Origin of the sequence: Bacillus sp. V26 (assembly GCF_034296245.1) — a bacterium.
Taxonomy (GTDB): Bacteria; Bacillota; Bacilli; order Bacillales; family Bacillaceae; genus Bacillus; species Bacillus halotolerans.
Genome location: NZ_JAXKQF010000007.1, coordinates 1 through 115,343 on the forward strand (window position 1 = coordinate 1; position 115,343 = coordinate 115,343).

Here is a 115,343-nt window from a genome sequence, read left to right on the forward strand (position 1 = left end):
CTCTCAATTGTTTGGTGGCGATAGCGAAGAGGTCACACCCGTTCCCATGCCGAACACGGAAGTTAAGCTCTTCAGCGCCGATGGTAGTCGGGGGTTTCCCCCTGTGAGAGTAGGACGCCGCCAAGCAGTTTTATCTTAATTATATCATCGCGGGGTGGAGCAGTTCGGTAGCTCGTCGGGCTCATAACCCGAAGGTCGCAGGTTCAAATCCTGCCCCCGCAACCAAAAAATATATCCTTTAAAATAAGGAGCGCCCGAAGGGTGCAACCAAATTAAAATGGTCCGGTAGTTCAGTTGGTTAGAATGCCTGCCTGTCACGCAGGAGGTCGCGGGTTCGAGTCCCGTCCGGACCGCCATTTATTGTAAACGAAACGATCATGTTTTCGTTTTTTTTGTGTTTTCTTTTATTACATCTTTTGCTTGGTATGAAAGCCAAGCTTTCTTTATATCGGCAATATCTTGGATATTTCACCATAATCCGATACACTAGATACAGTACATATAAAACATAATCAGACCAAAAGGAGGTTTGGTTAATGGATGAGTTTGATTTAATTAATAGTATTACTCCCCGGACCATTCACCATTCTTCCGTTGATGTAGGAATTGGAGACGATGCCGCTCTTTACACAGCTAAAAACGGTGTGCAGGAAATTGTATGTGTCGATACAATGGTAGAGGACGTGCATTTTAAATTGAGCTATTCTTCGCCGGAGGACATTGGATATAAGGCGTTGGCTATAAATATAAGTGATATTGCCGCAATGGGAGGTATTCCTAAGTTTTATTTAGTGTCTCTTGCGGTGCCTTCAAAATGGACGGAATCAGAAATCAAGGCAATGTATGAAGGAATGAATGAACTGGCGAAACTATACTGTATGGACCTGATTGGCGGTGATACAGTTTCTACTTCTGATAAACTAGTCGTCACAGTGACTGTGATTGGGGAAGTTGAAAAGGGACGTGCCTGTTTGCGCAGTTTGGCAAAGCCGAATGATATTGTCTTTGTCACTGGTGAAATCGGTTCTTCTGCCGCTGGACTTTCATTGCTGCTAAAAGAGTCCTCCCATCCGGAAACATCATTTGAAACAGATTACTTTATCAATAGGCATAAACGGCCTCACCCAAGAGTGAGTGTTGGCAGACTATGCTCGAACGCTCAGCGTGTGGCTCTTAATGATATTAGTGACGGATTGGCAAGTGAATTGCATGAAATTGCTGAATCCAGCTCTGTTTCAATAGAAATTGACGAGAGCCTTCTTCCAGTTCATCCGGACATGCCTAAGTTAAATTCCAAATGGAAGGAATGGGCTTTGTTTGGCGGAGAGGATTTTGAGCTGACTGGGACGATCTCAAAGGAAGACTGGGAAGTGTTACAGCAGGAGTGCAGCAGACTTCAACTGCCAATTACAAAGATTGGATGTGTCCGAGAAAAGACAGAATCCAATGTCATATTAAAGACAGATGAAGAAACAATGACTTTAGAGAAAAAAGGATATAATCATTTTAAATAAGACGGGTGACTCGTGTGAAGCAATTAAAATGGAGAACTGTAAATCCTGAAGAAACAAAAGCGATTGCTAAGCTGACTGCATCGTTTTCAAAGCCTGGGGACGTCCTGACATTAGAGGGCGATTTAGGAGCTGGGAAAACAACCTTTACAAAAGGTTTTGCTGAAGGACTCGGAATTACACGTGTTGTAAACAGTCCGACGTTTACGATCATAAAAGAATATAACGATGGTTCACTTCCTCTTTATCATATGGATGTATACAGAATGGAAGACGAGAGTGAAGACTTAGGACTTGATGAATATTTTCATGGACAAGGTGTCTGCTTAGTGGAATGGGCACATTTAATTGAAGAGCAGCTTCCGCAGGAGCGACTGCAAATTGTCATTAAAAGAGCTGGTGATGATGAAAGAGAGATCACCTTTACAGCTGTGGGGAATCGGTATGAAATGCTTTGTGAGGAGATAAGTAGACATGACAATATTAGCAATTGATACATCGAATTATACTTTAGGCATAGCGCTGCTTCGGGACAACACTGTCATAGCAGAATACATGACATATTTAAAAAAGAATCACTCTGTGAGGGCGATGCCTGCTGTTCATTCTTTGCTGAATGATTGTGATATAACCCCGCAGGATATTTCTAAAATTGTTGTCGCAAAAGGTCCAGGCTCGTACACAGGGGTGAGAATCGGTGTAACCATTGCCAAAACACTTGCCTGGTCTTTAAACATTCCGATTTCTGCTGTTTCAAGTCTTGAAGCGCTGGCGGCAAATGGACGTCACTTTGACGGTCTGATCAGCCCTATATTTGATGCGAGACGCGGACAGGTGTATACAGGTCTTTATGAACATAAAAACGGTCTTTTAGAACAGGCTGTGCCGGATCAAAATGTGATGCTGACAGAGTGGCTGGAGATGCTAAAAGAGAAGGATCGCCCTGTTTTGTTTTTAGGACATGATACATCCATACACAAGGAGACGATACTGGATGTATTAGGGACAAAAGGAATCATAGGGTCTGCGGCTCAGCATAATCCCCGCCCTTCCGAATTGGCTTACTTGGGTGCGGATAGGGAAGCTGCTGATATTCACGGGCTTGTGCCGGATTATTTACGGCTTGCAGAAGCTGAAGCGAAATGGATTGAAAGTCAAAAGTAGGGTGATAGGATGAAAACAAAAGCAGCAGTCAGAAAAATGCAGCTTGATGATGTTGATCACGTATACGAAATTGAAACATCCTCCTTTACGTCTCCCTGGACGAAGGATTCGTTTTATCATGAATTGCTTGAAAATCCGTATGCTCACTATCTCGTGATTGAAAAGAACGATTGTATCGCGGGTTATTGTGGAATTTGGATTGTGATGGACGACGCCCAAATCACAAATATAGCGATTAAACCAGAGTATAGGGGCCAGTCTTTAGGAGAAGCACTTTTTCGTTCAGCTCTCGAGCTTTGTAAAGAAAAAGAGGCGAGGCGGCTTTCGCTTGAAGTGAGGGTTTCCAATCACCCTGCTCAAAGTTTATATAAAAAGTTCGGGATGCAGCCCGGCGGAATAAGAAAGAACTATTATACTGATAACGGGGAAGATGCGTTAATTATGTGGGTGACGATAAATGAATGAGCAAAAAGATCTTTATATATTAGGAATCGAAACGAGCTGCGATGAAACGGCAGCAGCTATTGTAAAAAACGGAACAGAAATCGTCTCGAACGTTGTGGCCTCTCAAATTGAAAGCCATAAACGATTCGGAGGGGTTGTGCCGGAAATTGCATCAAGACATCATGTGGAGCAAATCACTTTAGTGATCGAAGAGGCTTTCCGTAAAGCAGACATGACATACCGTGACATAGATGCGATTGCAGTTACTGAAGGCCCGGGATTGGTGGGAGCACTGCTAATCGGGGTAAACGCCGCTAAAGCATTGAGCTTTGCGCATCAGATCCCGTTAGTTGGAGTCCATCATATAGCGGGCCATATCTACGCAAACCGTCTGGTAGAAGAGATTGTTTTTCCAGCGCTTGCATTGGTCGTTTCCGGCGGCCATACGGAATTGGTTTATATGAAAGAACACGGTTCATTTGAAGTAATCGGGGAAACACTCGATGACGCAGCGGGGGAAGCTTATGACAAAGTGGCGAGAACAATGGGTCTCCCGTATCCAGGCGGACCGCAGATTGACAAGCTTGCGGAATCAGGGAATGACACTATTCCTCTGCCTCGCGCATGGCTTGAAGAAGGTTCTTATAATTTCAGCTTCAGCGGGCTGAAATCAGCTGTGATCAATACGCTTCATAACGCGGCTCAAAAAGGACAAGAAATTGCGCCGGAAGATCTTTCTGCCAGTTTTCAGAATAGCGTCATTGATGTCTTAGTGACAAAAACGGCACGCGCTGCAAAGGAATATGGTGTCAAACAGGTTCTTTTGGCCGGCGGAGTAGCTGCAAACAGAGGACTCAGAGCTGCGTTACAGAAGGAATTTTCCCAGCATGAGGGGACGGCGCTCATCATTCCTCCGCTATCCTTATGTACGGATAATGCTGCAATGATTGCTGCGGCCGGTACAATTGCTTTTGAAAAAGGGATTCGCGGATCATATGATATGAATGGCCAGCCTGGTCTTGAATTGACTTCTTACCAAGGTCTCACGACATAATGGCGTGAGGCTTTTTTATTGTTATTAACAGATAATTCTCAATTTATCCACATATCTGTGAGTAATTATGGAGATATAGATGGATAAAGGGGTTGAGAGGCTGTTAATAAAGTGGATAAATTCAGAATATTTTGTGGATACTGTGTATAAACCGCTTTCTTCGTTTGCTTATAAGGCTATTTTCTGTGGATAAAAAGCACCTCTAAAAAAGAGGTGCTTGACTTTTTTAATCTTCTTCTGTGGATAGTTCTTCCCATTCTGATAATAGGTTTTCCAATTCTTGATTGAGTTTCTCGTTGTCAGCGTGGATGGCTTGTACCTTTTCGTGGTCCTGATATACTTCCGGATCACAAAGTAATTCATCATTGTGACTGATTTTTTCTTCTATGGTTTGAACTGTCGTTTCAATTTCTTCTATGCGTCTGAGTCGTTGGCGTTCTTTCTTTTTCCATTCTTTTTCTTCCTCATAAGAACGCTTAGAGTCGGATTTCATTGCAGCCGTTGCCTTTTCAGTTTCCTCTTGCTGTTTCATTTTCTCCAATTCCAGCTGCTGTGTTTTTTTCTCTGTATAATAATCGTAATCTCCGAGATATTCTTCAATATGGTTTGGAGAAAGCTCATATACCCTTGTTGCGATTCTGTTAATAAAATATCTGTCATGTGAGACAAATAACAATGTGCCCGGATAATCGATCAAGGCGTTTTCGAGAACTTCTTTGCTGTCTAAGTCAAGATGGTTCGTCGGCTCATCAAGAATGAGAAAGTTAGCTTTTTGCAGCATCAGCTTTGCCAGGGCCACTCTTGCTTTTTCGCCCCCGCTTAGGGAATGGACGGGTTTAAGCACATCATCCCCGGAGAATAAGAAATTTCCGAGGCACGTTCTGATTTCTTTCTCTTGAAGCTCGGGATACTCGTCCCACAGCTCATCAATGACGCGTTTAGAGGAAGTCAGCTCAGCCTGTTCCTGGTCATAGTAACCGACACTGACATTTGAACCGTACGCTATTGTTCCTTGATCCGGCTTCAGTGTGTTTATTAATGTTTTCAGCAAGGTTGATTTTCCGATTCCGTTGGGACCTACAAGAGCGGCGCTTTCTCCTCTTGTTAGCCTAAACGACACATCTGTCAGAAGCGGCGGCTGGTTTTCATAGCTGATGGCCAGATCCTGAACCCGCAGGACCTCGTTCCCGCTCTGTTTTGTAATGTCGAAATGAAAATTTGCTGATTTTTCGTCGCCGAGCGGTTTTGACATGACGTCCATCCGTTCAAGCTGTTTCCGGCGGCTTTGTGCTCTTTTTGTCGTTGAGGCTCTCGCTAGATTTCGGTCTACAAAGTCCTGCAGCTTGGCGATTTCACCCTGCTGTTTTTCATACAGCTTAAGATCCTTTTCATATTGGGCAGCTTTTTGGTCTAGATAAGCGCTGTAGTTGCCGTGATACTTTTTGCTTTCTGATCTTGATACCTCGTACACCTGGTTCACCACTTTGTCTAAAAAGTAGCGGTCGTGAGAAACAATCAGAATAGCGCCTGAATAGCCTTGTAAATAATGTTCAAGCCAGGTCAGCGTATCAATATCCAGATGGTTGGTCGGCTCATCTAGAATGAGAAGGTCAGGCTGTGTTAACAGAAGCTTACCCAAGGCCAGTCTTGTTTTCTGACCTCCGCTCAGGCTTTGCACCTGTGTTGAATCGTCAAAATGGCTGAAGCCGAGACCGTGCAGCACAGATCTGACATCTGCTTCATATTGATAGCCGCCTTTATCTTTAAATTCCTGTTGCAGGCGGTCGTAGGTTTTCATGATGCTTTCCAGTTCACTTGGGTCAGCTGCCGCCATTTTTTCTTCTATGTTTCGCATTTCTTTTTCCATCGCTTTTAAGTGATCAAAAACAGTCAGCAGCTCTTCTTTTATGGTAAGCTTAGAATCCAAGCCGGTATGCTGGGCCAAATAGCCCATTGTGATATCTTTCGGCTTGATCATTTCACCCTTTTCATATGAAAGGTGACCTGCGATAATTTTAAGGAGTGTAGATTTCCCAGCGCCGTTTCTTCCTACAATTGCGACGCGATCACGGTTTCTGACTTCCAGCTTTATATTGTTTAAAATAGTATCAGCACCAAATGATTTGGAAAGCTGATTAATTTGTAAGATCATCATATTATTTCACCTCTGCTATAATAAGTTAAGTGTAGCTTATGAACCAGAACTCAGCAAACAATACATTGGCCGAATAAGACATAGAGAAGAAAATAGTGTATGATCTGTTTAAGGAGAGTTTTTACTATGAATGGATTTTCTCATTTTAATGAACAGGGCAGAGCCCAGATGGTGGATATCAGCGAAAAATCTTCGACTGTCCGTACTGCGGCGGCTGTATCAAGCGTACACATGAAGAGTGAAGTGTACGAGAAAATAAAAAGCCATGATATCGGCAAAGGAGATGTACTTGCTGTCGCTCAGGTGGCGGGCATTATGGCTGCGAAACAAACATCAAATATCATTCCGATGTGCCATCCGCTATCCTTGAGCGGGGTCGATATTTCGTTTAACTGGAAAATAAAAGAAAAAGAAGTTATACTTCATATAAAAGCACAGGTCAAAACAAAAGGGAGTACAGGTGTGGAAATGGAAGCGCTAACTTCTGCATCGGTGTGTGCCCTTACTGTTTACGATATGTGCAAGGCGCTTGATAAGGGGATGGTCATTGGCCCTACCTGCTTGCTGGAAAAGACAGGCGGGAAAAACGGTGACTTTAAAAGAGAACTATCCGAGTATAATTTGGAGGACCAAAAATGAATAAGGATCAATCAAAAATTCCGCAGGCGACGGCAAAACGGCTGCCGCTTTATTATCGCTTTTTAAAGAATCTGCATGCGTCAGGAAAACAGCGTGTATCATCCGCTGAACTCAGCGATGCCGTAAAGGTTGATTCTGCCACGATTCGCAGGGATTTTTCCTATTTTGGAGCTCTTGGCAAAAAAGGATACGGATATAATGTCGATTATTTGCTGTCATTTTTCCGAAAAACGCTGGATCAGGATGAAATGACAGACGTTATCCTGATTGGTGTCGGAAACTTAGGAACAGCGTTTCTTCACTATAATTTCACAAAAAATAATAACACAAAAATTTCTATGGCTTTTGATATAAATGAGAGTAAAATAGGAACTGAGGTAGGCGGTGTGCCCGTCTTTAACCTTGATGATCTTGAAAAACATGTAAAAGGCGAATCAGTTGCCATTCTGACAGTGCCCGCAGTTGCGGCCCAGTCGATTACCGACAGATTGGTTGCGTTAGGGATTAAGGGTATTCTTAATTTTACGCCGGCCCGTTTGAATGTGCCGGAACACATTCGAATTCATCATATAGATTTAGCTGTAGAGCTTCAGTCACTGGTTTATTTCTTGAAGCATTATTCTGTTTTAGAGGAAATCGAGTAACCGGAAAGGAGGAGCCCAAATATGCCGATCGGTCCTGGAAGCCTTGCTGTTATCGCAATCGTTGCTCTGATTATCTTTGGCCCCAAAAAGCTGCCTGAGTTGGGAAAAGCGGCTGGAGACACACTTCGTGAATTCAAAAATGCTACTAAAGGATTAGCGAGTGATGATGAGGAAAAAAAGAAAGAGAATCAGTAAGTTAGGATGACACAAATGAAAGTGAATCAAATGTCGCTGCTGGAGCATATTGCGGAGCTTCGAAAACGATTGCTGGTTGTGGCGCTGGCGTTTGTTGTTTTCTTTATCGCGGGATTTTTTTTAGCGAAGCCGATTATAGTGTATCTGCAAGAAACGGATGAAGCGAAGGAGCTCACGCTCAACGCGTTTAATCTGACAGACCCGCTTTATGTGTTTATGCAGTTTGCGTTTATCATCGGGATTGTCCTGACTTCGCCGGTTATTCTTTATCAGCTTTGGGCTTTTGTGAGCCCGGGCCTCTATGAAAAGGAGCGCAAAGTAACGCTCAGCTACATTCCGATCTCTATTTTGCTGTTTTTAGCGGGTTTATCTTTTTCCTATTATATTTTATTTCCTTTTGTTGTCGATTTTATGAAACGGATATCTCAGGATTTGAATGTCACTCAGGTGATTGGAATTAATGAATATTTTCATTTTCTTCTGCAGCTGACGATTCCGTTTGGACTGTTGTTTCAAATGCCGGTCATCCTTATGTTTTTGACAAGGCTTGGAATTGTGACACCGATGTTCTTAGCGAAAATCAGAAAGTATGCGTACTTTACGCTGCTTGTGATTGCTGCTCTGATCACACCACCTGAGCTTTTGTCTCATATGATGGTGACTGTTCCGCTCTTGATTTTGTATGAAATCAGTATTTTAATATCGAAGGCTGCCTATCGGAAAGCGCAGAAAAACAGTGCTGCCGATCAGGACGTTTCTTCTTAGCCAACATAAAAAATCCATTTCTCATAGAGAGAAATGGATTTTCTTTATTTCTGGTTCTTCTTTATTTTAAATGAAAAGGCGAACATCTTAAAAGAAATGCTGATGTTGTATGCAGCGAACACCATCAGCAGGATGGAGTAAAATGACCACATGCTGCCTGGCGAGCTTGCGGCGAGATAAGTAAAGATGCACCCTACGGCAAAGTAGATCATTCCCCACACTATCGGGTTTCTCATGAAAATAATCCTCCAATAATCAATTGCATTTGTGTGCTTTGCTGTTCAAGGTATTTCTGAACAGGCTCAAGCTGCATAATGACGACGAATGTATTCATCATTACATGGGCGAAAATCGGCACCCAAATCCGTTTGGTTCTCGCATATAGAAATGCAAAGGTAAAGCCCATTGCCGTATACAGCAGAAGGTGCGTTAAATCCGCGTGAACAATTCCGAAAATAATGGAGCTGATCAGTCCGGCAATAAAGAAATTTGTTTTTTCGTACAGCGCGCCGAAAATGATTTTTCTGAAGATGATTTCTTCTAATATAGGCCCGATGATAGAAGAAACGATAATCATAAGCGGGACTGCCTGAATCACATCCAGGATGGCTTTTGTATTTTCTGATTCTCTTCCGATGCCAAATACATAATATTCAATAGAACCGGCTATTCCTTGAGAGAAAAGGGCTATGAAAAACCCGGCTATCGCCCAAAGGATCGAAAGTCCGACCGTGTCTTTCTTTTCGTTTCGCAGCGTAGTTTTAGGCACAGTCCTGAGAATGAGCAAAACAACAATCAGACAGGCAATAAAACTGATGACGGACCATAATCCCTGCGCGTACAGCAGATTTTCTTTTGTGGGCTGTCCTCCCGCATAACCGAATTTAAATAACAAGGGAATCGCGATTACTGCGGAAAACTGCATGATGATATATGTCAAAATAATAAACCAATACTGTTTTCTCAAATGGTATGTACTCCTTTGTTAAATAGGTTTCTTTTGTCTACAGCTATTGTAACATAATTGAATCGGGGGTGAAAAAGCCAAGGGATATCTGAGCTGAAAAGAATGATGTAAGCGTGAAAAATTTTTTATCTTATCACTTGAAATTGGAAGTGAGATTCTTTATTATAAGAATTGTGTTAGCACTCTTTAGTGCTGAGTGCTAAAATTACATATTCATACTATTGAGGAGGTTATTACATTGTTAAAGCCATTAGGTGATCGCGTTGTCATTGAACTCGTAGAATCTGAAGAAAAAACTGCCAGCGGAATTGTGTTACCGGATTCTGCAAAAGAAAAGCCGCAAGAAGGCAAAATCGTGGCAGCTGGTTCAGGTCGCGTGTTAGAAAGCGGAGAGCGCGTTGCTTTAGAAGTAAAAGAGGGCGACCGCATTATCTTCTCAAAATACGCAGGTACTGAAGTGAAATACGAAGGTACTGAATACTTAATCTTACGTGAAAGCGACATTTTAGCTGTTATCGGCTAATTCTTAAATAAACAAATACTTAAAAATTCGAGGAGGTTTCGTACACATGGCAAAAGATATTAAGTTTAGTGAAGAAGCTCGCCGCGCAATGCTTCGCGGTGTTGATGCACTTGCTGATGCTGTAAAAGTAACTTTAGGACCAAAAGGACGCAACGTGGTTCTAGAGAAAAAATTCGGTTCTCCGTTAATCACTAATGACGGTGTAACAATCGCTAAAGAAATCGAACTTGAAGACGCGTTTGAAAACATGGGTGCTAAGCTTGTAGCTGAAGTAGCCAGCAAAACAAACGACGTTGCCGGTGACGGTACAACAACTGCGACAGTTCTTGCGCAAGCAATGATCCGCGAAGGCCTTAAAAACGTAACAGCAGGCGCTAACCCTGTAGGCGTGCGTAAAGGTATGGAACAAGCTGTAAACGTTGCGATCGAGAACCTGAAAGAAATTTCTAAGCCAATCGAAGGCAAAGAATCTATCGCTCAGGTTGCTGCGATCTCTGCTGCTGATGAGGAAGTCGGAAGCCTTATCGCTGAAGCAATGGAGCGCGTAGGCAACGACGGCGTTATCACAATCGAAGAGTCTAAAGGCTTCACAACTGAGCTTGAAGTTGTTGAAGGTATGCAATTCGACCGCGGATATGCGTCTCCTTACATGGTAACTGATTCTGATAAGATGGAAGCGGTTCTTGACAATCCTTACATCTTAATCACAGACAAAAAAATCACAAACATTCAAGAAATTCTTCCTGTGCTTGAGCAGGTTGTTCAGCAAGGCAAACCATTGCTTCTGATCGCTGAGGATGTTGAAGGTGAAGCTCTCGCAACACTTGTTGTGAATAAACTTCGCGGCACATTCAACGCAGTGGCTGTTAAAGCTCCTGGCTTCGGTGACCGCCGTAAAGCAATGCTTGAAGACATCGCTGTCCTTACTGGCGGAGAAGTCATCACAGAAGATCTTGGCCTTGACCTGAAATCTACTGAAATCGGACAATTGGGACGCGCTTCTAAAGTTGTGGTTACAAAAGAAAACACAACAATCGTTGAAGGCGCTGGCGAAACAGATAAAATTTCTGCACGCGTCACTCAAATCCGCGCTCAAGTGGAAGAAACAACTTCTGAGTTCGACAGAGAAAAATTACAAGAGCGTCTTGCTAAACTTGCTGGCGGCGTAGCTGTCATCAAAGTCGGCGCTGCGACTGAAACTGAGCTGAAAGAGCGTAAACTTCGCATCGAAGACGCCCTGAACTCAACTCGCGCAGCTGTTGAAGAAGGCATCGTATCCGGCGGTGGTACAGCGCTTGTAAACGTATATAACAAAGTCGCTGCAGTTGAAGCTGAAGGTGATGCGCAAACAGGTATCAACATCGTGCTTCGCGCGCTTGAAGAGCCAATTCGTCAAATCGCGCACAATGCAGGTCTTGAAGGATCTGTCATCGTTGAGCGCCTGAAAAACGAAGAAATCGGCGTAGGCTTCAACGCTGCAACTGGCGAATGGGTAAACATGATCGAAAAAGGTATCGTTGACCCAACGAAAGTAACACGCTCTGCACTGCAAAACGCAGCTTCTGTAGCAGCAATGCTCTTAACAACTGAAGCTGTTGTCGCTGACAAACCGGAAGAAAATGCCGGCGGCGCAGGAATGCCTGACATGGGCGGCATGGGCGGTATGGGCGGCATGATGTAATCATGCTTCCTGAATCCCGTTAAAAATGGGATTTCTAGATCCTTATATACTCTGAGTTTAACCGTGGGGTAACAAAAGGGTAACATTTTCTTAACTAAGGGTCTAAATTAGAGGTTTTCCATTAGTTCTTTGAACTTTTGGGAAGCCTCTTTTTTCTTTGCATTCATTTTTATTCGTTTCTCCATCGTTATAACCTGATCGCTTCATAATTTGTTGAAAACTTATTCCTGCCTTTACTAAAAGAAAGCGAGATATAACTTAATGGGAGAGGGGAGTTTTGGAATTAATATTGCAATTATAGTTAGGGTCAGATACGGTTTTCTATTTTTTATGTAAAGCGGATGACCAGTTAGTTCCATAATCTTTACGGGTATAATAGCTTGTTAGTATATTTTTAATAGTTAACAAACGAGAAAAAATAACAGTATATTAGAAATGTGGTTATTTTTTCATATATATATTGAAAAAAACATATTATTATTATAATATTTAATTGTTTAAATATTTTAAATGTTTTTAAGAGGTGTATCATGGAAGATAAAAGAGTGAGATTTGAGAGATTAGCAGAAAAAAGAATGTCAGATGTAATAAAGAAATTACGTTTAGTTGGAAATTTATCAAATAAAAACAACTATGAATATTCAGAAGAACAAGCTAAACAAATAATTGACACTCTAGATCAAGAAATAAAAATGCTTAAAAATAGATTTAAAGAAGAACAAAGTAGAAACTGCAGTACATTCAAATTTAGAAAGTAGTGGTGGGCAAATGGAAACAACTAATAAGAAAATCAATTGGAAATTCCCTAAAACTGGGTGGGGTACAGAAAATGGGAAAAATGATCCTGGAATGGAAACATTTCGTGGTAACCCTTATCCAGCTCTAGCGAGAGAACCAATACAAAATTCTATAGATGCCTGGAATGATCATAGTAAGCCAGTACGTGTAGAGTTTTCAGTTTTTAAACTTCCACAAGAGAAGTTTCCAGGAAGAGAAGGATATATTAAGATTGTAAAGCAGTGTATTGATGAAGCGAAAAATGGCTCAGAAACAAAGAAAGAAATGGAAAAGGCATTACAGGCTATTAAAGAAAACGAGATTTATTTTATGAAGATTAGTGATTTTAATACAAAGGGTTTGAGTGGTTCAGACAAATTGAGAGGTTCAGACTGGCATCGTTTAATTAAAGTGGTTGGAGAATCTGATAAAGAAGAGACGTCCGGCGGAGCGTTTGGAATAGGAAAACATGCTCCTTTTGTCTGTTCAAATTTAAAAGTTGTTTTCTACAATACAATGGACTCAGAAGGCAAAAAAGCTTTTCAAGGTGTAGCAAAACTTATTACATTTACCGGTGAAGACGGAGAACCACACCAAGCAACCGGGTTTTATGGTGAAACTGACAAAATCCAACCTGTTAAAGATATGAATCTCATTGATAACATCTTTGTTAGAGATGAAACGGGCACAGACTTATTTGTCGCAGGATTCGAATATAGAGATACATGGGAAGATGAGATTATTGAGGCTGTTATCAGCAGTTTCTTTGTTGCAATTTATGAAAATGCTCTTGAAGTAAAAGTTGGCCAACATGTAATTAATAAGGCTTCGCTTAATTATTACATTGAACGCTTGATGAATAACGGCTCCAAAAGCAATGTTATCAACTACTATGAAGTTTTAACTTCAATTAGTGAGCCATTCATCGAAAAAGACTTTGAAGGTCTAGGAGAAGTTCGGCTGTATGTAGCTACTAACAATAAATACAACAAAAAAGTAGCTATGGTGCGTAAAACCGGGATGGTTATAAAAGAAAAGCAAAATTATCAAATTCCCATTAAATACGCAGGCATTTTATTAATTAAGGGGGACGCTTTTAATAAAGAGTTAAAAAGAGTTGAGAATCCTGCACACACTGACTGGGAGCTGAAACGAAAGAAGGATGTTAAGGTTATTAAATCAGCTCTAAAAGAACTGAATAAGTGGATTAATGATAAAATAAAATCCCTTTCACCATTTGAAGAAGCAGAATCTTTTGACGTTGATGAATTATCACAATTTTTGCCTGATGAAAGTGATGAAATGCAATTTGATAGCGAGCAAGTGACAGATGAAGGGGACAGAGGTCAGCCTTTAGAGTCTAAGTTAGTTAAAATTAGCCCGAAACGCAAAAAGAAACCAGTTAAAGTAAGTGACTGGGAAGATAAGGATGATGACAATTCTACTACAATAGGCAACACCAAAGAAATCCCTGGCTCAACAAATACAGATCTATCCTACCCGGGGAAGCCGCAACCAACACCTCCAAGACCGCCAAGACCAGAACCGAAACCATCTGACGAAAAGATTCAGAAAGCTAAAGTTTCCAGATATAAATTATTCTGTTTGAATCCTGAAATTGGTGATCTATACCGAATTAATTTAAATGTGAAAAAAGAGGGAGAGCTTTCATTGCGCCTTGAAATACTGGGTGAGGATTCCGATCTACCTGCACTAATTTCGAAAGCAAAAATTTCAGGTCAAGATCAGCTGTTGCCCATTTATGATAATGTTATAGGCCCTGTTAAGGTTTCAGCTGGTAACAACCGAATCGAATTTCAATTAACAGAAAAAGTACGTGTAGCGATGGGAGTAACGTTCAATGGCAAATAAAAATTATCCGCATCCAGTATTAGTTTCATATACAGATGATTTTAATCCATCGAAAGCGGAATTTGATATTAAAGTGTCAAAAAGAATCAACAGAATGAACTATGAGCTTTATTGTGATGTTCTTTTGAATGAAGATAATCTTCAAGCTCTTTTAGATGAAGAAAAAGTAACATTTGCTGTAAAAGTCGTTTGTTCTACTACCAGATACAGAAATATATTTCTATTTCGCTCTACAGAAAATTACCTTACAATTCCGGCTTTTTTACTTGAGAAAAAAGTTGACATATCTACTTTTATTGTAGCAACAGAGCAAATTGATAATTATTACAGCCTGGCATTTAATGAAGACTATGAAGATGCGAAATTTACTGTTTTTCCAGGAGATGTTTTAGCAGAAGGATCAGAATACACATTTAATATTGAAAAGAAGATTGACCCACTAGTTAAAGTTCCTTCAGTTTTCACGATTGTTTATAATGCTGAAAATCTGCACGCTGATGTTCACAGCAATGGTGAAAAGATTATAATAACATTAAACAAGCAAGATTTCGATAAATATAAACAGCTTAAACCTTTGCAAAATCAGTACGGGCATCTAGCAGCTCTTACCTCATCTATATTTATTTTGCCTGCCTTAGTGTCAGTAATTGAAAATATTCGCCGGGAACTGATGAACCTCGACAATGATTTAGAGGCAATAAAGGACTACATAAATGACAAAGAAAATGATCATAGATGGTTTAAAGTCATTAATGCTCGCCTGCTTGATGAAGGCATCAAATTAAGTGAGCCGGATAACATTATGGAAAGTTCACTTGTAATTGCTCAAAAACTGTTAGGTAATCCGCTTTCTAATGGATTACAGTTTTTTGATGAATTAATGGCAGGGATATCATCAAGCGAGGAGGATTCAGTATGAATTTAAAATACATGAAAGAAGATGCTGTTACGCAATTACGCGAAAATATGATGAGTAATGTTAATTATTACAAAAGTGGTGAGGATTGGGTTGATTCTTACCTAAAAGATACTACTAGAATGGAAAACTGGTTATTAGAGTCTAGGATTTCATATCAGATAGTCGAATTAGAAACAGACGGAAGTGACAATAAAGTCAGTAAAACGGATGCCGAAAATGCTAAGCGTATTCACAAATCATTAAAAACTTTGACACCTGCACAAGCTGTTGATCCACGCATTTGGACGTACTTAACGCATGTAATTTATCGGGAATACATGGCTGTCAGATGGTTAAGTAGAGCCGAAACAGCCCGGGGAACTCTACAAAGATATTTTGCCAGCACAAATCGGGAGCTTATTAGAAATGGAATAGCGCGTTTATGGTGGTACGGCTATTTAACATATGATGGGACACGAGACAATCCGTATGAATTAACAGATTTCTTACTGTCGAATCAAAATATTGCACAAGCATTACTAGAACGAAAGCTAGGCGATAATAAGCAGTGGTTGATCAACATGTTAGATATTGTATTTAAATATAAAAATGATTATCCTGAAATTATGATTAGTAATAATATCAAGGAATTGGCGATATATCTTAATTTTTCAGGTGGCGTAACAGTTTTAGATTGTTTAAGTAAAGATGCAACTGAAAGTTTCTTTCTGAAATGGGTTCAGAAGAAAGGGTTTAAAAAGAAAGAGGTATTGGTAATATAATCATGAATTTTGATAATTAAACACAGCCCTCTCATATACTAAAAGGAGCAATAGAATTGCTCCTTTTCTTTTGTTGATTTTTAACTCAAGCTTACTTTTAAGTCTAGCATCAAGAATTATTCAAGAATTCTTGAAGGTTATTAAAACCACGATTTTGAATGTTTGAGATAAAGTGCTCAACACGTTCATTTTTAGTCAGCTCATTTTCAACGCAGTAATCCAGAAAACCGATTAGGACTTTCCGTGTTATCATAATGCCTTCGATCTCTCTTCCGACAAGCTTTCTGCTAAGTGAAGTAATAGAGCTGAGTTTCTTATCTCCTGAAAACTTCTCTGATGTAACGTACCCATAAAAGGATAGCTGCTTTCCTTCGTATTGAAGATAGTTCAGGATATATTCAGATGCCATATAGTTCGCCAGATTTTGAGAAAGAGCAAATCCATTCTGATAATACTTTGTATCAATAATCCCGCACTTATCTTCATATTTCAACAGGATTTCAATTTCCGTTTGTTTATCATTCACCTTTGGCTGGTAAACCGTTTCGAATCCAATCGCTTCAAAGATTTTCAAAGTTTCTTTTTCGAATTCAGCAGGCGTTAATTCACCTAAATATTTTTCAACGAAAGCTGAAGGTATACTTGATATCTCTGTTTTTTGAAAGGTCAATTTCTTCACAATCTTTTTGGCTTCTTTCGGGCCAAAAGTCGATAAGAAATGAGAGAAAAGTTCTTCTTCTGTTAATTCAGATGCATTTGGAATAGCGTTTAAAACTGCTTCAATTTTATTCTGCTTTTTCTCTTGATTATTAGCAGGTTTCATTTCTCCAAAATTACTCGCTTTGTAGCTATCTACGTCTAAACCGTTGTTTTGCGCCATACGTTCTATTGAAATCAAATACCGAGTATTAAACGGATAACGTTCATCGTAATAATCCAGGATCTTGAGGGCTTCATTCGCTAAATGCTGGTTTGTTTTTAAAACAGCTTCTCTTCTTTGGTATTCTACAAGGGCAGTATATTCGCAGAGAAGCATAAATGTATGTGCTACATCTGAATGCGCTTGATAGTAATCCCGTGCTGCATGATCATTCCTTGCTCGGTGGTCATAATTAACGGCGATTTCTTGTTTCATCTGCTCTTTATCGAATGTACTGGATTTACGATATTGGATAATCCGTTCCGCGACTTTATCTTGTTCCTTGTCCTGCTGTGCTGTCAGTACAAAATATGTAATCTCTTCTTTGGTAAGATGGTAATTTAAGTCCGCACGCTGGACAAGTTTAATAAGAAATCTAGCTGGCCGGATCCGAAAACTAGATGTGAATTTTGGTCTGAAGCCAGACTCCATAAAATAAGCATTTGGAATTTGCAGTGTCAAAATTTGCTTTTTGACGTTCTCATACTCTTTGATACCGTTAATTAACGCATGGCCAGCTTTTGTAGGCTTTACAAATCCATCGATGTTAATATAACAATAAGCAAATGTTTTCAGCATCGCGCACCAGGTACGTCCGCCAGAACCGTCGTTGCTTATGTTGTTCCGTTTTAATCCTTTTGACGCCAAGACTGTTTCATACCTCTTATGAGCATCACGATTACCCTGCCATTTTATCGTAAAATTGTCTGTAGCCTCGGCCAATGCTTTAATCGCATTTGAGTGAAAATGTGGATCTCGTTCTGGTCTTGTGATAAACCATACTTTTCTTTCAGTCAACTTTGGTCATCCTTTCAATTCGTTTGTTCATTATGTGAGTACGGACATCTGGCCGTTTCTTTAAGATGTTTAATATAGTCTGCTTCTTTTTTTTTCCTGAAAACGGATTTTGTTCAAAAAATAATACAGTTTCAGAAATGGCACTTAAGTGATTTTCGACAGCTCCGTCTAGACTGATTTCACCTTCTATTTGAGATATAGCAGTAATTAGCTTTTTGTACTTTTCAACCAAATCTGCTAAATTAGGTAATCGATCTGTGTCTTTCTCATTTTCTTCAAATATCTCAAGCATTGCACTCCAATATCGCAAAAACATTGTTACGTTAAAGGAAACACTGTTGTTTTTGTCACGGTAAATAGAATTCGGTATTTTGCCTGTTCTTTTTGAGAGCTGTGTATTGATTTCGTTTTCGGAAAGAAACATTTTTAGTGGGACAAATATTTCATTCAGTAGAAGCTTCGCGCTCAGACACATTTCTATTAATCCTTTTAGATGAGTTAAATGTGGATCTTTTTCTTCTCTGCTCATACAGTTATCACCTGCTTATCAACAATTTAACTATTTAAAAATTTACAACATTCTTCAAAGTTAAAATAATTCAGAAGTGAATTATTTTAAAACTATTATAGTTTGTATAATGCTAGAAAATAAAGTATTTTACTGGAGGCAGAAAAATGGTTGTTGTTAAAAATGAAATAATTCGCTATTGCTATAAATTTGCCTTAGATGCCTGGGAGAAGAGAAGCCAAAGCCAAAAACAATTTGGCACTGAAGAAATTCGCAAAAGAAATGACTTTATCGCTGATCAGCTTTCCGGCAAGTTAGCAGAGTGTTTATTTAAATTGATAGTTGAAGATCAATACGAAAACGTTCAGGTACAGCTGAATTTTACACACTATCCTGATCCTTTGCACACTGACAACGGCGATGTTTCAATCTATGTTGATGGAGAGCTATTATCTTCTCGTATTGATATTAAAGGGTCTTCTCACCGAGCTCAGTGGCTATTAGTTGAGGAACATAAATTCAAGGATCTTAGTACAGGCAAACCTCTTTCAGACTGTTATGTTATGATCCGTTTTTCAGAATCTATGCCTACTAGCCAAACTTTGCGCAATAACCCTCAGAAAATCTTGGAAGTGCAAGAGATTTCAGGAGAAATTACCGGGTGGGCTAATCATAGTGATTTCTTGTCACCAGCTGATAATAAAGGATGGTTTGTGTTTGAACGCGGGCAGAGACCTTGGAAGCGCCAAGTTTTGCCATCTCCTTTTTACCCAAACGATTTAAAACATTTGAAGAATTGTATTAAGTCCTCTATTAAAAAGAAGGGACTTACAGATAAAGATGTTTATTTAAGTGTGCCTCTCGATGCAAAGATCAACATTGGGCTTCCAATTTACTGGCTGAGAACAGACTTGAACATGTTGCTACAACCAGTATTAATCGTACAGTAATAGCTGTATATGTTAAAACACAACGTACAACTGCTCGGAAAAAGCGTTAAATGATGTCATGAACGAAACCAGCGAGGAGATCCAGTATCCTAGAGCAGAAGGATAGGAGCCGCCATAAGGAACTTCCGATGTTTTTAAGTAGTCTGCGGGTACGGCAACACTCATCGCCTTACCGGAAAGATAATCTTTGTACAGAATTTCGAAAATGATACAATGTGGATCTGGAAGCATTACACGAGAAAATATTCCAATTTGATTCGCTAGTTGACCATTTGAGCTTATTGAAGTAACGAATAAAAACTAGTCATTTTCCATTTATCAATATCAACATTTCAAAAAAGCAATTCTTTGAGGCTGCTTTTTTTAACAAAAACGTGTAAAATGAATAGCGTATTAGTATGCAAGAACATATTTTCGTTTCGAAATTGCAGCTATAAGGAGAGGTTTCAAATGATATTTAAAAAAGGAGAGCTCTTTAACGGGCCTGGCGGACTAAGTCTTGGTGCGAAAAAAGCTGGATTTGTTCACCCGGAAACAGGAGAAGAATGGGGTATAGAGCACGTTTGGGCAAATGACTACGATCCTAATGCCTGTGAAACTTTCCGTCTTAACATATGCGGAAATATTGATGATCCTTCTGTTCATTGTGGACCGGTGGAGAAGCTTCCAATAGGTGATAAAACGGTTCTTGATAATATTGACTGTTTTGCTTTCGGCTTTCCCTGTAATGATTACAGCAATGTTGGGGAGAAGCAAGGTTTAAATGGAACATATGGGCCGCTTTATTCATATGGTGTTAAAGTGCTGAAAGAGTACCAGCCTAAGTTTTTTGTAGCCGAGAATGTAGGAGGTCTTCAAAGTGCAAATGAAGGAAAAGCATTCATTAAAATTTTAACAGAGTTAGAAGAATGTGGTTACAAGTTAACTCCTCACCTTTATAAATTTGAAGAATACGGCGTTCCACAGGCTCGGCACCGGATCATCATTGTAGGGATCAGTAATTACTGGGCAGCAAGAGGGGTTGAGTTTAAAGTCCCGGCACCCACTACCCTTTCATCTACAGACTATGTTACTTCTGCTGAAGCAATTACAGAGCCGCCTATTCCCAAAGATGCACCAAACCATGAAATGCCTAAGCATACAAAGAAAGTACAAGAAATGCTAAGCTATATTCCACCTGGTGAAAATGCCTGGTATGCAGGCATTCCTGAAGAACTGCAGCTGAATGTAAAAGGAGCACGGTTAAGCTCTATTTATAAGCGGCTTGATCCTAACCGGCCGGCTTATACTGTAACCGGCAGCGGTGGCGGCGGAACCCATATGTATCATTGGGAAGAGCTCCGCGCCCTGACCAATCGTGAGCGTGCCCGTCTGCAGACATTCCCAGATGATTTTGTATTCCAGGGAAGTAAAGAAGCTGTCAGAAAACAGATCGGTATGGCTGTTCCGCCTAAAGGAGCACAGATTGTGTTTGAAGCTATCTTAAAATCGTTCGCAGGAATTGAATATAAATGGGTGGAACCTGCGAAAAAACTCCAGCTTGAAAATCTTCGGGGTCAAAGAAAAGTAACCATTAATGAAGTAGAAAACAGCAAAGACCAGAAGACAGAAGCAGTCGGCGGTCAGGTAGTGTTTAATATATAATAAGCAAAAAAGAAGACTTTCTATGACGAAGTCTTCTTTTTTGCTTCCCGGATAAAACTTTCGATTTCATCCACGGCTTTACAAAAGTCTTTCTTAAATTCGTGCTCCCAGAATCTCTTATAATGCCACCCCAACTCTTCATAATAATTCTTGACTTCTATGTCGCGTTTTTTATTCCGTGCAAGCTTTTTGTCCCAGTACTCCTGGTTGCTTTTTGGTCTGTTTCCGTGTACCTCACATCCATGCCAGAAACACGAATCGATAAAGATGACTGTCTTGTATTTTTTTATGGATATATCCGGTTTTCCGAACAGAGAACGATCATTCTTACGAAAACGCAGGCCTCTGTGCCATAGCTCTTTTGAAACCTTATTTTCCAGTTTTGACTGTGAGCGTATGGCCTGCATATTTTTTCGCCGTTGTTCAGATGTCATATTATCAGTCATAGTACACCCCCTTTTGTAGAAAATTCCCTTAGAATTTAAGTTTATGCCTTTTAACTGTAAAAGAGCGTGAAGGTCTAATAATTTAGTATTTTGAACTATTGTTATGATAAAAATTCCACTTGGAATTTTTTATAAACAAAAATCAAATCTATCTTCAAAATTATAAAATGCTTCTCCATGTGAATCTAAAAGTAGAAGCAATGGATAGAGTTATGTCAAAAAAAGAATCTCTCACGCTTTGCCCTGTTTGAACGTAACTAATTTCAGTCTCCTCTTCGTTTATGGCAAACACGAATTCACTTTTCTAAAAGAAAATAGCGGCGGTTCCTATTAGTATAATATAAGAATTAGATGCCTGTGGTGTTTATAATAGCAACAGTGTATTCAAATGGAATTGGAGATTGTTTTGTGACGTTTTTTTATTTCAATAAATCGAAACAATAAAGTATTAACTTTAAAGAGAAATAGATTCTGAATATGGCTTGGCAAATAGAAATGAAGAGAAGAAGCTATGAGATTATTTTCTCTATGTTTCATCACACACTTACTAACTACTACTTTATTATTTAACCATTTCCTTCAATCACTCTACCCAGTTCTTCCACGTCTCCCCGAATCCCAATCGCAGGCTCCCACGAATCAATCAGACGAATCGCCTTTTGATTAGATTCCATAGCTTCCGCATGATCTCCTTTACGATACAACAGCTGCGCCATCCCATAATAATAATAAATCAGCTCAACCTGATTCGCGTTATGTTTATCATAAAGCATCTGCTCAAAGGCTTCTTCTGCTTTTACAAACTGATCACACTTCACGTAAGCCACACCCAAATTGAAATAGGCTTCTATCGTTTTTTCGCCCCCATACATGGAACTGATTTGATTTGCCGCTTCGTATAATTGAATGGCTTCTTCATTATGACCTTTCGCAAAGCTCAGATCTCCGTGAACCAATAGAACTCTGTGCTGAATCGCAGGGGAAATCGGTTTATCTTTGATTTCGGTTAAAATCGCTTCTGCTTTTTCATGACTTCCGGCTTTTAAAAACAGCCTCGATTGCAGTGCGAGTCCCCATACCTTTAGATCGTGAACGTCTTGCTCTTCAGTGTCTGATTGTTCCAGAATCTTCAGTCCGTCTACAATTTGTTGAAGTGCCCCGTCTAAATCATTGACTTCCATCAGTGCCCAGCCTGCTGTGTCGATTCGGAAGAACGCTTCTAGCGTGTGTTTGCCTAATTGATGGGCTGCGTTGGCGGCTTTGCGTCCGTATTCGATACGCAGGGGCAGGTTGATTCTGCTTAGAAAATGGCTGATGCGGGTGATGAGTTCAATTAAGATTTCATTTTGTCCGGTTTCACTTGACCATTTGATCACCTTTAGGATGTTTGGCCATTCTTTTTTGATTTGGTCCAAATCACGTCCCAAGAGATAGCTCCAATAGATAGAGTTTGGCTGTTCCCGCTTTAAGTGGGTTTCTGCATAATGAATATAATAGTGCGCCCAGCGGCTGCGGGCTTCTTTTTCATACTTCTGATTTTCGGATAAGTGCTGTTCTCCGTAGGCGACAACGGTTTGATGGGCGAAGTACTGTGTACTTCCTTTGCTTCGTTCGGGCTGAATCAGAGCAAAAGACCGCATTTGTTCAACTGCGTAATGGAAACGGCGAGCGTCTAATCCGGCTGCTGCCGCCAGGCTTTTTTCATCTGGCGGCTTGCTGAAAAAGCATAGCGCCTGCCATAGCTTCCGGGTGTCTTCATTGCATCTGTGCCATGTGCGCCCAAATAGAAAATCAAACAGATCTAATAGTGAGTAGCCTGCTTTTCCGAGCTCATGAATCAGCTGCCGAGCGGGCATGTCATCGTCTGACATATAGGCGATGCTGAGTGCCATGGCTTTCGGGTTTCCAGCAGTTGCTGAAATGAACTCGCTCTTCAGTTCTGGAGACAGTTCCAGCAGCTGCGCCAGCTTTGCTCGTTTAGTTGGGTCGTTGCACATTTGCAGGCAGCGGTTCACTTCTTGATGAAAATATTCTAGGGCATCTGTTTGGTCAAGGCCGCTCAGCTGGATGGTTACCATTTCTCCGAAGCCTTCCCGATAGGTTTGCTTCAAGTTTTCACGTGCTGTGAGGAGGACTTTCACGCCTTGGGGCAGGCTGGTGATAAATTCGTGAATGTCTCTTTCGGCAGTGTCTATGCTGTCCACGATCAGCAGTACCGGTTTTTCTCTGGTGTAATTGGCCAAAGCATTGCGGACGACAAATCGTTTTTCGTTTATGGATTTATCAATTTGTTCCGTTCGCCCGAGCTGGTATGCAATCGTATTTAAAAAATCGCTAAAGCTTAATCCTTTCCAATCAGCACTGAGCCAGATGATGCTGTTGAATGCCGGCCAATCTGAGGAATCGCCGATACAGGAATAGGCTGCTTCTAGAGCAGTTGTCGTTTTTCCCATGCCTGCCCATCCGGTAATTAAACAGACGGGTGATGGGGAAAGCATCCATTGCCGTATCGCCTCGATGTCAAATCTCCGTCCTATAAAGTGACCCGACCAGCGTGACGGTAAGTTGTGTGTCAAAGGCATCTGTTCTGTAAGCGCATTCGTTTTATGGTCGAGAATATCGGGAAATAAACGTTTGACTGTTTTTTCAATATCTTGATCAAGCGGTGCTCCGAATGAGTTGTCCTGCCGTACTATTTTCGCTTTTTTAAGGCATGAGGCCGCCCATACAGGCAGTGCAGGTTTGATTACCGGTATAGTGGTGGTCTCAAGCAGGTCGGTAAACCACTGTATATTCATATCGGTTTTTTCAAGAATGATCCAGATCATTCCGAACAGTTTTCCGTCTTCGATTCTTCCGGGGACATAGTTCACACCCATCTGTCCGATCCAGCTTTTAATCGTGTTTGGGGAAACTCCCAGCTGGTGTGAAATGTTGTCTAAATAAGACTGTCCTGTTTTTTCGTTCTTATTCCTTCTGACTTTATAATCTGGATGAAGTTTTAATGACTTTACGCCAGGTGCCAGCAATTCCGCAAATTGTTTTCGATCTTCAAGTTCAGCCATAAAACCTGCACCTCCTATTAGTACTATTTTATCAATCCTGCTAGTTTTGTATATGAAAAATCAAAAAGTACAGTGCGGCTGTCCTTTTATACAGCAGGAAAGGCTGTTGAACGTGCTGAAAAGCAGATAAAATGAGGGCAGTAACAGAAAACGCAAAAATGTATGCACTTACATTTCTTGAGAAGCGGCCATATGCCGTTAGAAGTATTCATAAAGAAAGGAATTTGCCGTAATGACTCACACAGTACCTAAAACCATGAAAGCTGCTATTATGCATAACACAAGAGAAATCAGAATAGAAACATTGCCTGTACCTGACATCAGCCATGATGAAGTATTGATTAAGGTAATGGCTGTCGGGATTTGCGGATCGGATCTGCATTACTATACAAACGGCAGAATAGGCAATTATGTAGTGGAGAAGCCATTTATCCTCGGACATGAGTGCGCGGGAGAAATCGCGGCTGTCGGCTCGTCTGTTGATCAATTCAAAGTCGGTGACCGCGTCGCTGTGGAACCTGGTGTTACGTGCGGACGCTGTGAAGCGTGCAAAGAAGGGCGTTATAACCTTTGTCCGGATGTACAGTTTTTGGCCACACCGCCGGTAGACGGCGCGTTTGTACAATATATCAAAATCAGACAGGACTTTGTTTTCTCCATTCCAGATTCACTTTCCTATGAGGATGCTGCCTTGATTGAACCGTTTTCTGTCGGCATTCATGCAGCGGCGAGAACGAAGCTTCAGCCAGGATCAACGATTGCGATTATGGGGATGGGCCCTGTTGGATTAATGGCTGTCGCGGCCGCTAAAGCATTTGGAGCAAGTACAATCATTGTGACCGACTTAGAGCCGCTGCGGTTAAATGCCTCGAAAAAAATGGGAGCTACTCATGTGATTAATATCCGTGAACAGGATGCTCTTGAAGAAATTAAAAAAATCACAAATGATAGAGGCGTTGACGTTGCTTGGGAAACAGCGGGGAATCCTGCGGCACTGCAATCTGCATTGGCTTCTGTACGACGCGGCGGAAAGCTTGCGATTGTCGGTTTGCCTTCTCAGAATGAAATTCCGCTAAATGTGCCATTTATCGCAGACAATGAGATTGATATATACGGCATCTTCCGTTATGCCAATACGTATCCAAAAGGAATTGAATTCCTTGCTTCGGGTATTGTTGACACGAAGCACCTTGTGACGGATCAATATGCGCTGGAGCATACGCAAGAGGCGATGGAGCGGGCACTGCAATTTAAGAATGAATGTTTAAAAGTGATGGTTTATCCGAATAGCTGAGTGAACAGGGAGAATCTCGTATTCTCCCTCTTATTTACTGGATTTGTACTCAATATTGAAAACGGATTCATGGGGTGGAAAAGATGATTCAAACAGAAAAAGCAACGGTAATGAAGGCGAAACATCAAACAAAATCCAGTGCCGGTCTGTCCTGGCTTGAACGAATCGGGTACGGCTTCGGTGATATGTCGTATAATATTGTGTTTCAATTTGTAAACGCATACCTGCTGTTTTATTATACCGACATCGGCGGCATACAGCCTGCGGTCATCGCCACATTATTTCTTGTTGTGCGGGTGCTGGATGCTATTTTTGACCCGATTATGGGGGTTATTTTAGATAAAACGAACACAAGGTGGGGAAAGGCAAGGCCTTATCTGCTATGGGTTGCATTTCCTTTCGCATTATTTACTGTCCTGTGTTTCACCACTCCTCACTTTGGAGCAACGGGAAACATCATATATGCGTATATTACCTATATTCTGCTCGGCATGTCCTTTAGTATGCAAACGATTCCAGTGAACAGCTTAACGGGCCGGATTACGAATTCTGTAAAAGAAAGAACGGTATTAACAACGACTCGTATGATCTTGGTTTATGTCGGAATCCTTCTATCCATCTCCTGTGCAACACCGCTTGCAGCAGCTTTGGGAGGAGAGAACCAGGCATTTGGGTTTCAGATGACGGCTCTCGTCTATGCCATTGTAAGCATCGCTTTGAATCTCTTTAGTTTCTTTACTGTGCGTGAGCGGATTGCGCCTAAGAAAACAAAGAAACAGGGAATGAAAAAGACGTTATCCGTTTTGTTTCAAAACAAACCTTTGCTGATTCTAACGTCATCATTTTTAGCATTTGCAATCGGGTTTAATATTAAAATCAGTACAATGGTGTACTACTTTACGTATAACGTGAATCAAAAGGAATTGGTGTTCTTTGGAACCGTTTTATTTTTTGGCGCAGCCCTCATCAGTAACTTGTTTATTCCATACTTTTCTGAGAAATGGGGCAGGAAAAATGTGATGATCATATCGGCTGCTTTGTCACTGATCTCGTATGCAGGTCTGCATTTTACGGCGTATTCTTCGGTGACGCTCATTTTCATCTGGCTATTTGCTTCAGGGTTCTTTACAACCCCTTTAAATACGCTTGCTTGGGGAATGGTTGCCGATTGTGTTGATTATGCGGAATGGAAGACAGGGGTTCGTGCCGACGGAGTGGTGATTTCCAGTATGAGTTTTATCAATAAGTTAGGTGTTGCACTGGCCGGTTCGTTTTCTGCCATCTATTTAGGAATCGCAGGATATGTGGCGAATACTGATCAAACCGTGACGTCACTGAATGCGATTAAACATATGAATGCCTTAATTCCGGGTCTATTTATTTTACTCTCTATCATCATCATAGCCTTTTATCCTTTAACTGAAAAAAGATATAAACAGATCATCACTGAGCTTGAGAAGAAATCCAGGTAAGTGAATATATTTAATATTTCTAATATTCGATGTAAAAGGTTGTATTTATGACTGAAAGTAATATACTGAGACTGTAATCTAGAATATGTAAAAAGAGTGTGATAACATGCGAAGTCAGTCTGTTGTTTGTATTGGGGAGTTATTGATCGATTTCTTTTGTACCGATGTGGACGTTGATTTAAAGAAAGGGCGTCAATTTTTAAAAAGTGCCGGCGGTGCACCGGCTAATGTGTCAGCGGCGATTGCCAAGCTGGGAGGGGACGCTGCTTTCGCAGGAAAAGTAGGGAAGGATCCCTTTGGGTATTTTCTGAAGCAAACGTTAGATGCTGTTCATGTTGATACCTCTATGCTGGTGATGGATGAGAAAGCACCTACAACGCTTGCTTTTGTTTCATTAAAGAATAATGGAGAGCGCGATTTTGTTTTCAATAGAGGCGCGGATGCTCTGTTTACGATCGAAGATGTCGATCAGGATAAAATGAATCAAGCGAAAATCCTTCATTTTGGCTCAGCGACGGCATTGTTATCTGATCCATTTTGTACAGCCTATTTACGGCTTATGTCCATTGCGAAGGATAACGGGCAATTTCTTTCATTTGATCCTAACTATCGAGGGGATTTATGGAAGGGAAGAGTCTCTGAGTTTGTTAGTGCTGCAAAAAAAGCCATTGCTTTAAGTGATTTTGTTAAGGTGAGTGACGAGGAGCTGGAGATCATCACTGGTGCGAAGGATCATGAAGAGGGCGTCAATATCCTCCATGGTATCGGAGCCAAGATGGTTGCCGTGACCCTTGGGAAAAACGGAACATTGCTGTCTAATGGCAAGGAACATGAAATCATTCCGAGTATTCCTGTCACTTCGATTGATTCTACAGGAGCGGGAGACGCTTTTGTCGGAGCGGCTTTATTCAAATTAGCTGGTACAGATAAGGTTCAGTCGGCAGAAACTGATTTTGAGCAGCTGCGTGATATCGTGTCTTTTGCCAATAAGGTGGGCGCTCTTGTCTGCACCAAAATTGGAGCGATTGATGCGCTGCCGCGTATGGAAGAGATTGAAGCTTCTTTATCTTTGTAATAAAAAAAGAGGATGTTTCTTAAAAGTCTTTTTGACTTTTGGGAGGCATCCTCTTTTTTAGCCCTTACTCTTGTGCAGGCCACTTACGCGCACCCGCTTGAACAATGCCCAAAAGCAATTGCCGCCGTTCTTTTAAAGATTTGACCGCTGTTCGAAATGTTTGCTCCGATAGGGTTGGGATGCCGCAATCCCTTAGCTTCAAGAGGCTGGGCTCCGGCGGTTCTTGTTCAGCCGGATGGATATATGCTGTATGAACGGTGTCTAAGTAGTTTTTGACACTTGAGCGCGCTTCTTTTATGTGGAGCTGATTCGGAAGGTACTGCTTTGGAATGCCATATGTCAAAATGGTTAACGCTTCATCCAATACAGTGACTGCAATGACGGAAGATTCCTCGCGCTGTGTGCTATGGTAAAAATGAAGAATAGGGAAGGCGTTATGCTGAGCGGTCAGCTTTCCCAGCTCTGAAGAAAATGTGACGAGAAGCAAATCCATGTCGTGAAAATGTCTCCCGTTCCACGCAGTTTGGACAATCGCTGTTCCGTTATGCCCAAGACTCAGTACACTCTGGGCGAATGAGCGCTTTTGATTAACCGCACTCAAGACAGAAATCAAGTACGTGACAGAAAAAGTAATCGTAAGCAGACCTTCAGCTGTAGCACCGACTGTCACAAGCTTCCAAAGGGCACCGTTCGGTGTAAGGTCACCATTTCCTAATGTAAACATCACATATCCAGAAAAATAAGCCCGGTCTGACCAGGAGGCTGGTTCTTTACTTTGAGTAACTACGAGAGAGTGAGGATCACTTGAGAAGATAAAAGTCCAGCCGCTCCAAAATAAACCGATCCACACCAATAATGTCATGCATAACAGCAGCGGCCCTGCCGTACTGAGAACCTTTGCGTGATCTCCGCTGATCTTACGGAAGCCTTTCCACAGCCATGCAGACAAACATCTTGTGATCGGACCGGCTCCGCTTTCAAGCCATAATGTTGTCCATATAAAATCAATCATCCCCGCTGCCAACAATAAAATTCCTGCAAAGATATAAATCTCATTCAATTTTATTGCCTCCTCCTATTCAATAAGAGCCAGCCATTTAGCCATCTTTATTTTCCTCTTCTATTTCCTTTTATCTTGAATCTGAAACAATCATTTGAATGTTTGAGCAGCGAATCATGCAGAGAAGATTTGTGCAGGAGAAGTTACCCAACACTTACTCATTTTGATGAAGACAGAAATGAAACAGAAATTCACAGATAATACATACTGATTCCACATTTCCGGCAAGAAAAAAGTTCAATTTCCCCATAAAGTGGTCATTTTACTGACGTGAAGTTAAGGAATTTTCAGAAATTTATATTGACTGAAAGCGTTTTTGAAATTATGATAATATCAGAAGTGACAAATATATTACTATGATATTACTATAACAACACTATAAAGTGACTATAAAATAACAATTCATTAAGTCAGACACCAAAAATATACCCATTGTTGTTTAGTAATAAATGAAATCGCTTCCAAAACCATTGACTTCAACACATGCTGAAAAAGAAGGGAAGGTTATAAAGCCAGTGAAAAAAGACATTTTGAACTTTTTTCTGCGGCCTGCTCACGGCATTTGAGGAAGGCGGCAGCCCTAGAATACGTTTTTGAAATAGCAGTGACCGATTTTGAAAAAGACTGGGGGAAACGGTATGAATACAAAAGGCAGTCAAATGTCATTTTTACGCACAATTATTTTAGTTTCGACTTTCGGCGGGCTTCTCTTCGGTTATGATACCGGGGTATTAAATGGAGCTTTACCATATATGGGTGAGCCTGATCAGCTTAATCTTAATGCTTTCACAGAGGGGCTCGTCACCAGTTCTCTTCTTTTTGGAGCTGCACTTGGAGCTGTGCTTGGCGGAAGAATGTCTGATTTTAACGGACGCCGTAAAAATATTCTTTTCCTCGCCATTATATTTTTTATCTCAACGATTGGGTGTACACTGGCTCCAAACGTAACAATCATGATCATCTCCCGTTTTGTGCTTGGAATTGCCGTCGGGGGCGCATCAGTGACGGTGCCTGCTTATTTAGCGGAAATGTCACCTGTGGAAAGCAGAGGACGGATGGTGACCCAGAATGAATTAATGATTGTATCCGGACAGCTGTTGGCCTTTGTTTTTAATGCCATCCTCGGGACGACAATGGGAGACAGCTCCAATGTATGGAGATTTATGCTCGTGATAGCGTCTCTTCCGGCCATATTCCTGTTTTTTGGAATGATCAGAATGCCTGAGAGTCCTCGCTGGCTTGTTTCAAAAGGAAGGAATGAAGATGCTTTAGGGGTTTTGAAGAAAATCAGGGACGAAAAACGCGCTGCTTCTGAGCTGGCTGAAATTGAATCCGCTTTCAAAAGAGAGGATAAACTTGAGAAAGCTACGTTTAAAGATCTTGCAGTGCCATGGGTGCGCCGGATTGTATTTATAGGAATCGGAATTGCAATTGTACAGCAAATTACGGGTGTAAACTCCATCATGTATTACGGCACTGAAATTTTAAGAGATTCCGGATTCCAAACGGAAGCAGCGCTGATTGGAAATATTGCCAATGGTGTGATCTCCGTCCTGGCCACGTTCGTCGGAATTTGGCTGCTCGGTAAAGTCGGTCGCCGGCCGATGCTGATTACAGGGCTGATCGGAACGACAACGGCATTGCTGCTGATCGGGATATTTTCACTTGTGCTGGAAGGATCGCCTGTGCTTCCATATGTGGTTCTGTCATTAACGGTTTCGTTCCTGGCGTTTCAGCAGGGTGCGATTTCACCAGTGACATGGCTGATGCTTTCAGAAATTTTCCCGCTGCGCCTTCGCGGTCTGGGAATGGGTGTTACGGTATTCTGCTTGTGGATGGTCAATTTCGCAGTCAGCCTGACATTCCCTATTTTGATGGCAGGCATTGGGTTATCAACAACGTTCTTCATCTTCGTTGCGCTGGGAATTTGCTCGATTCTGTTTGTGAACAAGTTTTTACCGGAAACAAAAGGTCTTTCGCTTGAGCAGCTTGAGGAAAGTTTCCGTGCTCATGATCGCAGTGAGGTTAAAGAAGAGTCCGGCGCTGAAGTGATTGGCTAAGTGGAATAAAAAGAATCCGCATTCAAGTGCGGATTCTTTTTTTGTATGTTTAGTTTGGTCTGACAAGGATTTTCACTTGGTTTTTCTCTTTGATCAGAGCTCCGAAGCCTTCTTCGATTAAATCGTCTAAGACGATCTTTTTCGTAACGAGTTTATCGGCTGAGAAATAGCCTTCTTTCATTAATGACAATACAGCTGGGAATACGTCACGGTACCCGATGATTCCTTTCACTGTACGCTCTTTGATTACGATATCGTTTGGATGAATTTCAGCGCCTTTTTCCCAGATGCTGACGATCACTGTCTCACCGGCGATTGTTGTAGATTGGATCGCTTGGCGTAAAACGACTGGAACCCCGGTTACTTCAAAGGCTACGTCAACGCCGCCTCCTGTAAGGTCTGCGATATGTGCCACTACATCGTCTGTTTTGGACGGATCCACGATAATGGCGCCGAGCTCCTCAGCTTTTTGCTGGCGCTCAGGTGAGAGCTCAACAGCATAAATTTCAGTAGCACCCGCAGCTTTCAGCGCTTCAATGACAAGAAGTCCGATCGGGCCGCAGCCGAATACAGCCGCTTTGTCACCGGCTTTGATTTTGCTTGAGCGGACAGCGTATAAAGCGACCGCAGAAGGTTCAACGAGTGCGCCTTGTTCATATGATAATTCCTCAGGAAGTTTGAATAACAGCTCTTCATCTACAGAAACGTATTCAGAGAATCCGCCGCCGCCTCCGGCTAAGCCGAGGAATCCCATTTGTTCATCAAGGTTGTACGCACCCTGATGTCCGTGTGTTGCAAAAATCGGTTCCACAACGACTCGGTCTCCGACTTTATAGTTTTCAACGCCTTCCCCGACTTCAACAACTTCACCGGAGAATTCATGCCCCATTGTGACAGGTGCTGTTTCTTTTGTTAAAGGATGGGGTTTGTCCACCGGGATAAAGATCGGGCCTCCTAAATACTCGTGTAAATCACTGCCGCAGATGCCGCACCATTTGACTTTGATCTTGACTTTTCCCGGTTCCGCTTTTGGCTCTTCAATATTTTCAATACGGATATCCTTTTGGTTATGCCATCTAGCTGCCTTCATGGATTACCACTCCTATATCTTTTGACATGAGTAATTCCGCACCGATCAATATGAACTGTTCACAAAATCGCCATTTTTAAAAACCAAAAAAAGATAAAACTTATATATAATATAATCTACGTTTTTTTGAAAAAAGAAACTTTGAAGAAAAAAGAGTCTCGCACACTCTTTTTTCTTTATGATGAGAGAGTATGATTGGTTTACATAACTATGAATTTGGCTTGAACAATACGGTAATGGTTCGTTCATATTGAATGCGACAACTACTCTATCAACAATTATAACGCTAATGCTGTAATTATAATAGGATAATCTTCCATGGTTTATTTTAGCAGAGGGAATTTTTTCGACTTTGTAACATTACTGTAAGGATATTGAAATAAAAAATCCCTGGTTGATCGTGTATAATTTTTCCTAGATGTTAACAAACAGGGGGACGAAATGTTGAAGAAAGTCATTTTAGCCGCTTTTATCTTAGTAGGAAGTACTTTGGGAGCTTTCAGTTTTTCGGCAGATGCCAGTGCAAAACACGTGAACGGAAATATTACTTGGTATAACGGAGTTGGGAAAAAAGGCTCTTCAGGTAAAAAACTTGGACATTGGGACTGTGCGACAAAGATCGGATTTGACGTACCTAGAAATGGGACAAAAATCAGAGCTTATGCTAAAGCGAAGCCTAAAAAGGTGATTACGGTTTATAAAAATGATGTTGGCAGAATGCCTCACGCAGTGCTGGATGTAAGCCCTAAAGCGTTTAAAGCGCTGGGATACCCATTAAGCAAAGGAAAAGTAGCGGGACATTACAGCTATTAATACATAGTTTAAATCTGTAAAGCAAGAAGTCGCATTCTTGCTTTTTCTATTGGTGGAGATAAGAGATGAAAAAAGGAATCGTTTTATTGGCAATCATCGTTGTTTTGGCGGCAGCTGCGGGTTTTATGTTTTATTCTTTTAAAGATAAAGGCAGTGAGAGTGCCGACGATGTTTCCGTGAACACGGAGAACAGTGAGAAGCTTCTGGTTTCGATTACCGATACCGATCTTCTGACGAAGTATTATGAAAATGATAAGGTGATCCACGAGGCGAAGCTGACCAGCTATCCGGCATTTGCCTTGGACCAAGAGCAGCAGGCGCTCTATTATACAAGCAATAACGATCAAAATGAGATGAGGCTTTTTAAGCTTGATCTTAAGTCTGATAAGAAAACTATGCTTTATAAAGGTCCGGAAAGCGCGGACAGCTTGTTTTTATCAAAGGATCGCTCAAAAATCTATTTTCGTTTAGGGAAAGCGGACGAAAGTAATTTTCGTATCGCATCCTTTGATTTGAAAACGAAGAAGTACAAAAACCTGTATCCTGCCGCTACTGACCAGGATGACAGTGTCAGCAGCTTCTTTTATAACCAAAAAACAGATTCATTTGCATTGCTTCATTATTCTGTAGAAGAAGATTACAAAAAAACGGATGAAGCCAATGAGAAGGGAATCGATCCTGAACCGACAAAGATTCATTTTTCGGCCGGTCATGAAAGCGGCCTTCATGAGCTTAAGAGCCTGGAGCAGTTTATCAGTGACATTGCTGTTTCCGATGACGATAAACGTATTCTGTTTACGTCATATACACAAAAAGGCACGGAGCAAACAGCTTCTATTCAAATGCTGAATGCAGACACGAAAACCTACGAAAAAATCATTTCAAATCAGAAAACATTTAAGCTGTTAATTGACGCGCAGCCGCAGTTCTCCAAGGACGGAAAGAAGATTTATTTCCTTGCCGAAGCCAAAGGGGCTAAAAAGCTGAAGGACGAAACTGGGCGTGAAGCCAAGGTTCGGACAATTTATTCTTATGACCTTGATACGAAGACATTCAAAAAAGTATGGGAAAATCCGAATGGCATCATCAACAGCTTTTCTGTCATCAACTGAAAAAATCACTCAGCAAATGCTGAGTGATTTTTTAATGGACGAGGTGCAGGGCAAATGATCCGAGCCATTTAAAGAAACGAATGATCGGTATTGACCAATTCATAAGTTCCGCACATGAGTTTATAGCCAAGTTCAACTTTTTGGCTGAAGCTCGTTTCTTCAGGTCAGCCTGCTGTTGGTTTTTGATCACATCATCACCCCTCATATCCATATTATACCATAACAGAAAGTGAAAAAGCCCGAAACGTTTACAGTTTTGGGCTTCATTATCTCGGCCTCTCGTCAAAATCGGGAGGCCGTGCTATTGGATATAAAATTCGTATCTCTGATCGAGGATTGTTTGCTGATAGAGACTGCTTTTAAAAAAGGGAAGAGCTAACTTGTTTTCGTTTGGCTGTTGTTTTGGAGATTCACTAATGAACGGATGCCGTCGACCATTTTACTTCCGCACAAAGGGCACAATGGCGTGTCACTGCTGGCGAAGTTTTTTCTGGTCCAGCCGTTGCAGTCTTCTTTTGTGCATTCCCAAGTACTCACATCTTCCTTTGGCAGCGGTTCTTGATTTCGTTTGTTATAGTAAGACATAAAGTCACTTCTTCCCTCATGTATTTTACTGCACATTTCTTATTGTCTCATACTTTGCCCTAATCTCCTAATTCCTTTTTCTTTATGACTTTCCAATCTGCTCATCTAAAAAGGACAGGAGCGTGCCGTTGAAAGCATCCGGTTCTTCTAAAAACGGACAATGGCTGCTCTTAGAAAATGAAACGAGCTTTGCGTTTGGAATATGTTCACGCAGGTGTTCTCCGGCTTCTATTGAGAAAAATTTGCGGTCTTCTCCGAAGCATAACAATGTCGGCACATGAACGTTTTGAATGGTTTCGCGATAATCAGCTGCCGTTTGATTAAATAAAATCGTACTTGAAATGGCTGCCGGCTGTTTCAGAATTTCGGCAAGCATCCATTCTGTTTCTGTTGATGCTGGCGGCTCTGCAAACATATTATTGATGAAGCTTTTGTAGAATAAAAGCGGCTCAGTTTGAATAGCGTGCATCGCTGTTTTCAAGCCGTCAAAGTCAAACGGGCCGTGTCCCCAGCCGTCCCATTGGTAGTCGGAAGCCGATTGATCGACGATAACAGCGGCTCGTATGTTATCATTCCCAAATTGATTGATATAATCCCATACCACGAAAGCGCCCATTGACCAGCCAACAAGGACGGCAGGCTCAAGCTCCATCGCACACATAAATTCCTTGATATCACGGGCGTATTGAGAAATGGTGTGTCCATGAAGAACTTTGTCGGATTCGCCGTGCCCTCTAAGGTCGAGGCGAATACATTGATAATTGGCAGATAGCGCTGAAAGTTGTTTGTGGAAAAACTGTCCGCTCATAAGCACGCCGTGTATAAATAGGATCGGTGTCCCGCTCCCGTGAGTTTCGTAGTATAGGCGGGTCTGATCTTCTAATGTGATATATGGCATGTTTTCTCCTCCTTTAGTTTCCGTCATGTGAATGAATGGCTGATGAACTGATGATCACAGCTGTCGCGGCTGCCTGCTGTGCTTGGATGGCCGTTTCAATTGCTGTGTAAAGGCCTGATTCCATCAGCAGATTTTTCTCCATATACTCGCTGAGATATAAGCTGACAGCAATTTTGAAGTTCATATCCTTTTCCCATTTAAATGCTTTTTCTTGGTTCAGCTCATGAGTGATGCCTAAAACGGTTTTGATGTCCGGCTCTTCCAAGAATGTGAGAAGGGCGAGATCGGGATAATGAAAATCTTTTGGCTTTTTATGAGATTCAGTAATGGATTGAAAGATCAGTTTGCATTGGGAAACAAGGGTTTCAGGGTCTTTTTCACTTTGCAGGGCAAGAATATGGCTGACGTGTTGTAAGTATTGGCCTTTTTTAAAGCCGTTAGCGGACAGCAGCTGATAACATGTTTCTGCCTTGTTCAGCGCCCGCAAACCATTTTCGTTTTGGGCAAGCAATACGGCAAGCGGAACATTTTGAGTTGAAGTGAGGAAATAGTGATTTTTCTTCATCTGCTGATAAACAGAGAGCCCCATGTTCATCTGTTCTCTTTGGTTTATCGTTTCGGTCTTGCCGGTGAGCAGGATCAGAGCGGAAAGGTACGTGAAAATATCCCGTTTATATCCAAGCTTCACCATTTGGCTGTATACATCGATGAAAGGAAGAAACGCTTGCTTCGCCTCATGCTGAAAATGAATATCCAGAATTGAAGCGACAGTAAAGCGGTGGTGAGAATTGAGTGTTGAGAAGCTGCCGATGTTTGATTTTATATAGCTGCTTAAATCATAAAAGCGCTGAAAATCAAAATCTCTTTTATTCACAATATATGCAGAGGAGATGAGCATTAATATCTGATTATGAGCAACTTTCCACCTTAATTTTGATTTTAATTCGTCATAAATTGAAATGTATTGATTTGTTTTATCTTTGAGATCGTTTGTCAGCATAAAAAGCCGCTCCTTTCTTCGCTGTTTCTAAGTTATACGATTTATGGAAGAAAAAAGTTTCATAGATAAAAAAACCTGCCTGCAGCAGGCAAGTTTTATGGGACTTATTTATGGGGGTCAATTACATCCATCGGTCTCATCATGTCATAGTCTTCATGCTCAAGAATGTGGCAATGCCATACGTACCGCCCAGTGTACGGTCCGAATGTTACGGCGATTCTCAGGACTTCACCGGCGTGGGACTGAACTGTGTCTTTCCAGCCTTTTTCACTTGGCGGCGGCGGAACGGCGGGTCCGGTGTAGGCCAGTTCTCCGCGCTCTTCAAAACGGGCTGTATCAAATGGACGCCGGTCCAATACACGGAAGGAGACCAAATGAAGATGGATCGGATGTGTTCCGCGAGTCGGGTTGATGATCGACCATATTTCGGTAGAACCGGCTTTCGGTGCTTCAGTGACAGGATCGTGCCAGCGTTTGTTGTTAAGAAGAAGGACGGGTCTGCCGTATTGGTCTTGAGTGCCTGCCAGCTTCAATGTTCGGAGGTTTTGTATTCTTTCATGCTGTACCGAAGGGTAAGATGCCAGGTATTTTGGTTTTCTGCTCTCGTCTTTTTTGGCTAACGGTTTTGTGACTCTGAATTGCATGATGTTTGCGTCTGTTTCCGGATTAACGTCACCGCCGCAGCCCTCGCTGTTTGCTAAAATGATCGATTGTCCTTCAAACGCGGCGAAGTCAATGAGAATATCAAAGCGCTCAGCCGGCGCAATACTGAAGGAGTTTAGCTTGACGGAACGCGGCAAAAGTCCGCCATCAGAACCGATCTGGATAAATTCTCCGCCATTATCAAGTGACAGGTTATATGTTCTCGTATTAGAGGCATTGATGACGCGGAAGCGGTATTTTCTCGGTTCGACCTCCATGTATGGCCATGCCTTCCCGTTGACGAGAATTGTATCTCCGCAAAAGGCTGGAACGATTGACGGATTAGGCAGTGACGGTGAAGGGTTTTCCGGTCCGCTCGGATAAAATAAAGAGCCATCATCATTAATCGTACGGTCCGTGATCAAAAGCGGCACATCGTATTCACCTGATGGGAGCTTCAGGCGTTTTTCCTTTGGTTCATGGATGATATAAGCACCGACGAGCCCGGCATACACATTCAGCCTCGTGAGCGCCATGGCATGATCGTGATACCATAAAATAGCTCCGCGCTGCTGATTCGGATAATGGTAAACCTCTCGTTTAAAATAAGGGCCTGTTTGTTCAAAGTCTTTAGAAAACCAGGCCTCAGGATAACCGTCGCTGTCATCTGGAGTGACGCCGCCGTGTAAATGAACGACGGTTTTCACCTCGGGTTCGGCATGCTGGCTGTCACTGTGATGAATGGTGTGATCAATCGGAAGAAAATGCTCTGAAGGAAGGTTATTCATCCATTTCACATAAACGTTTTCATTTCTTTTGGCCTTAATGGTGGGACCGGGGAATAAACCGTTATAGCCCCACAGACGGGTTGGAGGGAGATCGCGGTGAAGCTGATGATAGCATTCCTCCATGGTTACTTCGTAGTATGTGCTTTCTTTTGACTGCTGTACCGGCTTTAGTGTATCTGGGATTGGGAGAGCATCCGCAAATTTTTCAAGTGTCATTTTCATCTGTCCTTATCTAAATATTCCCTAATTGGTACTATAGTTAATGACATTAAGGACGTGAAGGTGACAAAAAAATCCTGCCGTTAAGGCAGGATATCGGGCTGCTGCTGAGTGACCGGTTTGGCTGCTGCTTTTTCAGTCACCTTGCGTTTTCTGAACACAAGATAAGAAAGCAATACAATGCCTGTGATAAAGCCTGTCAGCAGCAGTTCATCTCTCATCGATTCAATAAATGCCATGGATACTAAAATACCGCAGATGGCAATAATGGTCAGGTAGGTTAAGAACGGGAAGAACCACATCTTGATTTTCAATGCTTCCGGGTTTGTTTTTTCGAGGCTTTTTCTCATTCTCAGCTGGGAAACAGCGATAACAAGATAAACGAGCAGGGCGATTGCGCCTGATGAGTTGACTAAAAATAAAAAGACGGTGTCAGGTGAAAAGTAATTCATTACGACCGCGATATAAGAGAAAAATGTTCCGGCGACAATTGCTTGTACGGGAACTCCTTTTTTGCTCAGTTTCATAAAGCGGCGCGGCGCTTCGTTTCTTTCTGCAAGTGAATACAGCATTCTGGATGTGGTGTACAAACCTGAATTCAGGCAAGACAGTACAGCTGTGAGGACGATAAAGTTCATCATTTGCGCGGCTGCCGGCACTCCAATATGTTCGAGAACAGCGACGAAAGGGCTTTCTAAAATATTCGCTGAGTTCCAAGGCAGAAGCGCAACGACAACGGCGATTGAACCAACGTAAAAGACAATGATGCGCCATACAACGGATCGAGTCGCTTTTGTTACAGATTGGACCGGGTTTGATGTTTCACCGGCAGCAATCGCAACAATTTCCGTTCCCATAAAGGAGAAGATCACGACAACAATTCCGAGCAATACAGAGCCTATGCCTTCCGGGAAAAATCCGCCTTGGCCCGTAATATTTGCGAAACCGACTGGATCACTGCCTGGGGCGAAGCCAAAAATAAAGGCAAAACCAACGATTAAGAATGCGATGATTGTAACAACTTTAATCAGGGAGAACCAATATTCAAACTCACCAAATGATTTAACAGAGTAGATGTTTGTCAGTGTGAGTAAAATCGTCAAAATTAAGCTCGTCATCCACAGCGGAATATCGTGGAACCAGTATTGGATAATGCCTGCTCCCGCGATTGCTTCAATAGCGATAACAATAACCCAGAAAAACCAATAGAGCCAGCCGATTGCAAATCCTGCCCACGGTCCGATAGCGTCATGAGCGTATTGGGAGAATGATCCGCTTGTCGGGTTTACAGCCGACATTTCACCAAGCATTCGCATGATAAAGATGACCAATAATCCGGCTAATGCATAAGAGACAATGGCACCGGGCCCGGTCGAGTGAATCACTGAACCGCTGCCAACAAATAATCCGGCTCCGATGACGCCGGCGATAGAAATCATCGTCATATGTCGGGTCTTTAATTCTTTTTTTAATCCTGATTGAGACTGGTTCATATGTTACCTCCTCGAAAATTAAAGTTGTTACTGAATATTATGATAATTGAAACTGTAACATAAATATACATTTTGTCGAAAATTTATGTCAGAAAATATAACAGTTTATTTCAAATTTGTAGGGTTTTGTTTGCTGTTTTTGGAGTGAATATGTTCGAAATAAAAGAAAAAATTTTCCGTCAATTACCCGTTTCTTTGATTTGTTATATTTTTGAAAAAGTGTTGGATGGCTAGAAGTATTGGCATCATTGGATTTGAAACACTTTTTACAAATGAAAATAAGTTGCTTTGAGTAAAAAAAGTTCTATCATCACTATTTTTCTGTGGTGAGTGAATCATGTTTCTATAGACCCACTGCGGTTCAGCTTTGTATCATAATGATAGGAAAACATGAGCGGAGAGGAGGTTTTTTATGGAGAGATATGATGAACTGAAAAAGGGAGAATCCGGGGCGCTGGTCAGTATTGCCGCGTATCTTGTGCTGTCCGCGATTAAGCTGATCATCGGCTATGTATTTCACTCGGAAGCTCTTACGGCAGACGGGCTAAATAACACAACAGACATTATTGCTTCTGTTGCTGTGCTGATCGGTCTCCGCATCTCTCAAAAGCCTCCTGACGAAGATCATCCATACGGCCACTTTCGGGCGGAAACAATTGCATCACTTATCGCATCGTTTATTATGATGGTGGTCGGCCTGCAAGTGCTTTTCAGCGCCGGTGAATCTATTTTTTCTGTGAAAGAAGAAACACCGGATATGATTGCGGCTTGGACGGCTGCAGGCGGGGCAGTCATGATGCTGATTGTCTATCAGTACAACAAAAGGCTTGCCAAAAAGGTGAACAGCCAAGCGCTGCTTGCGGCGGCGGCTGATAATAAATCGGACGCATTCGTCAGTGTCGGCACGTTTATCGGTATTTTGGCCGCGCAATTCCATCTTGCATGGATTGATACGGTGACTGCGTTTGTCATCGGCCTTCTCATTTGCAAAACGGCATGGGATATTTTTAAGGAATCATCGCATTCATTGACTGATGGCTTTGACGTAAAGGACATGTCCGATTATAAACAGACGATCGAAAAAATCTCCGGTGTCAGCCGGTTAAAAGACATCAAGGCGAGATATTTGGGCAGCTCTGTGCACGTAGATGTAGTGGTTGAAGTGTCATCAGAGTTAAATATTACAGAAAGCCATGATATTGCGAATGAAATTGAGCGGAGAATGAAGGAGGAGCATGCGATTGATTATTCGCATGTTCATATGGAGCCTTTGCAAAACAAATAACTGGGTAATGAGAGCTTCCTGTCATGGGAGGCTTTTTTTGTTTGATTGCTCTGTATGTATTGGCAGTAATTTGCTAGAATCGTTTTTTTATACAGGTTGTTTTTTGTGGTAAAGTTAGGTTACTATATGATGATTTTTGTAGATGACTAGGAGGAAGAGAATGTCATACCAAGAAGACCTGCATCCTTTGCTGGGGAAAGCAGTTGAACATATCGATAAAGTAATGGTTGGAAAACGGGACATCGCAAAACTCAGCTTAGCAGCTATTCTTGCCAAAGGGCATGTACTGCTTGAGGATGTGCCGGGCGTAGGGAAAACGATGATGGTTCGCGCTCTGGCGAAATCGATCGGCGCAGATTTTAAACGAATTCAATTCACACCGGATTTGCTGCCCTCCGATGTAACGGGTGTTTCTATTTATAATGCGAAAACAATGGAGTTCGAATACCGGCCGGGCCCGATTATGGGGAATATCGTGCTGGCTGACGAAATCAACCGAACATCCCCTAAGACACAGTCTGCTTTGCTTGAAGCGATGGAAGAGGGAAGCGTCACGGTAGATGGCAACACAATGCCGCTTGCCGCTCCATTTTTTGTTATGGCAACGCAAAATCCTGTGGAATATGAAGGGACATATCCTTTGCCGGAAGCCCAGCTTGACCGTTTTTTATTTAAACTTCGCATGGGCTATCCGTCCTTTGAAGAGGAATTGGATGTCTTATCTCTTCAGGAGAAAAACCATCCGATTGAGACACTTGAGCCTGTGATTTCAAAAGAAGATTTCATCCGCCTGCAGAGAGAAGTGCAGGATGTCCGTGCTGATGACAGCATGAAGGAATATATTGTCGAAATCGTGCAAAAGACGAGACAGCATGCCTCTGTTCACTTAGGCGTCAGTCCGCGCGGATCCATCGCTCTTATGAAAGCGGCCCAGGCATTTGCGCTGCTTCATGACCGCGATTATGTCATTCCGGATGATATTCAATATCTTGCCCCTTATACGCTGCCGCACCGGATGCTCCTGCAGCCGGAAGCAAAATTTGAAGGGATCCAGGCAGAAACAATCATACGGGAGATCATGTCTGGCGTGAAAGTTCCGGTTCAAAGGTCGTCGGTCCGCTGATGAAAAAGAAATTTCAATGGTTAATGTACGGGTGGAAACTGCTCGTATTAACATTATTGACGGGTGCTGTTTTCTCTTATGCGATGTTTCAGGGCGGCTTTGTCAGCTGGTTTTTGTTTTATTCATTTTTCCCTTTTGTTGTATACGCCGGGCTGCTGGTGATGTACCCGCTCCGCTCCTTTCAGGTGTCGCGGCATATCGTCAAAACGCAATTGCATGCGGGAGACAGGCTGGAAGCTTCGATTACGCTTAAAAGAAAATTGCCGTTTCCCCTGATGTATATGTTGATTGAAGATTGTCTGCCGTCAGGGTTAGAGCCATTAAACGGAGAGGAAGCTTTGGCCAAACAGCTGGTGTTCCCATGGTTCAAACGGAGCATCACGATGTCATATCAAATAACGCCAGTACCGCGTGGAGAGCATCATTTTCATGCCGTCAGGGTGCGGACCGGGGATGTCCTCGGACTGATTGAAAAAACGTCGTTTTATGGGGCAGACGATGCGGTGTTTGTTTACCCGTTCATTCAGCCTTTTCAGTATCAGCTGAATGAGCGATATCAGGAAGATGGCGTAAGCGGGGCATCACCTGTTCATCAGCACCATTCTTCTGTCGCAGCGAGTGTAAGGAACTATCAGCCGGGAGACCGTTTTGCGGCGTTAGACTGGAAGACTTCGGCGAGACGGAGCCAGCTGATGACGAAGGAATTTGAACCGTCGAGAAGCAAAAACCTGTTTCTTCTGATGGACCGTTTTAGCTCTGACGCATTCGAAGAGGTTGTATCCGTGACAGCTTCGATTCTTCATTCTGTTTTGAAAAATGGCGCAGGAGCAGGTCTGGCTTCAGTTGGAAAGGAAAGGTCCATTTTTCCGATTCAGGAGGGAGAGCATCATTTTAAACACATGCTCCATCACTTAGCGATTTGTGAGTGTAATGCTGCTGACCGCGTAAGCCGTTATGCACGTGAGGAGCTTGGGAAGCCGTCTGTTCGCCAGGCTGATAAAGTGATTGTCACGGGGCAGATCACGGAGGATTTGGTGAAGACGTTAGAAGCAGGGATCGGTCCGGTAACTATTATACTGGCAAAAGAGAAAGACACCGATCTGTCCCAAGGTGAGCATATGATGATCGAACGCATGCTGAAACACCAAATCAGAGTTCAAATCATGAGAGGCGGCCGAGCTTCGCGTGTTGTTTAGAAAGAGAGGTGACGGTGTACATGCCGCTTGATGACCAGAAGGGAAGCCGTTTGAGCTTGCTGTTATTTTATTTTCTGGCTTTTTTATTGCTGTGGGAGTGGCTCAGGCCGCTGGACCATTTTACAGACACGAAGCATACAGGCTTTTTTATTGTCTTTATCGGCTTGACGTTTCTGCTGACTTTTTTCAGGATGAGGTGGTTTGTCACCGTTCCTTTTTGTGTCTTATTTACGTTCATTTCGATACACATTCTGTTTTACGAAGGGTCTATTTTTGACTTAGGCTGGGTCAGCTCTTTTTTACAGGATGTCTATTTGAATATCACGTTTATTCAGACAGGACAATGGAATAATATGATTCCTTCTTTTCGGACCCTGCTGTTTTTTGTGCTGCTGTGGCTGCTGGTCTATCTCCTTCATTACTGGGTGATTTACCAGAGGAGGATCTTATTTTTCTTTATGATGACAGTGGCGTATATTACGATTCTTGATACATTTACGCCTTATGACGCCACTTACGCTGTTATCCGTATCGTGCTGATTGGCTTCTTTATGCTGGGCCTTCTGTATTTGGAACGCATTAAGCTGATGGAACGAATAACGTTACCGAAAGCGGCTGTTCTGAAATGGTTTCTCCCCCTGTCTGTGCTGATTTTGGCCGCGGTAGGATTTGGGCTTGCCGCGCCGAAATCAGATCCGAATTGGCCGGATCCCGTTCCTTTTCTCAAAAAAGTCACCAATCATGATCGTGTGCCGGCAGGAGAAAGCAAAATCGGATACGGGAATCACGATGAATCGCTCGGCGGTCCGTTTCAGCAGGACGCTATCCCTGTTTTCACATGGCAGGGAAAAGAGCGCACATATTTCCGCGTAGAAACGAAGGATACGTATACGGGAAAAGGCTGGATTGAAACAGACACGGGCATGTCGTATCAGCTTAGCGGAGGCAACGTTGAAAATCTGTGGTTTGATCATAAGGTTTCCACAGAGCGGAACACTGTACGCGTGAAGGTCGATGAGCGTTACGGATATAACCATGTAATGTATCCGATTGGTGCGCAAAGTATTAAGCCTAAGCAGGCTGTCTCGCTTGAAATGAACGGGAACACTGAACAAATTTCTCCGATCAGTGAGCAGACCGGTGATATTCGGAACATGGGCAGTTATACAGTGACGTACAACTCCCCGGTCTATAAACAGGATGAACTGAAAAAGGTGAAAGTGAGACAAAACAGTGAGGAGTACACCTTCAGCGACCGCTATATGCAGCTGCCGGATACACTTCCTGAGCGGGTGAAAAACCTTGCGATAAAGCTGACTGAGGGCCAGGATAATATGTTTGATAAGGTGAAAGCTATTGAGGACTATTTAGGATCAAATGAGTTCACCTATGAAACAGAAAACGTGACCGTCCCTAAAGATGACGAAGATTATGTGGATCAATTTCTGTTTGAAACAAAGATGGGCTATTGTGATAACTTTTCGTCCTCGATGGTGGTGCTCCTGCGTTCGGCCGGCATTCCGGCACGCTGGGTAAAAGGATATACGTCTGGTGAATATAAAGAAGCGGGGAACAAAAACGGCAGCATCTATGAAGTGACAAATAACAACGCCCATTCCTGGGTAGAGGTGTATTTTCCAGAGCAGGGATGGGTCACTTTTGAGCCGACAAAAGGGTTCACAAATCCGGCTGAGTTTGCTTCCTCTGATACAAAGGATTCCGGCAGCGAAAGCAGCAGCTCGCCTGAGAAAGCAAAAGAGGAACAGAAAGAAGAGAGAAAACAGCCGGAGAAAGAGCAAAAACAAAAGGAAAAACGTGAGCCTGCCGTTTCCAAAAAAACGCCGTCTGCGCATGCAAGCGTTGGAGCAGGCTGGTATGCCGCCATGGCTGCGGTTCTTTTGACAGCGGTTTTGCTTTATGTTTTCCGTTCGTTATGGCTTCCTGTTTTCACAGTGAGAAAATTGAAGCACCGCAGTGATCAGCATGTGTTTTTTGAGGCATACGGCGCGCTCCTGAAACAGATGAAAAGAAGAGGCCTGCCTAAACGTGACAGCGAAACGCTGCGGGAGTATGCAAAACGAATCGACGAAACATATCATTCTGAAGACATGTTAAAGCTGACAGCAAACTATGAACGGGCGCTGTACAGAAATGACGATTCGGCGAAGCTTTGGAATGAATCCAGAGAGTTATGGGAAAATTTAATTAAAAGAAGATGGTCTTGACCGCTTATCGACGTGTTGTTAGAATTAGTGAATATTATCGGAGTCTGGGAGCGAGATGCCTGACTCCGGCAAACGGCCTTGCCAAAGAGGGCGGAGCGTGTTTCATATCTGTCCTCGTTTTTTTCTGTGTCAAAAAACTTAGAGGAGATTAGGTGACAACCATGACAAAGTTAGTGAATGAAATGATTCTTGTCCTTGATTTCGGCAGTCAGTATAATCAGCTGATTACACGCCGTATCCGTGAATTTGGTGTATACAGTGAGCTGCATCCGCATACATTGACGGCTGAAGAAATTAAAGAAATGAATCCAAAAGGAATTATTTTATCCGGCGGTCCGAACAGTGTATATGATGAAGGCTCTTTCCGCTGTGACGAGAAAATCTTCGAATTAGATGTTCCTGTATTGGGAATTTGCTACGGCATGCAGCTGATGACTCATTACCTTGGAGGTAAAGTAGAAGCTGCCAGCCAGCGTGAATACGGCAAAGCGAACATCCACATCGAAGGAACACCTGATTTGTTCAAAGATCTTCCGAATGAACAAGTGGTTTGGATGAGCCACGGTGACTTGGTTGTAGAAGTGCCTGAGGGTTTCACTGTTGATGCGACAAGCCATCACTGCCCGAACTCAGCAATGAGCAAAGCGGATAAAAAATGGTATGGTGTTCAGTTTCACCCGGAAGTGCGCCATTCTGAATACGGCAATGACCTTCTGAAAAACTTTGTATTCGGCGTTTGCGAATGCGAAGGCAAATGGTCAATGGAGAACTTTATCGATATCGAAATGCAAAAAATCCGTGAAACGGTCGGAGACAAACAGGTTCTTTGCGCGCTTAGCGGCGGCGTTGATTCTTCTGTTGTTGCTGTTTTGATTCATAAAGCGATCGGCGACCAGCTGACTTGTATCTTTGTAGACCATGGCCTGCTCCGTAAAGGCGAGGCTGAAGGCGTTATGAAAACATTCAGCGAAGGCTTTAATATGAACGTCATTAAAGTAGACGCAAAAGACAGATTCTTAAATAAGCTAAAAGGCGTTTCTGATCCTGAGCAAAAGCGTAAAATCATCGGGAATGAATTCATTTATGTGTTCGACGATGAAGCGGACAAGCTCAAAGGCATCGACTACCTAGCACAAGGAACGCTTTACACGGATATCATTGAGAGCGGTACAGCAACGGCGCAAACGATCAAATCTCACCATAATGTCGGCGGGCTTCCTGAAGACATGCAGTTTGAACTGATCGAACCGTTAAACACGCTTTTCAAAGACGAAGTGCGCGCGCTTGGCACAGAGCTCGGCATTCCTGATGACATCGTATGGCGCCAGCCTTTCCCAGGACCGGGACTCGGCATCCGCGTTCTTGGCGAAGTAACAGAAGAAAAACTGGAAATCGTTCGTGAATCAGATGCGATTTTGCGTGAAGAGGTTGCTAATCATGGTTTAGAGCGTGATATCTGGCAATACTTCACTGTTCTTCCGGACATCCGCAGCGTTGGTGTTATGGGTGACGCGAGAACATATGATTACACAATCGGAATTCGCGCCGTTACATCAATCGACGGCATGACTTCTGACTGGGCGCGTATCCCTTGGGATGTGCTTGAAGTGATTTCTACACGTATCGTAAATGAAGTAAAGCATATCAACCGCGTGGTGTACGATATTACAAGTAAGCCGCCTGCGACGATTGAGTGGGAATAAGTAAATACCTAAGAAAAACGTCCCTTTATAAAAGGGGCGTTTTTTTTGTTAACTTTTTGAAACCGTTTTGGCAGTTCTTTTATCTAACAACATAGGAGGTGGATAAGGTGAAGGAAGAAAGATTGATTACAAAGGCGAGAAAAGGAAATACTCGAGCCTTTGAAAAGCTTATGCTGGCACATCAGGAGACTCTATATAAAACAGCCTATCTCTATTTAAGAAATAAAGAAGATGCACTTGATGCTGTACAGGAAACGGCTTATAAAGCTTTTATAGGTATAGAAAAACTAAAAGAGCCAAAGTATTTTTTAACGTGGCTCACCCGAATTCTTATTAATTCAATTTTTGCAATGAAGAAAAAGAAGGGAGAATTGGTTCCGTTTGAAAGCCAACATGACACTGGCACGGACCAAAGGAATATTGAAGAATATATAGACTTGCGAAATGCGCTGGATACACTTGATGAACATGTTCAGTTAACAATTCAGCTCTATTATTTTCAAGATTATTCGATTTCAATGATAGCTGAACAAACAGGAATGGCAGAAGGCACAATTAAAACACATTTACATAGAGCAAGAAAATCACTAAAACAGGAGCTGGAAAAGGAGGATAAAAAAATATGGAAAAACACCAAGTAAAGCAGTTGTATGATGACATAGAAGTGCCAAAGAAAGCACTCAAAAAAGCAATACATCAAGCTGTCGTTCGTGCTGAAAATGAAAGTAACACAAGGCGCCGTTTTAAATGGGGACGAACCATTACAAATGGAATCGCTGTTGCTGCTGTGGTAGGTATACTGTATTTAACGTCCGGTCTTTTTCTGCCATCTGTTAACAAAGCGATGGGAAGCATACCCATTGTCGGCCAAATTTATAAGGAGTTTCAAGATAAAGTTGGCCTATCATTGTTTAAAAGCAATTTGGTCACAAATCTGAATGAAAAAGCGGAGTCGCGAGGCATTACTATATCTGTGAACAGTTCATACTACGATGCCGGACAGCTTGTCTATAACTTTACTGTTGATAACCTTCAGTCTGATGAAAAAGAGCTCAGCTATAATGTGAGCAAAGCGAGTTTTAACGATAATTTTTCAATCGATCTTGATTCCTTAACGCTCAAAAAATTAAATAAAAAACAATACGCTGGTCAATTAAGGCTTTATACAAAAGGAGCCGAAATAAAAAATGGGGATACCACGCCTTTTGTGATTACTCATATCAATGAAATACAGGGGAATTGGAGTTTCAAACTGCCTATTACCAAAAAGAATGCGAGTTATTTAGAAAGCTCAAAAGTAGTATCAGTGCATCACAATCGTTATCAATTTTCCAATATTCAAGTAGAGAACGGAAAGCTCGGTTCTGTCCTTCAATTTACAATAGATTATCAAGGCATAGCAAAGCATGATACGGTTGAAATTAACGAAGTCAAAGATGATTTAGGAAACACATATGAGATGACATCGTCAAACATCGAACTTGGAGACCGCAAAAAAGTAAACGAGAGAACGGTAAGAGCAAAAGGACAAACACTGTTAGAATCACCAATCAATCCAAAAGCGAAAAAGCTAACATTCATAGCAAACATTAAATCTGAGGCAGAGGTCAGTGAAATCGTCCCGCTAAATGCAGAGATGCCATTTCATGTTTCAGAAACAAACCATCAAAACATAGGGATTGAAATCAATAACATTAACCAAAAAGGGAGGAAAGTAATGGTTCATTACCGCTTCACTGGAATTGATACCTCAAGCATGAATGAAAATGATTTAGTGAATATAGGTGAAACGATTGGCCTTGGTGATACGAAAAAAATGCAATCTTGGCCTGATCCAGTGGGTGATTATGAAGAAGGTTATTATTTGAAAGCAAATATAGCTAAAGTGAAAAATATGAACACAGCCGAAATGGTATCTACTTTTGAACTGGATGATGATTATAATGATAAGCTGTCTTTAAAGCATTTTGAGTTTAGTGAGTACGGTCTGTATATTGATAACGGCGTTTTAAATCACCTGATTCAACTAAAGCCATTCTCGTTTACTGTGCCAGTACATCAAGTGAGTCAGCCTGCCGAAAAAAATAATCAAAAGTTGAAAAACCGTATGTAGTCATGCATACGGTTTTTATCTTTGTTGCCCATTAGTCAATAGACGAATAAACCAATTTTTTTAATAAGTAATGTTCGTTATTTATATTGTCATTTCAAATCGAAGTTGGTACAATAGACTCAGAAATCAAATAAGATGAATTCGTATAATCGCGGGGATATGGCTCGCAAGTTTCTACCAAGCTACCGTAAATGGCTTGACTACGTAAACATTTCTTTCGTTTGATATAAATAAAACACGTTTATTTATTCAAACTGAAATCCGTCTGTAGTCAAGCGTCCCAAAATGTATTGGGGCGTTTTTTATTTGGCGATTTCAGGGCAGGATAAATAGCAAAGAGTGAAGGGAGTCATATAGCTTGAAAAAGTTTTTTCAGTTTGATGAGCTGGGCACCAGCTATCGCAACGAAATCATCGGCGGATTAACGACCTTTTTATCCATGGCGTATATCCTGTTCGTCAATCCGATTACGCTTGCTTTGGAAAGTGTGAAAGATTTTCCGGAAGCATTGAGAATAGATCAAGGCGCGGTCTTTACGGCGACAGCTTTGGCATCTGCAGCAGGCTGTATCTTAATGGGATTGATTGCGAGATATCCAATCGCCATTGCGCCCGGTATGGGGCTGAACGCGTTTTTTGCGTTTTCTGTTGTTCTCGGTATGGGGATTTCCTGGCAGGCCGCTTTGTCTGGTGTTTTCATTTCAGGACTTATCTTTGTTGCTCTTTCTTTAACAGGTTTTCGTGAAAAAATCATTAATGCCATTCCGCCTGAGCTGAAATTGGCAGTCGGAGCGGGGATTGGTCTATTTATTACATTTGTCGGCTTGCAGGGCTCAGGAATTATTGCATCGAATCCTTCAACCCTTGTCACAATCGGAAACATTCACAGCGGTCCTGTGCTGCTAACGATTTTTGGTGTCATCGTAACGGTTATTTTGATGGTGCTTCGCGTGAACGCTGGCGTGTTTATCGGGATGCTGTTAACGGCGATTGCAGGGATGATTTTCGGTTTGGTTCCGGTTCCGTCTCAAATCGTCGGAAGTGTGCCGAGCCTTGAATCGACCTTTGGACAAGCTTGGATTCACTTGCCGGATATTTTCTCTGTGCAAATGCTGATCGTCATTTTAACATTCTTGTTTGTCGGATTTTTTGATACGGCTGGTACACTTGTTGCTGTGGCAACACAGGCTGGTTTAATGAAGGAAAACAAATTGCCGCGTGCGGGCCGTGCGCTTTTAGCTGACTCAACTTCCATCGTTATCGGTTCTGTGCTTGGGACGTCTACGACAACGTCTTATGTGGAATCAAGCTCGGGTGTTGCTGCGGGCGCTCGTTCCGGATTTGCGGCAATTGTAACTGGGTTTCTCTTTTTACTCGCTATGTTTTTCTCGCCTCTTCTATCAGTCGTTACATCAAATGTAACAGCTCCGGCACTGATCATTGTCGGTGCACTAATGGTAGCGCCGCTTGGCAAAATCGCTTGGGATAAGTTCGAAGTGGCGGTTCCCGCTTTCCTTACAATGATCATGATGCCGCTAACGTACAGCATTGCGACTGGGATTGCGATCGGATTTATTTTCTACCCGATTACAATGGTGTGCAAAGGTAAAGCCAAAGAGGTTCATCCGATCATGTACGGACTGTTTGTTGTATTTATTCTTTACTTTATTTTCTTGAAATAATGAATAAAACCAGCTGCGATGTTGCGGCTGGTTTTTTATTTTGTTGCGAAAGGCAAAACCATTTCATATCATATACCGTCATGTAGATGTGCCGCCATTGTTTACTTAAATGGAAATGACTTGACTGTTCAGGAAGGCTTCGGTACCTTATATAAGTGTTTTATTTTCTTACTGAATGGTATTCCGCCGTATATTTTTGATAGGAGTTGCTAACATGACGGAAGAAAGAAAAGAAACGTTTGAAGAAGAAGTTAACCAGAATGAAGGAATAGATGAAGAGCCGCTTTCGCGGATGTCCAGAAAGGCCAGCCGCCAAAGCAAGCAAAAGCAGAAACAAAAGCAGAAACAACATAAGGAACGCGTAGAATCGTCTGTGAAAGAAAAGCTATCCTCTGTTTGGGCAGCCATTAACAGATATTGCGGCTTTGCTTTTTCAATCTTAAAGTCCCCGGCGAAAACTGTTGTGGCAGATGGTTTCTCTCATTATAAATATGGTCTTATTTCAATGCTCATTTTCAGTATCGTTTTTTCAATCGGAAACTGGTTTCAGTTAAAGGCGAGCTGGAACAGGCCGCTTGGTTTTGGAGAGCGCCATCACGCGTTTTATGACGGATTTTTTGTTGTTCTTGTGTATATGCTCGTCTTTTTTGCTGTTATGGTCTTCTCGATATGGGCCGTGTCTCGGTATATGATGAAGCAAAAGGTATCGTTCAAGGAAGCTGCAGCTGGTTTTGGCTCATTGCTTGTTCCGGTGATCGCCGTTTCAATCATTTGGATGATATTTGCGATCGTGAATGTACCGATGCTGACTGTCCTTTTCACAGTGTTAATCCTGTTTTCGATCTTCTTTATGATGGCGTTGTATGTACAGCGTCTGTATCAGGCGGCAAGCGAGGCACCGATTGACTATATCTATTGTGTGTTTGCTGTTTTAGCAGTTGCGCTGCTGTTTGCGGCAGTGACTTGGCCGTTTATTTCTGAATATTTTACGGCATCGCTTATCCCGCTTTAATGTAAAAAAACCGGCTGAAAAGGCCGGTTTTTTTGATGTCACAGTTTTTACAAATATATCTAAAAAACACAGTTGAATTATAGGATTAATCCGTGTATGATGAGGAAAATGCGGTGGAGGATGATGGACATGGCCCATTTACTTCGTTAGGCGATTTATCAAAAGAAAGAATTTTTAAAAACGAAATTAATGCTCTCAGAATTTTATCGCGGAAGAGGGGAACAGCTCGCTGATTATACGCTGAGTGAACTTGAGAAAGAATATGAGTCCCTTCGGAAAATGAAAAAAGAGATGTGACAATAGATAAAGAAAAATGAGTCTGCTGAAAAGCAGGCTTTTTTGTTTGGATTTTGAAAAGGACAGAAAGAGGGTAAACTATTGCTGAGTGATGAAGAGTGTGTGTCGAAAAATTTTGCCTGCGATGACGGCCATAGCTGATTGTAAAGGGTTCATTTCTCTAGTAGAATATGAATGCTTTACGTAAGTTGAATGAGTAAGGAGGTTTTATAAAATGATGCAAACCTTATTATCAAACGGATTAGCAATGGTTCTCATTATTCTGATTATCAATGTTGTTTATGTATCATTTTTTACGATAAGAATGATTTTAACACTGAAAGGTCAGCGGTATTTAGCGGCCGGAATCAGCACCATTGAAATTCTGGTTTATGTGACAGGGCTGAGCCTTGTGCTTGATAACTTAGACCAGATTCAAAACGTGATTGCGTACGCACTCGGCTATGGTTTGGGCGTTATTGTCGGCATGAAAATCGAAGAAAAACTGGCGCTTGGCTATATTATGGTCAATGTGATTACAAAAGAGCTTGACCTCGATCTTCCTAGGCAGCTTCGTGAAAAAGGCTACGGCGTAACGAATTGGGTGGCCGGCGGGCTTGAAGGCGACCGCACGGCCCTGCAGATTTTGACGCCGAGAAGATATGAGCTGCAGCTGTATGATACGATTAAAACGCTTGATTCGAAAGCTTTTATTATTGCGTATGAACCAAAAACGATCCACGGCGGCTTCTGGGTCAAAGCGGTGAAGAAGAGGAGAATTAAAGAATAATGGCAAAGCCGAAGAAGAAAAAGTTTGAAGTGACAGAACAGCAAACGATAGAAGCAGTGCTTCAGCAAATGAAAGAAGAAGGATATATGCCTGTACGTCGAATGGAAGAGCCGATTTTCAAGGAAAAGATGGAAAATGGGTCAATTCAGATCGTTCCGTGCGGAAAAAAAATCGTATTTGAAGGGAAATTGATCTAAAACACGAACATTAGAAGAATGAATTTTTGTATCGTTCGATAATATCGTTGACATTATCCAAGTCCGTTGTTAAGATAAACATGAAATCAAAACACGACCTCATATAATCTTGGGAATATGGCCCATAAGTTTCTACCCGGCAACCGTAAATTGCCGGACTATGCAGGAAAGTGATCGATAAAACTGACATGGATATATCGCAGAAGCGAACGACTGCCGATACATGCACCATGCCCGGTTTGTATTGCTTCCTCATAAGTCAATACAAAGCCGGGTATTTTTTATTTTCTGAAAACTAAAGCATTAGAAGGTGGGAACAGAATGCAGCCGCTAGTAGGAATCATCATGGGAAGCACTTCCGATTGGGAGACAATGAAAAACGCATGCGACATACTTGAAGAACTTGAAGTGCCGTACGAAAAGAAGGTGGTTTCCGCTCACCGGACGCCTGATTTCATGTTTGAGTACGCTGAAACAGCCAGAGAAAGAGGCATCAAGGTGATTATCGCCGGTGCCGGAGGAGCGGCCCATCTGCCTGGGATGACGGCGGCGAAAACGACGCTGCCGGTCATCGGTGTTCCGGTTCAATCCAAGGCGCTGAACGGACTCGATTCACTTCTTTCCATCGTGCAAATGCCTGGAGGCGTGCCGGTTGCCACAACAGCCATCGGAAAAGCGGGCGCTGTGAACGCAGGTCTGTTAGCGGCGCAAATTTTGTCAGCTTTTGACGAGGATCTAGCCAGAAAGTTAGATGAAAGAAGAGAAAATACAAAACAAACAGTGTTAGAAAGCAGTGATCAGCTTGTCTAATCAAATCATCTATCCGGGAGCCGTCATCGGCATTATCGGCGGCGGACAGCTTGGAAAAATGATGGCTGTCTCCGCAAAACAAATGGGGTATAAAGTCGCGGTCGTCGATCCGGTAAAAGACTCGCCGTGCGGGCAGGTGGCGGATATTGAAATCACCGCTTCATACAACGACCGCGAAGCGATTCGGAAATTGGCTGAGATCAGCGATATTATCACGTATGAGTTTGAAAACATCGATTATGATGCGCTGCATTGGCTGAAAGGTCATGCGTATCTCCCGCAAGGAAGTGAGCTGCTGCTCATTACCCAAAACCGTGAAACAGAGAAAAAAGCGATTCAATCCGCAGGCTGTGAAGTTGCACCTTACCGCATCGTCAAAACAAAGGATGAGCTGAAAGAGGCGGTTCAGTCGCTGGGGCTTCCCGCAGTGCTGAAAACATGCCGCGGCGGATATGACGGCAAAGGCCAATTTGTCATCAAGGAAACGTCACAAATAGAAGAGGCTTCAGCTCTTTTAGAGCACGGAACCTGCATTCTCGAAAGCTGGGTTTCTTTTAAAATGGAACTGTCCGTGATTGTTGTCAGATCGGTAAACGGAGAGATTTCGACGTTCCCGGCCGCAGAAAACATTCACCACAATAATATTCTGTTCCAAAGCATCGTGCCTGCACGGGTTGAAGAAAGGATTCAGGAAAAGGCTGCTGAGCTGGCCGTTAAGCTCGCAGATGAGCTGAACCTTGTCGGACCGCTTGCTGTTGAAATGTTCCTGACAGAGGGCGATGAGCTTTTGGTTAATGAACTGGCGCCAAGACCGCACAATTCAGGGCATTACACGCTGGATCTTTGCGAAACAAGCCAGTTTGAACAGCATATCAGAGCGGTCTGCGGCCTTCCGCTTGGAAAAACGGAGCTGCTGAAGCCTGGCATGATGGTGAATCTTCTCGGCGATGAAGTGAAGATTCCAGAGGAAGAGCCAGAGCTTTTAAAAGAAGCAAAGCTTTATGTATACGGAAAACATGAAATCAAAAAAGGCCGCAAAATGGGGCATATTACTTTTATGAAGCAGCCTGAAGACGAATGGATTCAGGAGATCACAAATAAATGGAGAAATAGAGACGGAGGACAAGCAGAATGATCGAACGTTATTCAAGACCTGAAATGTCCGCGATTTGGACGGATGAAAACAGATTTCAAGCATGGTTAGAGGTTGAAATTCTTGCCTGTGAAGCGTGGGCGGAGCTTGGCGTTATTCCAAAAGAAGACGTAGAGCTGATGCGCGAAAACGCGTCATTTGACATCAACCGCATATTAGAAATCGAACAGGACACGCGCCATGACGTAGTTGCTTTTACGCGCGCTGTATCCGAATCACTGGGCGAGGAAAGAAAATGGGTGCACTACGGCTTAACGTCAACTGACGTCGTAGATACCGCTCTTTCTTACTTATTAAAACAGGCAAATGACATTCTGCTCAAGGACCTTGAGAGATTTGTTGACATTATAAAAGAAAAAGCGAAAGAACATAAATACACAGTCATGATGGGCCGTACACACGGCGTACACGCAGAGCCTACAACATTTGGTTTAAAACTGGCGCTTTGGCACGAAGAAATGAAACGCAATCTGGAACGCTTTAAACAAGCGAAGGAAGGGATCGAGGTTGGTAAGATTTCCGGTGCTGTCGGCACATATGCAAACATTGATCCGTTTGTAGAGCAGTATGTTTGTGAGAAACTCGGCCTGAAAGCCGCACCGATTTCAACACAAACGCTTCAGCGTGACCGCCATGCTGATTATATGGCGACACTTGCTTTGATTGCGACAAGCATTGAGAAATTCGCAGTTGAAATTCGCGGACTGCAAAAGAGTGAAACACGCGAGGTCGAGGAATTTTTTGCGAAAGGGCAAAAAGGTTCATCAGCTATGCCGCATAAACGGAATCCGATCGGTTCTGAAAACATGACAGGTATAGCGCGTGTCATTCGCGGCTACATGATGACAGCTTACGAAAATGTTCCGTTATGGCATGAGCGCGATATTTCTCATTCTTCAGCGGAACGGATTATTCTTCCGGATGCGACAATCGCGCTGAATTACATGCTGAACCGCTTCTCCAACATCGTGAAGAACTTAACGGTCTTCCCGGAAAACATGAAGCGCAACATGGACCGCACATTGGGGCTGATCTACTCACAGCGCGTGCTGCTGGCATTGATTGACACGGGCCTGACTCGTGAAGAAGCTTATGACACAGTGCAGCCGAAAGCAATGGAGGCCTGGGAAAAGCAAGTACCGTTCCGTGAGCTTGTGGAAGCGGAAGAGAAAATCACTTCCCGTCTTTCTCCGGAAAAAATTGCTGACTGCTTTGATTACAACTACCATCTGAAAAATGTGGATCTGATCTTTGAACGTTTAGGTTTAGCATAGAAGAAGCTTTTAGGCGGCTTCTTCCGTGCTGCCTTAGTTTGAAAATTCCCAACATTCGGGTTAGGAGGCCTTCCGTGAATATTGCGAAGAATGAACTTTTATATGAAGGAAAAGCGAAAAAGATTTACAAAACCGACGACGAAAACACGCTGTATGTGGTGTATAAAGATTCTGCAACTGCCTTTAACGGAGAAAAAAAGGCGGAAATCAGCGGCAAAGGGCGCTTAAACAATGAGATCTCAAGCCTGATTTTCAAACACCTTCACGAAAAAGGGGTTAACAACCACTTTATCGAGCGCATTTCGGAAACAGAGCAGCTCATTAAAAAAGTGACGATTGTGCCGCTTGAAGTCGTTGTCAGAAATGTTGTGGCAGGAAGCATGTCCAAACGTCTCGGCATTCCAGAAGGCACGAAGCTTGAACAGCCGATTATCGAGTTTTACTACAAGGATGACGCGCTGGGTGATCCGCTCATCACAGAAGATCATATTTGGCTCTTAAAAGCGGCGACTCCTGAACAGGTAGAAACCATTAAGTCCATTACAAAAACAGTAAACGAAGAGCTTCAAACCATTTTTGACGATTGTCATGTCAGATTAATAGATTTCAAGCTTGAATTCGGTCTAGATGCAGACGGGCAAGTGCTTTTGGCGGATGAAATTTCACCTGACACATGCCGCTTGTGGGATAAAGACACGAACGAAAAGCTGGACAAAGATTTATTCAGACGCAATCTGGGAAGCTTAACCGACGCATACGAAGAGATTTTCAAAAGACTGGGAGGCATTCATCATGTATAAAGTAAAAGTTTATGTCAGCTTAAAAGAAAGTGTATTGGATCCACAAGGGAGCGCTGTCCAGCATGCCTTGCACAGTATGTCTTACAAGGAAGTCGCCGATGTGCGCATCGGGAAATACATGGAGCTAACAATTGAAAAGTCTGACCGTGATCTTGACGTGCAAGTCAAAGAAATGTGCGAAAAACTTCTTGCGAATACAGTGATTGAAGATTACAGATACGAGGTTGAGGAGGTAGTCGCACAGTGAAATTTGCGGTGATTGTGTTACCTGGCTCTAACTGTGATATCGATATGTTTCACGCTGTAAAGGATGAACTCGGTCATGATGTGGAATACGTCTGGCACGAGGAAACAAGCCTTGACGGCTTTGACGGGGTGTTAATTCCGGGAGGTTTTTCTTACGGAGATTACTTGAGATGCGGCGCCATCGCCCGTTTTGCGAATATTATGCCAGCTGTAAAACAGGCAGCGGCTGAAGGAAAACCTGTTCTCGGCGTCTGCAACGGATTTCAGATTTTACAGGAGCTTGGCCTTCTGCCAGGTGCAATGAGACGCAACAAAGACTTGAAGTTCATTTGCCGTCCGGTTGAATTAATCGTGCAGAACGACGAAACATTATTCACTTCTTCCTATGAAAAGGGCCAAGCGATTACGGTTCCGGTTGCCCACGGTGAAGGGAATTTCTACTGTGATGACGAAACGCTTGCTTCATTAAAAGAAAACAATCAAATTGCTTTCACATACGGTTCCGATATTAACGGAAGTGTCAGCGATATTGCCGGTGTTGTTAATGAAAAAGGAAATGTATTAGGCATGATGCCTCATCCGGAGCGCGCGGTCGATGAACTGCTTGGAAGCGCCGACGGTCTTAAATTGTTTCAGTCTATCGTGAAAAATTGGAGGGAAACTCATGTCACTACTGCTTGAACCAAGTAAAGAACAAATTAAAGAAGAGAAAATCTATCAGCAAATGGGTGTCAGTGATGATGAGTTTGCATTGATTGAATCCATTCTTGGCAGATTGCCGAACTACACAGAAATCGGAATTTTTTCTGTCATGTGGTCAGAGCATTGCAGCTACAAGAACTCAAAGCCGATTTTGCGTAAATTCCCGACGAGCGGCGAACGCGTGCTGCAAGGTCCGGGGGAAGGCGCCGGAATCGTTGATATCGGTGATAACCAAGCGGTTGTGTTCAAAATTGAATCGCATAACCATCCATCAGCCATCGAACCGTACCAAGGCGCTGCGACTGGCGTAGGCGGCATAATCCGTGATGTCTTTTCAATGGGTGCGCGTCCTATCGCTGTATTAAACTCTCTTCGATTTGGTGAACTGACTTCACCGCGCGTGAAGTACTTGTTTGAAGAAGTAGTAGCAGGTATCGCCGGATACGGGAACTGCATCGGAATTCCGACAGTCGGCGGCGAAGTGCAATTTGATAGCAGCTATGAAGGAAATCCGCTTGTCAACGCAATGTGCGTCGGATTAATCAATCATGAAGACATCAAAAAAGGCCAGGCAAAGGGTGTCGGCAACACGGTCATGTACGTCGGCGCTAAAACAGGGCGTGACGGAATTCACGGCGCTACGTTTGCGTCTGAAGAAATGTCTGATGCTTCTGAAGAAAAGCGTTCCGCGGTTCAAGTCGGCGATCCGTTTATGGAAAAGCTTTTGCTTGAAGCATGTCTGGAAGTCATTCAATGTGACGCCCTAGTCGGCATTCAGGACATGGGAGCTGCCGGTCTGACCAGCTCAAGCGCGGAAATGGCAAGTAAAGCGGGTTCAGGCATTGAAATGAATCTTGACTTGATTCCGCAGCGTGAAACAGGCATGACTGCTTATGAAATGATGCTTTCTGAATCACAGGAACGGATGCTGCTTGTTATCGAGCGCGGACGTGAGCAGGAAATCATCGATATTTTTGACAAGTATGATCTTGAAGCGGTTTCTGTCGGACGTGTAACAGATGATAAACTGCTGCGTCTGACACATAAAGGTGAGGTTGTATGCGAGCTCCCTGTTGATGCCTTGGCAGAAGAGGCGCCGATTTACCACAAGCCTTCTCAAGAGCCTGCTTACTACCGTGAATTTTTAGAGACGGATGTCCCGGCTCCTCAAATTGACGATGCGAATGAAACACTGAAGGCGCTCCTGCAGCAGCCGACGATCGCAAGCAAAGAGTGGGTTTACGACCAGTATGACTACATGGTGCGGACGAATACGGTTGTGGCTCCTGGGTCTGATGCGGGTGTTCTCAGAATCCGCGGAACGAAAAAGGCGCTGGCGATGACAACTGACTGTAACGCCCGTTATCTCTACCTTGATCCAGAGGTCGGCGGAAAAATCGCTGTCGCTGAAGCGGCGCGCAACATCGTTTGCTCAGGTGCAGAACCGCTTGCGGTTACAGATAACCTGAACTTTGGAAACCCGGAGAAACCGGAAATCTTCTGGCAGATTGAAAAAGCGGCTGACGGCATCAGTGAGGCGTGCAACGTTCTCAGCACACCTGTGATCGGCGGAAACGTATCGCTTTACAACGAATCAAACGGAACGGCGATCTACCCGACACCTGTAATCGGCATGGTCGGTTTAATTGAAGATACAGCACACATCACAACGCAGTATTTCAAACAAGCGGGCGACCTCGTGTACGTCATCGGCGAAACAAATCCTGAGTTTGCCGGAAGCGAGCTGCAAAAAATGACAGAAGGCCGCATTTACGGCAAAGCGCCGCAAATCGATCTAGATGTAGAACAGGCACGCCAAAAGGCACTGCTTGACGCGATTAAACAAGGCTTTGTTCAATCAGCGCACGATGTATCTGAAGGCGGCTTAGGCGTAGCGATTGCTGAAAGTGTCATGACGACGGAAAACCTTGGCGCTAACGTGACTGTTGAAGGGGAAGCAGCGTTATTATTCTCTGAATCTCAATCCCGCTTCGTCGTTTCTGTGAAAAAAGAACATCAAGCAGCGTTTGAAGCAGCTGTACAAGATGCGGTTCATATCGGTGAGGTAACAGCTGACGGACTTCTGGCGATTCAAAACCAAGACGGACAACAATTGATTCACGCGCAGACGAAAGAGCTTGAACGCGCGTGGAAAGGAGCTATCCCATGCTTGCTGAAATCAAAGGCTTAAATGAAGAATGCGGCGTTTTTGGGATTTGGGGACATGAAGAAGCCCCGCAAATCACGTATTACGGCCTTCACAGCCTCCAGCACAGAGGACAGGAGGGCGCGGGCATTGTGGCGACTGACGGTGAAAAGCTGACGGCGCATAAAGGCCAAGGGCTGATCACTGAAGTTTTTCAAAACGGTGAGCTCAGCAAAGTAAAGGGGAAAGGCGCAATTGGGCACGTTCGGTACGCAACGGCTGGCGGCGGCGGATATGAAAATGTTCAGCCGCTCCTCTTCCGCTCTCAAAACAACGGCAGCCTGGCGCTTGCCCATAACGGAAACTTGGTGAATGCCACTCAGCTGAAGCAGCAGCTTGAGAATCAAGGGAGCATCTTCCAGACTTCTTCGGATACAGAGGTTTTGGCTCACCTGATCAAAAGAAGCGGCCACTTCACGCTGAAGGATCAGATTAAAAACTCGCTTTCTATGCTGAAAGGCGCCTACGCGTTCCTGATCATGACTGAAACAGAAATGATCGTAGCGCTTGACCCGAACGGGCTTAGACCGCTGTCAATCGGCATGATGGGAGACGCTTATGTCGTCGCTTCAGAAACATGCGCATTTGATGTCGTCGGTGCGACGTACCTTCGCGAGGTGGAGCCGGGAGAAATGCTGATTATCAATGATGATGGCATGAAATCAGAGCGCTTCTCCATGAATATCAACCGTTCCATTTGCAGCATGGAGTACATTTATTTCTCAAGACCTGACAGCAATATTGACGGCATTAACGTGCACAGTGCACGTAAAAGCCTTGGAAAAATGCTCGCTCAGGAATCAGCGGTTGAAGCTGATGTCGTGACAGGCGTTCCGGATTCCAGTATTTCAGCGGCGATCGGCTACGCGGAAGCAACAGGCATCCCGTACGAGCTTGGGTTAATCAAAAACCGTTATGTGGGCAGAACGTTTATTCAGCCGTCTCAGGCTCTTCGTGAGCAGGGCGTCAGAATGAAGCTTTCTGCGGTGCGCGGTGTTGTAGAAGGGAAACGCGTCGTTATGGTGGATGACTCCATCGTGCGCGGAACAACAAGCCGCCGGATCGTAACAATGCTCAGAGAAGCGGGTGCGACAGAAGTGCATGTGAAAATCAGTTCGCCGCCGATCGCTCATCCGTGCTTTTACGGCATTGATACGTCCACACATGAAGAGCTGATCGCGTCTTCCCACTCGGTTGAAGAAATCCGACAGGAAATCGGAGCCGACACTCTCTCATTTTTGAGTGTCGAAGGGCTGCTGAAAGGAATCGGCAGAAAATACGAAGACTCGAATTGCGGGCAATGTCTTGCTTGCTTTACAGGGAAATATCCGACTGAAATTTATCAGGACACTGTGCTTCCTCATGTAAAAGAAGCGGTGTTAACCAAATAAAACTTGAAAATGACATAAAGGCAGCGCAGTTTGGCTGCCTTTCTCTTTCTGCCCTTGTTCGGAGAGATATTTTGAAAAGCGCCTTAAAGGAGTGAATAGGATGTCTGAAGCATATAAAAACGCAGGAGTTGACATCGAAGCCGGATATGAAGCTGTAAAACGGATGAAAAAACATGTGGAGCGCACGAAAAGGCTTGGCGTTATGGGCAGCCTTGGCGGCTTTGGCGGCATGTTTGATCTGTCGGAGCTTTCTTATCAGAAACCTGTTTTAATTTCGGGAACAGACGGTGTCGGCACGAAATTAAAGCTGGCTTTTTCCATGGATAAACATGACACGATTGGCGTAGACGCTGTTGCAATGTGTGTCAATGACGTGCTTGCGCAAGGTGCGGAGCCGCTCTTTTTTCTCGACTATTTAGCAGTCGGCAAAGCGGACCCTGTGAAAATCGAGCAGATCGTACAAGGGGTTGCGGATGGCTGTGAGCAATCAGGTTCAGCCTTGGTCGGCGGAGAAACCGCTGAAATGCCTGGATTATATACAGCTGATGAATACGATATTGCAGGTTTCTCGGTTGGTGTGGCGGAAAAGGATGAAATCGTGACCGGCGAAAACATCAAGGAAGGCCACCTTTTAATCGGTCTGAGCTCCAGCGGCCTTCACAGCAACGGCTTTTCCCTTGTGAGAAAGGTGCTTCTGATCGATGCAGAGCTTGATCTCGACAAAACGTATGCGCCGTTTGAACGCCGGCTCGGCGAAGAACTGCTTGAGCCGACAAGAATTTACGTGAAGCCTGTGCTTGCGGCTGTGAAAAGCGGACTCATTGATGGAATGGCGCACGTAACAGGCGGCGGATTTATCGAAAATCTTCCGCGGATGCTTCCTGAAGGCTTAAGTGCGGAAATCGATCACGGCTCTTGGCCGATCCCGCCGATCTTCTCTTTCTTGCAGGAGCATGGCAAGCTGAAAGAAGAAGACATGTTTAACGTCTTTAATATGGGCATCGGATTTGTTCTTGCAGTAAAAGAAGAACATCTCACCGAAGTCATCGGAACGCTTGAAAGCCACGGCGAAAAAGCCTATTTGATCGGGCGAGTGAAACATGGTGAAGGCGTTACATTCGGCGGTGCTGCACTTTCATGAAAAAGTTTGCGGTATTTGCATCCGGAAACGGCTCAAACTTTGAAGCCATCGTCACGCGTTTGAAAGAGGAGAACTGGGATGCAGCCGTTTCGCTCCTCGTTTGCGATAAGCCGCAGGCGAAAGTCATCGAGCGGGCGGAAAGATTCCAGATTCCATCCTTTGCATTTGAGCCGAAGTCTTATGAAAACAAGGCCGCATTTGAACGGGCCATTATTGAACAGCTTCATCTTCATGAAGCAGAATTGATCGTTCTTGCCGGCTATATGAGACTGATCGGTGATACGCTGCTTCAGGCATACGGAGGGAAAATCATCAACATCCATCCTTCCCTTCTTCCCGCTTTCCCTGGAATAGACGCAGTCGGACAGGCATACCGGGCGGGTGTGAAGGTTGCCGGGATTACGGTTCATTATGTCGATGAAGGAATGGATACAGGGCCGATCATCGCTCAAAAGGCAATTGAAATTACCGAAGATGATACATTAGAAACCATTGAACATCACATTCACAAGCTTGAGCACAAATGGTATCCGAGTGTGGTTAAAGAGCTATTAGGATTAAATAACAGAGGTGAAAAGGCATGACCATTAAACGCGCACTAATCAGTGTTTCAGATAAAACAAATCTTGTTCCTTTCGTAAAAGAACTGACAGAGCTTGGCGTTGAAGTTATTTCAACCGGCGGCACAAAAAAGCTTCTTCAAGAAAACGGTGCTGATGTCATCGGAATTTCTGAAGTGACAGGTTTTCCGGAAATTATGGACGGGCGCTTAAAAACGCTTCATCCGAATATTCACGGCGGTCTTCTTGCAATTCGCGGCAACGAAGAGCATATGGCGCAGATCAATGAACACGGCATTGCGCCAATTGACCTGGTTGTCGTCAACCTCTATCCATTTAAAGAAACGATTTCTAAAGAGAATGTGACGTACGAAGAGGCTATTGAAAACATTGATATCGGCGGACCTGGCATGCTGCGTGCGGCATCGAAAAACCATCAGGATGTGACGGTTATCGTTGACCCAGCGGATTACAGCCCTGTTCTGAATCAAATCAAAGAAGAAGGAGATGTTTCGCTTCAGAAAAAACGCGAGCTGGCGGCAAAAGTATTCCGCCACACTGCGGCATATGACGCGCTGATCGCTGACTATCTGACAAATGTTGTCGGTGAAAAAGAACCAGAGCAATTCACCGTTACGTTTGAGAAAAAACAATCGCTTCGCTATGGGGAAAATCCTCATCAAGAAGCAACATTCTACCAAAGCGCGCTTTCTGTCAAAGGATCTATTGCTCAAGCAGAACAACTGCACGGCAAAGAGCTTTCTTACAACAACATTAAAGATGCGGACGCAGCTGTTCAAATTGTTCGTGAATTCACTGAGCCTGCTGCGGTTGCTGTGAAGCATATGAATCCGTGCGGCGTGGGAACTGGCGAAACGATCGCAGAAGCGTTTGACAGAGCGTTCGAAGCAGATAAAACATCGATCTTCGGCGGCATTATCGCGTTGAACCGTGAAGTGGACAAGGCAACAGCCGAAGCGCTTCATCATATTTTCTTAGAAATCATCATTGCGCCTTCATTCAGCCAAGAAGCGCTTGATATCCTGACAGCGAAGAAAAATCTCCGTCTGCTGACACTTGATGTGAAAGCTGCCGTTCAAAAAGAAAAACAGCTGACATCTGTACAAGGCGGTTTGCTGATTCAAGATTTAGATATGCACGGCTTTGCTGATGCTGAGATCAGCATTCCGACAAAAAGAGAGCCGAACGAGCAAGAGTGGGAAGATTTGAAGCTTGCTTGGAAAGTCGTGAAACATGTGAAATCCAATGCGATTGTTCTCGCAAAAGATAACATGACAGTAGGTGTAGGGGCCGGACAAATGAACCGCGTCGGATCAGCGAAAATCGCAATCGAGCAGGCCGGAGAAAAAGCGAAAGGCAGCGCACTCGGATCAGATGCATATTTCCCAATGCCGGATACAGTCGAAGAAGCGGCAAAAGCGGGCGTTACAGCTATCATCCAGCCAGGCGGATCTATCCGTGACGGGGATTCCATTAAAAAAGCGGACGAGTACGGCATTGCCATGGTATTCACCGGCATCAGACACTTCAAACATTAAGGGGATGAAAACGACGTGAATGTATTAATTATCGGTAAAGGCGGAAGAGAGCATACGCTGGCATGGAAGGTGGCGCAAAGCAGCCTTGTTGATACGGTATTTGCCGCTCCGGGAAATGACGGCATGGCATCTTCTGCACAGCTTGTAAACATTGAGGAAAGCGACCACGCCGGGCTTGTCTCATTTGCAAAAGAAAATCAGGTCGGGCTGACCATTGTCGGGCCTGAGGTTCCTTTAATTGAAGGTCTTGTTGACGAGTTCGAAAAAGCTGGTCTTCGTGTGTTCGGTCCGTCAAAAGCCGCTGCGATCATCGAAGGAAGCAAGCAGTTCGCAAAGGATTTAATGAAGAAATATGACATTCCGACCGCAGAATACGACACGTTTACATCCTTTGAAAAAGCCAAGGTTTATGTGCAGGAAAAAGGCGCTCCGATTGTCATTAAAGCGGACGGACTGGCGGCTGGAAAAGGCGTAACCGTTGCGATGACGGAAGAAGAAGCCATCGCGTGTCTGCATGATTTTCTTGAAGATGAAAAATTCGGTGATGCGAGCGCATCTGTCGTGATTGAAGAATTTCTTTCCGGCGAAGAGTTTTCCCTCATGGCATTTGTCAAAGGAGAAAACGTATATCCGATGGTCATTGCCCAGGATCATAAACGCGCGTTTGATGGTGACAAAGGGCCGAATACAGGAGGAATGGGCGCTTACTCTCCTGTTCCGCAAATTTCGGAAGACACCGTGCGTCATGCTGTAGAAACGATCGTCAAGCCAGCCGCAAAAGCAATGGTTCAAGAAGGTCGCTCCTTCACAGGCGTTTTGTACGCGGGGCTGATGCTCACTGCGAATGGATCGAAGGTCATTGAATTTAATGCCCGCTTCGGCGACCCGGAAACGCAGGTTGTGCTGCCTCGTATGGATTCTGATCTGGTACAAGTGCTTCTTGATCTTTTAGATGATAAGGAAGTTGACTTGAGATGGAAGGATACGGCGGCAGTCAGTGTCGTGCTTGCTTCAGAAGGCTATCCTGAAAGCTATGCAAAAGGCACGCCGATTGGCAGCCTGACAGCAAATGCTGATCAAGTTGTCGTCTTCCATGCCGGAACGAAAGCAGAAGGTGAAGAGTTCGTCACAAACGGCGGCCGTGTCGCCAATGTGACCGCTTTTGATGAAACGTTTGAAGCGGCACGAGACAGAGTGTACAAAGCCGTTGATGAGATCATCAAACCCGGCCTGTTTTTCAGAAAAGATATCGGAGCCCGAGCTCTGAAGGCTGCACAAAAATAAAGTGAAGAAAAACCCGCAGATTGTGCTGCGGGTTTTTAGTTATACAAAAGCATGCCGGAAAGCGGAAGAAGAAAGCACAACAAGCGTGGTCGGTTTTCCGTGGGCCATTGAAGCGTCTATAAAATCTTCTAGACTATGCACAGATTCCGTCACCACTTTTGTCACATAGCTGTACATACCTGTAATCCGGTGGTTCTCTGCCACATCGGGGTGAGCTGCGGCAAAGGCGGCATAGTGTTTGCAGCTTTTCGGCTCCATCAGGATAAAAGCAGTGACATGTTTGTTTAGCTTTTCATAACAGATATCAGCGCTGTACCCGGTAATGACCCCTTTGTCCTCAAGCTTTCTGACACGTTCCGCCGCACTCGGAGAGCTGAGTCCGACAAGCTTTCCTAATTCAACCATCGTTAATCTGGCATTTTGCTGCAAATGCGAAAGAATCTGTAGGTCTGTATCGTCCATTGGTATTGCTCCTTTATATGTTTAAGTGAATTGGTGAGAATTCCTTTTATTATGAGGAAATGTTGTTGATTTAGCTTAATTGTAGCATATGGGTGCCGTTTGTTTTTTTCTATAATAAAGCCATCAACATGAAAGGAGGCAATCATTTTGCCGGAATTGCAGCGTTCGATTACTTGGGTTCAAGGAGCGGCATTAACGATCGGGGCCGTATTAGGCTGCGGGATCTTAATCCTTCCGTCTGTCACGGCTGATGCCGCCGGTCCCGCTTCTGTATTGGTTTGGGGATTTATGTCTTTCTTATCATTTCTGCTCGTCGGCACACTGGCGCGCCTTGTCAGAATGGCGCCAAGCGCGGGAGGGATCACGGCTTATGTACAGCTAGCTTTTCGGCCAAAAGCCGGAGCCATGTTGGGCTGGATCATGCTGGGATCGGTTCCGATCGGTGTGCCAGTGATCGCTTTGACTGGCGCACATTATGTCAGCTACGTCACACAGGCTTCGGATTGGCAGATTGCTTTCATTGCAGCAAGTATGCTGGCGATCTCCATTTGGCTTCATATCAGGGGCATTCAATTATCAGCAAACATCAGCATACTCGTCATCTGTGTCATTCTGCTGCTGCTTGTCATTTCTGTTGCTGTTTCACTGCCACACGTAAAAGCAGCTGAATTTAAGCCTTTTCTGCCGCATGGCTGGTTTGCCGCGGGTTCTGTTTCTGTCATCATCTTTTTTTCTTTTGTAGGCTGGGAAATGATTACCCCGTTAGCTGAAGAGTTTACACATCCGGAAAAGGATGTTCCAATCAGTTTATTCTTAGCGGCAGCTTGTGTGGCGGTGCTGTATATCATGCTGTCGTTTGTCACTGTGGGCACTCATGCATACGGAGAAAAAGGAGAAATCGCATCTCTGACGATGCTCATATCAAAAGGAGCGGGGGATATTGGGGTATATGTAACGACTTGTTTAGCTCTTTTTATTACATTCGCCACCATTCATGCCAACATTGCGGGGTTTTCAAGAATGGTCTATGCGTTGGCGAGAGAAGGTCATATTCCCGGGTATTTCGGGAAGCTCAGTCATACAAAACATACACCTGTCCGTGTATTAACAGCGCTGGCTTTCGTGTTTGGTTTCGTTCTTATGGCAAACGGCATATTTCAAATTGATCTGACAACGCTCCTGAAAGGACCAAGCTCAGCATTCATCGCATCTTACATATGCACAATGGCGGCAGCGCTGAAGCTGCTGAACTGGAAGGATTCAGGCTGGTGGATGGCTTTGGGGGCGCTTCTTCTTTGTACAGTGATCTACTTATTTAGCGGCTGGGCTCTCTTGTATCCGGCTGCGTTTGCGGCTGTTGGTTTTTTCTATATGAAGACAAAGGAATATAATGAGAAAAAGCTTGATCACGTTTTATGATCAAGCTTTTTTGCTTACGATTCTTGATGATCCTGTCCATGGTTTTCAACAGTGCTGTTTTGAAACATATAGGTCACAGGGCAGAAACGCAGTATGCCTGAACCTGCCTTCATGGCGCCCATAAAGATGCAGAACAGATGCATTCTGCACCAAGGTTTTTTCGTATACTTGGCGCTGGCAGCTGACATAATTGTCAGTCCGCAGGCGATACGGAAGACGGCATTGATGAGACTGATGTTTGGTTTCATGAAATCTGCTCCTTTTACTTAAAAAAGTTTTTTAATTGAACCTTCAAAAATTTGTAACGTTTTTATCGTGCGTGATGGAGAAGGATGTGATAACATGAGTCTAATACATGTAAAGGAGAGTATGTGAATGTCCGAACGCACCTTTAACTGGAAAAACAAAGACATCAGGGCACAGGTTGATGTTGTAGACTCTAAGCTGCTTCCAACGCTCCTTTTACGGAATGCTCTCGTCTTAAATCCATATGTAAAACAATGGCTGAAAAAAAACATTTGGATTTATCAGGACCGTATTGTTTATGTTGGTCATGAACTTCCGGATAGAACCGAAGAAATTCATACGATTGATTGTGAAGGAAAATACATTGTGCCTGGCTATATCGAACCGCACGCACATCCTTTTCAAATATATAATCCCCAAACGCTGGCGGAATATGTGTCTCAGTACGGTACAACGACATTCGTAAATGATAACTTATTTTTGCTTTTGCAAAGCGGAAAAAAGAAAGCGCTTACTATTTTGAATGAACTCAAAAAGCTTCCGGTTCAGTATTTTTGGTGGTCACGGTATGACCTGCAGACCGAGGTGCTGAACGAGGATCACGTTCTTCCATTTGACGTCAGAAAGCAGTGGATTGAACATCCGGATGTCATTCAAGGCGGAGAAATGACAGGCTGGCCGCGTCTTGTAGATGGCGATGATTTAATGCTTCACTGTATGCAGGCCACAAAAAAACAGCGGAAACGCATAGAAGGACATTTTCCCGGCGCTTCAGATAAAACGCTTACAAAAATGAAGCTGTTCGGAGCGGATTGTGATCATGAAGCCATGACAGGTGATGAAGTGATGAGAAGGCTGGAACTGGGCTATTATGTATCACTTCGCAATTCGTCCATTCGCCCTGATTTAAGAAACATATTGCAGGAGCTTCATGAAAAGGGCTTCCGCTACTACGACCACTTTTTTTATACAACAGACGGCGCTACGCCTAATTTCTATAAAGGCGGCATGACAAACGAGCTCATCCGAATTGCCCTGGAAGAAGGGGTCCCGGCAATCGATGCGTACAATATGGCATCCTTTAACATCGCAAAGTATTACCAAATGGATGATTATTTAGGCGTTGTCGGGCCGGGAAGACTTGCGTCACTGAATATCCTTGAGGACCCGTTGCAGCCGAATCCGGTAACCGTTCTGTCAAAAGGCAAAATTCTGCGTGAAGACGGCCGCGATATGAATGCGTTTCCACATACGAACTGGAACAAAGGCGGTCTTGTCCCGCTTGAGCTTTCATATGATATGACGATGGATGATTTGCAGTTTTCCATGCCGATGGGCGTAAAAATGCGGAATGCGGTGATTATGGAGCCGTATATGATTGAGATCGACAACTCGGTCGAACAGCTTTCATTTGACCATGATGAAAGTTATTTAACGATGCTTGACAGACATGGGAAATGGCGCGTTAATACGATGATAAAAGGATTTGCGTCAAGTGTGCAGGGGTTTGTGAGCTCCTTTACGACGACGGGTGACATTGTCGCGATCGGAAAAAACAAAGCGGATATGCTGCTTGCTTTCTCCCGCATGAAAGAAATCGGCGGGGGAATTGTGCTTGCGGAAAACGGAAAAATCCTTCACGAAATTCCGCTTTCACTGTGCGGATGCGCTTCTTCGGAATCGTATGACATCGTGCTGGAAAAGGAACAGAAGCTGAGAGATCTTTTGACTGAAAGAGGCTATGAGTATTGTGATCCGGTTTATACGCTGCTCTTTTTGCAAAGCACGCACCTCCCGTATATACGCATTACGCCAAGAGGAATCTTCGACGTGATGAAAAAAACTGTACTCTTTCCATCGATAATGCGTTAAAATATAAAAGAGCGGGGAGCCGACATATGAAAAAATGGATGACAGTTTGCGTACTGTGTTTCGCGTTTTTCCTGCTAGTATCCTGCCAGCAGAAGGACGCTGTCCCTGATCACACAAAGAAGCTGAAAGCTCCTTTGACGGGACTGGAGACTGAGCAGAAGGTGACTGAACGCAGGCCTGTTGCTGTCATGGTGAACAATCACCCGAAGGCGAGGCCGCAATCAGGACTGTCTAAAGCCGACATTGTCATAGAAGCGCTTGCCGAAGGTCAAATTACAAGGTTTCTGGCCATTTTTCAAAGCCAGATGCCTGAAACTGTCGGACCTGTGCGGAGTGCGCGGGAATATTTCGTCACTCTCAGCAACGGTTTTGACAGCATATTTGTCCATCACGGCTGGAGTCCCGGCGCCAAGGAGCAGCTGGAATCCGGAGCTGCCGATTATATTAACGGATTGGATTTTGACGGAAGCTTATTTTGGAGAGCTGATTTCAGCGAACCGCCCCACAATTCCTTCACGTCTTATCAGTACATAAAAAAGGCGGCGGAACAAAAGGGATATGAGCTGAAGCAGGAAACAGATCCAATGCTGTTTCAAACATCAGATGCAAAACCTGTAAATGAATCTTATAATATTCGGGTAGATTATGGAACAAAAAACGTTACAAATCTTGTCGAATACAACTATGATAAAAAAACTGAAGCTTATACGAGAAGCTCTGATGGTGTCATGACGACAGACCGGGAGACCGGAAAGCCGATTGCAATGCAAAATATTTTCATTGTTGAAGCCAGCCATCATATTATTGACCAAGATGGAAGGCGTGACATCGACATAGAATCAGGGGGTAAAGGTCTGCTGTTTCAGCACGGAAACGTCATTGAAGCAGACTGGAAAAATGTAAACGGAAGAATTGTGCCGGTGAAAGACGGCAAATGGCTGCCGTTTGTGCCAGGAAAGACATGGATAAATATCGTGCCTGATCTCGATGCGGCTTCCATTAGTAAAGGAGAAGGTGTGTAACGATGCAAATCGATAAATTACGCGGCAAAGAACTGGACCAGTTATTTAACTCGATCTTATCGCTGAAAGACCTGGAGGAATGTTATCGGTTCTTCGATGATCTTTGCACAATTAACGAAATTCAATCGCTGGCTCAGCGCCTTGAAGTGGCGCGTATGCTTCGCGAAGGAAACACGTATCATAAAATTGAAACAGAAACAGGCGCTTCTACAGCGACCATTTCCCGAGTGAAACGATGCTTAAATTATGGAAATGACGCATATGAAATGGCGCTTGACCGTGTGAAGGAGAATGAAACAGAGTCTTCTTCCAAATAAAAAACCGCCCTGCCGTCTGGCAAGGGGCGGTTTTTTTATGAAACAATTTTCTCAATCAGATTGTCGATGTCAACTGTGCTGCCATCCTCTTTTCGGTAGACAACATGCTCCTTGGAAAAGTGAACCGGCGAATCGATCCCGGCTGCTGCGGCCAGATTAAACAGCCCCTCACGCAGCGAAATGACGTAGTTGCAGACGCGGTGCTGTTTTTCCTCAACGCTCAGCGCTTTTTGCAGCTTCGGATCTGTTGTTGCAACGCCTGCCGGGCATGTGTTGGTGTGGCATACGAGGGCGCGGATACATCCGACTGAAAACATCATGCCGCGTGCAATGTTGACAAAATCAGCGCCCAGAGCTAAAGCGACCGCGATCTTGTCAGGAGTCAGCAGCTTTCCAGAAGCAAAAAGTTTCAAACGGTCACGCAAGCCGTATTGTCTGAGCAGCGTATCAACGATAGGGAGCGCCGTCATAATCGGGAGGCCGACTGTGTCGGCAAGCTCATAGAAGGAAGCGCCGGTACCGCCTTCACTACCGTCTACCGTAATAAAATCAGGATGTTTTCCGCTTTTCTGCATATAAGAAAAAAGCTCATGCAAGTCATCAGGCTGGCCTGCAACAATTTTAATGCCGACCGGCTTTTGACCGACGTCCCGCAGCTTTTCAATAAAATCCAGCATTTGAGGCGCGCTTGAAAATTCATGAAAGCGGTTTGGGCTGTCGATTGACTTTCCGGGTTCGACATTCCGGATGTCTGCCACCTCTTCTGATACTTTAGCGCCATCCACATGTCCGCCGCGGGTTTTGGCTCCTTGTGCGAGCTTCAGCTCAAACGCTTTAATTTGATCTAGCCGGCTTTTCTTTTTAAATTCCTCCCACGAAAATTCCCCTTTTCTATTGCGCACGCCAAATAGACCGGGGCCGATTTGGCAGATGATATCAGCGCCTCCCTTTAAGTGATATTCAGACAATCCGCCTTCACCGGTATTCATCCAAGTGCCGCCCGCCTGGTGCAGCCCTTTTGACAGCGCCGTAATGGCGCGCTCTCCAAGTGAACCGTAGCTCATGGCGGATTGACCGACTAATCCCTTTACATAAAAAGGCTTTTCGCATGTACTCCCGCCGATGACTTGAACATCATCAGGATGGAGAAAATACGGATCAGCCTTGGTACGTTCGGCATGTTCGCTGCGTCTGAACAGATTGTCCGAATCGATTTTATAGATGTGGGTTTCGATTTTCGGAGACTGGCCCATACGCAATTCTTCTTTTTGCTTTGGGAAAAGGGCGTTTCGGATATAATAGCCCGGTTGATCAAAATCTCTTACCGATCCGAACCCCATCATTCTGCTTTTGTATTTTCCTGATATGACTGTTTGCTCATATTCTTTTCGTGAAAAAGGCTGTTCCTCATTGTCATTGCTGAATAAATACTGCCGCAGCTCCGGTCCGATTTTTTCAAAAATATAGCGAAACCTTCCGATGACAGGATAATTGCGGAGGATTGAATGCTCCTGCTGTTTTTCGTCCTTTATGTAGATCCAGACAAACAATGCGATGGGGATAACGATGATCCCGATGATAAATGCAATAAGTGCAATAATGATGTATTCCATCTGTTAGCCTCCCTTTTTATGTAACCATTTCCACTGTTGGAGCGTTTCCAAACAATAGAAAATATTACTGTGTTTTTCTGTAAAAAGAGAGCGGAACAGCCGCTTTTTTTTTGCGGAAATAGAATCAAAACACCTTTTTCAGTGAATAACGAGAATGACGGCTTTTTCCGTTTTTCCGCGCTATGTGAATTTGTTATAATGTTTAAATGGTAAGAAACGAATGGAGGAACGGATGACGTGTACGATGTAACGGAGTGGAAGCATGTCTTTAAACTCGATCCAAATAAAGATTTGCCTGATGAACAGCTTGAGATTCTTTGTGAGTCAGGGACTGATGCGGTCATTATCGGAGGAAGCGACGGTGTGACGGAGGATAATGTCCTGCGGATGCTGTCTCAGGTGAGACGGTTTTTGGTGCCGTGTGTCCTTGAGGTGTCAGCGATTGAAGCGATTGTCCCTGGCTTTGACTTATATTTTATTCCGAGTGTATTAAACAGCAAAAATCCGGATTGGATTGTCGGGATGCATCAGAAAGCCATGAAGGAATATGGAGAACTGATGTCGATGGAAGAAATCGTGGCGGAAGGCTACTGTATCGTAAATCCTGATTGCAAAGCCGCGGCTTTAACGGAGGCGGACACCAATCTGAATCATGACGATATCATCGCCTATGCGCGCGTGTCTGAGCTGCTGCAGCTGCCGATTTTTTATCTGGAATACAGCGGCGCTCTTGGGGACATAGAAGCCGTGAAGAAAACGAAGGCTGTATTGGAAACGTCCACCCTGTTTTACGGAGGCGGCATTAAAGATGCGGAGACGGCGAAACAGTATGCCGAGCACGCGGATGTCATTGTGGTGGGCAACGCTGTGTACGAGGATTTTGATGAAGCGCTGAAGACAGTAGCAGCTGTCAAAGGCGAGTAGCGAAATGTACGGATTTGGTTTATGATAGAACATATGTTTGTATAGGCGGGTGACGAATTTTGAATTACATTAGCAATCAACTATTAAGCGGATTAAACCCCGTTCAGCAGGAAGCTGTCAAAACAACGGACGGGCCTTTGCTGCTGATGGCGGGAGCGGGAAGCGGAAAGACGCGTGTCCTGACGCACAGAATCGCTTACTTAATGGCGGAAAAGCATGTGGCGCCGTGGAACATTCTGGCGATCACATTTACAAATAAAGCTGCCAGAGAAATGAAAGAACGTGTGGAGAGCATTCTCGGGCCCGGAGCGGATGATATCTGGATTTCCACGTTCCACAGCATGTGTGTGCGGATTTTGCGCCGAGATATCGACCGCATCGGGATCAACCGCAATTTCTCAATCCTTGATACGGCTGACCAGCTTTCAGTCATCAAGGGAATTTTGAAGGAACGCAACCTCGATCCGAAAAAATTTGATCCGAGGAGCATCCTCGGCACGATCAGCAGTGCGAAAAATGAATTAACCGAACCTGAGGAATTTTCTAAGGTTGCCGGCGGCTACTATGATCAGGTCGTCAGCGATGTATACACTGATTATCAGAAAAAACTGCTGAAAAACCAGTCGCTTGATTTCGACGACTTAATTATGACGACCATTAAACTGTTTGACCGTATTCCGGAAGTGCTTGAGTTTTATCAGCGCAAATTCCAATACATCCACGTCGATGAGTATCAGGATACGAACAGAGCGCAATACATGCTCGTGAAGCAGCTGGCGGAGCGTTTTCAAAACCTTTGTGTTGTCGGTGACTCCGACCAGTCCATCTACAGATGGCGCGGGGCGGACATTGCCAACATTCTTTCTTTTGAAAAGGATTATCCGAATGCCAGCGTCATTTTGCTTGAACAAAACTACCGTTCAACAAAACGGATTTTGCGCGCGGCCAACGAAGTGATCCAAAACAATACAAACCGAAAGCCGAAAAATCTATGGACGGAAAACGATGAAGGAATTAAAATTTCCTATTACCGCGGAGACAATGAATTCAGTGAAGGACAATTTGTTGCCGGGAAAATTTATGAGCTTCATAACTCCGGCAAACGGAAGCTGTCGGATATCGCCATCTTGTACCGGACAAACGCCCAGTCCCGTGTGATTGAGGAAACGCTTCTCAAAGCGGGCTTGAACTATAACATTGTCGGCGGCACAAAGTTCTATGACAGAAAAGAAATCAAAGACATCCTCGCGTACCTGCGTCTCGTATCCAATCCGGATGATGACATCAGCTTCACGCGTATTGTCAATGTGCCGAAGCGCGGAGTCGGCGCCACATCGCTTGAAAAAATCGCTTCATATGCCGCGATGAACGGCTTGTCACTCTTCCAAGCGATTCAGCAGGTTGATTTCATTGGCGTCAGCGCCAAGGCAGCAAACGCGCTCGACAGCTTCAGACAGATGATTGAGAACCTGACAAACATGCAGGACTATTTATCAATTACCGAGCTGACCGAAGAAATTCTCGATAAAACCGAATACAGAGAAATGCTGAAGGCTGAAAAATCAATTGAAGCCCAAAGCCGTTTAGAAAACATCGACGAGTTCCTGTCTGTAACGAAAAACTTTGAACAGAAAAGCGAAGACAAAACACTCGTTGCGTTCCTGACAGATTTGGCACTGATCGCTGATATCGACCAGCTCGACCAGAAAGAGGAAGAATCCGGCGGCACAGATGCGATCACGCTGATGACGCTGCACGCCGCAAAAGGACTGGAATTCCCGGTTGTTTTCCTTATGGGACTTGAGGAAGGCGTCTTCCCGCACAGCCGTTCACTGATGGAAGAAGCAGAGATGGAAGAAGAACGCCGTCTCGCTTACGTGGGCATTACAAGAGCGGAGCAGGAGCTTTATCTGACCAACGCAAAAATGCGCACGTTGTTTGGCAGAACAAACATGAACCCGGAATCACGCTTTATCGGTGAAATTCCAGATGATTTATTGGAAAACCTAAATGAGAAAAAAGAAACGAGAGCGCCGTCTGCGAGAAAAATGCAGCCGAGACGCGGCCCTGTTTCCCGTCCGGTGTCCTACGCAAGCAAAACAGGCGGCGATACCCTAAACTGGGCTGTCGGAGATAAAGCCGGGCATAAAAAATGGGGCACAGGCACCGTTGTCAGCGTGAAAGGCGAAGGAGAAGGGACCGAACTCGATATTGCCTTCCCGAGCCCGATCGGTGTGAAACGCTTATTAGCGGCATTCGCGCCAATAGAAAAGCAGTAATTGAAGAGGAAAGGAAGAAGCAGATGGACAAAGAAACAGCGAAGCAGCGGGCAGAAGAACTGCGCCGCACCATCAACAAGTATAGCTATGAATATTACACCTTAGATGAACCGAGCGTCCCGGATGCCGAATACGACAGATTGATGCAGGAGCTGATTTCGATTGAGGAGGAGCATCCAGACCTCAGAACGCCTGATTCTCCTACGCAGCGTGTCGGCGGCGCTGTGCTTGATGCGTTTCAAAAAGTCACTCACGGCACGCCGATGCTCAGTCTGGGCAACGCGTTTAATGCTGACGATCTCCGCGACTTTGACCGCCGTGTGCGACAGGCCGTGGGTGATGATGTGGCGTATAATGTGGAGCTGAAGATAGACGGTCTTGCTGTTTCTCTCCGTTATGAAGACGGCTATTTTGTCAGAGGCGCGACAAGAGGCGACGGGACGACGGGAGAGGATATCACGGAAAATCTGAAGACGATCCGCACTATTCCGCTCAAAATGAAACGCAGCCTTTCGATAGAAGTGCGCGGCGAGGCGTATATGCCGAAGCGTTCGTTTGAAGCGCTCAATGAAGAACGGATCAAAAACGAGGAAGAACCGTTCGCAAATCCGCGCAATGCCGCTGCGGGATCACTCAGACAGCTCGATCCTAAAATTGCGGCGAAACGAAATCTCGATATCTTCGTCTACAGTATAGCGGAGCTTGACGAAATGGGTGTGGAGACACAAAGCCAAGGACTTGATTTTCTCGACGACATCGGCTTTAAAACGAACCAGGAACGGAAGAAATGCGGCAGCATAGAAGAAGTCATTGCGATGATTGATGAGCTTCAGGCGAAACGCGCCGATCTCCCGTATGAAATTGACGGCATCGTCATTAAAGTGGATTCCCTTGATCAGCAGGAGGAGCTTGGTTTTACGGCGAAAAGCCCGCGCTGGGCCATCGCGTATAAGTTTCCTGCAGAAGAAGTCGTGACAAAGCTTCTCGATATCGAATTAAATGTCGGAAGAACGGGTGTGATTACGCCGACCGCGATTCTTGAGCCGGTAAAAGTAGCCGGGACAACGGTCTCAAGAGCATCCCTTCATAACGAAGATTTAATTAGAGAGAAGGATATCCGGATTTTGGATAAGGTAGTCATCAAAAAAGCGGGCGATATCATTCCTGAAGTCGTGAACGTTCTCGTTGAACAGCGGACAGGGGAAGAAAAGGAATTCAGCATGCCGACAGAATGCCCTGAATGCGGCAGTGAACTCGTCCGGATTGAAGGAGAAGTGGCACTTCGCTGCATCAATCCTGAATGCCCTGCACAAATCAGAGAAGGGCTGATTCATTTTGTCTCCCGCAATGCCATGAACATTGACGGGCTTGGCGAACGAGTCATCACACAGCTGTTTCAGGAGAATCTCGTCAGAAATGTGGCAGATCTGTATAAGCTGACGAAAGAACAGGTGATTCAGCTCGAACGCATGGGCGAAAAATCAACTGAAAACCTGATCAGCTCTATACAGAAATCGAAGGAAAATTCATTAGAGCGCCTGTTATTCGGCCTCGGCATCCGCTTTATCGGCTCGAAGGCTGCAAAGACGCTCGCCATGCACTTTGAAAGCTTGGATAATCTGAAAAAAGCAACCATAGAGGAGCTTCTCGCAATAGATGAAATCGGTGAAAAAATGGCTGACGCAGTCATCACCTATTTCCATAAAGAAGAAATGCTCGAGCTTTTGGCAGAGCTTGAGGAGCTGGGCGTAAACACACTTTATAAAGGTCCGAAAAAAGTAAAAGCAGAGGACAGCGATTCCTATTTTGCAGGCAAAACCATCGTTCTGACAGGAAAGCTGGAAGAGCTGTCAAGAAACGAAGCGAAAGCGCAAATTGAAGCGCTCGGCGGAAAGATGACTGGAAGCGTCAGCAAAAACACAGACTTGGTGATCGCCGGAGAAGCGGCGGGAAGCAAGCTGACAAAAGCGCAAGAGCTGAACATTGAAGTGTGGAATGAAGAACAGTTAATGGGAGAGCTAAAGAAATAAGAGGAGTGTTTTCTATTGAAAAAGACGTTGGTAATGGCGGCAACGGCGGCAGTGTTAATGCTGTCTGCCTGTTCGTCAGGTTTTGGGGGGAAGAAGGAGGAGGAGATTACGCAAAAAACGGCGAAATCGTCAGAAAAAGCGATTATCCCGAAATACAATATCTCTGACTCCTATTACAAAATGGTGCTTCCGTTTAAGGCGGGGAAAGCACGCGGCCTGACAACGGAACAGCTGAATACAAGACTTGATATTGATGAGTTTGAAACGGGGCTGATGCGCCTTGCCCAGGACTCTTTCTCGACAGACGATTATCTGTTCCAAGAAGGACAATACTTAGATGAAGATACAGTATTAAGCTGGCTGGCTCGGAAAAAAACAGGCTCTGATCTGAAAAAAGCCCAAAAAGAAGATAAAAACTTTAAAAACGAGGGTCTGAACCCAGCACTCCCTAGCTCGGGTTCAACAGAAGAGAAAAACGAAAGCAGTCCGGTTTATTTAGCTTCTATGCTGGAACATGATTACTTAGTCAGAAAAGACAAGAATTCCATCCAGCTTGGCGGCGTTATGATCGGCTTGGCGTTAAATTCAGTGTATTACTACCGTGAAAAAACAGGCGACCCTCAAAAAGAAGTGGAGATTGACAACAGCACACTCCGTAAACAGGGAGAAAAAATCGCGCAGGAGGTCATTAACCGCCTTCGTAAAAAAGACAACCTGAAAAATGTGCCGATTACGATTGCGCTTTACAAACAGGCGTCCAAAACATCAATCGTTCCCGGCAATTTTATCGCCAAAACAGAAGTCAAAGCAGGCTCCTCTGATATCTCAAACTGGGACGATGTAAATGAAAAATACGTCTTCTATCCGGCCGATACGAGCACTGCAGAGAAATATCCTGATGATACTGAAGTCTTTAAACGGTTCAAAAACTCAATTGACAACTACTTCCCGAACTACACAGGTGTTGTCGGAACGGCCCTGTATGAAAACGATGAAATGAAGAAAATGAAAATTGAAATTCCGATGCAATTCTACGGAAAGAGTGAAGTCGTCGCGTTTACCCAGTTCTTAACGGGTGAAGTCATGGACTACTACTCAAAGAGCTCACTAGATCTCGAAGTGGATATTACATCCTCAGACGGACAGGAAGCAGTTATTCTCCGCGATGCTGGCGATAAAGAGCCGACTGTTCACATTTATGACTGATAAACATGCAAAACCCTTGTGCCAATTAAGGCTCGAGGGTTTTTTTGTGTTACAATTAACAGTATAAGGAAACCGCAATCGTTTCCGCTTCTGCCGAAACAAAAACCAAATGGGGGTATGTTGATGCTGGAAATCGTGTAAAAACAATAGAAGAAATCAAAGGCATAGAAAGGGAGATAAACGTGCATAAAGAAATCAAGAAAGTATTTCGTGAGGAGAAGGTTTTGGCAGAGGCTGCGGAGAGATACGGTTTTTCAAGAAATCAGGTGCGTTTTCTAGCTGATGCCGAAAACTATGTATATGAGTTTATAAAAGATAATGAACCTTATATTTTAAAGATTACCCATACAATTCGCAGATCGGCTGATTATATGATGGGTGAAATGGAATGGCTCCGTCATCTGGATGAAGGCGGGCTTTCAGTCGCAAAACCGATTTCGTCGCTAAACGGCACAGAGGTTGAAGAAGTCCCTGACGGAAGCGGCGGAGCATTTTTATTGCGAGCCTATGAGAAGGCGCCGGGGCACAAAGTGAACGAATCCGACTGGAATGAAACCCTATTTTTTGAGCTTGGCAGATACACAGGGAAAATGCACAGCTTGACAAAAAGCTACAAGCTCAACAATCCTGCTTTTAAAAGACAGGAGTGGGATGAAGAAGAGCAGCTGATGCTTAGAAAATACGTGCCGGAAGACCAGACTCAGGTGTTTCAGCAGGCGGATGAGCTAATGAATGAACTGCGCCAATTACCAAAAAGCAGGGACAGCTATGGCTTGGTTCATGCAGACCTCCACCATGGCAATTTTAACTGGGACCAAGGGAAAATCACAACATTTGATTTTGATGACATCGGCTACAATTGGTTTGTCAATGATATCAGCATTCTCCTCTATAATGTGCTGTGGTACCCGGTCGTTCCATATGAAAATAAAGCCGTATTTACAGAGGAATTTATGACGCACTTTATGAACGGATACAGAGAAGAAAATGATCTTGATGCTTCGTGGCTGAAAAGAATACCTGATTTTCTCCGCCTGCGTCACATGCTGATATACGGACTGCTGCATCAAATGTTTGATCTTAACTCAATAGGCGCAGAAGAAAAAGAAATGCTGGCCGGTTTCAGAAGGGATATAGAAAACCGCACGCCGATCACAGAATTTGATTTTTCTAAGCTCGTCTAGAACGAAAAAAGCCAATGGGATATAATGCCCCATTGGCTTTTATAATGTATCGCACTTCACGCCGACGACACCTTCAATGTCTTTTATATCATAGTAGACATCGGTCGTATATCTGTTTTTATGAACACGGACCTTGACTTCCATGATCGGAAATTCTTTTTCATGAAGGTCATCGATTCGGACTGAGTGTGTCTTAATGTTTCTTCTTTTCATTTCTTTTAAGATCTCTGTCATTTTGTCTTTATCAGAAAGTGACATTCTGATGCGGATGTCTTTTTCCTGCAGACGGTCTGGACCGATTTTTCTGACCGCCCACGGAAGAAATTCAACGCTGATCAGGATGAACAGAAGGCTGGCAAAGGCTTCTTTATAAAATCCCGCTCCGGTAGCAAGCCCGAGTCCTGCCGCACCCCAAATCATAGCCGATGTGGTTAAGCCGGAAATGACGTCGTTGCTTTTCCGCAAAATGACACCTGCGCCGATAAACCCGACGCCGGAGATGATTTGCGCCGGCAGACGCAGCGGGTCCATCATGATGCGGTAGTATTTAGGGAAATGATATGCCGCGTTAATACTGACGATCGTCAGCATGCATGAGCTGACGGCGATAACGATACAGGTTTTTAACCCGAGCGGCTTATTCTTCAGCTCGCGCTCCAGCCCGATGACCATGCCAATCAAAGTGGCAATGCCTAATTTTAATAAAATGTCAGGATCAATATACCAGCTCAACAGCAACTTCCCCCTTATCTATGGTGTTTTTAAATAAATATGATTTTCTCACAGTATTTATCGCAAAACAAGGGCACAAAAGCCACCAAGCAGCGCTTGATGGCTTTTTGATTATTTTTTGCGTTTTAACAGTTTTTCCATGACACCGAATAATCGGTAAGAGGCTTTTGCAGGCCGCTTTGTGATCATGCTGACGATAATGCCGGCAATCATACTGAGGATAAACCCAGGGATGATTTCGTACACGCCGGTTGATTTTGCCAGGCCGGTTGTAATCCAGATCAACACGGTCGCAGCCCCGACAATCATCGCAGCAAGCGCGCCCCATTCGTTCATCCGCTTCCAATACAGGCTGAGCAGAATCGCAGGCCCGAAAGCTGAACCGAAGCCGGCCCACGCGTATCCGACCAAATCAAGAATGGTGCTGCTCGGGTTCAAGGATAAGAGAACCGCAATAACGGCAATCACTAAGACGGACAGACGCCCGACCATTACTAGTTCTTTATCGGAAGCTTTTCGTCTGAAAAACGTCCGGTATAAATCCTCTGTTACAGCACTTGCTGTTACCAAGAGCTGTGAGGAGATGGAACTCATGATGGCAGCCAAAATAGCTGACAATAAGAAGCCGGTGATTAAAGGGTGGAACAAGATTTTAGAGAAGATAATGAATATCATCTCCGGATCTTTTACAGCAACTCCGAATTTATGGGCATAAGCAACACCGATTAAACCGGTCAGCACGGAACCGAGAACTGAAATAACCATCCAGCTCATGCCGATTCGGCGTGCAGGTTTTAAATCTTTAATGTTTTTAATAGCCATAAATCGGACGATAATATGAGGCTGGCCGTAGTAGCCCAAGCCCCAGGCTAAATAGGAAATAATGCTAATGACGCTCGCGCCTTTAAAGATATCCAATAGATTTGGGTTAACAGCGCTGATTTCATGGAAAGCAGGAGCAACGCCGCCCACATGGGTAAAAGCAACGATCGGCACAAGCACTAGTGCTGCAAACATGATCGCACCCTGTACAAAGTCAGTCAGACTGACAGCAAGGAAACCGCCAAACAGTGTATATAACACGACAACCGCGGTAGTCAGAAACAAGCCCAGTTTGTAATCCGCGCCAAAAGCAGATTCAAACAGCCGTCCGCCAGATACCATACCGGAAGAGGTATACAATGTGAAAAAGATCATGATAACCAAAGCAGATACGATTTTCAGCAGTGATGAAGAATGCTGGAATCGTTTATCAAAGAAATCAGGAATCGTAATCGCGTCATCCGCCGCTTCCGTATAAGCACGCAGCCTTGGAGCCAGCAGCAAGTAGTTTGAGTACGCCCCGATTGTAAGACCTAAAGCAAGCCATAAGGTTGACAGCCCTGTCGCAAACATCGCGCCGGGAACACCCATCAGCATCCATCCGCTCATATCCGCCGCTCCGGCAGACAAAGCAGTAACAAACGGCCCGAGACCTCTTCCTCCAAGCATGTAATCGTTAATATCAGTTGTTTTCTTAAATGCATACCAGCCAATTAACAGCATGGCAATAAAGTAAATTCCTAAAGAAATAATGATTTCAATACTCACGTTTTACCCTCTCTTCAATTCTAATAATTTTGCATCACCTCTCAAATTGATGGTGCCAGTTAAGCAGCCTGGCGCAAGTGCGACACAAAAGACATTCTTTTGCAGGTGCACTTGGTAACTTAACCTAACAAAGTATTCCCACCCATTCAAGCGATGAAACATAGACGGTCAGCGGGAAATATCGGGGCAAACCTAGAAGGGAATAAAGATTAAAACGCTTTCAAAAATAATTAAAGTAAAAATTTTCAGAAAAATATTTCGTTTCTCCTTCGCCTCTTTTTAGTATAAAATATATAGGGTATTGTCTCGAAAACACAGGCCCGCCCCAAGGCGTTTTGTTGCTTTAGAGGGCTTGTTTTTGATATGATCAGTATTATATGACTTAACGGAGAAATATGTGGAGGTGGATCATATGTCACGAATTTCAATAGAAGAAGTAAAGCACGTTGCGCATCTTGCGAGACTTGCGATTACTGAAGAAGAAGCAAAAATGTTCACTGAACAGCTTGACAGCATCATTTCATTTGCCGAGGAGCTGAATGAAGTCAACACAGACCATGTTGAGCCTACAACTCACGTGCTGAAAATGAAAAATGTCATGAGAGAAGATGAAGCGGGTAAAGGTCTTCCGGTTGAGGATGTCATGAAAAATGCGCCTGACCACAAAGACGGCTATATTCGTGTGCCATCAATTCTGGACTAAAGGAGGGACACAAGAATGTCATTATTTGATCACAAAATCACAGAATTAAAACAGCTCATACATAAAAAAGAGATTAAGATTTCTGACCTGGTCGATGAATCTTATAAACGCATTCAAGCGGTAGATGATAAGGTACAAGCCTTTTTGGCATTAGATGAAGAAAAAGCGCGCGCGTATGCGAAGGAGCTCGATGAGGCGGTTGACAGCCGTTCTGAGCATGGTCTTCTCTTCGGTATGCCGATCGGCGTAAAAGATAATATCGTAACAAAAGGGCTGCGCACGACTTGCTCCAGCAAAATTCTCGAAAACTTTGACCCGATTTACGACGCAACTGTCGTTCAGCGCCTTCAAGATGCTGAAGCGGTCACAATCGGAAAACTGAACATGGACGAATTCGCCATGGGGTCATCAACAGAAAACTCAGCTTACAAGCTGACGAAAAACCCTTGGAACTTAGATACGGTTCCCGGCGGTTCAAGCGGCGGTTCAGCGGCTGCGGTTGCTGCGGGAGAAGTTCCGTTTTCACTTGGATCTGACACAGGCGGTTCCATCCGCCAGCCGGCCTCTTTCTGCGGCGTTGTCGGATTAAAGCCTACATACGGACGCGTGTCCCGTTACGGATTGGTCGCATTTGCGTCTTCATTAGACCAAATTGGGCCGATTACACGTACGGTTGAGGACAACGCATTCTTGCTGCAAGCCATTTCAGGCGTTGATAAAATGGACTCTACAAGCGCAAATGTAGACGTTCCGGATTTTCTATCTTCATTAACTGGCGATATCAAAGGATTGAAAATCGCGGTTCCGAAAGAATATCTTGGCGAAGGCGTCGGCAAAGAAGCGAGAGAATCTGTTCTTGCAGCGCTCAAAGTTCTAGAAGGCCTTGGCGCTACATGGGAAGAAGTATCTCTTCCGCACAGTAAATACGCGCTTGCGACGTATTACCTGCTGTCTTCTTCTGAAGCGTCTGCCAACCTTGCACGTTTTGACGGCATCCGCTACGGATACCGCACGGACAATGCAGAAAACCTGATCGACCTTTACAAGCAAACGCGCGCTGAAGGCTTCGGAAATGAAGTGAAACGCCGTATCATGCTTGGAACATTCGCTTTAAGCTCAGGTTACTATGATGCGTACTACAAAAAGGCGCAAAAAGTGCGTACTTTGATTAAGAAAGACTTCGAAGACGTATTTGAGAAATATGATGTCATTGTTGGACCAACTACACCGACACCTGCGTTTAAAATCGGTGAAAACACGAAAGACCCGCTCACAATGTACGCTAACGATATCTTAACGATTCCGGTCAACCTTGCCGGTGTTCCGGGAATCAGCGTGCCATGCGGATTTGCTGACGGACTTCCGCTCGGCCTGCAAATCATCGGAAAACACTTTGACGAGAGTACTGTATACCGCGTCGCTCATGCATTCGAACAAGCGACAGACCATCATAAAGCAAAACCTGAACTGTAAGGGGTGAAATGAATTGAACTTTGAAACGGTAATCGGACTTGAAGTCCACGTTGAATTAAAAACAAATTCAAAAATTTTCTCAAGCTCTCCGACGCCATTCGGCGCGGAGGCGAATACACAGACAAGCGTCATCGACCTCGGGTATCCGGGTGTCCTGCCTGTACTAAACAAAGAAGCCGTGGAATTCGCAATGAAAGCGGCAATGGCGCTGAACTGTGAAATCGCGACGGATACAAAGTTTGACCGCAAAAACTATTTCTATCCGGACAACCCGAAAGCGTATCAGATTTCTCAATTTGATAAGCCGATCGGCGAAAACGGCTGGATCGAAATTGAAGTCGGCGGAAAAACGAAACGTATCGGCATCACACGTCTTCACCTTGAAGAAGATGCCGGAAAACTGACGCATACAGGCGACGGCTATTCTCTTGTTGACTTCAACCGCCAGGGAACGCCGCTTGTCGAGATCGTATCTGAGCCGGATATCCGCACGCCGGAAGAAGCATATGCGTATCTTGAAAAGCTGAAGTCCATCATCCAATATACAGGCGTGTCTGACTGTAAAATGGAAGAAGGCTCACTTCGCTGTGACGCCAATATCTCTCTTCGTCCGATCGGCCAAGAGGAATTCGGCACAAAAACGGAATTGAAAAACTTGAACTCCTTTGCGTTTGTTCAAAAAGGCCTTGAGCATGAAGAAAAACGCCAGGAGCAGGTTCTTCTGTCCGGCGGTGTGATCCAGCAGGAAACTCGCCGTTACGATGAAGCAACGAAGAAAACCATTCTTATGCGTGTCAAAGAGGGTTCTGACGATTATCGTTATTTCCCTGAGCCTGACCTTGTCGAGCTTTACATTGACGATGAATGGAAGCAGCGCGTAAAAGCGAGCATTCCTGAGCTTCCGGATGAACGCCGCAAGCGTTATATCGATGAGCTTGGCTTGCCTGCATATGATGCGATGGTTCTGACACTGACAAAAGAAATGGCAGACTTCTTCGAAGAAACAGTTCAAAAAGGCGCTGAAGCAAAACAAGCATCAAACTGGCTCATGGGTGAAGTGTCAGCTTATCTGAACGCTGAGCAAAAAGAGCTTTCTGATGTTGCGCTGACACCGGAAGGCCTTGCCGGCATGATTCAATTGATTGAAAAAGGAACAATTTCTTCTAAAATCGCGAAGAAAGTGTTCAAGGAATTAATTGAAAAAGGCGGCGACGCTGAGAAGATTGTAAAAGAAAAAGGCCTTGTGCAGATTTCTGATGAAGGCGTGCTTCTGAAGCTTGTCACAGAGGCGCTTGACAACAATCCTCAGTCGATTGAAGACTTTAAAAACGGGAAAGACCGCGCGATCGGCTTCCTTGTCGGACAAATTATGAAAGCGTCCAAAGGACAAGCCAACCCGCCGATGGTTAACAAAATCCTGCTTGAAGAAATCAAAAAACGCTAATGAAAAAGCAGCTCTCCTCATTGCAGAGGGAGCTGCTTTTTTTTGATCAAATAGAAATAAAGATAGAGATCAAAGCGCGAAGCTTTTCAACTTCTTCGAAATCACTTCCGGTCAAATTTGACAGCAGGCCTTTAATAATCGGCTTGCGCGGCTTTTCCTGTGACAGCTCTTCCTCGATCACATCGAGCGAAACGATGATGTCCTCAGGCAATGCGCTGTTTTCTTTCACTTTTTGAATGTCCTGAAGGATCTGGCCTTTATCCGCCGGCACCAGGCTGTAAATGTCTTTTGGCATGAGTGGATTCAGGCTGGAACGGCTTAGCCCCTGTACAAGATCATCCAGTCTCTCCATGATAAATTCAGATATGTTGTCTGCATCAATTTTGATTTCTTCATTAAATACCATCACATTCATATAGGAGTGCACAATGCCTCTTGCCATGATGGAGAGGTCTGAGAGGTAGTTCTCAGTTTCCTTGCCATAAGTCGCAAGCAAAGCGTTCCGATACAGTTTATCTGTCTCGGCTGTGACTTTGTAAAAGTATTGCTTCACTTCTTGGTTTTCCGGAATGATATTTTCAGTAAGCAACAGAACAATAAAATCCTTATGATCGCGAAAATCCTCAAACTGGGCGCTGATTTGCTTTTTCAGCACATCTTTAGGCGGCTGTCCGGCGAGATCCTCTTCTATTTGTTTCATTTTTTTCATAGACATGCCAATGTAATATTCACAGGCAGACAATAGCAGCGCTTCTTTTGATTTGAAATGCAGATAAAAAGCGCCTTTTGAGATGCCGCATTCACTGGCGATTTCCTGGATGGTCGTCGAAGCGTATCCTTTTTTCGCAAATAAACGAATGCTTGTTTTTATGATTCTCTCTTTTTTCTCATTCATGACGTGCTTCCCCTTAATCCTTGAAAAATTTAGAAAAATTTTCTGGTATATGAGTTGACGATGTTGCGTTATACCGTTTAGTATTATATAGAATGACCAGTCAGTCAATAAAAACAAAATGGAGGATATGATGAATCACGTTATTAATTTCGTTCTGAAAAACAAATTCGCCGTATGGCTGATGACGATTATTGTAACGGCAGCCGGCTTGTACGCGGGTATGAATATGAAGCAAGAATCCATTCCTGATGTAAACATGCCTTACCTGACAATCAGCACGACATATCCGGGAGCGACGCCTAGCCAAGTCGCTGATGAAGTAACGAAACCGGTTGAACAAGCGGTGCAGAACTTGGACGGCGTGAGCGTAGTTACGTCCACGTCCTATGAAAACGCATCGTCGGTTATGATTGAATATGATTATGAGAAAGATATGGACAAAGCGAAAACAGAAGCGGCTGAAGCATTAGAAAACGTCAGCCTGCCTGATGACGCGAAAGATCCTGAAATTTCCCGCTACAGCATGAATTCCTTCCCGATTCTGACGCTCAGCGTATCCAGCGATAAAGATAATCTTCAAGAGCTGACTAAAAAAGTGGAAGATGGCCTCGTACCGAAGCTTGAAGGAACAGAAGGAGTAGCTTCCGTCCAAGTGTCAGGCCAGCAGGTTGAAGAGGTTGAATTCTCTTTCAAAGAAGACAAAATGAAGGAATACAACCTTGATGAAGATACAGTCAAACAAGTGATTCAAGGTTCAGATGTGACAACTCCGCTTGGATTGTACACATTCGGCAAAGAAGAGAAATCAGTCGTCGTCAGCGGCGATATTGAAACCATTAAAGATTTGAAGAATATGAGAATTCCAACGGCATCTGCTTCTAGTGCAGGCAATAGCGCCGCAGCAGCACAAAGCGCACAAGCGGCTCAAAGCACGCAGGCGGCAGCACAGGCGCAGCAAAGTGTTAGCACAGACGTGCCGACGGTCAAGCTATCTGACATTGCAACGATTAAAGATGTCAAAAAAGCTGAATCAATTTCCCGTACAAATGGAAAAGACAGCATCGGCATCAACATCATCAAAGCAAACGATGCCAACACGGTAGAGGTTGCCGACAGTGTCAAAGATGAGCTGAAGCAATACAAAGAAGATCATAAAGGCTTCGAATACAGCGCAACCCTTGACATGGCAGAACCGATTACAGAATCAGTTGACACAATGTTAAGCAAAGCCATTTTCGGCGCTATCTTTGCGATTGTGATTATTCTCTTATTCTTAAGAGATATTAAATCAACATTAATTTCAATTGTTTCCATTCCGTTATCATTGCTGATCGCACTGCTTGTGCTGCAGCAGCTTGATATTACATTAAATATCATGACGCTCGGTGCAATGACCGTTGCCATCGGACGGGTTGTCGATGACTCCATCGTTGTTATCGAAAACATTTACCGCCGCATGAGACTGAAAGATGAACCGCTGCGCGGGAAAGCCTTGGTCCGTGAAGCAACGAAGGAAATGTTTAAACCGATCATGTCATCCACTATTGTGACAATCGCGGTATTCCTGCCGCTCGCATTGGTAGGCGGACAAATTGGTGAATTGTTTATTCCTTTCGCCTTAACGATTGTATTTGCGCTTGCCGCATCCCTGTTGATTTCGATCACGCTCGTGCCAATGCTCGCGCACAGCCTGTTCAAAAAATCATTAACGGGAGCGCCGGTAAAAGCGAAAGAACACAAACCTGGCAGACTTGCAAACATCTATAAAAAAGTATTGAACTGGGCGCTGAGCCACAAATGGATCACGTCTATCATCGCCGTTCTGATGCTGCTCGGAAGCTTGTTCCTTGTACCGTTAATCGGTGCCAGCTACCTTCCGTCAGCGGAAGAAAAAACGATGCAGATCACATACAGCCCTGAACCGGGTGAAACGAAAAAAGAAGCAGAAGATGAAGCTGAAAAAGCAGAAAAAGTCCTGCTTGACCGCAAGCATGTCGATACGGTTCAGTATTCATTAGGCTCTGGCAGCCCGCTTGCCGGAGGAGATTCAAACGGCGCATTGTTCTACATCAAATATGACAGCGACACGCCGGATTTTGATAAAGAAAAAGACAACGTGCTGAAAGAAATCAAAAAGCAGTCTGACCGCGGAGAATGGAAGTCACAGGACTTCAGCTCTTCAGGCAATAACAATGAATTGACATACTATGTGTATGGTGATTCAGAAAATGACATTAAAGACACTGTCAAAGACATTGAGAAGGTCATGAAGGATGAAAAGGATCTGAAGAACGTAAACTCAGGCCTTTCCAGCACATATGATGAGTATACATTTGTCGCTGACCAAGAAAAGCTGAGCAAACTCGGTTTAACAGCTTCGCAAATTTCTAAGGCCTTAATGTCAGAGACAGCACAGGACCCGCTCACAACCGTGAAAAAAGACGGCAAAGAGCTTGATGTGAACATTAAAACCGAAAAAGACGAGTATAAGAGTGTCAAAGATTTAGAGAACAAAAAGATCACATCAGCCACTGGCAAAGAAGTCAAAATTGGTGATGTGGCAAAAGTAAAAGAAGGCACAACATCTGATACGGTGTCTAAACGTGACGGAAAAGTGTATGCTGATGTCACTGGTGAGGTTGCATCAGATAACGTGACAGCTGTATCAGTTGATGTACAGAAGAAAATTGATAAGCTTGACATGCCTGACAACGTAACAATCGATACAGGCGGTGTTTCCGCAGATATCGCGGATTCCTTTACGAAGCTTGGATTAGCGATGCTAGCAGCGATTGCGATCGTCTACCTTGTGCTTGTGATTACATTCGGCGGAGCATTAGCGCCATTTGCGATTCTGTTCTCACTGCCGTTTACAATCATCGGTGCCCTGGTCGGACTTTACGTATCAGGTGAGACAATCAGTCTGAACGCGATGATCGGTATGCTGATGCTGATCGGTATCGTTGTTACAAACGCCATTGTCTTAATTGACCGCGTGATTCATAAGGAAGCGGAAGGACTGTCTACAAGAGAAGCGCTCTTAGAAGCCGGCTCCACACGACTCCGTCCGATCCTGATGACAGCCATCGCGACAATCGGCGCCTTGATTCCATTAGCTCTCGGCTTCGAAGGCGGAAGCCAGGTCATTTCAAAAGGACTCGGCGTAACGGTTATCGGCGGTTTAATCAGTTCGACGCTTCTGACGCTCTTGATCGTGCCAATTGTATACGAAGTATTGGCGAAGTTCCGCAAGAAAAAACCGGGAACAGAAGAAGAGTAAAAAACAAAAAGCCTCAGCTATGCTGGGGCTTTTCTGTGTTTCCTTCTGTAAGATTATGTACATTTTGTTGCGATTTTTTTAACTCATAGTATAATTAAAGGTTGTTAGTGTAAAAATGGATCGGATACTCTTAAGTAGGATGATGAGATAATGAAACGTGCACGCATAATATACAATCCGACTTCGGGACGGGAGGTTTTTAAAAAGCATCTTGCCCAGGTCCTGCAAAAATTTGAACAAGCCGGCTATGAAACCTCCACCCATGCCACAACATGTGCGGGAGACGCAACGCATGCTGCCAAGGAAGCGGCATTGCGTGAGTTTGACCTGATCATTGCGGCAGGCGGAGACGGAACGATCAACGAGGTCGTCAACGGGCTTGCTCCACTAGACAATCGTCCGACACTCGGCGTCATTCCAGTCGGCACAACAAATGACTTTGCCAGAGCGCTCGGCATTCCGCGAGAGGATATTTTAAAAGCGGCGGATACGGTGATTAACGGTGTTGCCCGCCCGATCGACATCGGACAGGTCAACGGCCAGTATTTTATCAATATCGCCGGCGGAGGCCGCCTGACGGAGCTGACGTACGACGTCCCAAGCAAACTCAAAACGATGCTCGGCCAGCTTGCTTATTATTTAAAGGGAATGGAAATGCTGCCTTCACTTCGTCCGACAGAAGTCGAGATTGAATATGACGGCAAGCTGTTTCAAGGTGAAATCATGCTGTTTTTGGTCACGCTGACAAATTCCGTCGGCGGGTTCGAAAAACTCGCGCCGGATTCCAGCCTGAATGACGGCATGTTTGATTTGATGATATTAAAGAAAGCAAACCTTGCTGAATTTATCAGAGTCGCATCAATGGCGCTCCGCGGCGAACACATCAACGATCAGCACATTATTTATACAAAAGCGAACCGCGTGAAAGTCAATGTATCAGAAAAGATGCAGCTGAACCTGGACGGCGAGTACGGCGGCATGCTGCCGGGCGAATTCGTGAATCTGTACCGACACATTCACGTCGTCATGCCGAAGGAGAAAGCGGAACAGCTGGATGACTAAAAACTTGGCTTTAATGAGCCAAGTTTTTCTTTCGCTTAAAACAAGAGGTGAACATACATGAAAATGAAACCCCCAGTAGAAAAAAATGAATACTACGACGTGACATTTGAAGATTTGACGCACGAAGGAGCGGGCGTCGCAAAGGTGCAGGGCTTCCCGATCTTCGTGCCGAACGCCCTGCCGGAAGAAAAAGCCCAAATCAAAGTCACACGTGTCAAAAAAGGCTTTGCCTTCGGCCGCCTGATTGAGCTGAAGGAAGAAAGCCCGCACAGGACCGACGCTCCATGCCCGATTTACAAGCAATGCGGCGGCTGCCAGCTTCAGCACATGACCTACGAAGGCCAGCTCTTGTTTAAACAAAAACAAGTCAAAGACGTCTTAGAACGGATCGGCAAGCTGGACCTGTCCAACGTCACCGTGCACCCGACACTCGGCATGCAAGACCCTTGGAACTACCGGAACAAAGCACAGGTGCCGGTAGGAGAACGGGAAGGCGGACTCGTCGCCGGATTCTATCAGCAAAGAAGCCATGACATCATCGACATGAGCGCCTGCCTGATCCAGCAATCCAAAAACGACGAAGCCGTCCAAGCCGTCAAAGACATTTGTGCCACATACGGTGTCAAAGCCTACAACGAAGAACGCCACAAAGGCTGGCTCCGCCACATCATGGTCAGATACGGCGTCGTGACGGGTGAAATGATGATCGTCTTCATCACAAGAACAAACGACTTCCCGCACAAAGCGAAGATCATTGAAGACATCACAGCGCAATTCCCGCACGTCAAATCCATCGTGCAAAACATCAACCCAAACAAAACAAATGTCATCTTTGGGAACGAAACAAACGTCATCTGGGGCGAAGAATACATCTACGACCTCATCGGAGACGTCAAATTCGCCATCTCCGCCAGATCGTTCTATCAGGTCAACCCAGAGCAGACAAAAGTGCTATACGACAAAGCGCTTGAGTACGCGGAGCTGAAAGGCGAAGAAACCGTCATCGACGCCTACTGCGGCATCGGAACGATTTCTCTCTTCCTGGCAAAGCAGGCGAAAAAAGTGTACGGAGTAGAGATTGTGCCGGAGGCAATTGAGGATGCCAAACGAAACGCCGAGCTCAACGGCATCACAAACGCTGAGTTCGCGGTCGGTGAAGCGGAAACCGTGATTCCAAAGTGGTATGAAGAAGGCATCACGGCCGATACACTAGTCGTCGACCCGCCAAGAAAAGGCTGCGACGAAGCACTCCTGCGGACGATTGTGGAGATGAAACCGAAGCGGGTGGTGTATGTGTCCTGTAATCCTGGGACGCTGGCGAGAGATTTACGGGTGCTTGAGGATGGCGGGTATGCGACACGCGAAGTGCAGCCTGTGGATATGTTTCCGCATACGAATCATGTGGAGTGTGTGGCGAAGCTAATATTGAAATAAACAGTGTCTTTTTTACAGGACACTGTCTTTTTTTATAAATTATTAAAAAATGAATGAAGTAAAGTATTGCTTTTTTTACCGATAAAAAATATAGGTTATTTGAATGTGATAAAATTAACAAATAAGTTTATCTAAAAGTATTTTAGTGTTAATGATCGTATAAATTCAAATGTATACTTATAAAAAGATAGTAAAAATGAAAAGGTGAAGGAAATGATAGTTTATGAAGCTACAAAGGAAGAGTTTCTAAGTGATGTGTTTGACGATAAATTGGTAACAAATATATGCAAAAACTACAATGACAAGATTGGCAAAATCAATGAGAGAGAGGTTAGATCCTGGGATAACTCTATGCAGTACATGTATAGGGTATTAAGTGATAGAGAAATTCCTAAGGACGCAGGAATTGCTATTGAGTTCAAAATACCCCATACTTCAAAGCGTATTGATTTTCTTATATCTGGGTCAGATAAAGATGGCCGTTCATCTGTTGTGATTGTAGAACTTAAACAATGGGAGAAAGTAGAGAAAATTGATGGTAAAGAGGCTATCGTTAAAACGTTTATAAATCAAGGTTTACGTGAGACAATCCACCCCTCTTATCAAGCTTGGTCTTATGCTGCATTAATTAAAGACTATAATGAAAATGCTCAAAAAGAAGATATCAATCTATATCCTTGTGCATACTTACATAACTACTTGAATCAGGGTACAGATGATCCGTTAACTGATTCAATATATGATTATTACATAAAAGAAGCACCTGTTTTTATCAAAGGTGATTCAGGCAAGCTTCGTGATTTCATTAAAAAGTATGTTAAGTATGGAGACAACAAAGAAATTCTATATACAATAGATAAAGGAAGAATAAGGCCTTCAAAGTCTCTTCAAGATGCGTTAAACAGTATGCTTCAAGGTAACCAAGAGTTTATGATGATTGATGATCAAAAAGTCGTTTATGAGGCTGCTTTACATTTAGCAAATGAAGCGTTACGTACAAACACAAAACAAGTCTTAGTTGTTGAAGGCGGCCCTGGTACAGGAAAGTCTGTTCTTGCAATAAATTTATTAGTAGAAGCAACAAATCGAAGTCTGGTAGCACAATATGTAACAAAAAATGCAGCTCCGAGAAATATATATGCTACTAAGTTAAAACAAAACTTTCGAAAAGGTCACATTGATAATTTATTTACAGGATCGGGCAGTTATATTAATGCTCCATCAGATGAATTTGATGTTTTGGTTGTTGATGAATCGCATCGATTAAATGAAAAATCGGGGTTATTTAATAACCTTGGGGAAAATCAAATTAAGGAAATAATAAATGCTTCCAAACTTTCTGTTTTTTTTATTGATGAACGTCAAAGAGTGACGTTAAAGGATATTGGGAGCATTGATACAATTCATAAATTCTCAAAAGAATTAGGTGCCAAGATTACAAATATGAAACTGGATTCACAGTTTCGTTGCAATGGTTCAGATGGTTATATAAGCTGGTTAGATGATGTTCTGCAAATTCGAGAAACTGCAAATTCTAATTATATTGGAACGAACTATGATTTTCGTATATATAAAAATCCAAATGAACTGCGTAAAGAGATAGAAAAGTTGAATAAAGTTAATAATAAATCTCGAATAGTTGCTGGTTACTGTTGGAACTGGGTGAAGGAAGGAAAAGCTAAAACAGAATTCCATGATATCGAGATTCCTGAATATCAATTCGGAATGAGTTGGAATTTAAATAACTCTGACACGTGGGCAATTGATGAAGATTCTGTTAATGAAATAGGTTGTATACACACATGCCAAGGTTTGGAATTTGATTATGTAGGTGTAATTATAGGTGATGATCTAGTATGCAGGGATGGAGTAGTATTGACCGATCATTCAAAGCGGGCAAAAACAGATACCTCCTTACGTGGTTTGAAGAAAATGTTAAAGCAAAATTCAGATGAAGCGGAGAAGCTTGCAGACGAAATTATCCGTAACACGTACAGAACATTGATGACTCGGGGACAGAAAGGCTGTTTTATTTATTGCATAGACAAAGAACTGGAAAATTACTTTTTAAAGAGGATGAAACAGATGCAAATGAATTATAAAGAGAATGAGTTTTTTAAGTCTTCATCAGTTGCTGAAGAAAAAGCACAATACAGGTATTAAATAAAATGATGCTATTAAAACAGACGCAGCCAAAAGCTGCGTCTTGTCCTTAACCAAGCGTTCCGTTTTCTGCAATCGTCATTTCCTTGTCAAAGATGGCTTTGTCTGCTAGGGAGTTCGTTGAATCGTTTGCAGCTTTGCTTGTCATGTTTCTGGATGCTACGTTTACTTCATTTCCTAAGGAAGAACTGATAAAGCTTACACCGATCAAAGCAACTACAGCGCACAACGTCAGTTTAAATTTCATACAAACAATCCCCTCTCTGAATTTGTTTGCGGGCATGAACCATCTTTTTGAAACAGATAACAGAATCATCCATCTGCCCAATTTCAGTATAAAACTTTGCGGCTAATAATGCCAACTCTTCCATATAAGGATATCCTTGGGATGTCTCTAATTTGTTGAAAACATTTAATAAAATGGACGCTTCTCCTTTTTTGACAAACAGCGCCTGTAATCCTTCAAACATAATTTTAAATAGGCCATCGTCGAATTTACATGCGAAGCGTACGCCTTTTCTGAAACAATCCATTGCTTGGTCTTGTTTATGTTGAAGAAAATAAATTAAGGCTAAATCGTGGTAAGCTTGTGTCAAGTTGTTGAAATTTGATTTTTTGAATTGGAGTATCGATTGCTCCATGTATTTTGCTGCTTTCGTCAATTCGCCCATTTTAAGATAACAATTTCCGATATTGAATAAAGCTTGGCCGTAAATTCGCTTGTTTTTGCTTTCAAGCAGCCGTGCGCCTTTTAGTGCCTGTTCGAGGTGAGGGAGCGCCTTTTCATGACTTTCTAGGTCATCGTAGTTTCCTGCGATCACAAAATGGCATTGTATGCGGCGGACTGAGTAAAGGTCGTGCGTTTTATAAATGTTATACGCCTGAGAAGAATAGTGCATGGATACATGGGTTTGTTTCATATGATAAAACACTTCAGCCATTTTAAAATAAAATTCTGCCCGCTCGATTTCATCTGAAATATAAGGAATTGTATTTTCCGCTTTTTGATAGAATGTAATGGCACTTAAGAAATTGCCCTCTTTGAATTCATACATTCCTTGAAAAAAGTAATAGTAGTATTCAACGAGCTTCTCCATCTTCCTGTTGCTGCCTTCAATTCTCTTTAAATATTCTGATAACTTCATTTGGTTTCCTTCAGATGGAATCACATAGTCAATCATAAGCTGATGGCGAAATGCAATGAGCTGATAGTAAATCAAGAGGTCTTGGTCTTCTTCCATGACGTCAATGTCCCGCTCAATCTCAGCTTTAAGCATTTCAGCGTCAGTCACATTAAACTTTTGAATATGCCGGTTCCACTCATTAATTTTCATCCCAACGTGCGGAGACGAAATCGTGCCCAAACTTCTCACCCTTCCTCTTCTCACTAATTATGTAAATTTTATCAATATTGAAATTTAATAGAAAGGGGTTGAGAGACCGCAAAAAAAATTTTCGGTGCAGTCCGCAAAAGGGAGTTTTGGTGTTTCGCTTTATATTTGGTTTTGTGAGGGTTAGTGGAAACTCAATTCGTAAAGTTAGGATTGCGGTTATTACGACTGAGCAGTTTCGTCATACTCTTTTAGCAGTTTTTCTGTCTTATGCATTTCTTTGAGCATAGGATTCATGTAGTCGTTAGCTGATTCTAGATATGCTGTCAGAGTATCTAGTTTATTTCTAACTTTAGAGAGGTCTTTTTCGAATTGTTCCTCTGTTGAATGTTGGATAAATTCTTTTGCCTCTTCGTATCTTTTTAATATGTTTTTCACCATTGGAGTTGGACTCTTTTGATTGTTTGTTTTTATTGATGTGATTGTTAAATTAATTTGTTTTATTAATTCTCTTCTTACTGTCAAAACGTTGCTCCTTATATTCAATATTGTAAGAGACAAAAATCCCCTTGAGATTAAGGGGATCATAAAAAATATTTATTAACCTAATGAATCTTTGTAATTTTTGAACAGAGTTACAGTTAAATCATCGATTTCTGAAAAATGCCATTCAAATGAAGTCATTAGTTTGTGAATATTCATTAAGTTATTATCAATCGAATCGGGGTTATTATAATCTACAGTTTTGCTTTCTTCTAAAAGTTTATCTAACGATTCAATTAATTTTTTGAAGTCATGTAAATTTTCGTGTTGTTCTTTCAATTCCTCTTTAGAAATTATTTCACCTCCAACATGATTATTTAAATTTTCCAAGTGAGTTAAAATTGTTTTTAATTTTTCTATCATATGTTCTCATCTCCAGTTTTTTATTGTTCTGCCTGTTGCTTTCTTGGTTTTATCGATATTAAGGGTCCCGTCTAGATTAAGAACGTACTTTACCTTCCCTTTTTTATCTATAACTTCAAGATGGTCCTTATGCATACCATCTAGATAAATCCCAAAACCCTTTTTTAGATATTCATTATCAATTTTTTTAGTGAGTTTATAAATTGACTGACCATCATATTTAATTTTTGTTTTTGTAACAGAGTCTTTAATTAAAGTTCCAAATTCCATTTCAGTAAAGAACGTTTCCATGTTAGCTACTGGTTTGATATTACCTGTATAATTACCAGAATTAGATGTTTCAGATTTCACGTGAAGATTACTTTTTTCTTCAATTGCCTTTTTGAGTAATGATGTATTCTTTACGTTATGTGTATTTTCTATATCTTGAGCAATGCCGGCCAAAGCTAGTTGTTTTTTATCTGTTATAAGTGAACTGAAGAAATCGTTTGTTTTTTTGACCCCTGTCTTCACATGAGTTGCTACTGTTCCACCTTCAACCACTTTACCTACCTTAGAAAGCTTGGTAGTCGTTTGCACTGCGGCACCTGCACCTTTTGGACCAACGAGATTTCCTATTGCATAACTGATATAATGCCCTTTTTCGTAAGCATCGCCATTTACCATTTTATCATTCCATGAGTCGGCGAGGTTTGTCCAGATGATTTTTGAATAAGAAGGTACGCTCAAAACTGTTGTAATTGTTTTTGTCAGTTTAAGTTCGGTAGGGAGCTGCGAAAATTCCCATGTGCCCACAACCAAGTCTTTGACGCCATATATCGTATCGTCAATCACATCGTCAATTCCATCATTAACTCCATCGACGAAATCAATTACTGTCTTACCGGCATTGATCACACTTTCACCGACAGTCTTCAGCTGTTTTGCTTGTTCCAGCTGCACTACATACTGTAACTGTGCAGGCTCAAGGTTCTCATACCCAATCTTCTTCGCAATTTCTAAATACTCATCCGGGTCTGAGACACCACTCGCAAGCTTTTTCTTTAAGTCTTTGATCTCTCGTTCCTTCGCTTCCTCTTTCTTAATCTTCAAGTAAGCATTCGTCCGCTTTTCAATATCGCCTTTTTTCTTATGTATGTCACTCTCACGATACGCCTTGGCGTTGTAGTGGATAGGTGTGGCGTTTTTGCCTTTGCCCGTTGCCTCTTGGAGCTTTTGGAAGTCGGACTTGATGAATTGTTCGTTTGGTTCTGACAGGGCGTATTCTGTATTCAGGTCTTCGTCTAAGGCGTTCAATTTTTCCAGTGTTTTTTTGCGTTTGTCGTTGGCATCGGCCAGCTCGTCTTTGAAGGTTTCTGTTGAAAACAGGTCGAGCGGGAGGATGTCGTTGATATCGTTCAGTATGTCTTTCATGGCTTTTTTCTGTTCGGACATGATGGATTTCGATTTTTTGTGGGCGTTTGCCAGCTCATGTTCCAGAAAGGATTCTTCGATGTATGCGTCAGAGAGGGCTTTATCCTCAACGGCTCCGGCGATGCTGTTGAAAAATGCGATTTTCATGTCGATGTAGTCGATCCATTGGTCGGTGACGCCGACGTGGTCGTGATAGAAGGCTTTGATGTTGCTGGCGCCTTTTCCTGAGAATTCGCTGTCACTGAGATCAGCGACGCTTTTTAAGGCTTTTCTCAAATTGACCATTTGCGTTCTTAGTTCTTTATACTCTTTCGCGCGGTCTGTTGCTTCAGAAAGCAGTGTTTTGGCTTCAAGTACTTTCATGACCATTTCCCTTCTTTTTTACACTCAATATCAAAATTTTACCACGGAGCAGAATAAGGGTGGGGGTGAGAACGTGTTTTGGTGGAAAAATGAGTCATTCGGCATGTGTCTAAGTGCGCAGTTTTGATATGATGATGATAGATCAATAAAAAGGGGAAGAGCTCATTTGGATAAAGATTTCTTAATCATAAAGATCAAGGATATTCAAAAAGGCGACACGCTAACGAACCGTGCCTGCGGGAACTGGGATATGAAATTGTCCAGGGCAAAGGAATGTAAACGGGCAATTGTTATTCGGAGCGGTGTAATTTTAAATGTTTACAAGATCGTTGATTCGTGGGAATCTGATGAACCCGCCAAGATCACTAAAACGAATAATAGAGTCCGGTTTCAATTGGCAGAGTGCCGTGACTATTCTTATTTGATTGGCAGTACGCTGAAAACGAAAACGCAAAATCCGGTTTCAAGTCTATCTTTAGAAACCTTAATGGAACTAGTAAAATAAAAGGAGCCTAGCATGTATCTCTATAAAGTAAACAAACAAAATCAGATAGAAGATATTCGCCAGAAACCGTTTAAAAAAGAGAAAGAGATTCAGGATTTATGTGAAACCAATCTTCGGAAGATGCTAGGTCTCAGGTTTGTAAAATCTGAATTTAGGATCAGTAATTTTCGCATTGATACGCTAGCGTTTGATGATGAGACGAATGCTTTCGTGATTATTGAGTATAAAAATACGAAGAACTTTAGTGTTGTTGACCAAGGCTATGCTTATTTAGCGGCGATGCTTAATCATAAAGCTGATTTTATTCTTGAATACAATGAGAATCATGATCGTCCTTTAAAGCGGGATGATGTGGACTGGTCGCAGTCTAAGGTCATTTTTATTTCACCTGTTTTTACGGTGTATCAAAAGCAATCCATTCATTTTAAAGATCTTCCAATTGAATTGTGGGAGATTAAAAGATATGAAAATGATCTGATTCATATGAATCAAATGAAAGCTGAGGGCGTATCCGAGTCGATTAAGACCATTTCGCGGCAAAGTGAGACCATTCAAGAGGTCAGTAAAGAAATTAAAGTGTTTTCTGAAGAGGATCACCTTGCAGATAAGCCGTTTGACATCATAGAGCTTTATCAGCAGCTAAAGGAATTCATTTTAAACTTGGACGATCATATTTCAATCAAACCGACGAAGATTTATATTGCGTTTACGTCAAATAAGCGAAACTTCGTGGATATTTCTCTTTTAAAAAGCGGACTTAAGGTGTGGGTGAATATGAAAAAGGGAGAATTGCAGGATCCTGAAGAGAGAATGCGGGATGTCTCTGAGACCGGCCACTGGGGAAATGGCGACTATGAGATTTTCATAAAGGACGACGAACACATTGAATATATCACGGGATTGATCAAACAATCCTACGAGAAAAATAAGTGAGAACTTCTATTGAGAAGTTCTTTTTTTATTGGGTTACAAGGGAAATGTGCAGAGCACGTTGAAAACGATATAGAGTTTTTAACCATATAATGGGAGTTGTTTATATGAAAAAGCGTTATATACTATTAGGCTTGCTCGCAAGTGTTTTTATGTTGATTGCATATATTTACTCTCAAAATAAGAATACGTATCCTGTCAAAGCTTCCGCCATCCATCCTGAAGAAGACCGCATCTTTTTTATTTACTCCAATCCCTTCATGAAAGAAAGTACGCTGCTCTCAACCTCAACAGGCGAAAGATTTAATAGGCGCACGTTCAAGGTGGCGGATGTGCCGTACATTCAAACAAAATCTTACGCATCAACAGACATTGTATTATTAGCGGAACACGAGTCTTTTTATTACACGCTGGAGAAGGATGCCATAAAAAAGCATCCGCTACCAAATCCATTTTCGTTCTGGTATGAGGGGAAGGATTTTTCTTTTCATACATACGACTTGAAATTCCCTTATATGGAGGGGAAGTTTAAGGGGAATCAACTGTATGTTGTTGCCCAGGAAGAGCATAAAAAGGGCATTGGCGGATATGTGGGTGTGTTTGATATTCGATCTAAGAAGAAGCTTTATCAGTTTGATTTGCCTGAGGAACAAGTGAAGGTTCAGGATTTTGTGGTGGTGTACGATCGGTGAAAACGTATAGGAAATAAGTGACACGGGACCCTTCCATGGGGTCCTTTTTAGCGGAGAAAAACAAATTGACAGGATGAAAAAACAATTTCTTCCTGTTGTCTTGTTTTCAAAATTTGGGATTGATAGAATATGACATATCTTACAGAGAGGGAGGGAAGCGAGTGAAGCAAGCGATACCATCTTCGCGTGTTGGTGTTAAGATTAATGAATGGTACAAGATGATTCGACAGTTCAGTGTTCCGGATGCTGAGGTTCTGAAAGCGGAAGTGGAGCAGGACATTCAGCAGATGGAAGAGGATCAGGATTTGCTGATCTATTATTCTCTGATGTGTTTTCGGCACCAGCTGATGCTGGATTATTTGGAGCCGGGACAAACATACGGGAATCGCCCTACAGTGACAGAGCTTTTAGAAACGATTGAAGCCCCTCAGAAAAAACTCACAGGTCTTTTGAAATACTACTCTTTGTTTTTCCGCGGCATGTATGAATTTGATCAGAAAGAATATGTTGAAGCGATTGGATATTACCGTGAGGCGGAGAAGGAGCTTCCGTTTGTAACAGATGAAATCGAGAAAGCGGAATTTCATTTTAAGGTGGCAGAAGCATACTACAATATGAAACAAACTCATGTGTCGATGCATCATATCCTTCAAGCCTTAGACATTTATCAAGATCATCCGTTATACAGCATGAGAAGAATACAAAGCATGTTTATCGTAGCGGGAAATTATGATGACTTCAGATGTTATGATAAAGCGCTCCCGCATTTAAGAAAGGCGCTGGAGCTGGCAATGGACATTCAAAACGACAGGTTCATTGGCATCTCTTTATTGAACATCGCCAACAGTTATGACAGGTCAGGAAGATATGATTTGGCAATTGAGCACTTCCAAAAAGCGGCGAAAGTAAGCAGAGAAACGGTCCCTGACTTGCTGCCGAAAGTCTTGTTTGGGTTAAGCTGGACATTATGTAAAGCTGGACAAAAACAGCAGGCGTTTCAGTTTATAGATGAAGGTTTAGAACATATCAAAAAATATCCAAATACGCTTCACCATAAATACTATAAAGAATTGTATACGTTCTTACAGGCGGTGTACAAAGATGTTATGGATGAAGACAGGATTCATGATGTATTGAGCTGCTTTAAAGAAAAGAATCTGCACGCCTATGTGGAAGCATGTGCCCAAAGTGCGGCATCTGTATTTGAAAGCCGCTGTCATTTTGAAGATGCTGCTGTGCTTTACCGAAAAGTGCTGCAAGCGCAAAAGGATATTCAAAAAGGGGAGTGTCTATATGAATATTAAGAAAAAAGTGATGGTATGTCTTGGTGTAACACTTATATTTGGCGGCAGCCTGTCTTTTCCTTTCTTGACAAACTCCGGCGGTGTTAAGGAATCAACGGATCGAAACACGACGTATATCGATCATTCTCCTCACAATGACATGACTGATCAGGATAAGAAAGCCCTTAGCTAGGGCTTTTTTTCTTGCTTTATTGGAAGTTTGTGTCGTCTCGTACTTTTAAACTATCGCATTCCTTCTATTTCTAACGCAAGACACTCGAAACAACCAAAGCATTTGAGGTATAATGGTTAAAGTGAATAACAGTATTTAGATTGATATATATGAAAGAGAGTGGAACATCATGGGCCGTAAGTGGAACAATATTAAAGAGAAGAAGGCGTCTAAGGACGCAAATACGAGTCGGGTTTACGCAAAGTTTGGCCGTGAGATTTATGTGGCGGCTAAGCAGGGCGAGCCTGATCCGGAATCCAATCAGGCGCTGAAGGTTGTGCTTGAGCGCGCGAAGACTTACAGCGTGCCGAAAAATATCATTGAACGTGCGATCGAGAAGGCGAAGGGCGGAGCGGAAGAAAATTATGATGAGCTTCGTTATGAGGGCTTCGGGCCGAACGGATCAATGATTATCGTTGATGCGCTGACGAATAATGTGAACCGTACGGCGCCGGAAGTGCGTGCGGCGTTCGGAAAAAATGGCGGAAACATGGGTGTGAGCGGATCTGTTGCTTACATGTTTGACGCAACGGCTGTTATTGGTGTGGAAGGCAAAACGGCTGATGAAGCGCTTGAAATTCTCATGGAAGCGGATGTGGATGTCCGTGATATTTTAGAAGAGGATGACAGCGTGATCGTCTATGCGGAGCCGGATCAATTCCATGCAGTGCAGGAGGCATTTAAAAACGCGGGCGTTGAGGAATTTACGGTAGCGGAGCTGACCATGCTTGCGCAAAGTGAAGTGACACTTCCTGAGGACGCGAAAGAACAGTTCGAAAAGCTGATTGACGCGTTAGAGGACTTGGAAGACGTTCAGCAGGTGTATCATAACGTAGATCTTGGTGAATAAAAAAGGAGCAGACTGTCATGGTCTGCTTTTTTTATTGTCCGGGAAATTGTTTTATCCGTTTATAGGCAGGTGTCTATACGATCTGTAAGCTCTTCTCATACGCTGGACTGTAACCTATGTGAAGGAGAGATTGGATATGACTGATACAAGACACTTCTGCTGCGGACCCGGTTTTGGTGCTTACCCAGGCTATGGTGCAGGCGATCCGGGATTCGGCATGTACGGAGGCGCGGGCTATCCGGGCCATGGCATGTATACGGGGATGGGCCAACCAGGTTATGGAGGCGCGGGTTATCCGGGCCATGGCATGTATACAGGGATGGGCCAACCAGGTTATGGAGGCGCAGGCTACCCGGGTTATGGCATGTCTGGAGGATTCGGCGGCTACCCAAGCGGAGGCTATCCGAGCTCAATGAGTGATCCGAGCTACGGAATGCACTATGATAATGATGGACATCACCACCATTACCCTGATGGAAATTACGGACACCATCAGGATGGAAATTACGGACACCATCAGGATGGAAATTATGGCCATCATGAGGACGGAAATTACGGGCATCATCATGATGGTAACTACGGGCACCATCACCACCAAATGGGGCACTGGGGAAAAGACGGCCATAAATAAAAAGCGTGGAGAACGGACACTCTTGCTGATCAAGGGTGTTTTTTTGTTTTTCTTGACTGTTCAGTCTAGAAAAGGTAATATCTTCTTGCAGGAGGTGATATTCGTTTGGGTAGGAATAAAGAATTCGATACCGCGCTTGTTTTACGCAGAGCGATAGAGGTTTTTGGAGAGTATGGCTACGAAGGCACGTCGCTGCAAGAGCTGCTTTCTCATTTAGGCATTGCGCGCCAGAGTTTGTACGATACGTATGGAACGAAGCGGGATCTGTTTTTGTCCGCTGTGAAAACGTATCTTGAGGGAAAAAACGCGGCTGTTGTGGAAAGGCTTGAGGCACCGGGCTCTGTCAAGGAAGCCATTCGTGATATTTTTCAGGAGGGTGTGAATGTCCTGAAAGATCCTGAACGTTCAAAGGCGTGTTTTATCATCAACAGCGCTATTGAACAAATCCCGCATGATTCGGACCTTGCCCAGTACTTTGAAGGGCAGACGAAACAGCTTGAGACGGCCTTTTATCAGGCGCTGAGAAGGGCACAGGCTGAAGGAGAATTGAAGGAACATCTTGATATATCGGCGCTTGCCCGTTATTTAAACCAGAGCCGGCTGTCTCTGACGTTTATCGCTAAGGTTTCTGCTGATTTTAACCAGCTTCAGGATTATGTTGAAGTGAGTTTATCTGTACTTGATTAACTTTTTTTGATAAAGGGTGCTTTGCCCTTTGATGCAGTTTTCGGACTGAATGGTCTAAAATAAACGAGGTGATGATCCATGATGATGACGGAATACGAAAAAGCATGTGACACACTGAATCAATTTATGCAATATATGCTTGAAAAGGATATGGAGCGCTGGACAGAGCTGTGGGATGAACATGCCGTATTGGAGATTCCCTATGCGCCAGAGGGATTTCCGGAAAGAATTGAAGGGAAGGCGGCCATTTACGATTATATTAAGGATTTTCCTGATAACATTCATATTTCTGCTTTTACTGCTCCGACAGTGTATCGCTCGGCTGATACAAACACGATCATTGCGGAGTTTCAATGTGAAGGCTATTCGATCGCGACTGGGCTGCCTTACCGGCAAACCTATATCAGTGTGATTGAAACGAAGGACGGCAGCATTTTGCATTATAAGGATTATTGGAATCCGCTTGTCGTAAATGAGACGTTTGAAGAAACATTTGTACAAACAGAGGAGGATGAAAAATGATGAGTCACGATCAGATTCTGATTACGGGAGGAACCGGCACAACAGGGAGCCGGATTGCTAAACGGTTAATTGAGCAGGGTTACAGCGTTCGCATCGCGAGCAGGAAAAAGGGCGAGATTAGCAATGCGGAGTATGTATATTTTGATTGGAAGGATGAGTCCAGCTTTACGCCTGCATTGGAGCGGGTGAAACGGATTTACCTCGTTGCGCCGGTTGGTGTGTTTGATCCGTCTCCTTATGTGCTTCCCTTTTTAAAGGAAGCACAGCGGCTCGGTGCTGAACGTGTGGTGATGCTCAGCGCGTCCGCTGTTTCTGAGGATGGTCCTGTGTTTGGGGCATTGCATCGTGCAGTACGCGGGTTTCCGGAATGGGCGGTGCTGCGGCCGTCATACTTCATGCAAAACTTCATCAATGTCCAGCATCGCATGTCCATTCAAACTGAAGGGCAAATCATCGCGGCGGCGGGTGAAGGGAAACTTGGTTTTATTGATGCTGATGATATTGCGGAAACAGGAGTGCGTGCTTTGATTGACAGTGTGCCTCATAATACTCATCATATTCTGACGGGACCTGAGGCGCTGAGCTACGATGAAGCGGCGGAGATCATCGGAGCCGCGGCGGGACGTCCGGCGGTGACGCATGTCAGCATTTCTTCTTCCGAACTGCAAAACAGGATGGAAACAGCAGGTTTGCCTGCGGATTACGCCCGTTTTATGGCGGAATTAGAAGAAGCGATCCGCCATGGTGCCGAACACCGGGTGACGGATACAGTGAAGCGTGTCACGGGAAAAGAGCCCCGCTCGCTGGATGAGTTTGCGGCTGATCACGCTTCGTACTGGACGCGCTGATCTCATTTTGGACTGAATAGTCCAGAAAGACCTTCGGCTCTGCCGAAGGTCTTCTTTTTATCTATTGAGTTTAAAAAGGCTGGCCGCGTTTTCGGTGCCGATTTTGAATCGGTCTGTTTCACTGATTGGACACTGGTCAAACCAGGAAGAGATTTCTTCCATCGTTTCATACGGATAGTCCACCGAGAATAAGATGCGGTCAGAGCCGACCTCTAACAATGTATCAATTAATGCCTGTGTTCTGAATACGCCGCTTGTTGTGAGATAAAAGTGTTTGCGGAGATATTCAGTCGGCGCTTTTTTATGGTTTCCGTGGGTCTCAGGGCGCTGATGGCGCAGTCTGTGCTCGACGCGCGGCAGCGTAAACGGCAGACCCTCGCCTAAGTGTCCGAGAATTACGGTCAAATCAGGGTATTCGTCAAACAGGCCGCTCAGAATCAGGCGGATGGCGTGTGTTGCTGTTTCAACCCCAAAGCCCCACGCTGAGCCGAGGAGGCCTTCGTAGCCTTCATAGATACGCTGCTGATTTGGCAGCGGGATACGCGGATGCAGATAGACGGGAACCTGAAGCTGTGCAGCTTTCTCCCAGAAAGGGCGTACCTGTGGCTCGTCTAAATATTGAGCGGTATTTTCGTCCCCGATATTACTGTAGCCGTTGACCAAGGCGCCGACAAAACCGAGTTCGTTTACTGCCCGCTCCAGCTCCTTCGCGGCTTCTTCAGGATCTTGAAGCGGAACCGCCGCAAATGCTTTAAAACGGTCTGGATGTGTGGAAACGAAGAATTCCGCAGCGTGATCGTTCATTTGCTTTGCGAGTTTCACAGCTCTGTCAGGATCGGTGATTCCTTCAATCCCCGGCTGGGTTAATGAGAGAATCGACGTTTGGATGCCGTTTTTATCCATGTCTTCAATCCGTTTTTCGAATTCCTGCAATCGTTTTTGGACAGCGCTGAAATATTCATCGTCAGTAAAATTGTGACTTCCCGTTGCCGGAAAATCAGGAGATTCCCAGTGCTCTTCTAATGCGATTTTTCCATTCATGTCAAAGGCTCCTCTCTTTATCATGGCTGGTGTAGATCAGATGGAGTGCACTCATTTTACGTCACGAAGCTTCGTTTCAACAGGTAATGAACATCGTGTTTATTACTTTACATCATGTACAAGATGTAAGTTCATGGTACAGTAGATTTTGGGAAAAGGTCAATAAACAGAGAACGTGCAAACGTTTAGAAGAAGACATCAGCTGATGATTTGTCCAGAAGAAAATAAAAGTTAGACAAGGAGGTAAAAAATGTCTAAAAAGTATAAAGTAGATCCGAGAGTCAAAAGAACAAACAAATATCTAAGAGACGCTTTGATCGCACTGCTGAAAGAAAAAGAAGCCAATTCGATTACGATTCAGGAAATTACTGAAAAAGCGGATCTGACCCGCGGCACTTTTTATTTGCACTATCGGGATAAACAGGATTTTCTGTTTCAAAGCATGACGGAGGTTCTCGATGATTTAATCCGGCAGGTTAAGCCTGAGACGCCGGTGGAGCCGGTCAGTATGGATGAGGATCATCCGCCTGTTTCATTTGTGAGGCTCTTTGAGTACATCCATGAACACGCCGAGTACTTTCAAGTGATGCTGAGTGACAGAGGGCTTCCTCAATTCAGAAGTCTGATGGCGGAATTCGTTCAGAAACGAATTTACGAGGAATTGCTTTCATCCATTGAAGAATCTGAGAAACAGCTTCAAATTCCGAAAGAGATACTGGTCAGCTATATCACCTCCGCGCATATCGGGGTGATTTGTTCCTGGCTGGAGAGCGGCATGAAGTACAGTCCTTTCTTTATGGCGAATCAATTAACACGTTTAACGCTTTTGGGACCTCTCCGAATCGCAGGTATAGAAAAACAAATCAAGCTTCCTTATTAAGATTTTTGTCATAATGACGCTTCCTGCCTCATACCTATTAAGGTCATTGTTTTTGAGAAAGGAGGAGCCAGAATGAAGGATATGCAGCCGTTTACACCTGTTAAATCATACACGCCCTTTCACAGCCGTTTTGATCCCTGTCCGCCCATAGGGAAGAAATATTACAGAACGCCGCCTAACCTCTATATGACCTTTCAGCCTGAGCATATGGAGCAGTTTTCACCGATGGAGGCTTTAAGGAAAGGCACCCTTTGGAAGGATCTCTATGATTTTTATGAAAATCCTTATCGAGGGGGAGACACACATGACAAAAAAGGTTGATGCGGAATATTACCGCCAGCTTGAGCAGATTCAAGCAGCAGATTTTGTGCTTGTTGAGCTGAGTCTGTATTTAGATACACATCCTGATGATGAAGACGCGCTGAAGCAATTTAATCAATATTCCGGTTATTCGAGGCACTTAAAAAGACAGTTCGAATCATCTTACGGACCGCTTTTGCAGTACGGCAACAGTCCCGCGGGTGAGGATTGGGATTGGAATCGAGGGCCATGGCCGTGGCAAGTATAAGGAGGAATGCTTGAATGTGGGTGTATGAAAAGAAGCTGCAATATCCCGTCAAGGTCAGTACGTGCAATCCGACGCTGGCGAAGTATTTGATTGAGCAATATGGCGGAGCGGACGGCGAGCTGGCCGCGGCTCTCCGGTATTTGAACCAGCGTTATACCATTCCTGATAAGGTCATCGGCCTTTTAACAGATATCGGCACGGAGGAGTTTGCTCATCTGGAAATGATTGCGACGATGGTGTATAAGCTGACGAAAGATGCGACGCCGGAGCAGCTGCGTGAAGCCGGGCTTGGCGATCATTACGCGAATCATGACGGCGCGCTTTTTTATCACAATGCGGCGGGGGTGCCTTTTACGGCAAGCTATATTCAGGCGAAAGGCGATCCGATTGCGGATTTGTATGAAGATATCGCAGCAGAAGAAAAAGCGCGGGCGACGTATCAGTGGCTGATTGATATTTCGGATGATCCTGATTTGAACGATTCTCTGCGGTTTTTGCGTGAACGTGAAATTGTGCATTCTATGCGCTTCAGGGAAGCGGTTGAGATTTTAAAAGAAGAACGGGATAAGAAGAAACTCTTTTAACAGGCAGCGGGGGCTCCCTTCATGCGTCCTTTTACATACAGACAAAATATTCTGTTTTTTTGTCGTTTGCTTGCATTATAATGAAGGTATGCATGTAAGTTTAGTTTTGATCGGGGGGCCTTTATGACATCTTTTAAGATTACGAAAGAAACTGTCGCAAATGATTTTTACGCCGGCCTGGCAGATCGTGAGGATGCAGAGCAAATAACGGGACTGCTCGTCCGTACGGCTGAATGGCTGCGGGACCAGGGCTCTGACCAATGGAGCGGGCTGCTGGAGGGGCATGACTCACATGATATTGTTGGCTCAATTGAAAGCGGACACGTGTTTGTGTTCCAGAAAGATCAAGAGCTGGCTGGTGTAGTGATGCTTCTGCCTGAGCCGAGCGAGTGGGACAGAACGCTTTGGGGAGACGAGGGACACGAAGAGTCCATTTATTTGCATCGTCTGGCGGTCAGCCGCCGGTTTGCGGGGAATGGGCTTGGGGCCGAGATTCTCACATGGACGGAGACAGGTGTTGAGTATCCGGGGAAGAAGCGGATCCGTCTTGATTGTGTTGCTGATAACGACGCCTTGCATTCCTTCTACCGGAGAATGGGATATGAATTCAAGGGATCAGATGCCTCGGGGTTTCATTTGTTTGAGAAAGAACTGAACAAGTCAGAATAAGCGTCCTTTTTAGGGGGCTTTTTTGCTTTTTTGAAAAGGGAGGACAGGGCGGATGATCTTTTTTTATGTGATGGCCATTGCGACGGCTTGTATTTCCGCTTGTGTCTCCATTTTTCTGCAGTTGAGGATGCCCCAAAATAAATGGCCGGAATGGATACTGGGTGGGCTGCTTGTTCTCGGTGTGATCACAATTTGGTGCAGCATCTTTTTTGTCGGCGGCTGGGATGGCATGGCGCTGGGCATGCTTGGGATTCATGTGATAGTCGGAGCGTTTGCCGGGTACTTGATCGAGACGGTGTTCCGGCTGCTGAAAAGGCAAATCAGGAGAAGGTAAGACATGTGCCGTCTCAAATGATGTCGAATTTTTTACGGGACGGCAGGAATTTTCTTTCGAGTGGAGAAATACATATTACTTTACAATGAAAGCGTTTTCTGTAGTGGGAAGGTGATGTCGATGATACATAGCCTGACAAATGGGCTGAATCGTTTTTGTACATGGGTGATGAGACTGGCTTATGTAAATGTGCTGTGGATCTTGTTTTCTCTTGCCGGGCTCGTCGTGTTTGGGTTGATGCCTGCTACGGCCGCGATGTTTTCAGTGGCGAGAGAGTGGGCGAAGGGGAACACGGATGTCCCGGTGTTTTCTGTGTTTATCCGGACGTTTAAGAAGGAGTGGGGTGCATCTCAGCTGTTGGGGCTCATTCTTGTGACGGCCGGCTTGTTTTTGTTTGCGGATATACGGATTGCCGCTCAGATGAATCAGCCTGTGCTGGTGAATGTGTTTATGAGCATCGGATTGATTTTCGTGTTTGTGCTGTTATATGTGTTTCCGGTCTTTTCTCATTTTGATGTAAAGCTCAGACAGGTGCTGAGCATCAGCTTTTTGATTGCCTTCAGCCGGCCATTGGTGACGCTGATGATGGCAGCGGGTGCGGTCGGAATGTTGTTTCTAGTGCTGTTTCATGTGACGTTTTTGCTGTTTTTCAGCGGCAGCGCGCTGAGCTTGTTGTTAACGAAGCTGTCCTTTACAGCATTTATGTCAATAGATCAGCGCCAGGAGAAAGAAAAGGCGGCATGAAAGAAAGAGTCGCGGACTGGTACAGGCGGATGAAGATTAAGGATAAGCTGTTTGTGTTTCTGTCATTGATCATGGCCGTGTCCTTTCTGTTTGTATACAGCGGGGTGCAGTACGCTTTTCATGTCTATGATGAGCAGATTTACCGCAAATCCTCGGAGGTCCTGCGGATGTCTTCTGAACGGATTGAAGACGAGCTGAAGAAAATTGAAGATGTATCGTATGAAATCATTACCGATGAACAAATTCAGCGCATTCTCAGCATGCAAAACCGTGATGATACGTATGACCAGTATCAAATGAAGCAGGAGCTGTGGGATCAGCTTGCGCAATATGCCGGCGATGAAAAGTACATTGATTCGATTCATTTGATTGATGCCCGCGGCTCAGAGTATTCCGCCGGAAGCAGTTCATCGGACCTTATGAAACAGCAGCAGGAAGAGGTATTTGAACGGGCGAAAGCGCAAAAAGGCAGGAATCTTTGGATGACCTTGGGCAATTCAGATCCTGTCCTGATTTCAGCGCGGCAAATCAGATCGTTTCATCAGCTGAGTTTAAATGGCTTGGGAATGGTGCTGATTCAAGTGAATGTGAAACAGATGATTCGTGACTTGCCGAAGGATTGGGGCGATTCGGTCGGAGACATGATGATCGCAGACAAGGACGGCAATCTTGTGTATTCGGCACATGCATCGGTGCTTACGCCCGAGATGACAAAGCAGACGCTGCGGCATCCTGGTTATGACTTGGTAAAAAAGAATGGCAAACGTTATTTTATTTCTTTCCTTCAATCATCCTATCAAAACTGGAGCTACTACAATGTCATCCCCTTTGATCAGATGTTCGCGAAAATTTCCTTTATGAAAACGGTGATCGGTACGTGTTTTCTTTTGTTTTTCAGTGTGGTTTTGCTTTTCGGGCGGAAGATTGCCAACAGCATCACAGAGCCGATCGAGCAGCTTGTGTCCGCAATGAAATCGGTGCAGCACGGCGGGATTGAGGCGGGCGTGTCGCTGTCACTGCCGGAACATACACAAGATGAGGCCGGAACGCTGAACCGCCATTTTACCGTGATGATGAAGCGGATCAATGAGCTGATGGAAGAAAATGTGGAAAAGCAGCTTATTATTAAAGAAACAGAGTTGAAGGCGCTGCAAGCCCAGATCAACCCGCATTTTTTGTATAACACGCTTGAGTCCATCAATTGGCTGGCGAAAGCGAATCAGCAGAAGCAAATTTCTCAAATGGTGGAATCGCTCGGTTTTCTCCTGCGAAACAGCATTCATATCAAAGAAGATACAGTGACCCTTCAGGAGGAGGCGGATATTGTGCTTCACTATATGACGATTCAGCGGTTCCGGTTTGAGGAGCGCTTGAACTTCACACTGGACATCGCCGATGAGGTGAAGCATTGCCGAATTCCGAAGCTGACACTCCAGCCGCTGGCGGAGAATGCGATTCAATACGCGCTTGAGCCTTTTACTCGGCCATGCGCCATCCGCCTTCAAGCGAAAAAAACGGAGGACTGCGTCTGTATTACTGTCGAAGATAATGGGCCCGGCATGGACGAACGTATTCTTGAAAAAACGGGCAGAAGAGGGATCGGGCTCTGGAATATTCATGAACGCATCCGACTGATGTTCGGGGAGCCGTATGGCTTACGCATTCAAAGCGAGAAAGGGAAGGGAACGGCGATTTTGCTGACAATACCGTGCCGAAATGAGGTGGTGTGATGTACAAAATACTGCTTGCTGATGATGAGAGAATCATTCTTGACGGAATGGCAGGGATCATTGAGTGGGAGACGCTTGGCGCTTCTTTAGTCGGCAAAGCGCAGAACGGAATTGAAGCGTATGAGAAGATCGTAAACAAGCAGCCGCATATCGTCATCACTGATGTAAAAATGCCCGGTATGGACGGGCTTGAGCTGATCAAAAAGGTGTCAGCCGTCTGCCCGTCCGTGCAATTTATCGTCCTGTCTGGTTTTGGGGAGTTTGAGTACGCGAAGGAAGCGATGAAATACGGGGTAAGGCATTATTTGCTGAAACCCTGCAATGAACAGCAGATTATCCGTTCATTAGAGGAAATCATCGCCGAGCTGAAGCTGCATGATGTGCGGAAGAAGAAAGCCGCCCACCTGAAACATGAGCTGAATCATATCCGTTCCTTTGCGGCTGATCAATACCTGGAAGGTTTGATTGCCGGTGTCACCCACCTGTCTCCGCCGCCTTCGCTTGCAGGTAAGAAGATTCGCCTTATCATCGCGGAGAACACTCAGCCTGAAGATTCTGCCGCCAGAGAGGCGTTTGGTTCCGCGCTGACAGCTTTTTGCTGCAGCGGAGGACGTGCGGTGTTTGCCGTGGAGGAGGGCACGCCTGATCTGGAGAAAAAGGCGGCAGATGGCTTTGCAGGCTGCCGGGTAATCATCAGCCGGACGGGGGAGCTGCGGGACGCAGGACAGCTGTTCCGGGAAGCAACTGAAACGGCCGGTGACCAAAAGCGGAGTGATTTGATTTCTAAAATCACCAGGCTTGTCGCCGACGAACTTGGCAATCCGAATCTCTCTCTAAAATGGGCAGCAAAAGATATGCTGTTTATGAACCCTGATTATTTGGGGAAAATCTTTAAGCAGGAGACAGGCGAAAAGTTTTCCCAATATGTTACGCGGGTGCGTCTTGAGCATGCGATGAAGCAGATGAAGCTGAGGCGGGATGTGAGTGTATCAGAAATTGCGGAAGAAATCGGATTCGGTGATAATCCGAAGTATTTCAGTCTCGTCTTTAAAAAATATACCGGTCTGACACCGTCAGAATTCAGAAGAAAACAGGGAGGCGCTTCCGCAGGATAGCCATCTCTGTTTTTTTAACTTTCGCCACTGTTTTTTGAGTGTTTCGCCCCGTTATAACCCTTTAAAATGAAATGTAAGCACTTACATTAAAGGGGGGATTGATGTGAAGAAGGTTTATTACGTGCTGCTGTCACTTGTGTGCGTCTTGTTTTTCAGCGGATGTTCTGCGGGTGAAGAAGCGTCAGGGAAAAAGGAAGACATTACGCTCAGAATCGCATGGTGGGGCGGACAGCCGCGGCATGACTATACAACAAAGGTCATTGAATTATATGAGAAAAAGAATCCGCACGTCCATATTGAAGCGGAATTTGCGAACTGGGATGACTATTGGAAGAAGCTTGCGCCAATGTCTGCCGCGGGCCAGCTGCCTGATGTCATTCAAATGGATACGGCATATTTGGCGCAA

109 protein-coding genes, 2 tRNA genes, 1 rRNA gene, 1 pseudogene and 2 riboswitches (1 of these 115 running past the window's edge) are annotated in these 115,343 nt (G+C 43.8%); of the genes and pseudogenes, 86 read left to right on the top strand and 27 right to left on the bottom strand.

The genetic code is table 11. The annotated features are described in order from the left end of the window. The first annotated feature begins 10 nt into the window (after nucleotides 1–10). The 8 genes from rrf to tsaD all read left to right on the top strand — a co-directional run bounded on the left by rrf (nucleotide 11) and on the right by tsaD (nucleotide 4,173). Nucleotides 11–126 (top strand): 5S ribosomal RNA (gene rrf / locus UJ203_RS17510). A gap of 22 nt (nucleotides 127–148) precedes the next feature. Further along, a tRNA-Met gene (locus UJ203_RS17515) sits at nucleotides 149–225 on the top strand. Nucleotides 226–279: 54 nt separating this feature from the next. Further along, nucleotides 280–356, top strand: a tRNA-Asp gene (locus UJ203_RS17520). A gap of 180 nt (nucleotides 357–536) precedes the next feature. Beyond that, nucleotides 537–1,514, top strand: a complete 978-nt coding sequence (thiL, locus tag UJ203_RS17525; RefSeq protein WP_322012822.1) for a thiamine-phosphate kinase — start codon at nucleotides 537–539, stop codon at nucleotides 1,512–1,514. A 14-nt stretch (nucleotides 1,515–1,528) separates the two neighbouring features. Further along, on the top strand, nucleotides 1,529–2,005 hold the full coding sequence (tsaE, locus tag UJ203_RS17530; RefSeq protein WP_044152848.1) for a tRNA (adenosine(37)-N6)-threonylcarbamoyltransferase complex ATPase subunit type 1 TsaE: 477 nt from the start codon (nucleotides 1,529–1,531) through the stop codon (nucleotides 2,003–2,005). After that, a complete protein-coding gene (tsaB, locus tag UJ203_RS17535; RefSeq protein WP_322012824.1) occupies nucleotides 1,986–2,675 on the top strand; it encodes a tRNA (adenosine(37)-N6)-threonylcarbamoyltransferase complex dimerization subunit type 1 TsaB in 690 nt (229 codons plus the stop codon). The genes tsaE and tsaB overlap by 20 nt, the downstream gene beginning before the upstream one ends. A 9-nt stretch (nucleotides 2,676–2,684) precedes the next feature. Beyond that, complete coding sequence (gene rimI, locus UJ203_RS17540) at nucleotides 2,685–3,140, top strand: ribosomal protein S18-alanine N-acetyltransferase (protein WP_322012826.1); 456 nt, start codon at nucleotides 2,685–2,687, stop codon at nucleotides 3,138–3,140. Then, the gene (gene tsaD / locus UJ203_RS17545; protein WP_059293401.1) at nucleotides 3,133–4,173 is read left to right on the top strand and encodes a tRNA (adenosine(37)-N6)-threonylcarbamoyltransferase complex transferase subunit TsaD; all 1,041 of its coding nucleotides are present in this window, start codon (nucleotides 3,133–3,135) and stop codon (nucleotides 4,171–4,173) included. Before rimI ends, tsaD begins: the two co-directional genes overlap by 8 nt. Before the next feature lie 226 nt (nucleotides 4,174–4,399). On the opposite strand, the gene UJ203_RS17550 is transcribed toward tsaD, so the two are convergent. Continuing rightward, on the bottom strand, nucleotides 4,400–6,328 hold the full coding sequence (locus UJ203_RS17550) for an ABC-F family ATP-binding cassette domain-containing protein (protein WP_322012829.1): 1,929 nt from the start codon (nucleotides 6,326–6,328) through the stop codon (nucleotides 4,400–4,402). Between the two features lie 126 nt (nucleotides 6,329–6,454). On the opposite strand from UJ203_RS17550, the gene moaC reads away from it, so the two are divergent. The 4 genes from moaC to tatC are packed head-to-tail and all read left to right on the top strand — an operon-like array spanning nucleotide 6,455 to nucleotide 8,571. Further along, complete coding sequence (gene moaC, locus UJ203_RS17555; protein WP_322012830.1) at nucleotides 6,455–6,967, top strand: cyclic pyranopterin monophosphate synthase MoaC; 513 nt, start codon at nucleotides 6,455–6,457, stop codon at nucleotides 6,965–6,967. Further along, nucleotides 6,964–7,611 carry a redox-sensing transcriptional repressor Rex gene (locus UJ203_RS17560; protein WP_010333209.1) on the top strand — a complete coding sequence of 216 codons (648 nt, stop codon included), beginning with the start codon at nucleotides 6,964–6,966 and terminating at the stop codon, nucleotides 7,609–7,611. The genes moaC and UJ203_RS17560 overlap by 4 nt, the downstream gene beginning before the upstream one ends. 21 nt (nucleotides 7,612–7,632) lie before the next feature. Beyond that, a complete protein-coding gene (gene tatAY / locus UJ203_RS17565) occupies nucleotides 7,633–7,806 on the top strand; it encodes a sec-independent protein translocase protein TatAY (protein ID WP_010333210.1) in 174 nt (57 codons plus the stop codon). Nucleotides 7,807–7,812: 6 nt separating this feature from the next. Next, the gene (gene tatC, locus UJ203_RS17570) at nucleotides 7,813–8,571 is read left to right on the top strand and encodes a twin-arginine translocase subunit TatC (RefSeq protein ID WP_081638244.1); all 759 of its coding nucleotides are present in this window, start codon (nucleotides 7,813–7,815) and stop codon (nucleotides 8,569–8,571) included. Between the two features lie 44 nt (nucleotides 8,572–8,615). On the opposite strand, the gene UJ203_RS17575 is transcribed toward tatC, so the two are convergent. Together UJ203_RS17575 and UJ203_RS17580 are read right to left on the bottom strand one after the other, a co-directional pair. Continuing rightward, entirely contained in the window at nucleotides 8,616–8,807 is a 192-nt protein-coding gene (locus UJ203_RS17575) for a DUF4305 domain-containing protein (RefSeq protein ID WP_024120410.1), read from the bottom strand. Continuing rightward, nucleotides 8,804–9,538: a CPBP family intramembrane glutamic endopeptidase gene (locus tag UJ203_RS17580; protein WP_105991255.1), complete on the bottom strand. Its 735-nt coding sequence runs from the start codon at nucleotides 9,536–9,538 to the stop codon at nucleotides 8,804–8,806. Before UJ203_RS17580 ends, UJ203_RS17575 begins: the two co-directional genes overlap by 4 nt. Nucleotides 9,539–9,776: 238 nt before the next feature. Here UJ203_RS17580 and groES point away from each other — a divergent pair, with 238 nt between their 5' ends. The 6 genes from groES to UJ203_RS17610 all read left to right on the top strand — a co-directional run bounded on the left by groES (nucleotide 9,777) and on the right by UJ203_RS17610 (nucleotide 16,071). Further along, complete coding sequence (groES, locus tag UJ203_RS17585) at nucleotides 9,777–10,061, top strand: co-chaperone GroES (RefSeq protein ID WP_003155970.1); 285 nt, start codon at nucleotides 9,777–9,779, stop codon at nucleotides 10,059–10,061. Nucleotides 10,062–10,107: 46 nt separating this feature from the next. Then, nucleotides 10,108–11,742, top strand: a complete 1,635-nt coding sequence (groL, locus tag UJ203_RS17590; protein ID WP_010333214.1) for a chaperonin GroEL — start codon at nucleotides 10,108–10,110, stop codon at nucleotides 11,740–11,742. Nucleotides 11,743–12,272: 530 nt separating this feature from the next. Beyond that, on the top strand, nucleotides 12,273–12,500 hold the full coding sequence (locus UJ203_RS17595) for a hypothetical protein (RefSeq protein ID WP_315916505.1): 228 nt from the start codon (nucleotides 12,273–12,275) through the stop codon (nucleotides 12,498–12,500). 10 nt (nucleotides 12,501–12,510) lie between these two features. Continuing rightward, nucleotides 12,511–14,391, top strand: coding sequence for a hypothetical protein (locus UJ203_RS17600; protein ID WP_322012838.1), 1,881 nt, complete (start codon nucleotides 12,511–12,513; stop codon nucleotides 14,389–14,391). Next, the gene (locus UJ203_RS17605; protein WP_322012840.1) at nucleotides 14,381–15,310 is read left to right on the top strand and encodes a hypothetical protein; all 930 of its coding nucleotides are present in this window, start codon (nucleotides 14,381–14,383) and stop codon (nucleotides 15,308–15,310) included. Before UJ203_RS17600 ends, UJ203_RS17605 begins: the two co-directional genes overlap by 11 nt. Then, nucleotides 15,307–16,071, top strand: a complete 765-nt coding sequence (locus UJ203_RS17610; RefSeq protein ID WP_322012842.1) for a DUF6339 family protein — start codon at nucleotides 15,307–15,309, stop codon at nucleotides 16,069–16,071. Before UJ203_RS17605 ends, UJ203_RS17610 begins: the two co-directional genes overlap by 4 nt. A gap of 109 nt (nucleotides 16,072–16,180) precedes the next feature. On the opposite strand, the gene UJ203_RS17615 is transcribed toward UJ203_RS17610, so the two are convergent. Continuing rightward, nucleotides 16,181–17,788 (bottom strand): AlwI family type II restriction endonuclease, encoded by a 1,608-nt coding sequence (locus tag UJ203_RS17615; RefSeq protein ID WP_322012845.1) that lies wholly within the window; start codon nucleotides 17,786–17,788, stop codon nucleotides 16,181–16,183. Continuing rightward, nucleotides 17,781–18,317, bottom strand: a complete 537-nt coding sequence (locus tag UJ203_RS17620) for a hypothetical protein (RefSeq protein WP_315916510.1) — start codon at nucleotides 18,315–18,317, stop codon at nucleotides 17,781–17,783. The genes UJ203_RS17615 and UJ203_RS17620 overlap by 8 nt, the downstream gene beginning before the upstream one ends. 146 nt (nucleotides 18,318–18,463) lie before the next feature. Here UJ203_RS17620 and UJ203_RS17625 point away from each other — a divergent pair, with 146 nt between their 5' ends. Together UJ203_RS17625 and UJ203_RS17630 are read left to right on the top strand one after the other, a co-directional pair. Continuing rightward, complete coding sequence (locus UJ203_RS17625; protein WP_315916511.1) at nucleotides 18,464–19,246, top strand: hypothetical protein; 783 nt, start codon at nucleotides 18,464–18,466, stop codon at nucleotides 19,244–19,246. 450 nt (nucleotides 19,247–19,696) lie between these two features. Beyond that, nucleotides 19,697–20,890, top strand: coding sequence for a DNA cytosine methyltransferase (locus tag UJ203_RS17630; protein WP_315916512.1), 1,194 nt, complete (start codon nucleotides 19,697–19,699; stop codon nucleotides 20,888–20,890). 20 nt (nucleotides 20,891–20,910) lie between these two features. Here UJ203_RS17630 and UJ203_RS17635 read toward each other — a convergent pair whose 3' ends face one another. Continuing rightward, a complete protein-coding gene (locus UJ203_RS17635; protein WP_322012848.1) occupies nucleotides 20,911–21,336 on the bottom strand; it encodes a very short patch repair endonuclease in 426 nt (141 codons plus the stop codon). A gap of 566 nt (nucleotides 21,337–21,902) precedes the next feature. Then, nucleotides 21,903–24,401: an NB-ARC domain-containing protein gene (locus UJ203_RS17640; protein ID WP_322012850.1), complete on the bottom strand. Its 2,499-nt coding sequence runs from the start codon at nucleotides 24,399–24,401 to the stop codon at nucleotides 21,903–21,905. A 232-nt stretch (nucleotides 24,402–24,633) separates the two neighbouring features. On the opposite strand from UJ203_RS17640, the gene gutB reads away from it, so the two are divergent. The 3 genes from gutB to UJ203_RS17655 all read left to right on the top strand — a co-directional run bounded on the left by gutB (nucleotide 24,634) and on the right by UJ203_RS17655 (nucleotide 28,242). Then, nucleotides 24,634–25,695, top strand: coding sequence for an NAD(P)-dependent alcohol dehydrogenase (gene gutB / locus UJ203_RS17645; RefSeq protein WP_248339759.1), 1,062 nt, complete (start codon nucleotides 24,634–24,636; stop codon nucleotides 25,693–25,695). A gap of 83 nt (nucleotides 25,696–25,778) precedes the next feature. Beyond that, a complete protein-coding gene (locus UJ203_RS17650; RefSeq protein WP_248339760.1) occupies nucleotides 25,779–27,167 on the top strand; it encodes a glycoside-pentoside-hexuronide (GPH):cation symporter in 1,389 nt (462 codons plus the stop codon). 106 nt (nucleotides 27,168–27,273) lie between these two features. Next, entirely contained in the window at nucleotides 27,274–28,242 is a 969-nt protein-coding gene (locus tag UJ203_RS17655) for a carbohydrate kinase family protein (protein ID WP_248339762.1), read from the top strand. Nucleotides 28,243–28,306: 64 nt separating this feature from the next. Here UJ203_RS17655 and UJ203_RS17660 read toward each other — a convergent pair whose 3' ends face one another. Next, complete coding sequence (locus UJ203_RS17660; RefSeq protein WP_101863711.1) at nucleotides 28,307–29,302, bottom strand: potassium channel family protein; 996 nt, start codon at nucleotides 29,300–29,302, stop codon at nucleotides 28,307–28,309. A gap of 638 nt (nucleotides 29,303–29,940) precedes the next feature. Between UJ203_RS17660 and UJ203_RS17665 the strand changes: the two genes are divergently transcribed. Continuing rightward, complete coding sequence (locus UJ203_RS17665; RefSeq protein WP_105991260.1) at nucleotides 29,941–31,362, top strand: sugar porter family MFS transporter; 1,422 nt, start codon at nucleotides 29,941–29,943, stop codon at nucleotides 31,360–31,362. A gap of 49 nt (nucleotides 31,363–31,411) precedes the next feature. Here the strand turns inward: UJ203_RS17665 and bdhA are convergent, their stop codons facing one another. Next, entirely contained in the window at nucleotides 31,412–32,452 is a 1,041-nt protein-coding gene (gene bdhA, locus UJ203_RS17670) for a (R,R)-butanediol dehydrogenase (RefSeq protein ID WP_024120423.1), read from the bottom strand. 441 nt (nucleotides 32,453–32,893) lie between these two features. On the opposite strand from bdhA, the gene walM reads away from it, so the two are divergent. After that, the gene (walM, locus tag UJ203_RS17675; RefSeq protein ID WP_081638245.1) at nucleotides 32,894–33,265 is read left to right on the top strand and encodes a cell wall metabolism protein WalM; all 372 of its coding nucleotides are present in this window, start codon (nucleotides 32,894–32,896) and stop codon (nucleotides 33,263–33,265) included. Nucleotides 33,266–33,330: 65 nt separating this feature from the next. Then, nucleotides 33,331–34,377, top strand: coding sequence for a hypothetical protein (locus UJ203_RS17680; RefSeq protein WP_322012863.1), 1,047 nt, complete (start codon nucleotides 33,331–33,333; stop codon nucleotides 34,375–34,377). Between the two features lie 31 nt (nucleotides 34,378–34,408). On the opposite strand, the gene UJ203_RS17685 is transcribed toward UJ203_RS17680, so the two are convergent. From UJ203_RS17685 to gabP, 6 genes are all read right to left on the bottom strand, one after another. Further along, entirely contained in the window at nucleotides 34,409–34,567 is a 159-nt protein-coding gene (locus UJ203_RS17685; protein WP_164848134.1) for a hypothetical protein, read from the bottom strand. 185 nt (nucleotides 34,568–34,752) lie between these two features. After that, entirely contained in the window at nucleotides 34,753–34,962 is a 210-nt protein-coding gene (locus UJ203_RS17690; protein WP_003234008.1) for a cold-shock protein, read from the bottom strand. Nucleotides 34,963–35,044: 82 nt separating this feature from the next. Beyond that, nucleotides 35,045–35,860 carry an alpha/beta hydrolase gene (locus tag UJ203_RS17695; RefSeq protein WP_322012868.1) on the bottom strand — a complete coding sequence of 272 codons (816 nt, stop codon included), beginning with the start codon at nucleotides 35,858–35,860 and terminating at the stop codon, nucleotides 35,045–35,047. 13 nt (nucleotides 35,861–35,873) lie between these two features. Further along, nucleotides 35,874–36,860, bottom strand: a complete 987-nt coding sequence (locus UJ203_RS17700) for a DUF4003 family protein (RefSeq protein ID WP_227599325.1) — start codon at nucleotides 36,858–36,860, stop codon at nucleotides 35,874–35,876. 104 nt (nucleotides 36,861–36,964) lie between these two features. Beyond that, nucleotides 36,965–38,506: an outer spore coat copper-dependent laccase CotA gene (gene cotA, locus UJ203_RS17705; protein ID WP_305935232.1), complete on the bottom strand. Its 1,542-nt coding sequence runs from the start codon at nucleotides 38,504–38,506 to the stop codon at nucleotides 36,965–36,967. Nucleotides 38,507–38,592: 86 nt separating this feature from the next. After that, nucleotides 38,593–40,002: a GABA permease gene (gene gabP / locus UJ203_RS17710; protein ID WP_105954725.1), complete on the bottom strand. Its 1,410-nt coding sequence runs from the start codon at nucleotides 40,000–40,002 to the stop codon at nucleotides 38,593–38,595. Between the two features lie 412 nt (nucleotides 40,003–40,414). On the opposite strand from gabP, the gene mneS reads away from it, so the two are divergent. The 24 genes from mneS to purD all read left to right on the top strand — a co-directional run bounded on the left by mneS (nucleotide 40,415) and on the right by purD (nucleotide 66,729). Further along, nucleotides 40,415–41,287 carry a manganese transporter MneS gene (gene mneS, locus UJ203_RS17715; RefSeq protein WP_024120430.1) on the top strand — a complete coding sequence of 291 codons (873 nt, stop codon included), beginning with the start codon at nucleotides 40,415–40,417 and terminating at the stop codon, nucleotides 41,285–41,287. Nucleotides 41,288–41,447: 160 nt separating this feature from the next. Beyond that, complete coding sequence (locus tag UJ203_RS17720) at nucleotides 41,448–42,410, top strand: MoxR family ATPase (protein WP_322012874.1); 963 nt, start codon at nucleotides 41,448–41,450, stop codon at nucleotides 42,408–42,410. Then, complete coding sequence (locus UJ203_RS17725; protein ID WP_322012876.1) at nucleotides 42,410–43,606, top strand: DUF58 domain-containing protein; 1,197 nt, start codon at nucleotides 42,410–42,412, stop codon at nucleotides 43,604–43,606. Before UJ203_RS17720 ends, UJ203_RS17725 begins: the two co-directional genes overlap by 1 nt. Before the next feature lie 20 nt (nucleotides 43,607–43,626). Next, nucleotides 43,627–45,831, top strand: coding sequence for a DUF4129 domain-containing transglutaminase family protein (locus UJ203_RS17730; protein ID WP_322012878.1), 2,205 nt, complete (start codon nucleotides 43,627–43,629; stop codon nucleotides 45,829–45,831). Nucleotides 45,832–45,992: 161 nt separating this feature from the next. Continuing rightward, a complete protein-coding gene (gene guaA / locus UJ203_RS17735) occupies nucleotides 45,993–47,534 on the top strand; it encodes a glutamine-hydrolyzing GMP synthase (RefSeq protein WP_305935235.1) in 1,542 nt (513 codons plus the stop codon). Between the two features lie 107 nt (nucleotides 47,535–47,641). Continuing rightward, nucleotides 47,642–48,175: a sigma-70 family RNA polymerase sigma factor gene (locus UJ203_RS17740; RefSeq protein ID WP_322012881.1), complete on the top strand. Its 534-nt coding sequence runs from the start codon at nucleotides 47,642–47,644 to the stop codon at nucleotides 48,173–48,175. Further along, nucleotides 48,157–49,647 (top strand): DUF4179 domain-containing protein, encoded by a 1,491-nt coding sequence (locus tag UJ203_RS17745; protein WP_322012883.1) that lies wholly within the window; start codon nucleotides 48,157–48,159, stop codon nucleotides 49,645–49,647. Before UJ203_RS17740 ends, UJ203_RS17745 begins: the two co-directional genes overlap by 19 nt. Before the next feature lie 121 nt (nucleotides 49,648–49,768). Then, nucleotides 49,769–49,870, top strand: a riboswitch (purine riboswitch). Nucleotides 49,871–50,005: 135 nt separating this feature from the next. Continuing rightward, the gene (gene pbuG / locus UJ203_RS17750) at nucleotides 50,006–51,328 is read left to right on the top strand and encodes a hypoxanthine/guanine permease PbuG (RefSeq protein WP_024120435.1); all 1,323 of its coding nucleotides are present in this window, start codon (nucleotides 50,006–50,008) and stop codon (nucleotides 51,326–51,328) included. A gap of 214 nt (nucleotides 51,329–51,542) precedes the next feature. Next, nucleotides 51,543–52,340 (top strand): hypothetical protein, encoded by a 798-nt coding sequence (locus UJ203_RS17755; RefSeq protein WP_322012886.1) that lies wholly within the window; start codon nucleotides 51,543–51,545, stop codon nucleotides 52,338–52,340. Between the two features lie 153 nt (nucleotides 52,341–52,493). Then, on the top strand, nucleotides 52,494–52,637 hold the full coding sequence (locus UJ203_RS17760; RefSeq protein WP_322013130.1) for a Fur-regulated basic protein FbpA: 144 nt from the start codon (nucleotides 52,494–52,496) through the stop codon (nucleotides 52,635–52,637). 214 nt (nucleotides 52,638–52,851) lie between these two features. Beyond that, complete coding sequence (locus UJ203_RS17765; protein WP_024120437.1) at nucleotides 52,852–53,406, top strand: DUF2179 domain-containing protein; 555 nt, start codon at nucleotides 52,852–52,854, stop codon at nucleotides 53,404–53,406. Beyond that, nucleotides 53,406–53,603, top strand: coding sequence for an NETI motif-containing protein (locus tag UJ203_RS17770; protein WP_044152785.1), 198 nt, complete (start codon nucleotides 53,406–53,408; stop codon nucleotides 53,601–53,603). The genes UJ203_RS17765 and UJ203_RS17770 overlap by 1 nt, the downstream gene beginning before the upstream one ends. Before the next feature lie 79 nt (nucleotides 53,604–53,682). After that, nucleotides 53,683–53,784: riboswitch (purine riboswitch) on the top strand. Nucleotides 53,785–53,924: 140 nt separating this feature from the next. After that, on the top strand, nucleotides 53,925–54,413 hold the full coding sequence (gene purE / locus UJ203_RS17775) for a 5-(carboxyamino)imidazole ribonucleotide mutase (protein WP_024120439.1): 489 nt from the start codon (nucleotides 53,925–53,927) through the stop codon (nucleotides 54,411–54,413). Continuing rightward, entirely contained in the window at nucleotides 54,406–55,548 is a 1,143-nt protein-coding gene (gene purK, locus UJ203_RS17780) for a 5-(carboxyamino)imidazole ribonucleotide synthase (protein ID WP_101863701.1), read from the top strand. Before purE ends, purK begins: the two co-directional genes overlap by 8 nt. Beyond that, nucleotides 55,545–56,840 (top strand): adenylosuccinate lyase, encoded by a 1,296-nt coding sequence (purB, locus tag UJ203_RS17785; RefSeq protein ID WP_322012890.1) that lies wholly within the window; start codon nucleotides 55,545–55,547, stop codon nucleotides 56,838–56,840. The genes purK and purB overlap by 4 nt, the downstream gene beginning before the upstream one ends. A gap of 74 nt (nucleotides 56,841–56,914) precedes the next feature. Then, nucleotides 56,915–57,640, top strand: a complete 726-nt coding sequence (gene purC, locus UJ203_RS17790; RefSeq protein ID WP_305934962.1) for a phosphoribosylaminoimidazolesuccinocarboxamide synthase — start codon at nucleotides 56,915–56,917, stop codon at nucleotides 57,638–57,640. After that, nucleotides 57,633–57,887: a phosphoribosylformylglycinamidine synthase subunit PurS gene (gene purS / locus UJ203_RS17795; protein ID WP_322012893.1), complete on the top strand. Its 255-nt coding sequence runs from the start codon at nucleotides 57,633–57,635 to the stop codon at nucleotides 57,885–57,887. The genes purC and purS overlap by 8 nt, the downstream gene beginning before the upstream one ends. Continuing rightward, nucleotides 57,884–58,567 (top strand): phosphoribosylformylglycinamidine synthase subunit PurQ, encoded by a 684-nt coding sequence (gene purQ, locus UJ203_RS17800; RefSeq protein WP_188323594.1) that lies wholly within the window; start codon nucleotides 57,884–57,886, stop codon nucleotides 58,565–58,567. The genes purS and purQ overlap by 4 nt, the downstream gene beginning before the upstream one ends. After that, the gene (gene purL / locus UJ203_RS17805; protein WP_322012896.1) at nucleotides 58,551–60,779 is read left to right on the top strand and encodes a phosphoribosylformylglycinamidine synthase subunit PurL; all 2,229 of its coding nucleotides are present in this window, start codon (nucleotides 58,551–58,553) and stop codon (nucleotides 60,777–60,779) included. Before purQ ends, purL begins: the two co-directional genes overlap by 17 nt. After that, complete coding sequence (purF, locus tag UJ203_RS17810; protein WP_024120445.1) at nucleotides 60,755–62,185, top strand: amidophosphoribosyltransferase; 1,431 nt, start codon at nucleotides 60,755–60,757, stop codon at nucleotides 62,183–62,185. The genes purL and purF overlap by 25 nt, the downstream gene beginning before the upstream one ends. 100 nt (nucleotides 62,186–62,285) lie before the next feature. Next, a complete protein-coding gene (gene purM, locus UJ203_RS17815; protein WP_322012899.1) occupies nucleotides 62,286–63,326 on the top strand; it encodes a phosphoribosylformylglycinamidine cyclo-ligase in 1,041 nt (346 codons plus the stop codon). After that, entirely contained in the window at nucleotides 63,323–63,910 is a 588-nt protein-coding gene (purN, locus tag UJ203_RS17820; protein ID WP_105991276.1) for a phosphoribosylglycinamide formyltransferase, read from the top strand. Before purM ends, purN begins: the two co-directional genes overlap by 4 nt. Next, nucleotides 63,907–65,445, top strand: coding sequence for a bifunctional phosphoribosylaminoimidazolecarboxamide formyltransferase/IMP cyclohydrolase (gene purH / locus UJ203_RS17825; protein ID WP_322012902.1), 1,539 nt, complete (start codon nucleotides 63,907–63,909; stop codon nucleotides 65,443–65,445). Before purN ends, purH begins: the two co-directional genes overlap by 4 nt. Before the next feature lie 15 nt (nucleotides 65,446–65,460). Beyond that, a complete protein-coding gene (purD, locus tag UJ203_RS17830) occupies nucleotides 65,461–66,729 on the top strand; it encodes a phosphoribosylamine--glycine ligase (RefSeq protein WP_322012904.1) in 1,269 nt (422 codons plus the stop codon). Nucleotides 66,730–66,768: 39 nt separating this feature from the next. Here the strand turns inward: purD and UJ203_RS17835 are convergent, their stop codons facing one another. After that, a complete protein-coding gene (locus UJ203_RS17835; protein WP_024120450.1) occupies nucleotides 66,769–67,191 on the bottom strand; it encodes an Lrp/AsnC family transcriptional regulator in 423 nt (140 codons plus the stop codon). 144 nt (nucleotides 67,192–67,335) lie between these two features. Between UJ203_RS17835 and UJ203_RS17840 the strand changes: the two genes are divergently transcribed. After that, a complete protein-coding gene (locus UJ203_RS17840) occupies nucleotides 67,336–68,610 on the top strand; it encodes an APC family permease (RefSeq protein ID WP_248339795.1) in 1,275 nt (424 codons plus the stop codon). A gap of 14 nt (nucleotides 68,611–68,624) precedes the next feature. Here the strand turns inward: UJ203_RS17840 and UJ203_RS17845 are convergent, their stop codons facing one another. Further along, nucleotides 68,625–68,858, bottom strand: coding sequence for a DUF2892 domain-containing protein (locus UJ203_RS17845; RefSeq protein ID WP_202853382.1), 234 nt, complete (start codon nucleotides 68,856–68,858; stop codon nucleotides 68,625–68,627). A 127-nt stretch (nucleotides 68,859–68,985) separates the two neighbouring features. Here UJ203_RS17845 and UJ203_RS17850 point away from each other — a divergent pair, with 127 nt between their 5' ends. The 3 genes from UJ203_RS17850 to UJ203_RS17860 are packed head-to-tail and all read left to right on the top strand — an operon-like array spanning nucleotide 68,986 to nucleotide 72,067. Then, a complete protein-coding gene (locus UJ203_RS17850) occupies nucleotides 68,986–70,728 on the top strand; it encodes an adenine deaminase (protein ID WP_024120453.1) in 1,743 nt (580 codons plus the stop codon). A gap of 26 nt (nucleotides 70,729–70,754) precedes the next feature. Further along, on the top strand, nucleotides 70,755–71,750 hold the full coding sequence (locus UJ203_RS17855; protein ID WP_322012907.1) for a DUF3048 domain-containing protein: 996 nt from the start codon (nucleotides 70,755–70,757) through the stop codon (nucleotides 71,748–71,750). 2 nt (nucleotides 71,751–71,752) lie between these two features. Beyond that, nucleotides 71,753–72,067 carry a YerC/YecD family TrpR-related protein gene (locus UJ203_RS17860; RefSeq protein ID WP_014479070.1) on the top strand — a complete coding sequence of 105 codons (315 nt, stop codon included), beginning with the start codon at nucleotides 71,753–71,755 and terminating at the stop codon, nucleotides 72,065–72,067. Between the two features lie 35 nt (nucleotides 72,068–72,102). Here the strand turns inward: UJ203_RS17860 and UJ203_RS17865 are convergent, their stop codons facing one another. Beyond that, nucleotides 72,103–73,680: an FMN-binding glutamate synthase family protein gene (locus UJ203_RS17865; protein ID WP_322012910.1), complete on the bottom strand. Its 1,578-nt coding sequence runs from the start codon at nucleotides 73,678–73,680 to the stop codon at nucleotides 72,103–72,105. A 237-nt stretch (nucleotides 73,681–73,917) separates the two neighbouring features. On the opposite strand from UJ203_RS17865, the gene UJ203_RS17870 reads away from it, so the two are divergent. The 5 genes from UJ203_RS17870 (at nucleotide 73,918) to UJ203_RS17890 (ending at nucleotide 81,303) form a co-directional block, all read left to right on the top strand. Further along, nucleotides 73,918–74,604, top strand: coding sequence for a heptaprenylglyceryl phosphate synthase (locus tag UJ203_RS17870; protein ID WP_202853386.1), 687 nt, complete (start codon nucleotides 73,918–73,920; stop codon nucleotides 74,602–74,604). Between the two features lie 59 nt (nucleotides 74,605–74,663). Further along, nucleotides 74,664–76,883 carry a DNA helicase PcrA gene (gene pcrA, locus UJ203_RS17875; protein ID WP_322012913.1) on the top strand — a complete coding sequence of 740 codons (2,220 nt, stop codon included), beginning with the start codon at nucleotides 74,664–74,666 and terminating at the stop codon, nucleotides 76,881–76,883. A 23-nt stretch (nucleotides 76,884–76,906) separates the two neighbouring features. After that, a complete protein-coding gene (gene ligA, locus UJ203_RS17880; protein ID WP_322012915.1) occupies nucleotides 76,907–78,913 on the top strand; it encodes an NAD-dependent DNA ligase LigA in 2,007 nt (668 codons plus the stop codon). 15 nt (nucleotides 78,914–78,928) lie between these two features. Then, complete coding sequence (locus tag UJ203_RS17885; protein ID WP_024120459.1) at nucleotides 78,929–80,119, top strand: CamS family sex pheromone protein; 1,191 nt, start codon at nucleotides 78,929–78,931, stop codon at nucleotides 80,117–80,119. A gap of 176 nt (nucleotides 80,120–80,295) precedes the next feature. Beyond that, a complete protein-coding gene (locus UJ203_RS17890) occupies nucleotides 80,296–81,303 on the top strand; it encodes a phosphotransferase enzyme family protein (RefSeq protein WP_322013131.1) in 1,008 nt (335 codons plus the stop codon). A 39-nt stretch (nucleotides 81,304–81,342) separates the two neighbouring features. On the opposite strand, the gene UJ203_RS17895 is transcribed toward UJ203_RS17890, so the two are convergent. Further along, on the bottom strand, nucleotides 81,343–82,041 hold the full coding sequence (locus UJ203_RS17895) for an MgtC/SapB family protein (protein ID WP_081638247.1): 699 nt from the start codon (nucleotides 82,039–82,041) through the stop codon (nucleotides 81,343–81,345). Between the two features lie 105 nt (nucleotides 82,042–82,146). Then, on the bottom strand, nucleotides 82,147–83,625 hold the full coding sequence (opuE, locus tag UJ203_RS17900; RefSeq protein WP_105954750.1) for a proline transporter OpuE: 1,479 nt from the start codon (nucleotides 83,623–83,625) through the stop codon (nucleotides 82,147–82,149). A gap of 412 nt (nucleotides 83,626–84,037) precedes the next feature. Here opuE and gatC point away from each other — a divergent pair, with 412 nt between their 5' ends. Genes gatC through gatB form a run of 3 tightly spaced genes read left to right on the top strand, consistent with a single transcriptional unit; the run spans nucleotide 84,038 to nucleotide 87,245 of the window. Beyond that, a complete protein-coding gene (gene gatC, locus UJ203_RS17905; protein ID WP_024120463.1) occupies nucleotides 84,038–84,328 on the top strand; it encodes an Asp-tRNA(Asn)/Glu-tRNA(Gln) amidotransferase subunit GatC in 291 nt (96 codons plus the stop codon). Between the two features lie 15 nt (nucleotides 84,329–84,343). Further along, nucleotides 84,344–85,801 carry an Asp-tRNA(Asn)/Glu-tRNA(Gln) amidotransferase subunit GatA gene (gene gatA / locus UJ203_RS17910; protein ID WP_024120464.1) on the top strand — a complete coding sequence of 486 codons (1,458 nt, stop codon included), beginning with the start codon at nucleotides 84,344–84,346 and terminating at the stop codon, nucleotides 85,799–85,801. A 13-nt stretch (nucleotides 85,802–85,814) separates the two neighbouring features. Further along, nucleotides 85,815–87,245 carry an Asp-tRNA(Asn)/Glu-tRNA(Gln) amidotransferase subunit GatB gene (gene gatB / locus UJ203_RS17915; RefSeq protein ID WP_010333268.1) on the top strand — a complete coding sequence of 477 codons (1,431 nt, stop codon included), beginning with the start codon at nucleotides 85,815–85,817 and terminating at the stop codon, nucleotides 87,243–87,245. A gap of 30 nt (nucleotides 87,246–87,275) precedes the next feature. Here gatB and UJ203_RS17920 read toward each other — a convergent pair. Further along, nucleotides 87,276–88,140: pseudogene (locus UJ203_RS17920) on the bottom strand (TetR/AcrR family transcriptional regulator); the annotation flags it as partial. A gap of 130 nt (nucleotides 88,141–88,270) precedes the next feature. Here UJ203_RS17920 and srfP point away from each other — a divergent pair. The 4 genes from srfP (at nucleotide 88,271) to UJ203_RS17940 (ending at nucleotide 96,079) form a co-directional block, all read left to right on the top strand. Next, a complete protein-coding gene (srfP, locus tag UJ203_RS17925) occupies nucleotides 88,271–91,420 on the top strand; it encodes a surfactin resistance protein SrfP (RefSeq protein ID WP_322012923.1) in 3,150 nt (1,049 codons plus the stop codon). 150 nt (nucleotides 91,421–91,570) lie between these two features. After that, the gene (locus UJ203_RS17930) at nucleotides 91,571–92,482 is read left to right on the top strand and encodes a diacylglycerol kinase (protein WP_010333270.1); all 912 of its coding nucleotides are present in this window, start codon (nucleotides 91,571–91,573) and stop codon (nucleotides 92,480–92,482) included. A gap of 57 nt (nucleotides 92,483–92,539) precedes the next feature. Further along, nucleotides 92,540–93,916: a 23S rRNA (uracil(1939)-C(5))-methyltransferase RlmD gene (rlmD, locus tag UJ203_RS17935; RefSeq protein WP_322012926.1), complete on the top strand. Its 1,377-nt coding sequence runs from the start codon at nucleotides 92,540–92,542 to the stop codon at nucleotides 93,914–93,916. A 213-nt stretch (nucleotides 93,917–94,129) separates the two neighbouring features. Continuing rightward, nucleotides 94,130–96,079: a DUF2075 domain-containing protein gene (locus tag UJ203_RS17940; RefSeq protein WP_105991289.1), complete on the top strand. Its 1,950-nt coding sequence runs from the start codon at nucleotides 94,130–94,132 to the stop codon at nucleotides 96,077–96,079. Nucleotides 96,080–96,128: 49 nt separating this feature from the next. Here the strand turns inward: UJ203_RS17940 and UJ203_RS17945 are convergent, their stop codons facing one another. The 5 genes from UJ203_RS17945 to UJ203_RS17965 form a co-directional block, all read right to left on the bottom strand. Then, entirely contained in the window at nucleotides 96,129–96,326 is a 198-nt protein-coding gene (locus UJ203_RS17945; RefSeq protein WP_071582158.1) for a hypothetical protein, read from the bottom strand. Next, nucleotides 96,316–97,443, bottom strand: coding sequence for a Rap family tetratricopeptide repeat protein (locus tag UJ203_RS17950; protein WP_123374319.1), 1,128 nt, complete (start codon nucleotides 97,441–97,443; stop codon nucleotides 96,316–96,318). Before UJ203_RS17950 ends, UJ203_RS17945 begins: the two co-directional genes overlap by 11 nt. Nucleotides 97,444–97,632: 189 nt before the next feature. Further along, complete coding sequence (locus UJ203_RS17955) at nucleotides 97,633–97,935, bottom strand: hypothetical protein (protein WP_322012931.1); 303 nt, start codon at nucleotides 97,933–97,935, stop codon at nucleotides 97,633–97,635. 75 nt (nucleotides 97,936–98,010) lie between these two features. Continuing rightward, entirely contained in the window at nucleotides 98,011–98,316 is a 306-nt protein-coding gene (locus tag UJ203_RS17960) for a hypothetical protein (protein WP_021481282.1), read from the bottom strand. Between the two features lie 6 nt (nucleotides 98,317–98,322). Continuing rightward, nucleotides 98,323–100,092, bottom strand: coding sequence for a ribonuclease YeeF family protein (locus UJ203_RS17965; protein ID WP_322012934.1), 1,770 nt, complete (start codon nucleotides 100,090–100,092; stop codon nucleotides 98,323–98,325). A 166-nt stretch (nucleotides 100,093–100,258) separates the two neighbouring features. On the opposite strand from UJ203_RS17965, the gene UJ203_RS17970 reads away from it, so the two are divergent. The 10 genes from UJ203_RS17970 to UJ203_RS18015 all read left to right on the top strand — a co-directional run bounded on the left by UJ203_RS17970 (nucleotide 100,259) and on the right by UJ203_RS18015 (nucleotide 107,272). After that, the gene (locus tag UJ203_RS17970) at nucleotides 100,259–100,597 is read left to right on the top strand and encodes a hypothetical protein (protein ID WP_248339913.1); all 339 of its coding nucleotides are present in this window, start codon (nucleotides 100,259–100,261) and stop codon (nucleotides 100,595–100,597) included. Between the two features lie 12 nt (nucleotides 100,598–100,609). Then, complete coding sequence (locus tag UJ203_RS17975; protein WP_248339914.1) at nucleotides 100,610–101,530, top strand: DUF5655 domain-containing protein; 921 nt, start codon at nucleotides 100,610–100,612, stop codon at nucleotides 101,528–101,530. A 104-nt stretch (nucleotides 101,531–101,634) separates the two neighbouring features. Beyond that, entirely contained in the window at nucleotides 101,635–102,219 is a 585-nt protein-coding gene (locus UJ203_RS17980) for a hypothetical protein (RefSeq protein ID WP_322012941.1), read from the top strand. Between the two features lie 161 nt (nucleotides 102,220–102,380). Continuing rightward, nucleotides 102,381–103,523 carry a Rap family tetratricopeptide repeat protein gene (locus UJ203_RS17985; protein ID WP_322012943.1) on the top strand — a complete coding sequence of 381 codons (1,143 nt, stop codon included), beginning with the start codon at nucleotides 102,381–102,383 and terminating at the stop codon, nucleotides 103,521–103,523. Then, nucleotides 103,513–103,695, top strand: a complete 183-nt coding sequence (locus tag UJ203_RS17990; RefSeq protein ID WP_044163478.1) for a hypothetical protein — start codon at nucleotides 103,513–103,515, stop codon at nucleotides 103,693–103,695. Before UJ203_RS17985 ends, UJ203_RS17990 begins: the two co-directional genes overlap by 11 nt. A 169-nt stretch (nucleotides 103,696–103,864) precedes the next feature. Next, nucleotides 103,865–104,584, top strand: a complete 720-nt coding sequence (locus UJ203_RS17995) for a YebC/PmpR family DNA-binding transcriptional regulator (protein WP_010333282.1) — start codon at nucleotides 103,865–103,867, stop codon at nucleotides 104,582–104,584. Between the two features lie 136 nt (nucleotides 104,585–104,720). Next, a complete protein-coding gene (locus UJ203_RS18000) occupies nucleotides 104,721–105,215 on the top strand; it encodes a spore coat protein (protein ID WP_105954761.1) in 495 nt (164 codons plus the stop codon). A gap of 105 nt (nucleotides 105,216–105,320) precedes the next feature. Next, a complete protein-coding gene (locus UJ203_RS18005) occupies nucleotides 105,321–105,902 on the top strand; it encodes a TetR/AcrR family transcriptional regulator (RefSeq protein WP_105954762.1) in 582 nt (193 codons plus the stop codon). A gap of 78 nt (nucleotides 105,903–105,980) precedes the next feature. Next, a complete protein-coding gene (locus tag UJ203_RS18010) occupies nucleotides 105,981–106,424 on the top strand; it encodes a nuclear transport factor 2 family protein (protein ID WP_202853034.1) in 444 nt (147 codons plus the stop codon). Next, complete coding sequence (locus tag UJ203_RS18015; RefSeq protein ID WP_322012950.1) at nucleotides 106,421–107,272, top strand: NAD-dependent epimerase/dehydratase family protein; 852 nt, start codon at nucleotides 106,421–106,423, stop codon at nucleotides 107,270–107,272. The genes UJ203_RS18010 and UJ203_RS18015 overlap by 4 nt, the downstream gene beginning before the upstream one ends. A 57-nt stretch (nucleotides 107,273–107,329) precedes the next feature. Here UJ203_RS18015 and UJ203_RS18020 read toward each other — a convergent pair whose 3' ends face one another. Further along, nucleotides 107,330–108,313 carry an amidohydrolase family protein gene (locus tag UJ203_RS18020; protein WP_322012952.1) on the bottom strand — a complete coding sequence of 328 codons (984 nt, stop codon included), beginning with the start codon at nucleotides 108,311–108,313 and terminating at the stop codon, nucleotides 107,330–107,332. A 250-nt stretch (nucleotides 108,314–108,563) separates the two neighbouring features. Between UJ203_RS18020 and UJ203_RS18025 the strand changes: the two genes are divergently transcribed. From UJ203_RS18025 to UJ203_RS18070, 10 genes are all read left to right on the top strand, one after another. Then, nucleotides 108,564–109,193: a TetR-like C-terminal domain-containing protein gene (locus tag UJ203_RS18025; RefSeq protein WP_322012954.1), complete on the top strand. Its 630-nt coding sequence runs from the start codon at nucleotides 108,564–108,566 to the stop codon at nucleotides 109,191–109,193. Nucleotides 109,194–109,265: 72 nt separating this feature from the next. Continuing rightward, complete coding sequence (gene cotJA / locus UJ203_RS18030) at nucleotides 109,266–109,514, top strand: spore coat-associated protein CotJA (RefSeq protein ID WP_024120488.1); 249 nt, start codon at nucleotides 109,266–109,268, stop codon at nucleotides 109,512–109,514. Beyond that, on the top strand, nucleotides 109,498–109,761 hold the full coding sequence (gene cotJB / locus UJ203_RS18035) for a spore coat protein CotJB (protein WP_024120489.1): 264 nt from the start codon (nucleotides 109,498–109,500) through the stop codon (nucleotides 109,759–109,761). The genes cotJA and cotJB overlap by 17 nt, the downstream gene beginning before the upstream one ends. A gap of 14 nt (nucleotides 109,762–109,775) precedes the next feature. Next, the gene (gene cotJC / locus UJ203_RS18040) at nucleotides 109,776–110,345 is read left to right on the top strand and encodes a spore coat protein CotJC (RefSeq protein WP_024120490.1); all 570 of its coding nucleotides are present in this window, start codon (nucleotides 109,776–109,778) and stop codon (nucleotides 110,343–110,345) included. Nucleotides 110,346–110,468: 123 nt separating this feature from the next. After that, entirely contained in the window at nucleotides 110,469–111,014 is a 546-nt protein-coding gene (locus UJ203_RS18045; RefSeq protein WP_105954767.1) for a GNAT family N-acetyltransferase, read from the top strand. Nucleotides 111,015–111,066: 52 nt separating this feature from the next. Next, nucleotides 111,067–111,348, top strand: coding sequence for a YesK-like family protein (locus tag UJ203_RS18050; protein ID WP_305934946.1), 282 nt, complete (start codon nucleotides 111,067–111,069; stop codon nucleotides 111,346–111,348). Nucleotides 111,349–111,462: 114 nt separating this feature from the next. Continuing rightward, nucleotides 111,463–112,092 carry a YesL family protein gene (locus tag UJ203_RS18055; RefSeq protein ID WP_322012961.1) on the top strand — a complete coding sequence of 210 codons (630 nt, stop codon included), beginning with the start codon at nucleotides 111,463–111,465 and terminating at the stop codon, nucleotides 112,090–112,092. Continuing rightward, entirely contained in the window at nucleotides 112,089–113,822 is a 1,734-nt protein-coding gene (locus UJ203_RS18060; protein WP_322012962.1) for a sensor histidine kinase, read from the top strand. Before UJ203_RS18055 ends, UJ203_RS18060 begins: the two co-directional genes overlap by 4 nt. Next, nucleotides 113,822–114,937, top strand: a complete 1,116-nt coding sequence (locus tag UJ203_RS18065; protein ID WP_248338655.1) for a response regulator transcription factor — start codon at nucleotides 113,822–113,824, stop codon at nucleotides 114,935–114,937. The genes UJ203_RS18060 and UJ203_RS18065 overlap by 1 nt, the downstream gene beginning before the upstream one ends. A gap of 103 nt (nucleotides 114,938–115,040) precedes the next feature. Beyond that, on the top strand, nucleotides 115,041–115,343 hold the start of the coding sequence (locus UJ203_RS18070; protein ID WP_322012967.1) for an ABC transporter substrate-binding protein. The gene runs 981 nt beyond the window's last position; only the first 303 of its 1,284 coding nucleotides appear in the window; it begins with the start codon at nucleotides 115,041–115,043; its stop codon lies beyond the right edge, outside the window.

Coding starts and splice junctions, on each gene's coding strand:
- thiL (WP_322012822.1), top strand. CDS start 537: ATGGATGAGTTTGATTTAATTAATAGTATTACTCCCCGGACCATTCAC.
- tsaB (WP_322012824.1), top strand. CDS start 1,986: ATGACAATATTAGCAATTGATACATCGAATTATACTTTAGGCATAGCG.
- rimI (WP_322012826.1), top strand. CDS start 2,685: ATGAAAACAAAAGCAGCAGTCAGAAAAATGCAGCTTGATGATGTTGAT.
- tsaD (WP_059293401.1), top strand. CDS start 3,133: ATGAATGAGCAAAAAGATCTTTATATATTAGGAATCGAAACGAGCTGC.
- UJ203_RS17550 (WP_322012829.1), bottom strand. CDS start 6,328: ATGATGATCTTACAAATTAATCAGCTTTCCAAATCATTTGGTGCTGAT.
- moaC (WP_322012830.1), top strand. CDS start 6,455: ATGAATGGATTTTCTCATTTTAATGAACAGGGCAGAGCCCAGATGGTG.
- UJ203_RS17560 (WP_010333209.1), top strand. CDS start 6,964: ATGAATAAGGATCAATCAAAAATTCCGCAGGCGACGGCAAAACGGCTG.
- tatAY (WP_010333210.1), top strand. CDS start 7,633: ATGCCGATCGGTCCTGGAAGCCTTGCTGTTATCGCAATCGTTGCTCTG.
- tatC (WP_081638244.1), top strand. CDS start 7,813: ATGACACAAATGAAAGTGAATCAAATGTCGCTGCTGGAGCATATTGCG.
- UJ203_RS17575 (WP_024120410.1), bottom strand. CDS start 8,807: ATGAGAAACCCGATAGTGTGGGGAATGATCTACTTTGCCGTAGGGTGC.
- groL (WP_010333214.1), top strand. CDS start 10,108: ATGGCAAAAGATATTAAGTTTAGTGAAGAAGCTCGCCGCGCAATGCTT.
- UJ203_RS17595 (WP_315916505.1), top strand. CDS start 12,273: ATGGAAGATAAAAGAGTGAGATTTGAGAGATTAGCAGAAAAAAGAATG.
- UJ203_RS17600 (WP_322012838.1), top strand. CDS start 12,511: ATGGAAACAACTAATAAGAAAATCAATTGGAAATTCCCTAAAACTGGG.
- UJ203_RS17605 (WP_322012840.1), top strand. CDS start 14,381: ATGGCAAATAAAAATTATCCGCATCCAGTATTAGTTTCATATACAGAT.
- UJ203_RS17610 (WP_322012842.1), top strand. CDS start 15,307: ATGAATTTAAAATACATGAAAGAAGATGCTGTTACGCAATTACGCGAA.
- UJ203_RS17620 (WP_315916510.1), bottom strand. CDS start 18,317: ATGAGCAGAGAAGAAAAAGATCCACATTTAACTCATCTAAAAGGATTA.
- UJ203_RS17625 (WP_315916511.1), top strand. CDS start 18,464: ATGGTTGTTGTTAAAAATGAAATAATTCGCTATTGCTATAAATTTGCC.
- UJ203_RS17630 (WP_315916512.1), top strand. CDS start 19,697: ATGATATTTAAAAAAGGAGAGCTCTTTAACGGGCCTGGCGGACTAAGT.
- UJ203_RS17635 (WP_322012848.1), bottom strand. CDS start 21,336: ATGACTGATAATATGACATCTGAACAACGGCGAAAAAATATGCAGGCC.
- UJ203_RS17640 (WP_322012850.1), bottom strand. CDS start 24,401: ATGGCTGAACTTGAAGATCGAAAACAATTTGCGGAATTGCTGGCACCT.
- gutB (WP_248339759.1), top strand. CDS start 24,634: ATGACTCACACAGTACCTAAAACCATGAAAGCTGCTATTATGCATAAC.
- UJ203_RS17650 (WP_248339760.1), top strand. CDS start 25,779: ATGATTCAAACAGAAAAAGCAACGGTAATGAAGGCGAAACATCAAACA.
- UJ203_RS17655 (WP_248339762.1), top strand. CDS start 27,274: ATGCGAAGTCAGTCTGTTGTTTGTATTGGGGAGTTATTGATCGATTTC.
- UJ203_RS17665 (WP_105991260.1), top strand. CDS start 29,941: ATGAATACAAAAGGCAGTCAAATGTCATTTTTACGCACAATTATTTTA.
- bdhA (WP_024120423.1), bottom strand. CDS start 32,452: ATGAAGGCAGCTAGATGGCATAACCAAAAGGATATCCGTATTGAAAAT.
- walM (WP_081638245.1), top strand. CDS start 32,894: ATGTTGAAGAAAGTCATTTTAGCCGCTTTTATCTTAGTAGGAAGTACT.
- UJ203_RS17680 (WP_322012863.1), top strand. CDS start 33,331: ATGAAAAAAGGAATCGTTTTATTGGCAATCATCGTTGTTTTGGCGGCA.
- UJ203_RS17690 (WP_003234008.1), bottom strand. CDS start 34,962: ATGTCTTACTATAACAAACGAAATCAAGAACCGCTGCCAAAGGAAGAT.
- UJ203_RS17695 (WP_322012868.1), bottom strand. CDS start 35,860: ATGCCATATATCACATTAGAAGATCAGACCCGCCTATACTACGAAACT.
- UJ203_RS17700 (WP_227599325.1), bottom strand. CDS start 36,860: ATGCTGACAAACGATCTCAAAGATAAAACAAATCAATACATTTCAATT.
- cotA (WP_305935232.1), bottom strand. CDS start 38,506: ATGACACTTGAAAAATTTGCGGATGCTCTCCCAATCCCAGATACACTA.
- gabP (WP_105954725.1), bottom strand. CDS start 40,002: ATGAACCAGTCTCAATCAGGATTAAAAAAAGAATTAAAGACCCGACAT.
- mneS (WP_024120430.1), top strand. CDS start 40,415: ATGGAGAGATATGATGAACTGAAAAAGGGAGAATCCGGGGCGCTGGTC.
- UJ203_RS17720 (WP_322012874.1), top strand. CDS start 41,448: ATGTCATACCAAGAAGACCTGCATCCTTTGCTGGGGAAAGCAGTTGAA.
- UJ203_RS17725 (WP_322012876.1), top strand. CDS start 42,410: ATGAAAAAGAAATTTCAATGGTTAATGTACGGGTGGAAACTGCTCGTA.
- UJ203_RS17730 (WP_322012878.1), top strand. CDS start 43,627: ATGCCGCTTGATGACCAGAAGGGAAGCCGTTTGAGCTTGCTGTTATTT.
- guaA (WP_305935235.1), top strand. CDS start 45,993: ATGACAAAGTTAGTGAATGAAATGATTCTTGTCCTTGATTTCGGCAGT.
- UJ203_RS17745 (WP_322012883.1), top strand. CDS start 48,157: ATGGAAAAACACCAAGTAAAGCAGTTGTATGATGACATAGAAGTGCCA.
- UJ203_RS17755 (WP_322012886.1), top strand. CDS start 51,543: ATGACGGAAGAAAGAAAAGAAACGTTTGAAGAAGAAGTTAACCAGAAT.
- UJ203_RS17765 (WP_024120437.1), top strand. CDS start 52,852: ATGATGCAAACCTTATTATCAAACGGATTAGCAATGGTTCTCATTATT.
- UJ203_RS17770 (WP_044152785.1), top strand. CDS start 53,406: ATGGCAAAGCCGAAGAAGAAAAAGTTTGAAGTGACAGAACAGCAAACG.
- purE (WP_024120439.1), top strand. CDS start 53,925: ATGCAGCCGCTAGTAGGAATCATCATGGGAAGCACTTCCGATTGGGAG.
- purB (WP_322012890.1), top strand. CDS start 55,545: ATGATCGAACGTTATTCAAGACCTGAAATGTCCGCGATTTGGACGGAT.
- purS (WP_322012893.1), top strand. CDS start 57,633: ATGTATAAAGTAAAAGTTTATGTCAGCTTAAAAGAAAGTGTATTGGAT.
- purL (WP_322012896.1), top strand. CDS start 58,551: ATGTCACTACTGCTTGAACCAAGTAAAGAACAAATTAAAGAAGAGAAA.
- purF (WP_024120445.1), top strand. CDS start 60,755: ATGCTTGCTGAAATCAAAGGCTTAAATGAAGAATGCGGCGTTTTTGGG.
- purM (WP_322012899.1), top strand. CDS start 62,286: ATGTCTGAAGCATATAAAAACGCAGGAGTTGACATCGAAGCCGGATAT.
- purN (WP_105991276.1), top strand. CDS start 63,323: ATGAAAAAGTTTGCGGTATTTGCATCCGGAAACGGCTCAAACTTTGAA.
- purH (WP_322012902.1), top strand. CDS start 63,907: ATGACCATTAAACGCGCACTAATCAGTGTTTCAGATAAAACAAATCTT.
- UJ203_RS17835 (WP_024120450.1), bottom strand. CDS start 67,191: ATGGACGATACAGACCTACAGATTCTTTCGCATTTGCAGCAAAATGCC.
- UJ203_RS17845 (WP_202853382.1), bottom strand. CDS start 68,858: ATGAAACCAAACATCAGTCTCATCAATGCCGTCTTCCGTATCGCCTGC.
- UJ203_RS17850 (WP_024120453.1), top strand. CDS start 68,986: ATGTCCGAACGCACCTTTAACTGGAAAAACAAAGACATCAGGGCACAG.
- UJ203_RS17855 (WP_322012907.1), top strand. CDS start 70,755: ATGAAAAAATGGATGACAGTTTGCGTACTGTGTTTCGCGTTTTTCCTG.
- UJ203_RS17860 (WP_014479070.1), top strand. CDS start 71,753: ATGCAAATCGATAAATTACGCGGCAAAGAACTGGACCAGTTATTTAAC.
- UJ203_RS17865 (WP_322012910.1), bottom strand. CDS start 73,680: ATGGAATACATCATTATTGCACTTATTGCATTTATCATCGGGATCATC.
- ligA (WP_322012915.1), top strand. CDS start 76,907: ATGGACAAAGAAACAGCGAAGCAGCGGGCAGAAGAACTGCGCCGCACC.
- gatC (WP_024120463.1), top strand. CDS start 84,038: ATGTCACGAATTTCAATAGAAGAAGTAAAGCACGTTGCGCATCTTGCG.
- gatA (WP_024120464.1), top strand. CDS start 84,344: ATGTCATTATTTGATCACAAAATCACAGAATTAAAACAGCTCATACAT.
- srfP (WP_322012923.1), top strand. CDS start 88,271: ATGAATCACGTTATTAATTTCGTTCTGAAAAACAAATTCGCCGTATGG.
- UJ203_RS17930 (WP_010333270.1), top strand. CDS start 91,571: ATGAAACGTGCACGCATAATATACAATCCGACTTCGGGACGGGAGGTT.
- rlmD (WP_322012926.1), top strand. CDS start 92,540: ATGAAAATGAAACCCCCAGTAGAAAAAAATGAATACTACGACGTGACA.
- UJ203_RS17940 (WP_105991289.1), top strand. CDS start 94,130: ATGATAGTTTATGAAGCTACAAAGGAAGAGTTTCTAAGTGATGTGTTT.
- UJ203_RS17945 (WP_071582158.1), bottom strand. CDS start 96,326: ATGAAATTTAAACTGACGTTGTGCGCTGTAGTTGCTTTGATCGGTGTA.
- UJ203_RS17960 (WP_021481282.1), bottom strand. CDS start 98,316: ATGATAGAAAAATTAAAAACAATTTTAACTCACTTGGAAAATTTAAAT.
- UJ203_RS17965 (WP_322012934.1), bottom strand. CDS start 100,092: ATGAAAGTACTTGAAGCCAAAACACTGCTTTCTGAAGCAACAGACCGC.
- UJ203_RS17975 (WP_248339914.1), top strand. CDS start 100,610: ATGTATCTCTATAAAGTAAACAAACAAAATCAGATAGAAGATATTCGC.
- UJ203_RS17980 (WP_322012941.1), top strand. CDS start 101,635: ATGAAAAAGCGTTATATACTATTAGGCTTGCTCGCAAGTGTTTTTATG.
- UJ203_RS17990 (WP_044163478.1), top strand. CDS start 103,513: ATGAATATTAAGAAAAAAGTGATGGTATGTCTTGGTGTAACACTTATA.
- UJ203_RS17995 (WP_010333282.1), top strand. CDS start 103,865: ATGGGCCGTAAGTGGAACAATATTAAAGAGAAGAAGGCGTCTAAGGAC.
- UJ203_RS18000 (WP_105954761.1), top strand. CDS start 104,721: ATGACTGATACAAGACACTTCTGCTGCGGACCCGGTTTTGGTGCTTAC.
- UJ203_RS18010 (WP_202853034.1), top strand. CDS start 105,981: ATGATGATGACGGAATACGAAAAAGCATGTGACACACTGAATCAATTT.
- UJ203_RS18015 (WP_322012950.1), top strand. CDS start 106,421: ATGATGAGTCACGATCAGATTCTGATTACGGGAGGAACCGGCACAACA.
- UJ203_RS18020 (WP_322012952.1), bottom strand. CDS start 108,313: ATGAATGGAAAAATCGCATTAGAAGAGCACTGGGAATCTCCTGATTTT.
- UJ203_RS18025 (WP_322012954.1), top strand. CDS start 108,564: ATGTCTAAAAAGTATAAAGTAGATCCGAGAGTCAAAAGAACAAACAAA.
- cotJA (WP_024120488.1), top strand. CDS start 109,266: ATGAAGGATATGCAGCCGTTTACACCTGTTAAATCATACACGCCCTTT.
- cotJB (WP_024120489.1), top strand. CDS start 109,498: ATGACAAAAAAGGTTGATGCGGAATATTACCGCCAGCTTGAGCAGATT.
- cotJC (WP_024120490.1), top strand. CDS start 109,776: ATGTGGGTGTATGAAAAGAAGCTGCAATATCCCGTCAAGGTCAGTACG.
- UJ203_RS18045 (WP_105954767.1), top strand. CDS start 110,469: ATGACATCTTTTAAGATTACGAAAGAAACTGTCGCAAATGATTTTTAC.
- UJ203_RS18050 (WP_305934946.1), top strand. CDS start 111,067: ATGATCTTTTTTTATGTGATGGCCATTGCGACGGCTTGTATTTCCGCT.
- UJ203_RS18055 (WP_322012961.1), top strand. CDS start 111,463: ATGTCGATGATACATAGCCTGACAAATGGGCTGAATCGTTTTTGTACA.
- UJ203_RS18060 (WP_322012962.1), top strand. CDS start 112,089: ATGAAAGAAAGAGTCGCGGACTGGTACAGGCGGATGAAGATTAAGGAT.
- UJ203_RS18065 (WP_248338655.1), top strand. CDS start 113,822: ATGTACAAAATACTGCTTGCTGATGATGAGAGAATCATTCTTGACGGA.